Here is a 102,764-nt window from a genome sequence, read left to right on the forward strand (position 1 = left end):
CCGCGCGCGATGCAAGTGGCGCTGGCTGCTTGGGACTGCTTTACGCGTGTTGGGCCAGCTGAAGGGGAGCGCGCGATTGCTCAAGCGATTGTTTATTTAGCCTTGGCGCCCAAAAGTAATGCTGTCTATCTCGCTTTTAATCAAGCTTTGCAAGATGCTAAGCAATTACCTGATTATGATGTACCTGAACATTTACGAAATGCGCCAACGACATTAATGAAAGCGTTAGGCTATGGCTCACAATACCGTTACGCTCATAATGAGCCTAATGCTTATGCCGCAGGCGAAAATTACTTTCCACCAGAATTAGGTGATAAAAGCTATTATCAGCCAACCTCGCGTGGCGCAGAAAAACAGTATCGTGAAAAATTAGCTTGGCTAAAACAGTTAGATGCGCAAAGTGCACAACAACGTAATAAAAAATCATAATACTATAATTATATTTTAATAAATATTAATTGGCACAGTGAACAGCAAGTGATTAATAGGAACTACGTTAATAGTTAGTTTAAGGTGGGTATTGGTGCAGATAAAAAAGAGAGCGATCTGCTCGAATATCTTCGATAAAGTGAGCCATTTTAGCTAAAATAAGAATAGAAATACCTTCGATGATTTTTATTCATATGGGATTAGTTACGCCATTTATTCTTTATTGGCACGCATAATAAGCAACAAATGTGTTAAAACGATGATTTAATTTACGTCAGACATGGATAATGTATAATATTTCTTATCTTTATTTTAATTAACTAATACGGGCATAAAGTATGTTAGATCCTAATTTATTACGTAATGAGCTAGATACTGTGGCGGCACAATTGGCACGCCGTGGTTACAAACTTGATGTAGATACACTTCGTTCATTAGAAGAAAAACGAAAAGTATTACAAGTTGAAACCGAAAATTTACAAGCAGAGCGTAATTCTCGCTCGAAAGAGATTGGCGCCGCTAAAGCGCGCGGTGAAGATATTACGCCATTACGCGAAGAAGTGAATAAATTAGGTGAAAAGTTAAATGAGGCGAAGGCAGAATTAGAGCAGTTATTAGGGCAAATTCATCAGATAGCGGCGAATATCCCAAATATTCCACACGACTCAGTACCTGATGGTAACGATGAAAATGATAATGTTGAAGTTCTTCGCTGGGGAACACCTCGTCAATTTGATTTTCCAGTCAAAGATCATGTTGAATTAGGTGAGAAGCTGAGCGGTTTAGATTTTGCGGCCGGCGTAAAATTGACTGGTGCGCGTTTTGTGGTAATGAAAGGCCAAATGGCTAAATTGCATCGTGCTTTAGCACAATTTATGCTTGATTTACATACTAATGAACATGGTTATGTAGAAACGTATGTACCATACTTAGTCAATCAAATCACTTTATTTGGTACTGGACAACTTCCTAAATTTGGTGAAGATCTGTTCCATACTAAACCGTTAACTGAGCAAGCAGAGAGCAGTTATGCATTGATTCCAACGGCAGAAGTTCCCGTCACTAACTTAGTACGCGATGAAATTTTAGATGAAGAATGTTTGCCAATCAAAATGACCGCGCATACCCCTTGCTTCCGTTCTGAAGCCGGATCTTATGGACGTGACACGCGTGGTTTAATTCGTATGCATCAGTTTGATAAAGTTGAATTAGTGCAAATTGTTAAACCTGAAGATTCAATGAATGCGTTAGAAGAATTAACAGGGCAAGCGGAAAAAGTCTTACAATTACTTGAATTGCCTTATCGTAAAGTAGTGTTATGTACTGGTGATATGGGCTTTGGTTCGTGTAAAACCTATGATTTAGAAGTCTGGATTCCAGCACAAAATACATATCGCGAAATTTCCTCATGTTCAAATATGTGGGATTTCCAAGCGCGCCGTATGCAAGCCCGTTATCGCCAACGTCAAGATAAGAAAATTAATTTAGTTCACACCTTAAATGGTTCTGGCTTAGCGGTGGGGCGTACATTAGTTGCGCTATTAGAAAACTACCAACAAGCCGATGGTCGGATTAAAGTGCCAACGGTGCTTATCCCTTATATGGGCGGCCTTGAATATATTGGCTAAATAATTATTATATCTATAAGAAAACCGGAGCCCTGATGTGATCCGGTTTTTTATTATTTATTCCCAATATATTTACTATTTCGCTTAATATTTTATTATCTTAGCGCTCTAAGGTCAGGTTATAATAGCAATAATTCGACGGCATATTAGTTTCATTATTTTTGGCTACTATCAGTAAGTAAGCTGAATGAGAAAATATTATCAAATAAACTAACTAATAGGGTCCTTATTTATCATTCCTTCGTGTGGTATATATGTTTAAAGGAATCTTACTTTCAATTTCAGCTTCTTGTCTATTTGGTCTTGTTTACTATTTCCCTGTATTATTAAAGCCACTTGATTTAATGAGTATTTTTTGTTGGCGTCTATTGATGTCTTTCCCTGCTATTGTTATTTTAATTACAGCAGAAAAGCGTTGGGATGCGATGGGTAATTTACTAAAACGAATTAAAAAACAGCCACTTTTTATTCTTGCCATCTTATTTAGCGCGGCGATGTTATCGGTGCAAATGTTAATATTTATTTGGGCACCTTTAAATGGTAAGGCTTTATCGACATCATTAGGCTATTTTATCTTGCCATTAGCAATGGTTATTGCCGGTCGCTTTGTTTATAAAGAAAAGTTTAGTATTTATCAAAAGATAGCCATTACATTAGCTATTATCGGTGTTATCTATGAAATATTTATGAATGGTGCATTTTCATGGGAAACGATCGTTGTGGCAGTGGGATATCCGATCTATCTCATATTTAGACGTGAAATGCGTTTAGATGGGATTGAAGGAACGTTTAGTGATTTTTTTTGTATGGCCATTGGCTGTGCCATTTATATGTGTTGTCGATATACGCCTACCGAAATTTCAACCCAATTCTTTTATCATCCGCTTGCCATTCCTATGCTAGGGATGATTACCGCATTAGCCTTTGCCGCCTATTTTACTTCTGCGAAATGTTTACCATTAGGTTTATTTGGTTTACTTGGTTATATTGAACCAGTGTTATTGGTATTGGTCTCTCTTTTGCTTCTACACGAAAAATTATTAGCAGAGCATATATTGACTTATGTCATGATTTGGGGTGCCGTTTGCTTATTAATTCTAGAAGGTGTTGTTCATGTTATACGTAGCATTCGTCGAAGAAAATATATCGCAGAGATTACGTCTAAAATTGATTAATTCAAATCGATTTAAATTGATAGGATAAACTTATATTGAGATCAATACCTAGCACAATATGATTGTTTTTAGGTATTGATAATCGGTGCCATTTTGCTTATTAAGACGTGACGACTAAACCGTAATTGGTGAGGATCGCTTTAATATGCTCAATCGTTTCTTTTGATGGAGGCTCTACGCCCACTAATTCATATTTTTCGCCCATTGTGACCCATTTATGCTCGCCTAATTTATGATAAGGAAGTAACTCTACTTTCTCTACATTGTTCATATCTTTAAGGAAACGACCTAAGCGGTGCACCGAATCATCATCATCACTCCATCCAGGTACCACAACATAACGGATCCAAGTACGTTGATTACGTTGTTGTAGATAGTGTGCAAATTCTAATACACGAGAATTGGATACTCCGACTAATTTTTGGTGTATTTCATCATTCATCTGCTTAATATCTAGCATCACCAAATCAGTGGTATCGATTAAATCATGGATATCTTGATTGTAAACGCGTACATAGCCATTGGTATCTAAACAAGTATGAATCCCCTGATTATGACATTCTCTAAACCATTGTTTGATAAAAGGCGCTTGCAAAATTGCTTCACCACCAGAGGCCGTCACGCCGCCCGTAGGCATAATAAAATGTTTGTAAGTTACGAGTTCTTTCATTAAATCATCGACCGTGACCTCAGTGCCACCTTTTAGATCCCACGTGTCGCGGTTATGGCAATATAGACAACGCATCATACACCCTTGAAAGAAAACAATAAATCGAATTCCAGGACCATCAACGGTACCAAAAGATTCAAATGAGTGGATACGTCCTTTGACTGCTTCTTGTGCTGACATTAACTGTTGCTCCAATGTAAGTTTGCCATACTATTCTATCTTAATTAAGGATTTTTTTCATCCAATGATTGATTAAATAGGCATATTTAACCTCATCAATATAATTAAAAACCTAATGTTAATCATAACGTTATTCTAATAATTGTTAAATGTATTATTTGATAGCATTATCATTCTAAATGAAAAAATTTTTATTAAAAACAGTGATCATTTAAAAGCGATAGAAGCAAATCATTTTTACATTTTAATAGAGAGATATCAGGTAAAAAATGATGGGTCAGTTTAAATCAAATCTCTGTTTGGAGCATCAATAGCCATTTTATTGTCGTTTATGATTTTGCGACAGATCATCAACATCAATCACCATTCATTTAAATAAAAAAATAGCGCCAAGCGGCGCTATTTTTATCAATCAACAGTTATTACATTGATTGAGTAAACGTCCGAGTAATGACGTCTTTTTGTTGCTCTTTAGTTAAAGAGTTAAAACGTACGGCATAACCAGAAACACGAATAGTTAATTGTGGATACTTTTCAGGATTTTCCATTGCATCTAATAATGTTTCACGATTTAATACGTTAACATTAAGGTGCTGACCACCTTCAACTGTCGCTTCATGATGGAAATAACCGTCCATTAGACCTGCAAGGTTAGCTTTACGGACATTATCATCTTTACCTAGCGCATTTGGTACGATAGAGAAAGTATAAGAAATACCGTCTTTAGCATAAGCAAATGGTAGTTTAGCAACAGATGTCAATGACGCTACCGCTCCTTTTTGGTCACGACCATGCATTGGGTTTGCGCCTGGTCCAAATGGTGCACCAGCACGACGACCATCTGGGGTGTTACCTGTTTTCTTACCATAGACTACGTTTGAGGTAATGGTTAACACAGATTGAGTTGGGATTGCATTGCGATAAGTTTTAAGTTTTTGAATTTTCTTCATAAAACGTTCAACCAAATCAACAGCAATGTCATCAACACGCGCATCATTGTTACCGAATTGTGGATAATCGCCTTCGATTTCAAAATCAACCGCTAAGCCATCTTCATCACGAATCGTTTTCACTTTTGCATATTTAATGGCAGAAAGTGAGTCAGCTGCAACTGAAAGACCAGCGATACCACATGCCATAGTACGGATAATATCGCGATCATGTAATGCCATTAATGACGCTTCATAGCTATATTTGTCATGCATATAGTGGATAGCATTTAATGCAGTAACATATTGTTTTGCTAACCAATCCATGAACTGATCTAAACGAGTAAAGACGGTATCAAAATCTAAGTACTCATCCATAATCGGTGCTGTTTTTGGACCTACTTGCATTTTCAGTTTTTCGTCTACACCACCATTGATTGCATACAATAATGTTTTTGCTAGGTTAGCACGTGCACCAAAGAATTGCATTTGTTTACCTACAATCATCGGGCTTACACAACATGCGATAGCATAATCGTCATTGTTGAAGTCAGGGCGCATTAAGTCATCATTTTCGTACTGTAATGATGAGGTATCGATAGATACTTTAGCCGCATACTCTTTAAATGCAGTTGGTAATTTTTCAGACCAAAGAATTGTCATATTTGGTTCTGGAGAAGGTCCCATTGTATAAAGTGTATTTAAGAAACGGAACGTCGTTTTAGTGACTAACGTACGTCCATCTACACCCATACCTGCTAAGGATTCGGTTGCCCAAATTGGGTCACCAGAGAATAATTCATCATATTCTGGGGTACGTAAGAAACGAACCATACGTAATTTCATGACGAAGTGGTCAACAATTTCTTGTGCTTCAGTTTCAGTAATCACACCTGCTTTGATATCACGTTCGAAATAAATATCAAAGAATGTTGAAGTACGACCTAAAGACATCGCCGCACCATTTTGTGATTTTACTGCTGCTAAATAACCAAAGTAAGTCCACTGTACCGCTTCTTGTGCTGTTGTTGCTGGACCTGAAATGTCAAAGCCATATTTAGCTGCCATTTCTTTAATTTGTCCTAAAGCACGATGTTGTTCTGCAATTTCTTCACGACGTTGCATTGTCATCTGTAAATCAACACCATTTTCAAAATCTTCTTGTAAAGAGTTGAATTGGGCAAATTTATCTTTCATTAAGTAATCGATACCATAAAGGGCAACACGACGGTAGTCACCAATGATACGACCACGACCATAAGCATCAGGTAAACCTGTGATGACACCTGATTTACGGCAACGAAGGATATCTGGTGTGTAGATATCAAATACACCTTGGTTATGAGTTTTACGATAATCGGTAAAGATTTTTTTAACTAAAGGATCAAGTTCACGGCTATAAGCTTTGCATGAATTCTCGATCATTTTGATACCACCAAAAGGGATAATCGCTCTTTTTAATGGTTTTTCAGTTTGTAAACCAACAATTTTTTCTAAATCTTTTTCAATATAACCCGCATCATGAGCAGTAATAGTTGAAATAACACTTGTATCAAAATCAACAGGCGCATGGGTAGCATTTTCAATTTTAATGCCTTCCATGACTTTATCCCATAATTTTGTGGTCGCTTCAGTTGCACCAGCTAAAAAAGACTCATCGCCTTCATATGGAGCATAGTTTTTTTGAATGAAGTCACGCACATTGACATTTTGCTGCCAATCGCCATCTTTAAAGCCTTTCCAAGCTAATGCTTGTTGTTCGTTTAGATTACTCATATTTGTTACCTCAGATTTATGATATTTTTAGTCATCTACATCTATATTTCTATATAACAGTAGATTCCTAGAAATCAATGGCTCTTACGTAGGTATAGTCCCCAATAGGTCATACCAACGATGAGTCCTCCAATAATATTACCAATTGTGACAGGAATAAGATTGTTGAAAATAAAATGTGAAACAGTAAGGGAGTTAAAAGTGTCTGCTGGGAGACCGATCATTCCCCAAAATTCAGGTGTGGCAAACTGATGGATAATAATTCCCATCGGTATCATAAACATATTGGCAATACTATGTTCAAAACCACTAGCAACAAACATTGCTACGGGTAAAATCATAACCAGCATTTTATCTAATAGGCTACGTCCAGCATAACTTAACCAAGCGGCTAAACAGACCATTAAATTGGCTAAAATACCTAAACAAACCGCTTCAATAAATGTATGATGCACTTTATGATCTGCGGTATTTAACACATTTAATCCCCATTGACCATTAGCGACCAGATATTGTCCAGAGAACCACATCAACGCAATAAATAACATTGCGCCGATAAAATTACCAATATAAACGAATAACCAATTTCTTAACATCTGTAACCAAGTAATTTTCTTGGTGGCTTTAGGGATCGCCGTTAATATGGTTGACGTAAATAGATCAGCACCACAGGCAACAACTAACATTAAACCTAAAGAAAAACAGATTCCACCAACCAGTTTTCCTAATCCATAGGCGACATTGGCTGTTCCTGTTGTTACAGTGATATAGAAAACAAAGGCAATTGAAATAAAAACACCAGCGGTAATAGCTGAAAAGATAGTTGATAGTGGACGCTTGCCTACTTTGTAAATGGCTAAGTCTTCTGCAACTTTAGTCATTTGAGCTGGCGATAACGCATCTACAAATTTATCAGTATTCAAACTAACACTCTCGAAAAAACATAAATATTATAGGGTTATTAGTATACTCAAAATTTGAACTAGATCATCTTTTTTTGTAAAAAAATAATTAATTTTACAAAATGTTGCCATTTTAAATAGAGTAATCCAACAAATTATGTATATAACATAATAAGTTATAGTAAATGACCTCCGATTGAATGTAGCACAAAAAGTTCATAACGTACGACTTAATAGCACGATATTTAATTTTATTTTTTTAACGGAATGAATTATCAAAAGATAAGGGGTGATATTGAATATAGTGGCTAAGCTTAAAATAAAGTAGGCAAAGTAGAGTATTTATCACACCTACTTTGCCGCAAAGATTAAGCGTTTTCTAAACTTGCATGTAATTTATGATAGACCTTTAATAGCGATTGATGTGCAGGTAGGGCAGTTAAATCCTCATCAATGGCAAATAAGTCATAAAACCGGCGTTCACCTAAGGTAATTTGCCATAATGTATCGACATATTCTTTCCCGTACATCTTATTGAATGCTGATTGGTAATCAATAAATTGATCAAGATCTCTGGTTAAGGCAAAATTAACTAAGGTCTGTAAACAACGATAAGCATGCATTCGTTCAGGACTAAAAATAGAGGCGTTGAACTCAATCGTCCATTCAATCCAAGATAATGCTTGTTCTAAATCCCCACCCGCTAAGGCTAACATGGCTTTTAATTCACCAATACGTAAGGTATACCACGCATTATCCATACCTGTTGCTAATCCGAGTAACTCTCTAACTCTGGCAAAATCATCTAGGTCTTCTTCATCTAATTTTTCAATTAACTCTAGATATTGCTGTTGTGTTAATGAAGAATTCGGTAAATTTAAAATAGTCTCACGCCAATCAATAGCCATATTATTATTTGCAATAAGTAAATCTTCGGGTGGATAAATTTCTGACATACCTACCGCGATAATACGGCATACATAGACGCCAAGATGTTGATAATCCATGATTAACGTTTCTATCTGTTGATTAGCCAATATTTGCATTAAATTGGTGTATTCTTGCTCAGTGGTGCCACTGAAGTCCCAATCAACAAAGGCGTAGTCAGCATTACGGTTAAATAAATCCCATGAAATCAGACCACTCGAATCAATAAAATGCGTTTCTAAATTAGTTAAGTCTGCAACATCATCGTTATCAAAACTTGGTGGTGAAAAAACATCTAAATCGTTAAGGCTTCGACCTTGTAATAGTTCGGTCACGGTGCGTTCTAATGCAACTTCAAAACGCGGGTGTGCACCAAATGACGCAAAGCAAGTGCCGTTAACGGGATTAAATAACACTACACAAATGACAGGATAAACCCCACCTAATGAAGCGTCATAACAGAAGATAGGAAAACCTTGTTGCTCAAGCGTGGTAATAGATTCTTGCACGCTGGGATAACGTTGTAATACCGTTTGTGGGATTTCAGGTAGACTAATCGCCTCAGCAATAATTTTATTTTTAACATAACGCTCAAAGATTTCGGATAATCCTTGAACACGTGCTTCATATTTGGAGTTACCCGCAGCCATACCGTTCGAGGCATAAAGATTAGCAATCAAGTTAACAGGGACATAAACAGTTTGTTGAGTTGATTGTTGGATAAATGGCAAAGCACAAACACCGCGCTGAGTATTACTTGATTGTAAATCAACTAAATTAGAACCTGTTAATTCGCGATCAGGATCATAGAAATCTAATAATTGTTCATTTAGCAAACCATTAGGTAGATGATCTTCACTATCAATAGCAAACCATTTTTCATTGGGATAATGAACGAACTCACCTTGTGCAGCATGCTTACCAAGATAAAAATCAGAGAAAAAATAATTGGTTGATAAGCGTTCAAAATATTCACCAAGCGCCGAGGCTAAGGCGGCTTTTTGGGTCGCCCCTTTACCATTAGTAAAACAAGATGGACAGGCTTTATTTTGAATATGAACAGACCAGACATTCGGAACAGGATTGAGCCACGATGCTTCTTTTATTTCTAAATTATAGTGCTCAAGTTGTTGTTGAAAATAATTGATCGAATCCTCAAGGGCAGCATCTTTGCCAGGAATATACGTTTTCATGAAAATCTCTTTTTTGCTAAAAAATAATTATAGGTAAAATAAGGCGTTATTTTAACGTGTTATCATTTACCTGACTAATAATAAGTTAACTATTTTTAGTATTATTATCTTGGTAAAACTGAAAAGCGAAAGAAATAGTGGTAGCTTGACAGACATAGTAATTAAACTTAAAACATTTTCTAGATATATCTTCGGCGCAATCAATTCGTGAGTTAAGTGACGATTAAGCAATATGATTATTATTGAATCGTTGCTATATGGTTTTTATCATCTTTAGACGTAAGCCTAAGGTTGGTTGTCATTTAAAAATGGCAGATGAAATATGTCGTATTGAGAATGCATTGCTTAAACGCGTCGCATTGTAAACTCAGACTAAACAAAAATAATAATGACATTAAATAACCTAAAACAGCATTAATCTGTTTTAGGTTGCTTTATGGGAACCGATTTTTTAGCACTGACGATAGGTAACTTCAAATGCAAAAATATGGCCATTAAGCGAATTGATAATGTCACTACAATACCCAATAGCGTTGCGATTTCTAAATTAAACAATAAAATTTTATGGCTTATTACGTGGCACATACCGCCGATAATACAGGCTGTTGCATAGATATCAACGCGAAATACCATTGGGATTTCACGCGCTAATACATCGCGAATAATTCCGCCACCAACGCCCGTTAATACGCCCATACAGACAGCAATCAGTTCATTTGCATCACTGTTCAAGGTTTTATTAACACCAATACCCACAAACACAGCAAGCCCGATGGCGTCTAAAATTGACAATGAGTATCGTGGATAATTAAATGAGGTAAAACGGATAAATAGAATGGATAAACAGGAAAAAACCAGTGCTATAACCAAATCTGTTGAGTCGGCGATCCAAAAAATAGGGCCATTATTTAGTATGATATCACGTATAGTACCACCACCAATGGCGGTAATGACACCTAGTACCAACGCACCGATGGGATCCATTTGGGTACGAACGGCGAGTAATACGCCAGAGATAGCAAAAACCGCTGTACCTAAAATATCAAGCCAAAATAGATAACTCATTTTTACTTATGCCATCAATTAAAATGTTCTAGCATCGTTTCTACAACTAGCGAAGATTGTTTGGCTGCGATAGGTAAAAACTCTTCGAAACTCATGGCTGATTTCTTATCAGCGACATCGGACACCGCACGAACAACAACAAAAGGCAGACCAAACAACCAACAAACATGACCGATCGCCGCAGCTTCCATTTCAACCGCTATAGCATCAGGGAAGTTATGGCGAATTTCATTAAGGAGTTTGTCACCATTAATAAATGCGTCACCGCTACAAATTAATCCAGTTACCGCATTAAGCTGATGATGTTTAATACTTTCTAACGCTAATTGCTGAAGCTGTTTATCTGCTGGGAAGGTAACAGGACATCCAGCCATTTGTCCCATTTTATAGCCAAAAGGTGTTAAATTTGCATCATGATAAGCAACATTACTGGATACTAATATATCCCCAATGTTTAGATTACTATGTAAACCACCCGCAGAACCCGTATTAATTACCATATCAACGTGATATTTACTTAATAATAATGTGGCACCGGTTGCAGCTGCCACTTTACCAATGCCTGATTTAAGTAAGATAACATCTTGACCCCCTAATTGGCCTGAATAAAATTCAAAATCATAGTGGTTATCGGTTTGACAATTAATAATTTTACTACGTAGGATTTGGACTTCTTCTTCCATTGCGGCAATAATAGCAATTTTCATATTTTACCTTTAAGTTTCAAAATGACAGTGCTTATAATAACCGTTGCTAGAATAACAATAAAGAGTTCTGATTAATTAACTTTTAACTTCCTATCTTTGATATGTTACCATTGAGCATGGTTAAATTAGGGGATAAATGGCAAAGAGGTAGCATGTGAATAGCAAAATAAAAACGATATTTATTACGGGCTGTTCAAGTGGCATTGGGTTGGTTGCTGCAAAAGGGCTGCGTGATAGAGGCTATCGGGTTATTGCTGGGTGCCGAAAACCAGCGGACTATGAGCGGTTGGTGCAACTTGGTTTTGATACGGTTTTAATTGATTTGGATGATGCAAATTCAATTGAGCAGGCGGCAAAACAGGTACTATCATTATGTAATGGAACATTATTTGCTTTGTTTAATAATGCTGGATTTGGTGTATATGGTTCGTTAATGAGTATTAGCCGAGCTCAATTAGAATCACAATTTTCGACTAACGTATTTGGGGTACATCAATTAACACAACTCTTATTGCCTGTTATGCTACCCCATGGTTGTGGCCGTATTATTCAAACTAGCTCCATTATGGGATTTATTTCTACTCCAGGACGTGGTGCTTATGCCGCTAGTAAATATGCATTAGAAGCATGGTCTGATGCTTTGCGTTTAGAATTACGTAGCACAGGGATAAAGGTATGTTTAATTGAGCCCGGTCCTATCAATACAGCATTTACTCGTAATGTCAATCAGACCGAACAGCACCAAAAGGTCGAAAATCCGCCGATTGCCAAACGTTTTGCTTTACCACCTGAGGCGATTTTACCTTGTTTATATCATGCATTAGAGAGCCCATCGCCTAAGATTCGCTATAGAATTACTTTGGTAACCAAGGTATCAGCCTTCCTTAAGCGTCTACTTCCAGATAAGCTTATGGATTTAATCTTAAAAAATAAGTAATATTCAATTAAATTTTAATCAGTTGCCACATTTAAAATTGAGATAATAATACCTATTATGAAATAATAGCTAATTCGCTTAAACATAGGATAGATTATGCAAAATTCATCAATTATGGATATAACTGAACAGAATATACAAGACGTATTAGCCCCATCTAATCCGTTACCAATACTTTTTTACTTTTGGTCTGAGCGTAGTCCACAGTGTCAAGAATTGACAGCAACGTTAACTAAATTGGCTAATCAATTTGCAGGACAATTTATTTTAGCGAAAGTCAATTGTGATGAACAACCAATGTTAGCTGGGCAATTTGGTTTACGTGCCATACCGACCATATATTTATTCCAAAATGGCCAACCGATTGATGGTTTACAAGGTCCCCAATCTGAAGCGGCGATCAAACAATTACTTGAACCTGTATTGCCAAATGAAGATGAACAAAAATTAAATGAAGCTAAACGATTAGTCAATGAAGGTGATTACAATCAAGCATTGCCTTTATTAAAACAAGCGTGGCAACATTTATTAACCCCAACAGGTAAGCATCGCTCAGATATTAGCTTATTATTAGCTCATAGTTATATTGAACTTAAGCAATTAGATGATGCGCAGCAGCTATTAAGTTCTATTCCAATTCAAGATCAAAATTCAGAATATCATGGATTAGTTGCACAAATTGAATTGTTAGAACAGGCGGCAAATTCGCCTGAGATTCAGCAACTACAAGAGCAACTTACACAACAGCCACAGAATACGGATTTAATGATTCAGTTAGCGTCACAGTTACATCAAGTTGGGCGTAATGAAGAAGCATTAGCAATGTTATTTGCTCCTTTAATGCTCGATTTAAATGTGGGTGACGGGCAGGTGAAGAAGGTGTTATTAGATATGCTCTCTGCTATTGGTACCAATAATCCATTAGCCAATACATATCGTCGTAAACTCTATTCATTACTGTATTAGTAAGCTATTTTTTATAAAAAAGGCGTATGATACGCCTTTTTTATTTAATAAAGCCTTATCGCTAGCTTATCTTTTAAATAGACGCGTTAGCCAATGATTAGATGTTGGTCGTTTATCTTGCAACAAGGCTTGTTGAATACGACTTTGTACCATATGATACAAATTAAGCGCGTGATTATTATCTTTATAAGGTATTCCTGTCAATAAATATAATGCTTCTGCGACATGTTCCACTGTCCAGATATGAAATTGCTTGTTGGTTACCGCCATAACAATGTCATCATTTAAGCAAAGATGGCTTTGATTTGCCGATGGAATAATCACACCTTGCTGACCCGTTAATCCTCGATGTTGACAAACGGCAAAGAAACTTTCAATTTTTTCATTCACACCACCAATAGCTTGTACATGACCAAATTGATCCACTGATCCGGTTACGGCAACTTGTTGATCAATAGGTTGCATCGCCAAAGCGCTAATCAACACACATAATCCAGCCAGTGAGGCGCTATCGCCATCAATTTCATTATAGGATTGCTCAAAAACTAAAGAGACAGAAAAAGGTAATTGATTATAAAGGGCAAATTCAGCAGTAATAAAGGCTTGCATAATCATCATGCCTTTTGAATGTAGATTTCCAGCTAGTTCGCTTTTTCTTTCAATATCAATAAATTCACCATCACCAAAGTGTACTAAACCACTTAAGCGAGCGGGTTGACCAATGGCATGCGGATAACCAGGATATTCGATCACCGATAATCCGTTGATTTGACCTATGATTTCGCCTTGCGTATCAATCGTTATCATATTAGAAAAAATTTCATGTTTAAAACGATCGATTAAATAACTTTCACGCCACTGTTTTTGTTGTAATGCTTGTTCAATACAGTGCTGATCGATTTTATCGACTGCCAATTGTGCCGCATTAGTTAATAAGCCGTAAATCCAATCAGGTGAAAGAGGTAAATATTGCTGATCTTCAGTGTGACGCACTGCCGCTTTTAGTATAGGAAAATAGGCAGATGAGGTCAGTTCAGGTAATTGTTGAGATTGTTGTATAAATTTAAGGTACCCTGCCCAAGTAGCTAATTCGTGATCAGATTTCCAAAGTAATTCATTTTCAAATTCGGCATAAAGTGATGATTGATAAAATTCAGGATCAAACTCTTGTAGATCAGAAAGGCTTAACCGATCACCAATTAACATAATTCGCAAATCTAATGGTAGAGAAGGAACATTATAGGGTAAAGGTGTATTATCATCGCCAGATAACCAATTAAATTCCCCTTTTATTACCATACTTTTTAGTTTAAACCATAACTCGGGTTTATTTAATAACGTACGTAAACCTAAAATAAGTATGCCACCATTAGCGTTATGTACTAAACCAGTTTGAAGTTTGATCTCTTCGCCCTCAGGGTGTCGTACACAGCCAAATAACATTTCACTATCAAACCATTGTGCATATAAACAGTTGTCATTGGTACCAAAATTTTCTTGGCGGTTTTGTGATTTACGCAAAATTATTTTATTGTTGTTTATATGATAAGTATATCCAACTAAATCATTATCACTAGGCAACACCCTTTTTACCGCTTGATGATACAGTGAAAATAATAAATGGCTTTCAGATGACTTAATTAACATAAAGCGGGGATCAAAATGCTGACGATTTTGTGGACAAAAACGCGCCAAAGCTGAAGCTAAACGCGGCTGTAATGATAATAGATTCGAAACCGGTTGAGCAGCATTAAAGATCGTCTCTGCATTTTCTATATGAGGTTGAATTTGTTGCGAAGATAATTGATGAATTGTCAAAGTATTTTCTTTAATCTAAGTGAATAATTTGGCTAATTATACAGGATTTATTATGACAACTGATCAAAATTTTACAGAAAAATTCGTCGTAATCAGTTACACTATGTTAGCTACTAAATTATTTAATTTAATCAAATAAACGTCATCAGGCGATTTTTTAATGGCGATAAAATCAATAGCGATAGTTTATTGTTTTAGGTAATTTAGATTACGGTTATAACCAATATAAGTGAAATAGTCAAAATAATATGCAACTCAATATTAAAAGTTATCATAAACACCGCGACGATACCTCTCAAATTATTAGTTGGGGGCACTGGTTTACCCTTTTTAATATCGTCATCGTCACTATTTTAGGTAGTCGCTATGTGTTTATTGCTGATTGGCCAGCCACTTTTTGGGGGCGGTTTTATGCCATTATAAGTAGTATAGGTCAATTCAGTTTCTTGTGTTTTGCGTTTTATGTCGTTTTATTATTTCCTTTAAGCTTTGTTATTCGTTCTGCGCGTTATACGCGACTGATTGCAACTTTTATTGCGACGATTGGTATTACATTATTATTAATTGATATTGAGATTTTTTCCCGATTTAGGATGCATTTAAATCTGACGATTTGGGAGATTGTGACCGCGGGTAAGGATAATATTTTATCTCGCGAATGGCAGAAGCTATTTATCTTTGTGCCATTAATTTTTTTGGTCGAAATATTTTCTTCGTTTTTAATTTGGAAAAAATTACGTAGTTTAACTAAACGGCGCCGCTATACTAAGCCAGTTGTTACGGTTTTAATTGCTAGCTTTTTTTCATCGCATTTTATTCATATTTGGGCGGATGCTAATTTTTATCGCCCAATTACCATGCAGCGCACAAGTTTGCCTCTCTCTTATCCTATGACTGCCCGTCATTTTTTAGCTAAGTATGGATTTATTTCATCAGAAGAGGCTAATTATCGTGATATAAATCAAGGAAATCCATTTGCCATGCCGATTGAATATCCGCTAGCAAAAATTGAATTTAATAAAGACAAATCACCATATAATTTATTGATTATTACCATTGATAATATGGCTGCGGCTTCATTATCCAGTGATAATACGCCATTTTTAAGCAATTTTGCCGCGAGCAACCAGTTATTTACTCACCATTATAGTGCAAGTAATGTCTCTTATTTAGGGTTATTTTCTCTTTTCTATGGTATTGATTCAAATTATTATAATAGTATTATGGCTAGTCATGAGTCATCGGTATTATTAGATACCATCACTAAGCAGCAATATAGCCTTGGACTTTTTTCCTCGGATGGGTTTAATTTACCATTTTATCGTAATAGTTTATTGTCTAATTTTAGTCTACCAACAACAGAATCTTATACCAATAAAGAAACTACGGATCATTGGCGACAATGGCTAAATAATTTAGAACAAGCTCCTGTTAATACCCCTTGGTTTTCATTGATTAATTATCAACTGTTTGATAAAGATTATAAATTAGATTCAACTAAGCCCTTAACCGTACAAAATTATCAACATGCATTGCAACGTTTTGACAAACAGTTATCGCGAGTAATTAATTACCTTGAAGAGAAGGAGATAGCAGATAGTACCGTGATTGTGATCACAGCGGCGCAAGGTATTGAATCCGTCAATGGTAAAGTAAGTGTAGGACACGCTAAAAATGATTTTGGACGTGAATTGTTACATGTTCCTTTAGTTATAGCTTGGCCGCAGAAACCAGCAGCAGTCATTGCGCAAGGAACTTCTCATACGGATATAACCCGCACGCTCATGCAAAATCTATTGCATGTCACAACGCCAGCAGAACGATATTCGCAGGGTGCTAATTTATTTGCATTGCCAGCAATGCGTAACTGGTTAATCGCAGGTAATGAAACTCATTTAGCTGCCTTATACATAGATAAAACGGTGGTGATTGATGCTTTTGGACACTATAAGATCTATGATGTAGATAATCATGCGTTTAAACAGCAAAAATTAGATTTAGCAACATTCTTACAACTTGTCACCTCGAACCGTCGTTTTATGGTGACACATTGATTTAGTTAATACCCTAAAGTTAAATATAGAAAAGCGATCTATTATAATCGCTTTTTTATTATGGTTTATATTCTATTTCATCATCCGGTAAGGTTACATTAAGTTCCAGTACCGTAATGTCGTCACTTTTTTGTTCAAATTGTAACGACATCGTTGATGGATCTACCTTGATATATTTGCTAATTACATTTAATAAATCACGACGTAGTTCTGGTAGGTAACTTGGTTCACTATCATAACGACGTCGCTCAGCAACAATAATTTGTAAACGTTCTTTTGCTATATTCGCTGTACTCTTCTTAGGAGATAGGAATACATCTAGCAATGCCATATATTAGCCTCCAAATATCCGTTTGAAAATTCCTTTCTTTTCTTCATTAATAAAACGATAAGGTTTCTGCTCGCCAAGGAGACGTGAAACCGCATCACTATAAGCTTGTCCCGCATCAGACTGTTTGTCAAGTATCACTGGCTCACCCTGATTTGAGGCCTTTAATACTGCTTGACTTTCTGGAATGATACCAAGTAAAGGAATACGTAATAACTCAATAATATCTTCGACACTTAACATATCACCGATATTCACTCTTTTAGGATTGTAACGTGCAATAAGTAGATGTTCTTTAATCGGTTCTAAACCTTCAATAGCACGTTTAGATTTTGAACTAAGGATACCAATAATCCGATCCGAGTCACGTACTGACGAGACTTCAGGATTGGTAACAATCACTGCTTCATCCGCAAAATAGAGTGCCATTAAGGCCCCTGTTTCTATTCCAGCCGGTGAATCGCAAATAATAAAATCAAACGCCATCGCTTTTAATTCATTAAATACGTTTTCTACTGCTTCAATAGTTAATACATCTTTATCTCGAGTTTGTGATGTTGGCAAGATATATAAATTATCAGTGCGTTTATCTTTTATTAATGCTTGATTTAATGTGGTTTCACCTTGAATAACATTAACAAAATCGTACACGACTCTGCGTTCACATCCCATGACTAAATCTAGATTACGTAAGCCTACATCAAAATCAATAACGACTGTTTTTTTCCCATTTTGGGCAAGCCCTGTTGCGATGGATGCACTTGTCGTGGTTTTACCGACCCCACCTTTACCAGACGTCACGACGATAATTTTTGTCATATATCCCTCATTTATAATTTATAACTTTTGTTAATTCTTCAAATTGTAATTTGTTGTCAGATAAGCTTATGATAACTGCGTTTTTATAAAATTTTAATGGAATTTGCTCGCTAATCCAATAATTACCGGCGATGGAGACTAATTCTGCTTCAATATGCGTACAGAAAATTTTCGCATCTTGTCTGCCGCTGGCACCCGCAATCGCCTTCCCTCGTAAGCTATTAAAAATATAGATGTTTCCATCAGCAATAATTTCAGCACCTGTATTGACTAAATTATACACAACTAAGTCACGATCTTTAGCATACACTTGTTGCCCAGAGCGAAGAGGTGTCGTTAAGTAAAGTGGTGGTTGCCAAGCTGGTTTCAGCTTAGTCGCAAGCCGAGGTGGTATTTTACCTTCATTGAGAATGGTAAAGCCTGTATTAGTTAGCCTCTTTTTCTTAATAGTGTTACAACCACTAAACCCAATAATATTTATCCCCGTTAAACGAACGGCTTTACTAATAGCCATAATATCAAAATTATCATCCAGTAAAGAAACATTAATGACTACTGCCGCTTTAGTTAGTAGATTAGGTGCTTGCTGAATTTTAGCTTGTAATGCTGATTGTATTGCTTTAGGTTCAGTGCTATTAAGATATATAACAGGCAACGTAAATGAACTACCTTTAAATTCGATAACAGATTCTGTTTGCATGATTACTATCTTTTAGTCATTATTCAAAATATAAACCCTATGTTATAATTAGCGCTCTTTATAGGCAAGGGAAACAAGTCATATATGTGGTGTTTTATTTATCGTAGTCAAAAAAAATCAGATAGTTATTTATATATTGATAAACAAAATGATTTTTCAGTCGTGCCTGAAGCATTAATGAAAGTGTTCGGGGCCCCGATCTTTGTGATGCGGCTATGGTTAAATGATGAAAGAAAAATGATGGCAGCGTCGCCCGCCGAAATTCGTAAGACAATCAGTGAAAATGGTTATTTCTTACAGATGTTAAATGATAGTGATTTTCAGATAAAATAGGCGACTTATTATGAATAAAACGTTATTTAGATTATTGTCACTCCTGTTATTCGTGATGGTGATATTAAGTTGTAGCGATAAAAATAACTCAGATAATATTATAGGTATTTCCGTACAAGCGGAACCAAAAAGTCCGAAAGTACCAATTTTTGATTTGCCTCGTACGCCAGAAAATTTTCCAGCCTATACGGAAGCATTGAAACAGTTTGCTCGACTAAATGGTATTAGTGACAAAATTATCGAAATAGGATTTAATCATATCTATTTCCTGAATCATGTGGTCACAGCGGATAAGAATCAACCTGAAAAAAAAATCACCTTGTCACAATATTTGACCCGTATTGTGTCTGACAATCGAATAAAGTTGGCTAAACAGAAGAAAAATCAATACTTTAAACCTCTACTACATACACAGCAAGTAACAGGGGTGCCCTTAGAATATATTGTCGCTTTATGGGGAGTGGAAAGTGGTTATGGGGTTTACCAAGGAAAAGAAGATGTTATTTCTGCTTTAGCGACACTGGCTTTTGAGGGACGACGAGAAGCTTTTTTTAGTCGAGAATTGATTGCAGCATTAAACGTGTTACAAAAAGGTTATATTACCAAAGATAAATTTAAAGGTTCTTGGGCTGGCGCGATGGGTCATTGTCAATTTATGCCATCATCGTTGCTCAACTTTGGTAAAGATGGTGATGGTGATGGTATTATTGATATCTGGAATAATCCTAATGATGTTATTTCATCAATTGCTAATTATTTAGTTATGGTTGGATGGGAATCTAATGGATATTGGGGTAATAAAGTTAAGTTACCAGAACAGTTCGATCGGTCGCTGATTGGATTAGATAATAATAAAGCGAGAACTATTTCTGAATGGCAGGCATTGGGTGTTAGTTTCGATGATAAAAAAGCGAAACCAACAAACAGTAATCAAGCATGGATTATCTTACCTGATGAGCAAAATTACACCAGCGGATATATTGTTTATCACAATTTTAAAACCTTAATGCATTGGAATCGATCTTACTTTTTTGCAATTGCTATTGGTACGCTAGCAGACAACCTAATGGAGAAATAATGGCAGCAAATGATATAAATAGACCTTTTTGGCTTAATAAAACATTAAATGAAATGACCGAAGAAGAGTGGGAACAGTTATGTGATGGTTGTGGATTATGTTGCCTAAATAAATTGATCGACGAGAATACGGATGAAATTCTTTATACGAATGTCGCTTGTGACCAGCTTAATAGTGAAACTTGTCAATGTAACCATTATCACGATCGGTTTAGTTACGAACCTGATTGTATTAAATTGACAAAAGAAAATGTGACAGAAATTCCATGGTTACCTAAAAGTTGTGCTTATGGGCTTATTTTAAATCATCAACCTTTGCCAGATTGGCATCCGCTATTAGCTGGAAATAAAGATAAAATGCACCAGCAATTGATTTCAATACGGAATCGTGTAGTTTATGAAAAAGATGTCATTTGTTGGGAAGATCACATTATTGATTGTTAAGTAATAAAAGATTGCAGATAATAAAAAAAAGCGCCATACGGCGCTAAAGGGGCAAACGAAATTTACTATTAAATACTATGATAAAAAGATTAGTGCAAATCAGTAAAATTAAACGTGTCATTATCGTTATTATCAGCTGACAACTCTTTTATAAACAATTCATCAAAATCAATATACATATCATGATTAATTAGATTGAAATTGGACAGATTGTTATTCCTAGACATCATTAATGATTCACCAATTACATAAGAAGGCTGAAATAACATAGATGTTCTTATAGAATGCATGAAAGTTACTATATTATACTCCAGACTCGCAATGGTCTTATCTAAATGATTTCGCCAATTACTTCCATTAATCTCTGGTTTGGTATTACTATCAACCACCAGCAAATTGGTATAATTATCTCTCGGCAACGGTGTTTGTATTAGTGATGTTGGCCAAAAATAGAGTAAGTTATGCTTATGAGCATGATTAAAATAATTAAATATTGATTTTATTGAGTAGAGCATCACAATAAGCAAAATAAATGTAATAGTAATTGCTGAAATGGTAAGGGTGATCGATTTTCCCGCATTATTTTCATTTGCTTTAATATCCATATGTACTGCTCTCCGTTAAAATAATAAACGGGCTTGTTATTAATTTAGCACCTACTATTATTTTATCCATGAAAAATCTCTTTATCATGTTGATGTGGTTTTAAGTATAGACTTTTTATTGGTTAATTCAAGTTATTTGTTTGGCTAAAGGTTAAGTTAACTATAAAAGAATGTAAAAAATAATTGTGATTTTGTTACATTTTTATCATTTGTTTTCTATGATTTAAACTTAAGTTAAAAATGTCAAAATAATAACAATGACTTAATTATAATTAATCGATTACTCACCATTTATTTAAAAAATGATGTGATTATTTCATTTATCTATTAAAGTACTCATAAATAAACGTTCTTTTTGTTCGATTATGTAGAAATAAAAAAGGCTAAATGAATGACGGCGAATATTGATTAAAGTGATATATTGTTAGCATTTATTATGGCGTTTGTCATTTAATATGTAGTTAGTATAATGAGTAAAAATAATACACCAAGAGGTTAATTCAATGGATAAGCTGAATATTCTTCCAGAAATTAAAGCACTTTATAATGATATGGCAATGTGGCGCCATCATTTACATGCCCACCCTGAAACGGCATTTAATGAATATAATACGACCGACTATATAGAACAACGACTACTTGAATTTGGTGTGGATAAAATTTATAAAAATTTTGCTCCTACAGGATTAGTCGCAACGATTACCGGTAACAAAAGTGGTCCTTGGGTTGGTTTACGCGCTGATATTGATGCACTCGACATGCTCGAACAAACTAATCATAGTTACTGTTCTACCATTCCAGGTAAGATGCATGGCTGTGGTCATGATGGTCACACTGCCATGCTATTGGGTGCGGCAAGCTATTTAGCTAAACATCGCGATTTTGCTGGTACGGTTGCTTTAATTTTTCAACCTGCCGAAGAAAATGAAGGTGGCGGTCGTGTGATGGTTGAAAATGGTTTATTTGAGCAATTACCTATTGCCTCTGTTTATGGTATGCATAATTGGCCAAATATGCCTTTAGGGCAATTTTCAATTAAATCAGGTCCACTAATGGCGGCATATGATATTTTCCAGATCACTTTAACGGGTAAAGGCTCGCATGGTGCTGCGCCCCATTTAGGGCATGATACGATTGTGGCAACAGGTCAGCTTATTACGGCATTACAATCTATTGTAAGTCGTAATATTGATCCTCTTGATTCAGCCGTGGTGAGTATTACTCAAGTCCATAGTGGTGACACTTGGAATGTTTTACCGCAAGAAGCTATTTTATGCGGCACGGTGAGAACGTTCAAAGAAAACGTTCAAGATAAGATTGAGCAGCGTATTAAAACGATTGCTTTAGGTATTGGTGAAGCACTTAATGTTGATATTAACGTTGAATACCAACGTCGTTACCCAGCAACGGTTAATCATGAAAAGGAAACAGACATCGCAGTTAAAGTTGCACAGTCTATTGTAGGCAAAGAAAATGTTATCACAAATCCAGCACCCCAAATGGGCTCAGAGGATTTTGCCTTTATGTTGCAAAAACAAGTGGGTGCATATATTTGGTTAGGCGCAGGCGAGGGCGCGAATTTGCATCATCCTGCCTATAATTTTAATGATGACCTCTTAATTTATGGGGCAACTTATTGGATTGAGCTGGTTAACCACGTTTTAGGTAAATAAAATACCCCCCTATTTGAATTTTATTTGATTTAAATAGGGGCTTTTATTCTATCATTTATTTAAAAAGCGTAGATAAGAAAGAGACTAATAAAACGGAATTATATAATGTCATGTTTTGTTAATTCATTATTTGCAGCACAATACATTAATATTACTTTATAGGTTCCCTTTAAAGTTAACGTATTACCTAAATATTGTTGAGTCTATACTGTTATTATGCTTATTGCTTAAATAAAAAAGTTTAAACTTGATACGTTTTCATTATTACCCGTTTGATTAACGCTATAATAAGCAGTAACAAGATGATTGATACTGCTATACCATAATCCATTTTGGGTTATTAAGAAAGTACCTAAGCTCGTTCAACAGTAAAAGAGATGACCTCACTTAAACTTTCTGCATTTAATGCTAACATAATTAGACGATCAAGCCCTAAAGCGACGCCGGCACAATCAGGTAAGCCTGCTTTCAGGGCATCTAAAAATAGGGTATCAATCACTTGTGGTGGAAGTTGTTTACTTTTTCTTATTTGATTATCTGATTCAAAACGTGCATATTGTTCTTCAGCATTAGTAAGTTCTTTAAACCCGTTAGCTAATTCGACGCCTTTATAATAAAATTCAAACCGTTTTGCTACCCTATGATCTTCACCACAGATTTCTGCTAGCGCTGCTTGGGAAGCAGGAAAATAGTAGATGGCAGTAGGTCGATCAAGTCCTATATGAGGTTCAACACCAAAGGTAAATAAAAATTGAAGCAGTGTATCATGATCGGCAGTATCTGTATTAAAACCTAAGTTTAATGTATCGACAGCTTTACAAAGCGTATCACGATCGGCGGTTAATGGATCAATATTTAAATGGCGTTGAAACGCCTTTTGATAGCTAATTTGTTCAGCGGGTTCAGTGTCTAAAATAATTTGGAGTAAATCATCTACCTCATTCATCATCTGAATCATATCAAATTGGATCCGGTACCATTCAAGCATGGTAAACTCAGGATTATGGTAACGTCCAGCCTCTTCATTACGAAAACATTTAGTGATTTGATAAATGGGTCCACTGCCTATCGCGAGTAAGCGCTTCATATGATATTCGGGACTTGTAATCAATGATAACGTTTGCCCTTGCTGATGAGCACTATCTCCAGGCGCGTAATAGTCAGTATGAAAGGAATTGAGGTGAACATCGGTCACGGCGGCATGGCTCAATATCGGTGTTTCTACTTCAAGAATACCCCGATCAGCAAAAAATTGCCTAATCTGATTAATAATTTTTGTTCTTTTTAATAAATTAGTGATTGGCGCGTTAGACTGCCAATTTTCCGTATTAGTCATGAAATCTTTAAACCCTGTGGTTACTCATAAAAAGCATGCAAATAGCTGATCTATTATCGCAACTAAATAGATCTAAATATAATGATGTCTTTTTTAGTTATTATATTTATGCATTTTAACATTTAATAAATGTAACCGATTCTAACAATTTTCGTGATTTCTCACAATTGAAGTTTTTTTATGTTTCCCTAACGATAGTATAGGCTAAAGTACTATATGATTAATCTGAGTAGGGCAACAAGGTATGATCAAGAAATTATTTTTTAATATAAAAAACTGCCAAGGCTTTACATTGATTGAATTAGCCATCGCTATGGCGATATTAGCTATCATATCAACAACCGGAGTCAGTTATTGGCAAAATATCAAACAACGCTCCGAACTTAAAGCAACGACATTATTATTGGCAAAGTTTATGCAGCAACTCTATGCACAAGCAAATTGGCAAAATAAAGCCATGATAGTTTGGTTGATAAAGAAAGATCAATCATGGTGCGTGGTGGCGACAGAAGCCCCCATTTTCCCCACTGATTGTCATTTGGCCATGTTATCATTCACTCCACTTTCGCCTTCAGTACAAGCGATAGGTTTAACTGAGGAAAAACCTATTGTATTTTATGGAAAAAGAGGGATGGCGCAAGCAGGTACTATTCAATTAAGCAATAATCAGGGAATAGCTAAAATCATTGTTTCTTGGCGTGGGCGTATTCGTTATTGCAGCCAAAATATTTTTTTTATGGGTATACCGCAATGTTAAAACAACAGGGATTTAGTTTATTCGAAATGCTACTCGTTTTAGCTTTATCATCTATTTTGATACTGACGATTATCCAGTTCTTTCCTATTTTTCAGCGACAATGGTTATCTTTATATCAAAAACAGTACATCATGCATATAGTAAATAATACCTTATTACCGTTTTATAAAGATATTAAACGCGCTGGATTTATGGCTAAAATCAATTCGCAACCGATAGTAGCTGCTTTACAGGTTAATCCAAAAGGGGACTGTATTATTATCCATTATGATCTTAACCGCAAAGGAATCTGGGTAATAGATGAAAAAGATCCATCCAAAGTCAATACTTTTGTTTATCGTTATGCTAAAAATAATGTGGAATATCGTTCTGGCGTACCAAATTGTGGCGGTATAGGATGGGAAAAACTCTTTGATAACAAAGAGATAAATATTATACAGTTTCAGTTATTTGATCATCAGTTATATTTGGAAATAAAAATAATGGGGACTTTAGTTACCGCACCGAATATTAGTTACTCATTATCACGAATGATTCGATATGAAAATCGATAATACTAATGCGCAATCAGGGGCCATATTATTGGCTATGGTCTTAAGCTTTCTAATATTAAGTTCATTATTTATGGTCTTCTTTCTACGCTTAGAGACGCAATGGCAACAACAACTGTTTTATGAAAAACGTTATTATCACCATTTTAATCAAGCGAGATCGGCATTAAATTGGGGATTACAACAACGCTGGCCATCGCCATCCCAGCATTGGTATTGCCAAGCGTTTACTGATTCTCAAATTATGAGTTGTATAAAACAATCAAAACACACTGGATTTACAGTGATTAAGGGCATCAGTGCTTCACTGCCCTTATATGCTTTAGTCATATACTATCCAGATGGACGCTTATATTTTACTAAAGGGCAATGGCTAGATTTTTGTCCAGAGCCGAATGAGGTCGATTGTGAATCATAAACGCCTATTCACTCAATCAGGTAGTAGCACCATTGAATTTTTATGTGCCGCTCTTTTATTATCGATTACTATTACTATTTTATTGCGTTTTCACCAACAAATTGTATTGCGATTAGCGCAACACACCTATATTCTTGAGACAGAGCGCTTGATTTTTGAACAGCTTGATAATTATCCGCTCACTATTCCTTATGATAAGCAGCATTGGTCTTGCCAAACCTATACCGTAAACCACCAAGGTAATTGCGCGTTAATTGAAGTAAGTTGTCAATTTCAATATGGGCAGCTTCTTCGTCAACAACGTTGGTTTTGTTCACCTCAAAACGATTAACTTTATTTGCTACGCTGTGGTGTAGTAAACATTCTATTTAGCGCTTCTAATTGAGTTGATCAACGCTATTAAATAATCCATGATCCACCTAGCATAATAATTTTAGATAAGCTATAATACGCCGTCAATTTCAACCGCCACTTTTCACGTTCCTTGCTTTCATTGGGCTGCGGTTGACCCAGACAGAAAGCTGATTAATCCGTAGGGAGCTATAATGCGTCATTACGAAATTGTTTTTATGGTTCATCCAGACCAGAGCGAACAAGTCGCTGGTATGATTGAACGTTATACCGGTATATTAACCAATGCCGGTGGTACTATCCATCGTTTAGAAGACTGGGGTCGTCGCCAGTTGGCTTATCCTATCGAAAAATTGCATAAAGCGCATTATGTTCTTATGAACGTAGAAGCGAAGCAAGAAGCGGTTGACGAGTTAGAAGACAGCTTCCGCTTTAACGACGCAGTGATTCGTAGTTTAATTATGCGTACAAAACACGCTGTTACTGAAGCATCTCCAATGTTAAAAGCAAAAGATGAGCGTAAATCTCATGACAGTTTTGCTGATGACGCTGACGTGAATAATGACGTGCAGGGTGATGAAGAAGTGGCTGCTGAGGAATCAGAAGATTAATTCATTATGACTAATCGTATGGTGCTCGCGGGAATCGTGTATAAAACGCCCATCCGAAAGGTAAGTCCAAATGGCATTCCACATTGTCAATTTTATCTGGAACATGTTTCAGAACAAATGGAAGCGGGATTAAAAAGGCACGCATGGTGTACTATCCCTGTTGTCATTAGTGGACACAATGAATTAACAAACAGCATTGAAAAAGGCAGTAAGATCTGTGTAAGTGGGTTTATTAGTTTGCATCGAAGGCAAAATAATATTAATCAATTGATTTTACATGCTGACCATATTGAATTTTTAGGAGAGTAGCCACATGGCACGTTATTTCCGTCGTCGTAAATTCTGCCGTTTTACTGCAGAAGGCGTTCAAGAAATTGATTATAAAGATATTTCTACGTTAAAAAGTTATATCACAGAAAGTGGTAAAATTGTACCTAGCCGTATTACTGGTACAAGTGCTAAATATCAGCGTCAGCTAGCGCGCGCAATTAAACGCGCTCGTTATTTAGCATTATTGCCTTATACTGACAACCAACACTAATTAGTAACAAGAGGAAAATATAATGCAAGTTATTCTACTCGATAAAGTTGCTAATTTAGGCAGCTTAGGTGACCAAGTACAGGTTAAAGCCGGTTATGCACGTAACTTCTTAATCCCTCAGGGTAAAGCTGTACCTGCGACTAAACATAACATCGCGTTTTTTGAAGCACGTCGTTCTGAATTAGAAGCTAAATTAGTTGACGTATTAAAAGCGGCTGAAGCGAAAGCGGCTGAAATTGCTGAATTAGCTCAAGTTACTATCGCAACTAAAGCGGGTGACGAAGGTAAATTATTCGGTTCTATCGGTACTCGTGATATTGCTGATGCGCTTAAAGCAAAAAATATTGATGTTGTTAAAAGCCAAGTACGTTTACCTAACGGTGTTTTACGTGTTGTTGGTGAACATGAAGTGATGTTACAACTTCACAGCGAAGTATTTGCAAAAATCATTGTTAATATTATTGCTGAAGCTTAATTGATTTTTATTTATGTAAAACCCGCTTAGGCGGGTTTTTTATTATTAGTGGTTTTGAATATCAACTATTTGCTGTTGTCATTTGTGGTTAAGCAGGGTGTTTAATCTATGCTTAATAAACAGCGATCAAATTTATTAAAAAGAGAGAAACAAAAGCTATGGCAAAAATTCAACTTGAAACTCAACAGGCGCAGGCAAGTTATGGGATCGGTTTACAAATTGGTCAACAATTGCAAAGTTCTGGTTTAAAAGATTTAGATGCGCAAGCGTTGGCTGCTGGCATTCATGATGTGTTGGCTGGTAATCCGCCCGCTGTTTCATTAGAAGTATTACATAACGCATTGCGTAAAATGCATGAAGAAGCGGAACAACAGCGCCAGTCGCAAGCACAAGCAGCAGCACAAGCAGGGAAAGATTATTTAGCGAATAATCTTACGCAAGATGGTGTTAAAAGTACCGAATCTGGATTGCAATATAAGATAATTAAACAAGGTGAGGGCAAACTTGCCAGTGCCAGTGATCGTGTACGAGTTCATTATACTGGACGCTTAATTGATGGTACCGTATTTGATAGTTCGGTCGAACGTGGACAACCAGCAGAATTCCCTGTGAATGGGGTTATTGCCGGTTGGATTGAAGCGTTACAATTAATGCCAGTAGGTTCAAAATGGGAACTCTATATTCCACAAGAGTTAGCTTATGGCGAACGTGGGGCTGGTAGCAGCATTCCTCCTTATAGTGCATTAATCTTTGAAGTCGAATTATTAGATATAGTGTAATTAGTTTTGATAGTGTAAGTGCATATTGTGATGGATTACATTAACATATGCACTATTTTAAATTTGCCATGCTGTTCTACCTATATTTATCTATTTTCAATAACGTAGCATAATGACGATGGTTTTATTATCAGGATAACTGATTAGTACTATATCCATTTTTTGTTTACAATATCATGCACTGAATTTTATTTTATGGATAAGCAAAATGATGACTAAAAATCCGATTATCGTTGCGATTGCTGGCGCTGGTGGGCGCATGGGACGACAATTAATTCAAGCGACAGCGGAACTTGAGGGTGTTATCTTAGGGGCTGCGTTTGAACGTGAGGGCTCTTCATTAATTGGTGCTGATGCGGGCGAGGTCGCTGGTATTGGTAATAATGGTATTACTATTGTCAGTGATATTCATGCGCAACGCGATAAATTTGATGTGCTAATTGATTTTACGCGTCCAGAAGCGACGTTAAATCATCTGGCTATTTGTTGTCAATATCGAAAAAAAATGATTATTGGTACGACAGGATTTGACGAGCAAGGCAAAGAAAAAATTAATCAGGCCGCCAACCAAATAAGTATTGTTTTTGCCGCTAATTTTAGTGTTGGTGTCAACTTATTATTAAAGCTACTTGAAAAAGCCGCAACCGTTATGGGCGATTATAGCGATATTGAAATTATTGAAGCTCACCATCGGCATAAAGTCGATGCCCCCTCTGGTACCGCCTTAGCGATGGGAGAAACGATTGCTAATACGTTAGATCGTGATCTAAAACATTGTGCTGTCTATTGTCGTCAAGGACAAACTGGGGAGCGACCAAAAGACGCGATTGGTTTTGCCACTATCCGTGCCGCTGATATTATTGGTGAACATACGGCTATTTTTGCAGATATTGGTGAACGAATTGAGATCACGCATAAGGCATCAAATCGTATGACATTTGCCAATGGTGCGGTACGCGCCGCGATATGGATTGCACAACAGCCAGTTGGTTTATACGATATGCGCGATGTCCTAAATTTGCATCAATTATAGCATTATTTTGTTGTAGGATTAAAATAGATAGGAAAATCAATAAATGATCTTATATTGACTTTCCTATTTGTTGAATTAATTTTAACGGTAAACGGTTAGATCACTCTAGAAAACTGTTGTTGTCTTGCTAAATTACGCATATAACGATCAAAACACATACAAATATTGCGAATAAGCAGCCGTCCTTTAGCGGTAACGACTATTGTCTGCTGTTCGATATTGACCAGATTATCTTGAATAAATGGCGTGAGTAAAGCGATATCTTCAGCAAAATAGTCATCAAAATGAATTTGATAACGTGCCGCAATGGACATTTTATCTAAAGTGAAATGGCAAATTAATTGTTTAATAACATCCCGTCGAATAAGATCATCTCGAGTCATAACAAGCCCTTTCCAAGGCGTATGTTGACCGACAGAATTGGTATAAGTGCTAAGATCCTTATGATTTTGAGCATAGCTATTGCCTAACATACTAATAGCGGACACCCCTAAGCCTAATAAATCATTTTCGGCTAAGGTGGTATACCCTTGGAAATTCCTATGTAATAGCCCTTGTTCTTGAGCAATAGCCAATTCATCCGTAGGCTTGGCAAAATGATCCATCCCTATATAGCGATAATCTGCATGGATCAAGGTTTCAATCGTTTTTTGTAAAATTGCTAATTTCGTCTTGGCATTTGGCAGATCTTGATCTTTAATTTTACGCTGAGCGGCAAAGCGTTGCGGTAAATGCGCGTAATTAAAAATACTTAAACGATCAGGAGCGAGTTCAATAATTTTGTCTAAGGTATAAATAAAGCTATCTACAGTTTGAGTAGGCAAGCCATAAATAAGATCGAGATTAATCGACTGAAAATGGTTAGCTTTAGCTCGTTTAATTAAATCGGTAATAAATTGCTCATCTTGCTCACGATTAATAAGTTTCTGTACTTGTTTATCAAAATCTTGAATCCCGATACTTAAACGATTAAATCCCTCCTTGGCTAAGTGATCGATGGTGCTTAATTCAATCTCACGTGGATCAATTTCAATCGACATTTCGGCTTGTTTGGCAAACGTGAAATGTTTTTTTAACATAGCCATGAGTTGGCTAATTTCTTCTTCATTTAAAAAAGTAGGCGTACCGCCCCCCCAGTGTAATTGCGTGACTTGGCGTGTTTTAAAGTAGGCACTGCGGGCAATTATTTCTTGTTCTAAACTATTTAAGTAACGAGCAACTTTATCTCTTTGTCGAGTAATAATTTTATTACAGCCACAGAAATAACAAAGTTTGTGACAAAAAGGAATATGTACATATAAAGAAAGATTACGTTCAGGATAGCATTCTGCAGCCTGTCTGAAATCAACTTCAGTAAATTGTTCATTAAATTCTAGCGCCGTTGGATATGAAGTATAACGTGGTCCGGAATAGTTATACTTTTCAATCAGTGATTGATCCCATTCGATTCGACTAAAAGGATGATTATCTGACATAGCGTTTCCGGTTTGTGAAGTTATTATTGCTTCTTATGAGATGACATTCTATTGTTATTCGTTTTATTGATTTTATATCTTAATCTGTTTAGCTTATTGATAACGAGAAATGTGGCTACAATTAAGCCACAATAAAATCCTAGCATAATAAGTAGTAACATAATAAAACGTTATTGCCTTAATAATTTCATTATATCTTCATGTTCGCTTTCTTCTGATTGATCATCATACTCATAGCCTAATAAATTCATTAATTCATCAATACGGGCTAAGTTACGCTCAAGATAGTGTTGTTCTTGCTTAGTAAGCGTTTCGCCTAAATCAACGCGATCTAATAGCTGTTCAAGTTTAGGATCATTTTCTAATTTTTCTAATTCTTGCTCTGGGGGCAACGCTATTTTAGCCGATTTATTGGTATTGATCGATGATATGGTTGCTATGTTATCAACAATTAATGGAATAGGTTTCTTACTACCAATACGCCTATCTGACTTAGGTAATTGATTCGGTTTACGTTGCTGATTTTCATCCGCGACTTGGCGATGACCACTTGGTAAACCTTTATGTTTACGTTTCTTTTTTAATAAACGACACTCATCATTGATTTCTTGGCGAGTTTTCTTTTTTTTACGGGTATTTAATTTTGTCATACTTATCTACAACTTATATAGAATTAATAACTTATAAAGTTATCATGTTGATATTTAGTACGAAATGTAACAGAAAGCAGAAAAAAAGTATAGGATGATTGGAAAAAGCTTGCGATTTTATTCGATAATTGGTAAAAGAAGTGGCACAGTTACTGTTACTAACCAGCGAAATAAGAGATATGACAATGCCTAGCAGTCCCTATATGCAATTTAATCGAGAGCAATGGGCTATTTTACGCAATTACCTGCCTATGACATTAACCTCAGCAGATATTGAAGCATTACAAGGGATTAATGACGATCTGTCTATTGAAGAAGTAAGTGATATTTATCTCCCACTTTCTCGTTTAATTAATTATTATATCAGTGCCAACATTAGTCGACAGACAGTATTAGATAAATTTTTAGGTCGAACGCAAAAAGTGCCTTATATTATTGGGATTGCTGGTTCTGTTGCCGTTGGGAAAAGTACCACAGCCAGAGTGATGCAAGCATTATTAAGTTGTTGGCCGGAACATCGTAATGTTGCTTTAGTCACTACTGACGGTTTTTTATATCCGAATAAGGTATTAAAAGAGCGCGGTATTATGAACAAGAAAGGCTTTCCGCAATCTTATGATATCAAAAAGTTATTACAATTTGTTGCCGATGTTAAATCAGGAAAACCGCATATTAAAGCGCCCGTCTATTCTCATCTTGTTTATGATATTGTTGAAGATGAGACATTAACTATCGAATGTCCCGATATCCTTATTTTAGAGGGGCTTAATGTGTTACAGGGGGCGACCAACTGTTCACTTCCTGAAAAGCGCGTTTTTGTCTCAGATTATGTTGATTTTTCTATCTATGTTGATGCCGAAACCGAGTTATTACATAACTGGTATATTAGCCGTTTTCTAAAATTTAGGCATGGTGCGTTTAGCGATCCGAACTCCTATTTTCATCATTATGCGACGTTGCCTGAAGATGAAGCTATCGCGATCGCCAATAAACTTTGGAAAGAGATTAATGAGTGTAACCTTGTGGAAAATATATTACCTACGCGTGAGCGAGCTAATTTAATTTTAACGAAGGGTGATAGTCATAAAGTAAAAAACGTTTATTTAAGAAAGTAGTGAATTGAGATGATATAATGAAAATCACATTAATAAAATTTGTTATTGCGGTGGTTTGTTTCTTTTCATCGCTAAATATATACGCGGCTGAAGACGGGTATACTTGTGCGAGTAAAAAAGCCGTATTAGCAAAAAAGTTAGATTATGCAAAGCAAGCGAATAATCAATATGAAATAGCCCATTTAGTTACAGCCCTTAATACAATAGATTCTCACTGTAGCAATGTTGAGTTAGAAAAAAAGTATCTAGATAATGTTTCTAAAAAAGTAAAAGAAGTCGCTAAATATCAAAAACAGCTCAATGAAGCTAAAATCAATAAAAATGAGAAGAAAATCATAAAAAAACAACATAAATTACAAGAGAAACAGGCTGAACTGGATACCGCAAAAGCGGAACTAGCTAACTTTTATAAATTGTTACAGCTCGAACAGGCTAAATAACGAAATGATTTTTACTAGCTAAAAAGCGTTATTTATAACGCTTTTTAGCTGTTTAAACTAACATTTAGTTTATCTAAGTTACCTTTTATACTTTCTTTTAGCTGTTCGTTCCAATCTTGCTTTATCAATTAATTGATCAATTATTTCAGCAATATTATGAATAGGGGTGTTTCTGCCATAAATAACTTCATAACGACCATCTACAAAAATGATTGGTACACCTGTGACACCATACTGAGCGCCCAAATTTTCCCCATCTTGTAATCGTTTATTTATTGCCGCTTGTGAATTTAAGGCTTTAGCCAAGCTATCTTGATTTACCCCGTGTTTACTAGCCCATGCTAAAAATGTATCAGTATCATAAAGTCGTTGGTTATGTTTGTGAACAGCTTCAAAAATAAGTGGTGTTAGTTTTTCTGCTCGTTTGTGACTGAGTTGTTGTAATGCATAATAGGTTTTGGCATAGGCCAGCCAACTTCTTTTACTTTTACTTTTAACAGGAATTCGTTGAAAGATAACATCTTTTGGCTTTTGGGCTAACCATTTCTGTATGGCTGGTTCCAATTTATAGGCATAAGGGCAGCCATAGGAGAAAAATTCTACAACGACAATGGCAGAATTTTTTTGTTTAACCGGATGGTCTAATACTATGTAATCTTCATTTTCAACTATAGTCGCTTGTGCTGTAGAGATAAATCTGAATATTAATAATAGTGCAATAATAATATAGCGTAGTTTCATTTCATATCACCCTTAATTTGCTTAAATCAGTAGCCTGTATAAGCAAATTTTATTTTATAAATAATAGAAAAATAGGATTACATCTAATTAACCTATACTAAGTTAAAAATAATCAGTGTATTGTAATATTAAAAATGGTTTATAATAAGTTATTTTAGCACTAAAAATAATCTAAAAGATTAAATTTATTTACTAAGTTAACAATTATTTTTCAGTATTATGCATAAAATCAATATTTTCTTTTATGCGTTATCCTTCATAATTACTGAAAATAATATTCTTTTGATGGGATAAAGAGAGTATGTTTAAAAAGATAGTATTTTATTGGGTATTAGGCTGTTTTAGTTGCAGCCTTCTGGCCAAAGAAAACCAACAGACCTGTTCGATTCAGCCTAATTATGACATTATTGTTATGGATTCGTCCATTGAATTTATTGTACATGATCATATCATGACATTAATGAATAATGGCAAAATAAAAATGGATGATCAATACTATCTTATCGACAATGATAATAAGCAGAAAGTGATGACATTTTTAACGTATTTACGTACCGAATTACCAGCATTTAAACAACTGTCACATCAACAATTAAATAGCGTGCATAATAATTTTGCCGTGGCTATTGAAAAACAATTAGGTAATGATGCGCATTTATTGACCTCTCTTAATCAATTATATACTGAACTAAATCTAATGTTGGAAGACGTGATTCATAGCGATAATAATCAACTAATTTTTAAACATACGGCATTTAATTCGCTTAAAGAAAAAGGCAGAAGCAGTGCAGTACGAATTTTTAAATCGGCATTAGCTGACAGCTTTTTTCATTTTAAAGTTTTTAAAGATTATTCAGCGATTAAAAAAATTAGTGCTAATGAATGGAAAAAACAAAAACCAGAATTAAAAGCATTTAATCTACAAGTATGTAAAATGATTGAAGAAATTGATAAGCAATATAAACAATTAGCCGCGATTAGCTATATTAAGTAAACCGGCATTACTCGCTAGCCATAATATGAACAAGCAGCCTATGCTTATCATAACTAATGGGTAATTTATATTTTTAATTAGGATGAATACCTCCAATTTAACTAATTACTTTTTTCATAAGGGCAACGATAAATATGACAGCAAAAATTATTGACGGTAAAGCATTAGCACAACAGATACGCCTCCAAGTAAAACAACGGGTTGAGCAACGTTTATCACAAGGTTTACGTGCACCTGGTCTGGCGGTGATCCAAGTCGGTGCTGATCCTGCATCCGAAATCTATGTTAGAAATAAACGCCGCGCTTGTGAAGAAGTTGGATTTATTTCCTATGCCTATGATTTTGAACAAGCGACGACAGAGCAACTCATCGAGCTCATTACCCAATTAAATACCGATCCGCATATTGATGGGATCTTAGTGCAACTTCCGTTGCCTGATAATATTGATAAAACAAGCGTCCTAGAACACATTGATCCCAATAAAGATGTGGATGGTTTTCATCCTTATAATATTGGCCATTTATGTCAACGCGATCCTAAATTACGACCATGCACACCATATGGTATTGTAAAAATGTTAGCTTCTACGGGGATTGAACTCTCTGGTTTAAATGCGGTAGTGGTAGGTGCATCCAATATCGTTGGGCGACCAATGGCATTAGAATTGTTATTGTTAGGCTGTACCACAACCGTTACTCATAGCCGTACGGTAGATTTGGCCGCACATATTGCTAACGCTGATATTGTGATTGCTGCGGTTGGAATACCTCATTTCGTTAAAGGTGAATGGATTAAATCTGGTGCTATTGTCATTGATGTTGGCATTAACCGTTTACCTTCAGGTAAAGTTGTTGGCGACGTAGAATTTGACTCAGCCGCTTTGCGTGCAAGTTGGATTACACCAGTACCAGGCGGCGTTGGGCCAATGACCGTTGCGACGCTAATTAGTAATACATTAGAGGCGTGTGAAAAATTTCACCATTAAACACCATTGGTGCAAGTTTATATCAATTAACGGTTAAATAAGCAAACAACGTGGTAAGACGCATAAAACAATGTTTTTAAATTGGTTTATGTATATAATATTAGCGATTTAGATAAACAAAGCAAATAGAGGAAAATATGATCATTTTTCATACCAATAAAGGCGATATTAAAATTGAAACCTTTGATGACAAAGCACCACAAACGGTGAAAAACTTTATTGACTACTGTCAGGAAGGTTTTTATAACAATACTATTTTTCATCGTGTTATTGATGGTTTTATGATTCAAGGCGGAGGGTTTGAACCTGGTATGAAACAGAAGAAAACCAAAGCGCCTATTAAAAATGAAGCGGATAATGGTTTGAAAAATGAACGTGGCACATTAGCGATGGCGCGTACGATGGATCCGCATTCAGCAACGGCACAATTTTTTATCAATGTAAAAGATAATGATTTTCTTGATTACCGTTCACCTGATATGCATGGTTGGGGCTATTGTGTCTTTGCTAAAGTTATTGAAGGTATGGATGTGGTTGACACGATTAAAGGTGTCAAAACTGGTCGCAGTGGTATGCATGCCGATGTACCTGTTGAAGATATTATTATTGAAAATGTAACCATTGTTTAAGGTAGGCCCAACGCGATGTTACGTTATTTTATTGCTGATATCCATCTTAATGAGTCTGAGCCAGAAATCTTAGCTTATTTTGAGCGTTTTTTGCAACAATTACCGGATCATTGCGAGCTTTACATCTTAGGGGATTTATTTGATTATTGGATCGGTGATGATGCCATCACTGATCTTCATATCAGTATTGCCAACCAGATAAAATCACTTACCCGTCGCGGTATTCGCACTTTTTTTATGGTGGGTAATCGCGATTTTTTGTTAGGTAAGAATTATGCGAAGCTGAGTGGGATGACGCTATTACCTGACATTCATATTATTACCCATCAACATAAACGTCTTATGATTATGCACGGCGATCTGCTCTGTACGGATGATAAAGGTTATCAGCGATTACGTCGTATTTTACATTGTGGGTTATTACAAAAGTTATTTGGTTTTTTACCCGTTTGGGTTCGTAATAAAATTGCGGCGCGTATGCGTGAGCGCAGTCAACGATCTAATGCCAATAAAAGTTTGCAAATTATGGATGTCAATCAGAAAACAGTAGATGAAATAATGCTTCATTACCAAGCGGATATTTTAATTCACGGGCATACGCATCGACCTGCACATATTCAATCGTTATTAGAGGCGAAAAACGTAGAGCGGTTTGTGCTGGGGGCTTGGCATGATAAAGCCGATTATGTTGTCGCTGATGATACCATTATTATGCTTAAATTACGTTAACTGATTTTACCCGCTAACAATCTACTATTGACCTTCATTAAGCGTTAACCAAGGTTGTTGCTATAGCAGATTGAAAAAATAATCACTTTATCTACTTAAAACAATACGTATATACTAGAGTACCATTTTAATAATGGTGATTAATTTATATCAACAGTTATATTAACGCTGCGGTTATATATCGCATATGTATTTAATCTAGCTTCTTTTTTCAGCACTATTTTCTTATTTTGTAAGTAGGGCTTATAGTGGATAGTAAAATATTAATGATGATCGGTTGATGTAAGTCTCGATAATATCAATCCACGCAGTCTAATTTTTGCCAAAACGCGGCAATAATTTTATTAGCAAGTTGTTTTTTTTGTACACAAACCCCAATATCAAAACAAGTAATCGCATTGGTTGGCCATTCAATTATTCTTTGCTGAATACGTTCTGGACAATTCTCAACCACTACTTTAGGTAAAAAAGCAACACCACAACCTAATGCCACCATTGGTGCAATCGCTTCATGACCAGCGACCGTTGCATAGATATAAGGTTGATACAATTTTTGTTGCGTAAACCAACGATCGATTTTACGGCGACTTGGACCATGTTGCGGCAAAATAAACGGGATGTGTTTCCAATCAGGTTTAGGGTGATGGAGCCGTTCACTAAAATAGGTTCGTAATTTGGGAATATAAAGGGCCATTTCTATTTCGCCAATCTTGGTAAATTCAATTCCTGCCGGTAACTGTTTAGGACGACCAGCAATCACTAAATCTGCTTCATTATTTTGGATTTTCATCACCGCATCAGCGGCATCACCGGTTGTTAATGTGATGTCGACGGCTGGATAACTAGCACGAAATGAATCTAAAATTTCAGGCAGATGACTATAAGCAGCAGTAACTGAACAGAAAAGCCGTAACTCTCCGACTAAATGTGTTGCGTTAGCTTTAAACGTCTGTTCCAGTTGTTTATAACTTTGTATGGTTTGATTCGCAAACAGCTTGAAAATCATCCCTGCTTCGGTAATTTGTACTGTTCGATTATCACGAATAAATAAGCTTTGTCCTAATTTCTGTTCTAAACGTTGGATTTGCCGCGACAAGGTAGAAGGGCTTATATAGTTTGCTTTTGCTGTTGTATTGAAATTATGAGTTTCACATAAGTGTAAAAAGAGGTGTAAATCACGTATCTTCATTCTATAGCCCCTTAATTCGGTAAGAAGTAGTGCATTTTTTGCAACATAGTATGCTAAATATATCAATTTAAGCAATATTAAATTGTGTGTATGATGGTAATGAGTTTCAAAAGTGGAGGTTAATCACCATAACCTCTTTTTTATTGCAGGAAGGGGAAAAAATGTCTAACTATTTCAATACATTAAATTTACGTCAACAATTGGCGCAATTGGGTAAATGTCGATTTATGGCGCGTGATGAATTTACCGCGGGCGCAGACTATCTTAAAGGAAAAAAAATTGTCATTATTGGTTGTGGTGCCCAAGGGCTTAACCAAGGGTTAAATATGCGCGATTCTGGTCTAGATATCGCTTATGCTTTACGACCAGAGGCAATAAGTGAAAAACGTTTATCTTGGCGTCAAGCGACAGAAAACGGTTTTAACGTCGGCACTTATGAGGAATTGATTCCAACGGCTGATTTAGTGATTAATCTTACGCCAGATAAACAGCATTCAGCTGTAATACAAGCGATACAACCTTTAATGAAACAAGGTGCCGCTTTAGGTTATTCTCATGGATTTAATATTGTTGAAGTCGGCGAAACAATACGTAAAGATATTACGGTGGTCATGGTGGCGCCAAAATGTCCGGGAACCGAAGTGCGTGAAGAGTATAAACGCGGTTTTGGCGTACCTACTTTAATCGCAGTTCATGCTGAAAATGATCCAAAAGGGGAAGGTCTAGCAATAGCTAAAGCTTGGGCATCCGCAACAGGTGGCGATCGGGCTGGCGTATTAGAATCGTCTTTTATTGCCGAAGTCAAATCTGATCTTATGGGCGAGCAAACTATTTTATGTGGTATGCTGCAAGCTGGTTCAATATTATGTTTTGAAAAGTTAGTTGCTGATGATATTGATCCGGCTTATGCGGGTAAATTGTTGCAATTTGGATGGGAAACCATTACCGAAGCGCTAAAACAAGGCGGTATTACTTTAATGATGGATCGTCTTTCTAATCCTGCTAAATTACGGGCCAATGCGTTGGCGGAAAAATTAAAAGTTATTTTACGTGATCTGTTCCGTAAACATATGGATGACATTATTTCTGGTGAATTTTCCGCGACAATGATGGCGGATTGGGCTAATAATGATGCTAATCTATTAAATTGGCGTAAGCAAACTCAAGAGACCGCCTTTGAAAAGGCACCGCAATACCATGGGAAAATTGATGAACAGACCTATTTTGATCAAGGTGTAGTGATGGTTGCAATGGTGAAAGCGGGTGTTGAGCTGGCATTTGAAACCATGTTAGAGTCAGGTATTTTAGCGGAATCTGCTTATTATGAATCATTACATGAGTTGCCACTAATCGCGAATACCATTGCGCGTAAACGTTTATATGAAATGAATGTCGTTATTTCTGATACCGCAGAATATGGTAATTATTTATTTGCAAATGCCGCAATTCCATTATTACGTGAAAAATTTATGCCCTTATTACAACAAGGTGACTTAGGTAAAGCACTTACGCAAACTCAGATTGATAATACGCAATTGCGTATCGTTAATGAAGCTATTAGTCATCATCCAATTGAACAAGTAGGACGAAAATTACGTCGTTATATGACAGCAATGAAACGTATCAATGTTGCAAGTTAATATGTTATTGCATTAAAAAGGCGCGTTTAAGCGCCTTTTTAATGGAATTCGGTAATAGCAATCATCAGTTGGGTACAGCGATGAATCGACATCATCCCCCATTTTATGGGGATCGCACCCGATATTCATATCCGCTTAAATAGGTTTTTATTTTAATCAAATAAGTGATAAAAAAGTCGACGTCCAGCTAAAAATAGCGATGTTAATTTTTTGTAATAAACAGAAGCATAAGGCATAATATATAAATCTAACTTATTGATTGATTTAGTAATGATGGTTTATTAACATAATTAAATGTTCAATAAATAGTCTGGATCTTTATTTTTTCTGTGGTATGTGGTAAATTGCGCCAAAAACTAATCCTATACATAGAGTAATAAGAATAATAATGAATGTGAGACCAACGGAAAATTGGTATTGGTATTTTGATCATAACCTCGATTCACTAATGTTGAATCTTTCGCAGGATATGGTGTTTCGTTCTCGTTTTACAAAAAAAATGTTAGTTGATGATGGGTTTATTGAGACTCGTTTTTCTATTGCTGATGCCGCTACTTATTACCAATTTTATGAAAACTGTGACTCATTTTTATTACCAGAGCCGTATAAGGTTCAGCTAGTTCTTAATGCCATTGCTGCACGTAATTACCTCAAGCCCCAAATGCCAAAGAGTTGGTACTTCTTGCCGCAAGCGACCCCCTATATGCCCGACATCGGCGAAGCGGTTTGTGTACAATTATGTGAGAATCATCAATTTATTGATCTACTAACTATCGATATCAGCGATAACGCTACATTGTGTGTTATTGCACAGAAAAGTGCGCCTTTAGCGGGGAAAACAGTGATCTTAGGTGATGTCATTAAAATTATGCATGACAGATTAATCCCTAAACGCTATGTTTCTGATATATTCAATCGTCAGGCTAAAGAGGAAGATAATTGGATAGTAAACGATAGTGTAAGCCACGTTTTCTAACAACTATGCCAACGACTATGGTTGAGGTTGTCTTCTTCTATTTTCAATCAATTTTTATATCCCCTTCAGGAATACAGCTACAAGCTAAAATCTGCTGGTTGCTTTGGATAGCATTGCTGGTTAACGGTTTTATTTTACCGGCGATTAATCGAATGCGACATTTGCCACATAAACCGACACGGCATGAATAAGGTATACTTATATTGTGATGTTCTAATTGTTCTAGTAATGTTTGTTCGGTATTGCCTATAAATGCTTGTTGATGGTACTCAATTGTTATTGGTTGTGAAGGTTGTCCCTGTGGTGTTTTTATTGGGGCTGTCTCCGTTTTAATAATATATGGTTTAGCGGGTTTTGTTGCTAATAGTTCCACTTTATCACCAACATGTAAAATACCTTCATTGAGCGCAACCATATTAATACCAAAATCAATCTCTCCTTGTTCATCACGACGAAAGGTTGATAGTACACTAAGGGGTTCTTTATTTGGTTCTGGCTGAGCCGTTTTAACGTTAACCGTAGTAAGAACACAGCGCGAACAAGGTTTAGTGACTTCAAATATGATCTTACCTATTTTAATTGTTTTCCAACTATCTTCAGCGAAAGCGGGTGCGCCATCAATAATAATGTTTCCACGGAATTGAGATATAGCGAGTGATTGACGACAACGCCGATCCACTTCATCAAAGGAAGATCGATTTAATAGGAGATAAGGGTAGCCATCGGCAAAGGAAAGCGGTAAGGTTGGATAATGTTTAACCCGGCGGGTTGACGCATGTCCTAGCCAGCGTAATTGGACATCACGCTGTAAATAATCACTAAACCAACGATTAACGTTAATGGAAGCAATATGTGAATAAAAATAGTTTCCCCAAACATTTGTCAATTCTAACTGGCTTGAAAATTCATTATAATTAACCACAATAGCCGATTTATTCGGCGCGGTAACAATTAATCCAGTGTGAGTAAGTTTGGGGGTTAACAATAATAGCTGTGGGTATTGTCTCGCGGTAATAAACGTCCCATCTAACTGGCTAAGCATAAATTGTCGGTCAAATTCAAAACCACTTTCATTTACCTTGGCTTGCATCAGATTTAAACCTTGCATGGATTTAATAGGGTAAATGGATAGCTGTGAAAGGGTCATCGTCATAATAAATAAACGCCAATACCAAAATAATGTTATGAAATTATCGTGATCAATTAAGTTGTTTGTGTTGTCATCTCTGCTTTGGATTTATTCGCTATATGTTTTTTCGATAAAAATATAGCAATATCTCAAAATCAGTTTATACCTTTTAAACATGCTTACTTAGGTATATGTTTAATTTTAAACCACTGTTTGTCATTTTAGCTAGTTTAAATAATAAAATATCAAAGAGTATTCATCCATCTAGCTATGTTTATAGGTTGCTTTAATTATGCTGCTGAATAAATTTTCTATTATTACTATGCCACCATTTATTAATGGTTTAGATAAATATTAAAGGATCAATATCAACTCTTTTGCTGTTTATACTAATAGTGCTGTGATGGTTTTCTGTTTATCTTATCTATTTGCTGCTCTGTTTCGATAAAAAAGCGCTCTTTATATATTGTGATAAATATAAAACGATGATGTAAAAGCCGTTATAAACAGTTTTTACATCATCAGTTAAAATTATTTTACTGTGATTGACTTATCTAGTATATCAGTATGTTGAAAGCATTATCAAAGTAATAAGATTAATGGTACTTAAAAGATAATGAATTCTAATGCTTTTTATTTTTTGCGATTAAACGATTAACTTCCTCTGCTTCATCATATTGGCCTAATTCAGTAAAATGAAACGCCACCTGTTTTTGACAAAGTAGATTATGTTTAACTGCTTTAGATTGTGCTTGCCACCATTGTTGTAGTGCTCTTGGATTCGCATCCCTTGCCAGTTGTTGAATACGGGCAATGTATGAGGCTTGTAAATATTGATCTAACTTATTTTCTTCATAAGCATGCGCTTTATGCATCATAGGAATGTAATCAATAATTGCTTGATAATTTTCTAACTTAAAATTAATTTGATAAGCAAGTCTAAGTATTTCGGCATTTTTTGGATATTTAGCTAATAGTGTCTCAACCTGTTGCTTAGCCACATTTAATTCGTTATTTTTAATTTGTAACCGAATTTGTACAATATAAAAGGCTAATTTTTCGTTATCAGTACAAGTTAATGCGGCTTGTTCTAATAATTGATTGGCAGTAATAAGCTGATTATCATCAATCGCGGCTTGGGCGGCGAATAAGTAGATTAATGTCTTATTGTTTGCGGTTTTAGCTGCTTGAGAGAATAGTTTTTCTGCTTTTGGATAATTTCCCTCTAATAATCGTAGTTGTCCCTTTTCCAGTTTCTTCGCGGATTGATTTGGGAACAACCATTGTGATAAACGGCTAAAAATATTGTGAGCATGAAGTATTTCACGTAATAGCCAGTAACACCAATAAACGATTAAAAATAATAATAGATCGATAATAACAAAAGTAGTAAAACTCATGGTTAATCGATAACCAGCAATTTTAAATAAAGCCACGCCTTGTTGTCCAGCGAGAGAGGGACCAATGATAATACCTACACCAATAATAAGAAATAATAGTAACATTTTAAACATGGTTTATCTCCTATTGTTCGCTTAATAGTGAGCGGACACGCGTTTGCATAAGACGTTCTAATATTGCCGCGCTCTCCAATTGTTCGGGAAGATGACGTTGATTAATAGTTTGTTCTTGGAGCCGATCCAGTTGATCGATAAAACCTATCGTTATTGGTGCATCTGTATTAAAGTAAGCATAAACCCAGCTGGAAACATCTTTTAATGCTTGTTGATAAATTTTATCCTGATGACGAGGTACGGCTTGTGCGGCGATATAAAGCTGTTGTCGTATATTTTCTCTGATATATAAAGCTTGATCAGGCATAATCAACGCTTTATATACCTGACATTGATTAAAGGCTTGTTTTTTTGCTTTTGCTCTAGCGATACAATCCTCATACTCATTATATTTCTCGATAGAGATAAAGTTTTTCAGCAGTGATTTAGATGAAGCTAATAAATTATCACCCCAACGTTTTAAACGCGCTTTAAAACGGTTTGATTCGCTCTGTTGTGGTGCATCATTCGTTGGATCTACAAAAGAGTCATCGTGATCGTTAAGTGCGATATCGACTAATTGGTAATTATTAATTAACGGTAATTCGTTGGCTTGATTAGCTAATTCCATTAATGACATAATGACACCATCAACATCAATATGACTTACTAATAACAATGATGAAATATCTTTATTAATCGCTTGTCTTGCGGGTAATAAACTTGGATCATTGGTTTCGGCTAAGCTGTGGTCAGCACTTTTAAGTAATAGGCTAGCAGTAACAAAATCCTGTTCATTCCATATTTTTCTGCCCGCTAAATTAACTAAATAATTAGCTTGTGAAATTAACCAATTATTGTAGTTACTAGTAGAAAGAGCAGATAGCTGTTCTTGAAGTTGATATAAACCATGTTCAGTCGTTTTATTAATTTTTGTTACTTGAGCAATAAATTGTTGTTGTGCTGTTGATTGTTGTTTTATTTGTTGTTGTAACTGTTCTAACTGTTGATTATATGACTGAGTATTTTCATTGAGACTTTTTTGTAGATTAGCACTCAATGTATCAAGCTGTGCTTGTAAATGATTTATGGTTTGTTGCTGTAAATGGTTTTGTTGACGCTCGTAATAGTAAATACCTCCACCAAGACCCAATGTTAATAGAATCGATAATAGTGTTAATTTAGATATAGGTGTTTGACTTTTAGAGGCTTTCTCTGTTTGTGTTTGTTGTGTGGTGTTTTTTTTCTTGTTGGTTGATTGATCAGCATTGTTTGTTGATTTCGTCTCTTTTAGCGCTGATTCCATATTAACCGCTGCCGCCTTAGCTTTTGTTTTTTTATTGGTATTTGATTGCTGAATATTTTCATTTTCCGATGATGATAGTTGTTCAGTCATGAATGATTCCTTTGCAAGTTTATATATTATTACTGTCCATTATGGCATAGTGTTATTAAGGTTTTAAACAATTTTCGATTATCTGCTGAATTGATGGTAATAATTTTATGCCAACCTAACGCATTTGCTTTTTCGCCAATTCTAGCACTGCTAACTAATAAAGTATTGGTTCTCTTCTGAGTTTCATTGATAAATTGTTCTAAGTATAACAAGCTTTCGGTATTGGTAATGATGATGATTTTATCAATTGAATTATCTTGAATAACACTTAATATTGGTTTGATAGGTTGTCTTTGATAACAAGTGTAATATTCGGTGATGGCTCCACGCGCTTGTAACGTTGTTGCCAATAATTCTCGCCCTTTATCTCCTCTTAAGATTAAAATACGTCGTTGTCCAATATGCTGTAATCGCGGTAATGAGAGTAAAGCCTCACTATTTTCTTCGGTTAAAGGATAGATCACAGAGGTTGCTGTGTAGTGCTGTAATAACTTGGCCGTCTTTTGCCCTATGGCTGCATAGTGTAATGATTTAGGAAAGTGAAGCTGATGTTCAAATTGCGCTATGACATTTAGCACTTGTGGGGAGACGACAATAACCATATCACCCGAAGCGAGCTGGTCGAGTTTTAATTGCAAATCAATAGGATCGACCTTTGGTACAATGTTAAATAATGGGATGTGTTTTGCCGCTAAACCTACCGCATTAAGCTGTTTGACTAACTGTTCTCCATAAGGTGTAGGGCGGGTAACAATGATCATTGTGTGGCATATATCTCGTTTAAAATAGCGTCTGCACCATCATTAAGCAATAACGTAGCTAACTTTCGACCTAATTGGTCGGCATCATTAGCTTTACCCGTTATTTCTGCTTTAATCGTCTTTGAGCCATCAAGGCAGCTAATTAACCCTCTAATATGGAGTGTGTCTTGATTTAATGTAGCATGACAGCCAATTGGGACTTGGCATCCTCCTTGTAAGGTCTCATTAAATGCCCGTTCGGCAACAATACAAAAGCGTGTTGAGGGATCATCTAATGGTGCAAGTAATGTTGATATAGCGCTATCATTGAGTCGACTTTCTATACCGATCGCACCTTGCCCAACGGCAGGTAACATGTCGGTTATCTCTAGTGCCTGAGTGATCCGCGCTGTTAATCCTAAACGAGTCAAGCCTGCGGCAGCGAGAATGATTGCGTCATACTCGCCATTATCTAGTTTTTGTAATCGTGTCCCTACATTACCGCGTAGGTCACGGATAGTTAGGTGGGGATAAGTTGCTCTTAATTGGCTCTGCCTACGTAAGCTTGATGTTCCAACTATCGCATTAGCAGGTAATTGCGCTAAAGATTGATAGTTGTTTGATACAAACGCATCGCGAGGGTCTTCACGGCAACAAATAGTGGTTAATGCTAATCCTTTTGGGAATTCCACGGGTATATCTTTCATGGAGTGTACCGCAATATCCGCCTGATCATTTAATAGGGCATGTTCTAATTGTTTAACAAATAGCCCTTTGCCACCAATTTTAGCTAATGGTGTATCTAAAATAATATCACCCTGCGTCATGATCGGTATCAATTCTACCGTTAATCGTGGATGAAAATAGGTAAGCTGTTGTTTAATAAAATTAGCTTGCCAAAGTGCTAGTGGACTTTGGCGAGTAGCAATACGAATTATTTTTTGCATATTATTTTATGAGCAATAATAAAGTTCATTATTTGATGTTTTTATATCAAAATTATTTTAATTGATTAACTAAGGTGACAGCATAACCAATATAGTTTGTTGGTGTCATTTGTTTTAAACGTCTTTTCTCTTCTTCTGGCAATGGCAGTGAGTCAATAAACTGTTGCATGCCTTCGGCATTAACGCGCTTACCTCGTGTAAGTTGTTTTAATTTCTCATAAGGTTTTTCAATGCCATAACGACGCATGACAGTTTGAATTGGCTCGGCAAGGACTTCCCAATTTTGATCAAGTTCATCAAGTAAATGCGACTGATTTACCTCTAACTTTTTCATTCCTTTTAATGTCGATTGATAAGCAATAATCGCATAACTAAGCCCCACGCCTAAGTTACGTAACACGGTAGAATCCGTTAGATCACGTTGCCATCTTGAAATTGGTAATTTACTTGCTAGGTGATGAAGCACGGCGTTGGCTAGACCAAGGTTTCCTTCTGAATTTTCAAAATCAATTGGGTTAATTTTATGTGGCATTGTCGATGAACCGATTTCACCTTCCACCATTTTTTGTTTGAAATGATTAAGGGCAATGTAACCCCAGATATCGCGATCAAAATCGATAACAATCGTATTAAAACGCGCAATACAATCAAATAATTCGGCGATGTAATCGTGAGGCTCAATTTGGGTGGTATAAGGATTCCATTTGATCCCCAAAGAGGTCACAAATTCTTGGCTAAATTGCTGCCAATCAACATCTGGATAGGCAACACTATGGGCACTATAATTGCCAGTAGCTCCATTAATTTTCCCCAGAATATCAATCTGTTTAAGTTGGATTAATTGTCGCTCAAGACGATAGGCAACATTAGCAAATTCTTTACCGATGGTGGAAGGCGTTGCTGGTTGTCCATGTGTTCTTGATAAAAGTGGAATATCGCTATATTGTTGTGCTTGCTGTTTAATTGTTTCAATTAATTGTTGCCAATAAGGAATTAATATCGTTTCTCTTGCCTCAGTTAACATTAATGCATGTGATAAATTATTGATATCTTCTGACGTGCAGGCAAAATGAATAAATTCCGATACCGAGGCTAATGGCTGGTGATGTGCGATTTTTTCTTTTAGATAATATTCAACGGCTTTTACATCATGGTTAGTCGTTTTTTCAATCGTTTTTATGTGCAATGCGTCTTGTTCATTGAAGTTATGGATAATGTGTTCAAGAAGTTGGTTGGTTTCATCATTAAATGCAGGTACTTCTTTGATTAACGGACATTCAGCCAATTTTTGTAGCCATTTTATTTCAACTTTTACGCGGTATTTCAGTAAACCATATTCGCTAAATAGTGATCGTAATGGTGCAGTTTTGTCGCCATAACGTCCATCGATAGGGGAAATTGCAGTAAGCGTAGATAATTGCATTGTTTTAGGCTCCAAAGATTAATGATTAAATGTTTGTTAATAATTCTTCTGCTGTTTGTAACAATTTTTTACGGGATAAAATAAATTGCCAGCGCGTACCGCCCATTTGAAACCATAATATGCTTGCGCGGACACAAGCAAATAGTGTTGTACGTACTTTAGCTTGGATTAATGTATTTTGTAAGTATTCCATTTTACCCATTACTTTGACTTTAGTGGTTAAAGGGCTAATGATATCGGTATAAATTCCAGCAAGTGAATACGATATGGTATCTATAGACTGGGCTAAATCATCATCATTGGTAAAGGTATATAAAGTACTTAATCGCGATAGACGTTGTGATAATTCATTTAGTGCAGTTTGGTTTTTACGTAAATGATTCGCAATAGTTAATGTAGCGAATAGATAACGTGTCGTCTCCATTACGTCTTGTTGTTTTTGCGTATTTAATATTTGAATGAGTATTTTTAAACCTCGTTTAATATTATTTATATCGCCAAAGACATCTGTTGCTGAAACGGGATTAGTATTAAAAATACTTTTTATTGCCGTAATGTAATCTTTTGGTTCAGTGGTACCATTATGACTCAATTCTGGTACTAAAGATGCGCTTTGGCAAGCACCTGCCAAAGCAATAACAATATCATGATATTTGCTCATGTTTCACCGTATGATTGTTTTATTTCTATTCTATACACGTTGTTCAATAATGCCACCACCAAGACAAATCTCATCCATATAGAATACCGCCGATTGTCCAGGGGTTACTGCTGCAACAGGTGAATCAAATAGGACTTCTATTTTGTCATTATCTATAGGGTTAATAGTACAAGCGATATCTTGCTGCCGATAACGGGTTTTGACCGTACATCGTAATGGCTGCGTAAGTGGTTGTCTATTTACCCAATGCAATTGCTGGGCAATTAATCCGTTTGAGAATAAAGCAGGATGATCGTGTCCCTGAGCAACAATTAATTCATTATTAATTAAGTCTTTATCCACAACGTACCAAGGTGTTTCTGGCGTATTTTTTAATCCGCCAATCCCTAATCCTTTTCTTTGCCCAAGCGTATGATACATGAGTCCCTGATGTTCACCAATAATATGTCCATCAACAGTACGTATATGTCCAGGTTGTGCGGGTAGGTATCTTGCTAAGAATTCACGGAATTTACGCTCACCAATGAAACAGATACCAGTTGAATCTTTTTTCTGGGCGGTAATTAATTGTAATTCTGCGGCTATTTTTCGTACCTGTGGCTTTTCTAGTTCACCGACTGGAAATAAACTTTTACTAATTTGTGCTTCACTTAATGTGTAGAGAAAATAGCTTTGATCTTTATTATTATCTAATCCGCGTAATAATTGAGTATGTGAACCACTGTCTCTACGTCGAACATAGTGTCCAGTAGCAATATAATCTGCGCCTAAATCTTCGGCAGCATAATCTAAAAAAGCTTTAAATTTGATCTCTTTATTACATAAAATATCAGGATTAGGGGTACGACCAGCTTTATATTCGGAAAGGAAATGTTCAAATACATTATCCCAATATTCTGCGGCAAAGTTAATGGTTAATAATTCAATCCCTAGCTTATCACAGACTGCTTGCGCATCAGCGAGATCGGAAGCCGCACTACAATATTCTTGATCATCATCTTCTTCCCAATTTTTCATAAAAAGCCCCGTTACTTGATAACCTTGCTGTTGCAATAAGTAGGCGGATACTGATGAGTCAACCCCTCCGGACATACCAACAATCACTTTTTGGTCTGAAAGATTGGCTGTTTTTAATGGGCTATGTTTAGAGTCAAGCATAATAATATTTCTATCACTTTATCAGGAAAATTCAATCAACAACTTAGTGAGTTGGTGCTATTTAATCTTACTATTGATATAACGATTTGATCTCATTTATGTTATGGCTTACCAACAATAAAGCGGTGTTAACGATTACCGAGCACCATTATTTGTTATGCCGTTGCTAACCTAGCATTGGTAGAATCAATATAAATATTCAGTTAGCAAAATGAAATCAGTAATATCTCATTTTATGCATAATTTTAAGGATAACTTTAACGTTACGCATAATTTTTTAAGTAAAATGTCATTTTAACATAAGAAATAATAAATAGGTATGGTCGTTTAAGTTATTCCGTTGGCGATTACTTGAGGATCAACATGTTATCTTATTTCCATGATTTAATGGATTTTGGTTTAAATGAGGTGTTAATAATAAATATTGCTCAATAAATAATAGGATAATCAATATTTATTGATCGTGATCATAGATTATCGCTAATTAGTAGCCATTGTTGGTTTTTGCTTAAAATATAATAGTAATAAAAAATAATTTATATCTGATTATTGATGATTAAGCTATTTGTGTATTGATTATGAGTATCATTATGGCATTTTTTAGCTAAATAACCCTTTTAAGGGTTCTCAATATCGCGATCGGCATTTCAAACTATTTGATCGCATGAGAATTAAACTCTTGTGGAGTATGTGTTCGACAGTTGTATTCCGCTTATCGTAACGTTCAACGCTATTAATATATTTCAACATAAATGATCAGTGATGATGAATGCTTATTGCTATGCGCTATTTGGCAACGTTTGCCTTTAGCTTAACTGTTTTAGCAATATGGAACATTTACTTGTTATTAGGCAATTTCTATGATGAGTCATTATTAGCTAAAAGAGTAACGTTATTTGTGATGTCTAACTGACTGGTTTAGAAATAGCTAAATCATTATCTATTTCATCGATGTTGAATCAGTGATTTTTGAGGATAGTGTGACGACTTTTATTGTACTTTATGCCGTTATCAGCGTCGATATTATCTAAATGATCCGCGTTATTGAGCCCCATTTGATTGCCTTATCCAATCTGTAAGTAATGATTTTTTCACATAAAAATAGTAAGTTAACTTGAATTCGTATTTTTGTGTGGTATTATATTACTAAAGTTCGCGTTTATATCGTGCGCAACTTTTTTAGGACCGATTATCTGTACAATATGAACAAAGAGGATCTCATAATGAGAGCACAAGAGCAAGACTGGTTACCATCTAGAGTTGTTGGTGAAATTAAAATTAGAGGCGGTAGTTTACGTGATTTATCACGTAAAAGCGGTTTACAAGCAGACACATTAAGAAATGCTTTATATCGCCATTGCCCTAAGTATGAAAAGATCATTTCTGAATACTTAAATGTGCCAGTAGAGAAAATTTGGCCTAGTCGTTATAAAAAGTAATTGACTAAGTAATAAATTTTGAGCTAATCCGAATAACTATTTGAATTGGCTCAAATTTATTTAAAATTATTAATACTATCTATAAAGTAAAATCACTGTTATAGAACCTAATTTTTCTTCGCTTTCTTTATCTGAATTTAAATCATTGACACTTAAAAAGCTTCTTGTATTTATATGACGGATTCGTGGTATTTATTTGTTCATTTGATATTATTGACTATCTCTTTTGATATCCTGTTAATCAACCCCCGAGTTATTTTGCTATTGTTATTCTCCTTTCACCCATTTTAAAAACGTATCAATTAATGCTGTTTTTAGTTGTCAATGTGAGTCAGTATTAAAATTGAACAAAATAGTACGATTATATTGTTATTAATTACTAAAGTGTGTAAAAAACGATAATTGTGTCTTATAAATGCATTTAATGGCATTCAGTGAAAAGATGAAAAAATGGATTTATAGCAAATAGCCTGCTTGTTGACCTATTTTAGGCAATAGCGTATAGACATAAGTTATTTTAGTTATTGTATAAATTAACAGAGATTGGTTCCATCGCGAGGGAAAGCGGGATAAAAATATGTAAAATAATATAAGCAAAATAAAAAATCCGTAATGTATGCTGATTATACAGAATAATTACGGATTTTTTATCTATTACTTAAACTAAGGTCAATAAGCGTTATTAAAAACTAATTAATTTTTAGCATTGGCCGCTGCTTTGACGATTGCGGCAAACGCATTCGCTTTTAGTGATGCTCCACCGACTAACGCCCCATCAATATCAGGTTGGGTAAACAATTCTGCGGCATTGCTATCATTGACTGAACCGCCGTATTGAATGATTACTTGTTCTGCAATCGCTTTATCTTGTTTAGCGATATGATCACGGATAAATTTGTGCACAGCTTGAGCTTGCGCTGGCGTGGCTGATTTTCCTGTGCCGATGGCCCATACTGGCTCATAAGCAATCACAGCATCTTTAAATGCAGAAACCCCTAAGATTGTGAGTACGGCATCGATTTGTCGTGCACATACGGCTTCGGTTTGGCCTGCCTCATTTTCACTTTCTGTTTCACCAATACATAATACTGGGGTTAAACCATTTTCTTTCAATACCGCAAACTTTTTAGCAATGATAGCATCGCTTTCTTTATGGTAAGTTCGACGCTCTGAATGACCAATAATGATGTACTTTGCACCCACCTCTTTCAACATAGCTGCTGAAATATCACCCGTAAACGCGCCAGATAACTGAACGTCTACATTTTGTGCGCCAAGATGAATAATGCCATTATTAATTAATAATTGGTTAACAAAATCCAGATACATCACAGGGGGAGCAATAGCCACACGGCAGCCTTTAACATCACTAAGCTCTTGTGTTAATTCAGTGATTAACGTTTTTGCCATTTCTTTACTACCATTTAACTTCCAATTACCCATAACTAACGGTTCACGCATGATTATTTCTCCAATAATATTTTATGAATTGTATTTAATTAGATATAATAATAGTATTGTAAATAAATAACCACCATAAATTAGGGATGAAGTATGTCTTCAGAAATTTTAAATCAATTAGAAAGTAAAATTCAGCAAGCAATCGATACAATCGGTTTATTACAATTGGAAATTGAGGAATTAAAAGAACAAAAACAGTTATTAGAGCATCAATTAGCCGGAGCTAACGCTATTTTAGTCACGCTACAAGAAGAAAATCAGCGTTTAAAACAAGAACAAGTTGTATGGCAAGAACGTTTACAAAGTTTGTTAGGTCGGATGGCTGATCTTAGCTAATCATGGCATTAAGGTCGTCTTTTCAAGCTTTGTGGTTAGCAGAAACGATACGTTTGATTGAACAGACTGATAGTTTTGCTGATAACCAAGCTAATCGACAAGCTCAATCCGCTCAAGATACATTATCTGGGCGGATTTTAGCTAGAGCGCAAGTTATTGGTCAACAAACTGGTTTGGCTACTACTTTGCAATATTATATAAAAACGTTATATGTGGTATTAGCATTCCTCGTGGTTTGTGCCCTTTTTATTGGGGCGGGGATGGCTTTTACTGCGCTTAGTCAGCAGCCAATTAATCTATTTTGGGCGTTAATTAGTTTATTAGGTTTACATCTAGTTACTTTAGTTATCTGGTTTTTTAGCTTTCTGTTTTTACCAAAAGAAGCAGGGAGTTTAGTTGTACCAATTTGGATTGGATTAACTAAGAGTATAACGCAGAAACGGACCCATCAGCAATTTATACCCGCTCTGATTTCTTTATGTGGTACTCATCTTCGTTGGGGAATTGGTTTTGTCGTCAATTTCTTTTGGACAATGATTCTTTTGTCTGCATTGCTCGTCCTTATTCTACTTTTTTCATGGAAATATTATAGTTTTGTGTGGCAAACCACATTGTTAAGCAACGATGATATCGTTGGTATAATTCAGCATTTAGGTAAGATCCCGAATTGGTTTGGTTTTTCTATCCCTGATATTACGATGATTAGGCAAAGTGGCTTTATTCCGATGGCTGAAAACACTGTTCGGGCTGGTTGGGCTATTTGGCTTTTGGGTGTCTTTTTTGTCTATGGTTTCTGTGTTCGTTTTATACTAATGTTGTTTTGTGGTATTAATTGGTATCGCTATCAACAATCTTTACAACTTAATCTCGATCTACCGGAATATCAATCTTTAGCCACGCGTCTTATGCCAAGATATTCTGAAGCAGAAGTTATTGATCCTGATTACGTTAACTATCAACCCAATTTAATTAATGAAAAGTATAAGAAGGGTATAGGACATTACTTGATTGCAATTGACATTGCCCCTGATTGGCATTATTCCGATGATAATAATGTCTGTTTTTTGGGCTTTATTAATGATCGTCAGCAAAGAGTCGCTATTCTAGATTTTTTACAAGCTAAACCAGCACAAAAATTATTGATTGCGATTGATAGTCAACGCGCCCCCGATCGTGGATTTCTTCATTTAATTACGGAACTTGCTGCTCTGTCTCAACAAACCGCTATTTGGCTAATTAATGACGGTAAGCAGTATCAAAATTGGTGTGAATCTCTTCACTCATTATCGATGATACCTACTCAATTGGATTGGTTGCTTGAGTGTCAACATGATGAATAAACTTAATCTAGCTATTATTGGGCATGCCAATGCGGGTAAAACCTCCTTTTTACGTACATTAACACGCAATAGTGAATTTGGGCATGTGTCAAATAAACCTGGCTCCACGCGTCATGTAGAAAAAATTAGTTTGTTTATCGATCATCGTCAATCCGTTATTTTTTATGATACGCCCGGTCTTGAAGACAGTACTGCTTTATATGATTACGTTTATACAACTATTGCACCCGATTTACGGTTAGATGGTATTGATCGCTTACAGCGATTTCTGGGTAGTCCTGAAGCCGAACAACGTTTTGATCAAGAAGCGAAAGTCATTAGACAGTTATTAGCTAGTGATGCGGGATTATATGTGGTAGATGTCACGGAACCCGTGTTGGGAAAATATCATGATGAATTAGCTATTTTAGCGGAAAGTAATAAACCGCTACTAGCGATTTTAAATTTTACCGCAAGTCCTGTTAGTCAAGAGCAAGCTTGGCGAGAATTACTTTCTCGAGTCGGAATACATTCTATGATTCGATTCGATGCAGTCCTGCCGCCTATTGATGGTGAAGTACGGCTTTACCAATCTTTAGCACTGTTGATTGAACCAGCAAACGCGCTTATATCTAATTTGCAGCAGACCTTATCTCAGCAACGTCAACAACGTTATCATAATGCCAATAACATTATTGCAGAAGCATTAGTCAACGTGGCGGCTTATATTAAATGGGGAGATCATCAACATATAACTGAACTAGAACAACTACAACATCAAGTTAGGCGATATGAAGAAAAAACGATTAAACGTTTATTACAGCTTTATCAATTTGAACAAAATGCGCTTTCATTAGCTGATCTTCCATTATTACAAGGTCATTTAGACCAAGATCTTTTTAATGTTGAGGCCATGAAATTAATGGGCATACGTTTAGGTAAAGGCATGGTATCTGGCGCATTAGCTGGTATTGGTGTTGATTTAGCGGTAGGCGGAATCACATTAGGTGCCGCAACGATGATAGGGGCGACTATTGGTGGTTTATCGCAGACAGTTAAACATTATAAACAAAAAGTGATTAACCAATTTTCGGGACAGGTGGCATTGCGTGTTGATACGCCAGTGATCTGTTTTATGGCACTCAGATTACAATTATTACGTGATCAATTAGATATACGCGGTCATGCTAATAGGGAAAGATTAACTATAACTAAACCCGAACAAGATAGTTGGGTATTAGGTAAGCTCCCTAAACCATTGCAATCGGCAAGAGTACATCCTGAATGGTCCGTATTAAATAATGACGTTAAATTGCATGATGAAAAAAGGCAACGATTAATTGCACATTTAGCAGCTACTTTGTCACATAATAATTATACTGACCGCTAATATAATAGCCTATAGGATGGCTATTATATTAAAGTGGAAAAGATAAAAAAATAAACCAGTCCTGTTCCAAAATACTGGTTTATTAAACTGTGATAACCGTGTTTTATAAAATAAGTTACAGCAATTTTTCTATATATTTGACTAAATATTCATAAGAATAATCTTGTTCATACTTTTTGCCATTAATATAGATGGATGGCGTGCCGTTAACCCCACTTCTTAGGCCACTTTCTATGTCTTGCTGTATCTTTTCCATTAAAGCGGGATCATTATAATCGTTTCTAAATTGTTGTTCACTTATTCCCAACATGTTAGCGTACTCAATTAAACTAAAATCATCCAGTGATTGTTGATGTTCATATAAGATATCATGCATTGGCCAAAACTTATTATATTTAGTCATGGCCTCGGCCGCTAAGGCAGCATGTAAAGCGTTAGGATGGGCTTCTAATGGAAAATGCCTAAAGACAAATCTAATTTTATCACCAAAATGTTGCTGTAATTTTTTGACAATATAATAGAATTGACCACAATAACCACATTGGTAATCGCCATATTCAACTAAACTAATATGGGCTTGAGAATGACCTTGAATATGATCATGGTCGGACACAGGGGGTTTTAATGACATGTTATGACTCCGTTGCTAATTTGTCTAAGGCTTCCAATACACCATCCACGCCAGGATTAATTTCATCGGGGGGAAGATAACTCCACTGTATGACACCATTTTCATCAATAATATAAATAGCTCTTTTACTATATCCTTGTTGTTGATTATAGACATCATATAATTGGGATACAGCACCTTTAGGTTCAAAATCGGATAATAAGGGAAAACGTAACTGCTGTTTTTCACTAAATGCTTTATGTGACCATTTACTATCAACAGATATACCTAATACTACGGCATTATATTTTTCTAATAATGCTACTGACGTATTAATAATTGCCAGTTCACTGCCACATACGGCACTCCAATCAGCAGGGTAAAAAACTAAAATAACTTTTTTCCCAATGAATTCACTCAGTGATAATTGTTGATCCGGTGTTGCGTTTAGGGTGAAATTTGGCGCTTGACGCCCATTTTTCAACATGTTAAATATCCTTTTATTTCATGTAAGTTATTATTAGCATTTATGTTTGGCATTAAAGTGCTTTAGTAATAGCGTTGTGTTTTACTACCAATGATGGATAGTCATTCATTATCTATTCATCATTGCACACGACGGTTATGGAGGAATCTTATCTGTCGCTTATTCATTAAGCAATGCGCTTTTAGATATCTTTTTCCGCAACTTACATAGTTAATTAATTTGAATTTTTATCCAGTAAATTATTAATTATGTAAATAAATGTGATGATTGTGGTAGAAAGTAAAAGTATGACACTAAGGGAGATTTAAGTTTATAACCAATTTGTTAAATATGGACTACGCAATATATTGTCGGTTTTTCCATAGTCAATTAAACGACCCTGCTCCAAAATAGCAACATAATTAGCTATTTGCTTTGCTTCGTTGATATTGTGGGTAACATAGATGATAGGTATGTTAATTTCGTGACTTAATTTGTTAATGTAATTAAGTAACTCTTGGCGTCGTGGCATATCTAATGCTGAAAGCGGTTCATCCATAAGTAATAACTGGGGATTAGTTAATAAAGCTCTAGCGATCGCGATGCGTTGTTTCTCTCCGCCAGATAACATTGACGGATAGCGATCTAATAAATGACCAATATTTAAAACAGTAATAATTTCATTAAATTTTTGATGCATACTATTATGTATGGCATAAGTAAGATTTTTGATAACCTTATAATGAGGAAAAAGTAACGCCTCCTGAAAAACGGTACCAATATTACGTTTCTCAGGCGGGATGAATATATGACGTTGTGTATCTATCAGTGGTGTGGAATGTAATACAATAGTACCGTGATCTGGTTTTTTTAACCCATTAATTAAATGGATAAATGTTGATTTACCTGCTCCAGAAACCCCTAATATCGCCGTAATAGCTTGGCACGCAAATTGGTGCTCAATATCGAAGCAAAAATAGGGCAATCTTTTTTTAACATTAACGTATAGCATATTAACTCATTAGTTTTTTTTTATGCCAGCGCATTAACCATTCGGAAAGAAGTAATGCCGTCATTGAAAGTAAAATGGCAATAATACATAAACGCATGGTTTCATATTCTGATCCTGGGGTTTCTATTAAGCTGTACATTGCTAATGGTAGCGTTCGAGTTTGATCGGGGATATTCGATACAAAAGTAATCGTCGCACCAAATTCACCTAACGAACGCGCAAAAGCCAATACCATCCCCGTAAAAATACCTGGTAAAGCCAGTGGTAAAGTGATGGTATAAAAGACGCGCAATGGGCTAGCGCCTAAGGTTCTTGCCACGTTTTCTAAACGCGGATCGATAGCCTCTATCGCCAATCGAATTGAACGAACTAAAAGGGGAAATGCTACTACAGCAGAGGCTAAGGCGGCACCTTTCCAATTAAAACTAAAGCTGATACCAAATAAAATATAAAGCCATTGTCCAATCACGCCTTGTTTACCCATCGTTAGCAATAATAAATAACCTAAAACGACAGGCGGTAAAACTAAAGGCAGATGAATAAGACTGTCTAATAATGATTTGCCAATAAATTGCCGGCGAGCTAATAACCAAGCGATAAAAACACCCAATGGCAAGCTAAAAAAAATAGCTGCTCCCGCAATTTTTATACTGAGACAGATTACTTGCCATTCATACTGACTTAATATCATTCAGTGATAAATCCATATTTTTTAAAGATAACATTAGCTTGATCTGAAAGTATAAAGTTATAAAAAGCGTTAGCAGAATTATTTATTAAGGTGATCGGATATTCAATTGGCGCGAAACTTTGGCTAGGAAATTGACCAATCACTTTGACTTTCTGGCTAATTTTCGCGTCGGTGCTGTAAACTATCCCTAATTTGGCTTCACCCATTTCGACTAACATTAATGCGCTTCTAACATTATTGGCTCGAGCAAGTTGCGGTTCAAGTCGATGATAACTGTTTAAATTTGTTAGCGACTGTTTTGCATATTTTCCAGCAGGGACATAGTCCGGATCACCTATAGCCATTCTTTCCCCTGCTGGTAATAAAACGTTCCAATCTGTTGCAGAATCAATCTTGATTTGGGGTAACGTTGAATTAGTTTGGGTAATTAATACAAGAGAATTGCGTAGCAGTAGTTGTTGATGTTTAATAACATGATGATCAATTAGATAATCCATCGATGGTTGATCTGCTGAGATAAAAATATCTGCCGGTGCGCCTTGCGCAATTTGTTTCGCCAGCGTTGAGGAAGAGGCAAAAGAGAAAATAATCTGTTGATCATTATGTTGTTGCTGATAAATATGGCTAATCTCTTGTAAGGCATTTGTTAAGGACGCAGCGGCAAAGACAGTAATTTTTTGCGTTGCATTAACTGTAAATACAGATAATAAACCAATAGCAACAAGGAATTTTTTCATTTTTTGCACCCTATACCAAATCGTTTCCATCATAGCAATTAGTTAGAACTGAGCAGCTTAAAACATTAATGGTGTTATATGTGACATATATGTACTAACGTTATTCATTATAGCCTAAAATGGGTGGTTATGAACGATTTAATCGATCAAAAAATTATTTATAAATCATCTTGATATAAACACGTATTGTCACCATATTACTCATCATGAATATTGATGCTCATCAGAGACAGGTTATTGGTATCCATCAATCATGGTTAATCAACGCATTGTTTATCCATTACGTTTAACTATTTTTTATCTTATTATCATTTATGTTAAATCGTTTAGTGAGGTATAGTAGCAACTCTATACAATTAGCTAAACAGTGATGTGATTATGATAATAGTCAATAATGGGATTTACCGTATTAGTGATTTTCAACTTCTTTCCATTCCTTCGTTAACCATCAAACAAGGTGAAAACTGGGCGTTTATTGGACGCAATGGGAGTGGCAAATCATCATTAGCAAAAGCCTTAATTGGTGAACTTATACTACAGCAAGGTCAGCAGATTAATCAATTTAAATCCATTGCTTATTTGTCATTAGAACGACTACAAAAATGGATAGATCAGGAATGGCAATATAATAATACTGATCTATATCTTGAGGGAGAAGGTAATCATGGTCGTAAAGTTATTGATATTATTCAAGATAGTATTATTGACATCGATCGCTGTCGCTTGTTAGCTAAACAGTTTGGTATAGAAGATTTACTAGATAGGCATTTTAAATATTTATCGACAGGCGAGATGCGTAAAGTATTACTGTGCCGTTTATTTATGTTACCTGCCGATCTCTTTGTCTTTGATGAACCTTTTGATGGATTGGATGCCTTATCGCGTAAACAATTAACCATGATATTAGCAAATTTTGCTAAAAAAGGCATAACAACAATATTAATATTAAATCGTTTTAGTGATATTCCTCAATTTGTCCAATATCTGGGAATATTACGTGATAAGCAACTGGTTGAATGTGGTCTTAAACCGTCTATGTTAGAAGATAAAATGATCAAACCATCGCTAAATCCAGCATTATCTTCTGTTAATCAATTACCTTTGTTAGATGAGGAAATGATCCAATTAGATGATGATGTGCCGCGCATTATACTGAATCAAGGATATGTTCACTATAATGGTAAAGCGATTATTGATGGATTAAATTGGCGAGTTGAGGCAGGCCAACATTGGCAAATTATAGGACCTAATGGGGCTGGTAAGTCGACATTGTTAAGTTTAGTAACAGGTGATCATCCACAAGGATATAGTAATGATCTCACTTTATTTGGGCGAAAACGCGGTAGCGGGGAGACTATTTGGGAGATCAAACGCCATATTGGCTATGTTAGTCATCAATTACACCTTGATTATCGGGTATCAAGTTCAGTACGAGAGGTTTTAATTTCAGGTTACATGGATTCAATTGGTATTTACACAACAATCAGCGATCGTCAATATACTTTGGCTAATCAGTGGCTAAAATTACTTAATCTTTTGGATAAAGCAGAACAACCGTTTAGCGCTTTGTCATGGGGACAGCAGCGTTTGTTATTAATTACACGAGCTTTAGTCAAACATCCCACGTTACTGATTTTGGATGAACCGTTGCAAGGTTTAGATCAAAATAGTCGTGATTTGATCAAAAGTTGGATTGATTTTGTCATGGCCGCAGGTCATAGCCAATTATTGTTCGTTTCACACTATGAGGACGATGCGCCAAGCTGTATCACTCATCGTTTGATTTTTGTACCGACGAAAGCAAATAACTATCAATATAAAAACGAAATTTTAGCAAAAGATTAAGATTACAGCTATCAATAATTTTTAATAGATAGGAAAAAAAATTGGTTAATGGCGATTAATTTACCATTTAACAAAAATAGAAAAATACGATAACTCACCAATTTTATTTGATTTTTCCAATAGTAGCAAGGCGTTTAAAAGTTATCCCCGTTGGTTGTGGATAACTCTGTGAATAGATTATTTACAAACTTTGTTATTACTAGAGACTACAGGTTTTGAGTTAATTTGGCTATAATGTCATCATTTAAGTTGATATATAATAAAATCAATTAGTTATAACAAATCAAGAGCGTATATAAAAACAAATTTAATGAGGTTAACAATTTAAAAAATCGATAATAATAAAATGGTAAAGGTCAAGCTTTTTTGGGGATAATTTTTATTGATAGGCAAAATTTAATAGTAGGAAGAAGTGGCATGAAAAAGTTTAAATTGTGTTCTGATTTTAAACCAGCGGGTGACCAACCAGAAGCAATTGATCAAATTAATCGAAATCTTGAAGATGGGATCGCACATCAAACATTACTTGGCGTCACGGGATCGGGAAAAACGTTTACCATGGCAAATGTGATCGCTAAACATAATCGACCTACGATTATTTTGGCGCCTAACAAAACGCTTGCCGCTCAGTTATATGGTGAAATGAAAGCATTTTTTCCTGAAAATGCCGTAGAATATTTTGTCTCTTATTATGATTATTATCAGCCAGAGTCTTATGTGCCAACAACTGATACCTTTATTGAAAAAGATGCATCGGTTAATGAGCATATTGAGCAAATGCGTTTATCCGCGACTAAATCATTACTTGAACGTCGAGATGTCGTGATTGTGGCCTCTGTATCGGCTATTTATGGGTTAGGCGCACCCGAAACCTATATGGCGATGATTTTGCATTTAGCCCGGGGTACCATTACCGATCAAAGAGCGATTTTGACTCGTTTGGCTGAGTTACAGTATACACGTAATGATTTTGATTTAACGCGTGGCACCTTTCGGGTACGGGGGGATGTGATTGATATTTATCCAGCTGATTCTGAGGCTAATGCAGTAAGAGTCGCGCTTTTTGATGATGAAGTTGAACGTATTTCAATTTTTGATCCGCTTACGGGACAAGTATTAACGGATGTACCACGGATAACAATTCACCCTAAAACGCATTATGTTACGCCTAGAGATCGCTTAGATCTAGCCGTTGATCAAATTAAGCAAGATTTGGCTATCCGACGAAAGGAACTACTGGATAATCATCGCTTACTTGAGGAGCAGCGATTAACTCAGCGCACCCTGTTTGACATTGAAATGATTAATGAATTGGGATATTGCTCAGGTATTGAAAACTATTCACGTTATCTCTCCCAGCGTCAACCGGGTGAACCGCCAGCGACTTTATTTGATTATTTACCGGCAGATGGGCTACTTTTTATTGATGAGTCACATGTGGCAATTCCTCAAATTGGTGCAATGTATAATGGCGATCGCTCACGTAAATTAAATTTAGTTGAATATGGTTTTCGTTTGCCTTCTGCGTTGGATAATCGACCTTTAAAATTCAGTGAATTTGAAAATATCATGCCGCAGACCATTTATGTTTCTGCAACCCCAGCTAAATATGAACTTGAGAAGTCAGGGGGAGAAATCGTTGAGCAAGTAGTAAGGCCGACAGGATTATTAGATCCCATTATTGAAGTTAGACCAGCCACCACGCAGGTTGATGATTTATTATCGGAAATTACTTCTCGTATTGATAAAAATGAGCGCGTTTTAGTTACAACCTTAACCAAACGAATGTCAGAAAATTTAACCGATTACTTGGTTGAACACAATATCAATGTGAAATATGTGCATTCAGATATTAATACCGTGGAACGAATGGAGATTATTCGTGATTTGCGTTTAGGTGAAATTGACGTTTTAGTTGGTATTAACTTGTTACGTGAAGGGTTGGATATTCCAGAAGTCTCGTTGGTTGCTATTTTAGATGCCGATAAAGAAGGATTTTTACGTTCAGAAAGTGCATTAATTCAAACGGTTGGGCGTGCTGCACGTAATGCAAATGGTAAAGCGATTTTATATGCAGATAAAATTACGCCGGCCATGCAAAAAACCATTGATGAAACCGCCAGACGTCGTGCAAAACAAGAAGCGCATAATCTTACTCATGGTATTACACCAACATCGGTACGTAAACAAGTAAAAGATATTCTTGAAGTCACGATGAGCCATAAAAAAGCAGGGAATAAACGTCATTTGTATGAGCAAGGTCGCGAGTATCATTTATTATCAGCAGGTGAAGTACAGCAGAAAATTCGTGAGTTAGAAGCGCAAATGTACGAAGCCGCTAAAAATCTAGAATTTGAGAAAGCAGGGGCTTTACGTGATGAAATTAAACAATTGCGTGAAGAATTTATTCAAGTGTCATAAATCATAACTAGCGGATTTAGCGCTATAATAGGATTAAATTTTCGACAAAATGATGGCTTAAATCCGCTCTGTTTATTTTTAAGTGATAGCTCAGCTAAAAAAGCTTAAATAAACTCAATTCAGTTGATAAAAACTTATCTACCTACCGTGATATAGATAAATAATGAATTTTCGTCTATCGCATAAGGTTTAATGTCATTTATCAAATAAGACATTAATCACCAGACATTATCTTATGGATATCTATAGGATAGGTTTTAACTTATACTGAAACCTAATAAAGCAGGAGCAAGTTATACTGTTAGTAAAAATTACGCCATCAGTTTGATTAAATACGGTAATGCGATGATAATAAGCATAGGATAAATAACTAATTTATTTTCATTAATTTTTAGTTTAGCGAGTAAACTCGATGCCTTTATCTAAGGCGTCATGATTAACAAATGGGGCTACTTGCCCCAATCGTTAATTAGAATGTCTGTGTATCTTGGAACAGCCCTACTTTAAGATCCGTTGCTTGGTAGATGAGCTTACCGTCGACATAAACTTCACCATCGGCTAATCCCATAACTAATTTACGGTTAATTACACGTTTAAAATGAATTTTATAAGTCACTTTTTTTGCTGTAGGTAATACTTGACCTGTAAATTTCACTTCGCCAACGCCCAATGCGCGACCTTTTCCTTTACCACCCATCCAGCCTAGATAGAAACCAACTAACTGCCACATCGCATCTAATCCTAGACAACCAGGCATAACAGGATCATTTTTAAAATGACATTTAAAGAACCATAAATTTGGATTGATATCTAATTCAGCCTCAATGAATCCTTTATTGAAATGACCACCATTTTCATTCATTTCTATAATACGATCCATCATTAGCATTTGATCTGACGGTAATGGTGGCCCATCCTGACCAAATAATTGATTATTACCTGAAGCGATCAGGTCTTCTTTTGTATAGGAAGATTTTTTTTCAAATGACATAGTTTACCTTAGATATTTGGCTTGTTAATTTAGCGAACAAGTGTAAGCTCAATCAATTTGTTTTGCAAATAAATTCAATCAATAACGATTATCTTGTAAGGATTATCTTTTTATGTTGATAAATATCATAATAGTAAAAAAATAGCTAATTCATCCTTATTGTGGATAAGTACCTCATTAATTTTTATATTATTTAATCTTTTCGCGCTTATTTTTCATGAAAAAAATTGTTAAATCAGGTTATAATAAACAAATTTATCATACTGAGTTATAAATTATTATGAATAATATTAAAGAGTTGACATTAAGAGGCATGATTCTCGGTGCGCTAATAACCGTAGTCTTTACTGCCTCGAATGTCTATTTAGGGTTAAAGGTAGGATTAACATTCTCATCAGCTATTCCTGCGGCAGTTATATCAATGGCTATTTTACGGTCATTTTCTGGTTCTACCATATTAGAAAATAATATGGTACAAACGCAAGCTTCAGCAGCTGGGACATTATCATCGATTATTTTTGTATTACCTGGTTTATTGATGATCGGTTATTGGCAAAATTTTCCATTATGGACAACCATGGCAATTTGCTCTGCTGGCGGAATGTTAGGCGTACTTTTCTCGATTCCATTACGTCATGTTATGGTTGTTAAAAGTGATTTACCTTATCCAGAAGGGGTGGCTGCGGCTGAAATTTTAAAAGCTAGCCATTCTGATGAAGAAAATAAGGATGGTACAACAAGTAATAAACAGTCTAATAATGGATTAAAAGATATTTTATTTGGTAGCGCCATTTCAGCTGTTGTTAGTGTTCTGACTAATGGCTTTCGCGTTATTTCTGATAGCACCGCTTATTGGTTTACTCAAGGTAAAGCGATTATTCAATTGCCAATGGGCTTTTCTCTAGCTTTATTAAGTGCTGGTTATTTGGTCGGTATTGTGTCAGGAATTGCTATTTTGATCGGTAATCTTATCGCTTGGGGAGTGATCGAGCCTATCTTAAGTGCCTCCATGGTGTATTCATCCGATGCGTCTCTTTCTGATATAGGTATGGGATTATGGTCTCACGATCTTCGTTTTATTGGTGCTGGCACACTAGCTATTGCTGCGGTTTGGACGCTATTATCATTAATTAAACCTGTGATTGAAGGGTTAAAGGTTTCATTTCGTTCATTAAAGGCGGATAACAATTCTCAAAAAATTGCTCGGGTTGAACAAGATTTATCACCAAAAACCATTTTAATGATTATGTTTGCCATGTTAGTTATCTTGGTATTTACTTTTCATCATTTTGTTGCTGATAGTGGACTTTCCGCAAGTACTGGGTGGATATTGATTGGTAGCTCGGTAATCTTTGCCTTTGTTATTGGTTTTTTAGTTGCCGCTGCTTGCGGATATATGGCTGGATTAGTTGGCTCTTCGGCTAGCCCGATTTCAGGTATCGGTATTATCGCTGTTACAATTATTTCCCTTATCTTACTTGGAATAGGTGAATTGGATGGCATGTTAGGTTCAGCTCAGGGTACCCAATTTGCTACCGCTTTATCACTGTTTACTACGAGTGTCGTATTGGCAATAGCCACCATTTCGAATGATAATTTACAAGATCTAAAAACAGGTTATTTAGTTAAAGCAACACCATGGCGTCAACAAGTTGCATTATTAGTGGGTTGCGTTGTTGGTTCCATCGTTATCGCACCAGTATTGGATATTCTATATCATGCTTATGGTTTCTCGGGTGCTTTACCTCGTGCGGATATGGACCCTTCTCAAGTACTACCAGCGCCACAAGCAACATTAATGACCACCATTGCTAAAGGGATTTTCTCCCATAAATTAGAATGGAATATGGTTATTATTGGTCTTATTCTTGGTGCTGTTATTATTGCTATTGATCTAATTTTAGCTAAACGTCAATCTAAATTTCGTTTGCCAGCGCTTGCGGTGGGTATGGGTATCTATTTACCTCCAACGATTACGACACCATTAATTGTTGGTGCGATTTTATCTTGGGTTATTCGTAAATTAGTACAGAAACAAACGACGCCAGCTGAATTTACCGAAATACATAAAAAAGTCGATCGTAAAGCAGCATTAATTTCTTCTGGATTTATTGTTGGTGAGAGTCTAATTGGTGTTATTTTAGCTGTATTTATTGTGATAAGTATCAGTAATGGCGGCGAAGAGGCACCATTATCATTAGAAAAGTATATGCAAGCTCTATTTGGTCAGAATACGAGTGTTATTGCACAATGTTTAGGTTTAGCTATTTTTGCATTGATCTGTTTCAACTTTGTGCGTCGCGCAATGAGTGCGATAAAACCTAACAAATAACAGTTTGTCTTTAGTTCAGATAGCATCATAAATTAGTTATGATGCTATTTTTTTGCCTTTTTTGTGCTCGATATAGTATTGCATTAGTGAACTATTTGGTAATAATCAAAATAGTGGGTAGCGTAATAGAAGTAATCGAAAAATGCAAAGTGGTAATATATTAACTATAACTATGCACCAAATATAAAAGATAATTTGGTGCATAATGGTAGGATTAGTTATGTTCCGTAATACGTGGGAACGCCTCATTACTACGCAAGGTTAATACTTCACAGCCCGTTTCGGTGACCAATAGCGTATGTTCATATTGCGCTGATAGACTACGATCTTTGGTTTTTACTGTCCAACCATCTTTCATGGTCCGCGTTTTCCAATCACCAGCATTGATCATGGGTTCAATAGTAAATGTCATGCCCGGTTGTAAAATTACCCCTCCATCATCGGCGGCATAATGTAATACTTGTGGCTCCTCGTGGTAAACCTGACCGATACCATGCCCACAGTATTCTCGTACTGATGAATAGCCCTCGGATTCAACGTAACGTTGAATAACTTTACCTATTTCACGTAAACGTAATCCTGGTTTCACTAAACGAATAGCACGATATAAGCTCTCTTGAGCGACTTGGCATAAGCGTTGTCCTAAGATAGTTGGTTTGCCAGCAATATACATTTTAGAGGTATCACCATGGAAACCATCTTTAATCACGGTAACATCAATATTCAAAATATCGCCGTCTTTTAGTTTTTTATCGAAGCTAGGAATTCCATGGCACACGACATCATTGATAGATATACAACTAGTATGTTGATAACCATGGTAGCCAATATTAGCTGGAATGGCTTTTTGTACATTAACAATGTAGTCATAGCAAATTTGGTCTAATTCGCCAGTGGATATACCTGGTTTTACATGAGATTCAATCATTTCAAGCACGTCTGCAGCTAATTTACCTGCAATACGCATCTTTTCAATTTGTTCGGGCGTTTTAATGGTTATACTCATTTAGTCATTCCTTAGATATATTTTTTATCTATTCTAACACAGTTAACGTATATTATCTCAGATTGATTTTATTTATGCTTTTGATTATTTGTAATAATAAATCAATAAGTTATAAAGCGTTTTTTGCCTTGAAAAAATTAAGATAATAAAATAAATACTTACCTCTAATTAATCTCATAATTCTATCGCTCAACATTTTATCTTACTCAAAATACCTTATCGGCTTATATTGATTTACATCTATAATAGATTATACATTGATAAGTTGAGGGCGAGTAAAAATTAGTTCTGTTTTGGTTGAGCGATGTTTATCAAATCGATAACCGCCTAAATCAAATTCAGATAATTGGTTTAGAGTGGTTATTTGATTTTTAATAATAAAACGACTCATTAAGCCACGCGCTTTTTTGGCATAAAAACTGATTACTTTATATTCCGCTCCTTTCTGATCAAGAAAAACGGGTTTAATGACAGGGAAATTTAAGCGTTTAATATCAATTGATTTGAAGTATTCATCGGAGGCTAAATTAATTAAGTAAGGAGTAGCTTGCTCAGCTAATTGTTGATTTAGCATAGTGGTTAAGGTATTTTGCCAAAACTGATAAAGGTTATTCCCTAACGGATTAACCAACCGGATCCCCATTTCTAGCCGATAAGGCTGGATGAGATCCAAAGGACGAAGTATTCCATAAAGACCTGATAATATACACATATGAGCTTGTGCAAAATTTAAATCTTGCTCACTAAAATCATCAACGTGCAAACCTTCGTAAACATCACCTTTAAATGCGAACACCGCCGCTCTGGCATTATTTGGCGTAAAAGGCGGTTGCCAATTTGCGAAACGTTCATGATTTAATTGAGCTAACGTTGAACTAATTTTCATTAACGTAGCAATTTGCTCTTCGCTGAGCTGACGGCATCGTTCAATTAGAATTGAAGCCTGTTCCAAACATTGTGGTTGTGTAAACTTTTTTGTTGTGATTGGTGTCGTATAGTCCAACGTTTTTGCTGGAGAAAGAACGGTTATCATATTTCGCCTCTGATCAAATCCTGAAAAGTTGTGAATAAAATAATCTATAATAGTGATAATACTATAGGGCGATTATTTGCTTTAACAAGCTATTGGTTCGATAGTTACTGTATTTTTAAAGTTATTTATGCACAGAATATCAGGCTAATAATGCCTAAGGGGGATTGAACAATTCTTAATCCAAAATTCAATATGATAAGTATTAAAGTATTGGGTTATCATCGATGACTTATAGAACGGTTGGCAATTTTCGAATTAGATTCTTTTTCATATAAATGCGTTAATCCTATTCTAATCTTATAAACTACTGTTAGTTTTTCGCCATTTTCATTTATTGTTTATTACCGAATAAATCATTATAATTTGCCCCTTTTTGTATAGTTTTATAACAGGTAAATCAACTATGATAAAGATGTCACTTGATCTGCAATCTATTATGTATTGGTTAACGGAACTCAATACCGAATATTATCGCAGTCAGAGTGGGGAAGAGCTATACATAAAAAGATTAACCAGCAATAATGACATTATTAATGCTAAGTTAACTTTGATAGATGATATTCTTTACTATTATGTTCGTATTGCCGTTCGGGCAAGTATGATTACTAACCTTATCGCCGAAATGAGTGCGATTAATGCGGCTTCTCCAATTTTAAAAATCTATCTTGATATTCAAGATGAAGGTCATCCAAATTTAGTGTTAATGCATAGTGTGCTTTGTGGCGAAGGCGTGTCTCGGTCACAGTTTTTGCTATTTATGCAGCAAGTGGAAGAAGAAGCCTTACAAATAGTAAGTGAATTAAAACAGAGCGAGATACTTGTTACTAAACATAATAATGCTAGTGAGTTATCGTTAAAAATTTTTCATTAATTAGGGTTAATGTGTTTTTTAGCACGGTCCATTTTGATTTAATCAATTCATATACACCCAAAATTTAAGATAAATTAATTTATAATTAATGATCAATTTTTACTGAACCTTTAGCTTTGAATGTTTTTCCTTCAGTTGTTGTAAATTTATGCTTGTTCGTCTTTTATCTATGGACATATTTTCTATTTAAGGTATTCTTTCGTTCGTAAAGCGAGGGTGGTGTCCTTGATTATAAAAAGTTTTTGTCTGTAATCTCTACTAGTACAAAAGCGTTATAATAAATCAGTTATATAGATAACTCTATACCGATTATTAGGTGGGTGATTAACGATAAGATAACTGACTCGCGATTACTTCAATTTTGTATAACCAACAAAATTTGGGTGTTTGATATAAATTAACTATTTACTATCAAACATTATGTTCAACACTGTGTTTCACCCGAGAGAGTGGGAGTTGTGCGGATGTTTATTCAACGTAAAAAATGGTTTTCTAAAAAGCCGTTACTAGCGGTTCTTTCAATTGTTTTTGGTACAACATTATCAGTATCAATGCCTGTTATGGCGAAAGAGGATGTAGTTAAAGTATATAACTGGGCCGGCCAAATTGGCTCCTCAACTATATCTGATTTCGAAAAAGCCACCCATATTAATGTCATTTATGATGTGTTTGATTCTAATGAAGTATTAGAAAGTAAACTAATGGCAGGACATTCTGGTTTTGATGTTGTATCGCCGTCAGATAGTTTTTTAGCTCGTCAGATTTTATCCGGTATCTATCTTCCATTAGATAAAAGTAAATTAACCAATTGGAACAATCTTGATCCGAATTTAATGAAATTAATGTCTACCCATGATCCGGATAATAAATATGCTATTCCTTATGTTTGGATGACGACAGGGATTGGCTACAATGTTGATATGATTAAAGCCCGTTTAGGAGAGGATGCGCCTGTTGATAGCTGGGATTTAGTCTTTAAACCTGAAAATTTAGCCAAACTACAAGATTGTGGGGTTGCGTTCCTTGATGCGCCTTCAGAGGTGTTTGCTACTGCGTTAAATTATTTAGGACTTGATCCAAATAGTACCAAGGCTAGTGATTATTCGGGTCCGGCTTATGACTTGCTAAATAAATTGAGACCGCATATTCGCTATTTCCATTCTTCTCAATATATTAACGATATTGCTAATGGTGATATTTGCGTGGTGCTTGGCTGGTCTGGTGATATATTACAAGCGCGCGATCGTGCCAATGAAGCGAAAAATGGCGTCAAAGTTCGCTATTATATTCCAAAAGAGGGCGCATTAGTGTTCTTTGATACGTTTGCTATCCCAAAAGATGCAGAAGATCCAGAAGCAGCGCATGCGTTTTTAAATTTTATTTTACGTCCTGAAATAGCCGCACAAGTGACGAATGATGTTAATTTTGCTAGTGCCAATAAAGCTGCCGATGCTTTTATACGTCAAGATGTTCGTAGTGATCCGGCTGTTTATCCATTACCTGAAACAATGGAAAAATTATTCACCCTAAAAGTACAGGATCCTAAGATAGAGCGTGTGATTACCCGTACCTGGACTAAAATTAGAACGGGTAAATAATATAAAATAAGTGTTGTAGGCAACCATATAGTGATTTATCGCGTTATATTGGTCTCCTATAACCATTAAAAAGATGAAAAGACGGAAGGTGATTACCTACCGTCTCGTTTTTTTGTGGCATGATGTTAGTAAGGAATGCTCGAAATGAATGAAAATATAATTCAGACTCACCCAAATAAAAAGAAAATGATTACGCCGTTGTTAGAAATAAAGAATTTAACGAAAGTATTTGGTGATTATTATGCGGTGGATGATGTAAATCTGACCATTTATGAGGGAGAGATTTTTGCGCTATTGGGGGCTTCAGGTAGTGGTAAATCAACATTATTAAGAATGCTGGCTGGTTTTGAGCAACCGACATCAGGCCATATTGTACTAGATGGTCAAGAATTGTCCCAAGTTCCTCCTTATCAACGCCCAATTAATATGATGTTTCAGTCATATGCACTATTTCCTCATATGACGGTCGAGGAGAATATTGCTTTTGGTTTAAAACAAGATAAATTAGATAAAGAGGAAATTAAAGCACGAGTGCATGAAATGTTGGCGTTGGTACATATGGAAGAATATGGCAGACGTAAACCACATCAACTTTCGGGAGGTCAACGTCAGCGCGTTGCTTTGGCGCGTAGTTTAGCTAAACGCCCACGTTTATTATTACTTGATGAACCAATGGGGGCATTAGACAAAAAGTTACGTGATCGTATGCAGCTTGAAGTGGTCGATATTTTAGAAAAAGTCGGGGCTACTTGTGTGATGGTGACCCATGATCAGGAAGAAGCGATGACAATGGCAGGACGTATTGCCATTATGAATAAAGGACAATTTGTTCAAATAGGGGAGCCAGAAGAAATTTATGAGCACCCAAATAGTCGTTATAGTGCTGAATTTATTGGATCTGTCAATATTTTTGATGGGATTTTGCAAGAGACACTAGAAGATGGGTTAATTATTAGTTGTCCGATGTTAAAGCATCCGATTAAGGTTGATTATGATTCGCCAGTTGTTGAAGGTGTGCCAGCGATGGTGGCTCTTCGTCCTGAGAAAATTAAAATATGTGAAGAAATTCCAGCGCAAGGTTACAACTATGCCGTTGGGGAAGTGGTTAATATTGCTTATTTAGGCGATCTTTCTATTTATCATGTCAAATTACGTAGCGGGCAAATTCTTATTGCACAGTTACAAAATGAAGATCGGTATCGAAAAGGAATGCCTACTTGGGGAGATGATATCTACCTAAGCTGGGATGTTGATAGCTGTGTTGTATTAACTGAATAATTTGTTCTGTTTTTGATAATAGGAGGCTATCAATGCGCGCCATTGGGTCTTGTTTTTTATTAAATACCCTTGTTTTGTTTTATGTATATCAAAAATTGATGGCACATCAACTTTTTGACGTGGTATTTATTGATTTATTTTTTAGTTTAATGATTATTAGCTACCTAATTTCATTATTAGGTTTATTGCTAACGCAATGTAAGGCATCTCGGTTTGCTTATAAATTGATGATTTTAGGCAGTATCCTATTTTTACCTGTAGGTGGATTATTAATTTATTTTTCATACAAGAAAATAAAAAAACTGCATGACGATTCTGATTTAGTGACACTTTATGGGCGATTTTTCGTCATCGCCGTTCCTTATCTCTGGATGACATTGCTATTTTTATTGCCATTTTTAATTGTGTTTAAAATTAGTTTTGCTGAAATGATTAGGGCGATACCGCCTTATACACATTTAATTAATTGGCAAGAGAAGATACTAAATATATCATTAAATTTTGAAAATTATTTCAACTTGTTTGATGATACACTCTATATTAGTGCTTATTTACAATCGCTCAAAATTGCTTGTATATCAACAATACTCTGTATTTTAATCGGATATCCGCTGGCCTGGGCGATATCACAGTGTAAGCCTTCAGTACGTAATATTCTATTATTATTAGTTATTTTACCATCATGGACATCATTTCTCATTCGTGTGTATGCTTGGATGGGTATCTTGAAAAATAATGGCTTATTAAATAATTTTCTTATTTGGCTTGGTGTGATTGATCATCCATTAGTTATGTTAAATACCAATTTAGCCGTTTATATTGGTATCGTTTACTCTTATCTTCCATTTGTAGTATTACCTATCTATAACTCACTGATCAAAATAGATAACTCTTTGGTTGAAGCTGCTTTAGATTTGGGTTGCAAACCAATAAAAACCTTTTTCTCGGTTATCGTTCCTTTAACTCGTAGCGGTATGATCGCTGGAGGAATGTTGGTATTTATTCCTGCAGTAGGGGAATATGTAATTCCAGAATTGCTAGGTGGTTCTGATACAATTATGATTGGCCGCGTATTATGGCAAGAGTTTTTCAACAATCGGGATTGGCCAGCGGCAGCAGCGGTAGCATCGGTGATGTTATTGATATTAATCGTACCAATATTTTATTTTAATAAATACCAAAATGATGAAATGAGAGGAAAATAATAATGAATAATGCGCTTATTATACGTTCAGCATTAAGTATATTTATTAGTACTTTGATTATCTCATTTTTGCTAACGGTATTTATTTCATCAACTCCGATAATGGAACTACACTGCAGTTTTAACGAAAATTTAATATCAATATTCGATTTTCATTGCGATGTTAATCTACATAAAGAAATAGTGTTAGGTATTTTACTCTTTTCTGTTATATTTACCGTGATTGTAACTATAGTATTAAAGTTAAAATGTTTAAAAGCATTTATTTTAATGATAGCACTTTCATTTTTGTATATCCCTATGTTAATGCTTGTTATCTACTCATTTAACAGTTCAAGATTAGTCACCGTATGGGCTGGATTTTCAACTAAATGGTATTATGAATTATTAAATAATAGTGCTTTGATTAAAGCAGTATTATTAAGTCTAAGCATTGCCATAGCGTCAGCAACATGTGCAATCGTATTGGGGACATTAGCGTCATTAGCTATTGTTCGTTTTCGCCGTTTTAAAGGCTCAAATCTCTTTTCCTTTATGACAACTGCACCTTTAGTTATGCCAGATGTCATTACTGGATTAGCCTTACTTTTACTCTTTGTTGCTATGGGACAAACATTAGGTTGGCCTAAAGATCGTGGTGCTATTACTATATGGCTTGCTCACACCACATTTTGTGCTGCTTACGTTGCTGTTGTTATTAGCGCAAGATTACGTGAATTGGATAAATCTCTTGAAGAGGCGGCGATGGATTTAGGGGCTAATCCATTAAAAGTTTTCTTTATTATCACTATTCCAATGATTGCCCCAGCCTTAGTATCGGGTTGGTTATTAGCATTTACGTTATCATTAGATGATTTAGTTATTGCTAGTTTTGTGGCAGGACCAGGCGCAACGACCTTACCAATGCTTATTTTCTCTAAAGTACGCTTAGGGGTGGATCCACAGATTAATGCGTTAGCCACCATTATTTTATTAATTGTTGGTATTATTGGCTTTATTTCTTGGTTATTGATTAGAAGAAAAGAGAGACGACAGTTACAATATATGCGTCGAGTTAAGCAATAAATCAACAATCGATTTTTATAAAAAACCGAATTAGACATTCGGTTTTTTTATTATTTCTTATAGTAAATTTGTAGCTTATGTAATGAATATTTCACTTAGCATTGGCACACAATGTGGGTCAGGATTACTTAATAGTTTCTTTTTGGCGCTTTGCTGCTAGTTTATTGTTATTTTTTACTTTTTCTCAATTAATTGGTTAACTATTTTAAGTACGTTTAACCAAAATTTTTTACAACAGAGTTGATAAGCAAATACGCGTTATAATGGGTATTACGTGAACTATTTATTAGAGCAAAGGTTTCTTGTGTTAATTGTGCTAGTTCATTGTATTGATAAAGAAAGTGTTAGTGAATTAATGAGTTAGCTAGAGGATTATAACTGTAGACAACGATCTGATTTAGGATTGACTAATTTCATTCGGTCGCTACATAAGTCAATAACATAACTTTTCTTAATCTTTATCGTCTTATATAGATTGATTTGCATAGACCATTATTCTTAATATTTTGTATTATTACTTGTTAATGAGCAGATAAAGTTACAATGTCGATAGGTTAAGGTTTATTCCACTATTTTTTAAGTAGTAGTTAATTTATACCATCAGAAAAGCTGATTACTATACCAATATAAAATACTTTCAATGAAAACAAGTCTGATTTTCAACTGTTAGAAGTTATTCTATGCTATTGATATATGAAATTTTGTTGCTGTACGTGGTTTTTATCAAATTACGTTTTAATTCACAATAAACGGAATAACACATTTTTATCATTTTATATTTTATTTGATTTTTTGGGTATTAGTGTTGGAAAGAAAATGTTAACGCTATATTAGCATCGATTATACTAACAATTGTAGCGTATGATGGGTAACCTATTAAATATTATATGATTAGTTTGATTAAATAAATATAATAAAAAACTACCACAAATCCATTATTGAACTTGTGGTAGATAAAGGGTAAGCTTAATGCACTATTAATTAATGATATTTTTTAATTCATCATCACTCATAGATGGCACTTTTTTGGTAAATAAACGGGTTAAAAATAACAGATAGCAAAAACCAATAATTAACCAAACAAGACCAATCGTCATGGCCATTTTATCAAGACTGGTCCATAACCATATTGATAAGATAACACCTATTGTTGGCAATAAACCATATTTAAAGATATTAGCTGCGGTATAATTGTTGCGGTTAATTAAGTAACTCTTAATCACACATAAATTAACAAAAGTAAAAGCAACCAGCGCGCCAAAGCTTATCATCGAGACCACCAAACTTAGTGGTAGGACTAAGGATAATGATGAAAAAATAGCAACAAATAAAATGGCTAAGTGAGGCGTATGAAAACGTTTATGAACCCGATAAAAGATTTTTCTTGGTAAAACGCCTTCACGTCCCATGGCAAATAAAATTCTTGAAATACTTGTTTGAGCTGTCATGGCAGAAGCAAAAACCCCTGTTAAATAAGCAGCTAAAAAGAAACTTGAAAGAAAATTTCCGCTAATAAGTTTGAGTTGACTTACTTCACCAACATGATGAACAACATCAAGACTTGCTGTATCTTCTTTACCCACAAAGGTTTGCCAATGAGGAAAGGCAATATGAGCCGCATAAGATACGATTAAGAAAATACTGCCAGCAATAACCACTGTCCATAAAATTGCTCTAGGTAATGTTTTTGTTGCATTATTGGACTCTTCAGCTAATGTGGCAATTGCATCAAAACCTAAGAATGCTAAACATAAAACGGCCGCGCCAGATAGTAATCCACCAATATCACCTTGATGGAATAATAATGGTTTGATTAAATTTTCAGGACTTAAATCGGCACCAGAAAAAGCTAAAATAATGAATAACACAATAAAGATTAATTGTAAAACAATTAACGTAAAGTTGACCGAGTTAATCAATTTTATGCCTAGATAATTTAAAATACTTACCCCAGAAAGGGAGGCAAGGATAAAGACCCATGCAGGAATAAATTCAAAGCACTCATGTAGATAAAGCCCTAGCACAATATAATTTAAAATTGGTAAGAATAAATAATCAAGCGTTTGTGCCCAACCAACTAGAAATCCCATTTGCCCACCAAACGTATGTTGTACATAAGAATATGCAGAACCCGAAAGGGGGAGCAAATTGGTCATACGACAATAGCTTAAAGCGGTAAAAAATATCATAACAAGGGTAATAACGTAAGCAATAGGCAGATGACCTTGACTCAACGTGGTTACTTGTCCGTACGTAGTGAAAATTCCTAGGGGAACCATATAAGCAAGACCGAAGGCAACAAGTGCTGGGGTGGTCAAAACACGTTTCATTTTTATTGCGGACATGATTAATTTTGCTCTCCTTAGTCCAAAATGACAATAAAAAACGACTAACAGAGTTTATCGTTACAGTTATCAGCCAAAAAAGCGGCAGCGAATTGTCCCATAATTGGGTAATTATGCAAGTTTTTTTAACATTTTATTTAAATGTAGCTTAAATTTTATTAAAAATGGTGAATAAAAAGTTAAATTTGCTAATTTATGACAAAAAATAGTCTAATCAAACAACACGGCTTAACGTAAATATAATATTACAGTGTTTAAGCGCATTATGATGATTTTAGGTGTTTGATTAACTTATTTGCTATTAAATAAAAATTCCTGCTTTTACACAGGAATTTTTGTAATAGTTACTGTTACTCTGAACGACTAAAGACACATTTACCGCCAACGACTGTTGACAATACCGTGACATGCTCAATTTGTTCAGCGTTAATTAGGAATGGATTGCGGTCAAGAATAATGACATCGGCAAATTTACCGACTTCAATAGACCCAATTGAATCCTCACAACCTACCGCATAGGCGGCATCAATCGTCGCTGCTCGTAATACTTCAGTTATCGTTAAATTACGATCAGTATTTAGTCTTGGCGAATTAGCGCTAATCTGACGTGTCATCGCAACTTTAAAATCATACCATTCATTTAATGGATCAATAGGCCAATCACTACCAAACGCAACTTTAGCCCCAGCATCAATAAATTTAGCAATTGGCTCTAGTTCAGCAAAACGCTGCTCGCCAATAATTTTTTTATCATCATCCATTAACTCTTGGGTCATTCCTGCCCATTGGAATGAGAGTGAGGCAATAGTCTTTAATTCAGCAAAACGCTTATATTGATGTGGAGCAGCTAATTCATTATGTACTAAAGCGGGACGGATATCTTTATCCCCTAAATGATTACGCATCGTTTCAATTGCATTGAGTGAGACCTCTATCGCACCTTCGGCAACAGTATGCATATGTGGATGGAAGCCTTCTTGACTGACCGCGGTCACTAATCCTGTTAATACTTCATTTGGATAATAAAGATCACCATACCGATCTGAAGCAACCCAATTAGGTTGTTCTTCTGTTCCTCTATTTTCTAAGTAAGGACTGAGCAATGAGGCAGTCATGATTGGCATATGCAATACACCATCAATAAAGAATTTTGTATGCTTGATTGCAATACCCGGTTTTGGTTGCCAAGTGGTATCAGTATATTTTTGTGCAAAAGCTTTCATTGCCGCTACTGCATTTGGGATAGCGTCTAATGTTGGTGCATCATCAGGGGTAATTTCGCGTGCACCTAATACGCGCATGGTTAATTTATCTTGTTGGCTTAGCTCACTAAAGGCGTCAAATTGGATATTAAGTGCTCGCGCATCCATTACAGTAGTAACACCTTGACGATTTAATACTTTCTGAACATTTTCAGCGATGACTACCGCTTGTTGATGATTAATACCAGGTATGCTATCAAAAGCTCGCATTGCTGGCGCATCTTCTAGTATGCCATTTAATGAACCATCGGCATTACGACCTATTTTACCGTCAGTGGGCTCTGGTGTATTATGATCAAGACCAAATAGTTCAAGTGCCCGGCTATTCGCCACTAAAGTATGACAGTCATTGGAGAATAAAATAACTGGACGGCAAGTACGTAAGCTATCTAAATCAGAACGTGTAATATCTGTACCACTTGGTATCATACCTTGTCTTAACCATGCTCTGACTTGCAACCAATCGTTTTCGCCAATAAACATATCTTTATCCAAATGATTTTGTACACGTTCTAGCGTTTGTTCAATAGTTAGACTTTCATAATTGAGGTGACAACCCGATAATTGTAGTCCGCCCCAGAATGGGTGCAAATGCGAATCAATAATTCCTGGTATCATCGCTTTACCTTGCAAATCCGTTATTAATGTATTTTGATTCACGTATTGCTGGATTTCTTGAGTATTACCGGTGGCAATGATATAACCATCAGCGATTGCTATCGCTTCACACACGGTATCACTAGTGTTTGCAGTATAAATATAACCATTAATAAAAACGGAATCTGCGTAGGTATGATTAAAACTCAATGTGGTGTTCCTTCTATAGAAAATATAAGTAACTATTATGTAATAATAGCCGATCATTATCCTGAATTATGTTAGCAAAAGATAGCAGATTTCTACGTTCTGGCAAGTAAAAACTATGATCAATTTACTTTGCTATTTAGTTATTAATTAGTGAGTTATCTGAAAAAGGAGTAGTTATAGCTGTAACACATTGATATGGTAAGAAGCTATTATTGGTTGATTTTAACGCCTATTAATACTATTACTATAAAAAGGTCATATATTTATGAATATGATTTGGGCTAATAAACTAATAAAGTAACGGTAAAATGTTTTTTAGCCAAGATTGAACAGCGATAAAACTAATTGCTTATTATTTATTTTATTAAATTTTTTTTACGGTAAAAGCATTGTGTTTATTTTTAAATCATGTTTAAAATGCAGTCCATGTTACAACGTCACTACAAAATTATGAAATATCAGCAATTAGAAAATCTGGAATGTGGATGGAAGTGGGCTTATTTAGTAAAAAAGCATCGAGAAGGTGAAACCATCACACGTCATCTAGATCGTGCCGCTGCTGAAGAGGCTGTTTCAGAATTAATGGCGTTGCAAAGTCATCCTGTTGATGTCCTTGACTGGATTAATAAACATATGAATGATAGTTTGAATAATCGTTTAAAACAGACTATTAGAGCTAGACGTAAAAGATATTTTAATGCTGAACAGCAACACTTACGAAAAAAGTCAATTGATCTTGAGTTTTTAGTATGGCAACGTTTAGCTAATTTAGCTAAACGACGCGAAATTACTTTATCTGAAACGATCATACAATTATTAGAAGATGCCGAACAAAAAGAACAATATGCAAATCAAATGACAACATTGGAAGAAGATCTAGAATCACAGCCTTTTATTTCTGAGCAACAGATTAATTAACGTAGTAACGAATTACATAATGGGATAAATCAATTAATCATATTAGCTGATTAAATTTAACAAGATTATAGGTATAGATATGGGTAAATCCCTTGTTATTGTCGAATCACCAGCGAAAGCGAAAACAATTAATAAGTATCTAGGTAAAGAATTTATTGTTAAATCTAGTGTGGGTCATATACGCGATCTACCCGTTAGTGGTAGTAAACGAACAACACTTGCAAAGGATACTGAAGATAAAAAAGTCAAAGCCAAAGTTAAACGGACACCTCAACAGGTGTTAGTTGATCGTATGGGGGTCGATCCCTATCATGATTGGCAAGCCAATTATGAAATTTTACCAGGCAAAGAACGGGTAGTGGCAGAACTGCAAAAGTTGGCTAAAGATGCCGATGCTATTTACCTAGCAACCGACCTTGATAGAGAAGGGGAGGCCATCGCTTGGCATTTAAAAGAGGTGATTGGCGGTAATGATGACAAATATCGGCGGGTTGTGTTTAATGAAATAACCAAAACCGCTATTCAAAATGCGTTTCATTCGCCAGCTAAATTAGATATTGAACGGGTAAATGCGCAGCAAGCTAGACGCTTTATGGATCGAGTGGTCGGCTTTATGCTATCACCGCTGCTATGGAAAAAAGTTGCTAGAGGCTTATCAGCAGGTCGTGTACAATCCGTTGCTGTGCGATTAGTTGTCGAACGCGAACGCGAGATTCGTGCATTTATTCCAGAGGAGTTTTGGGAGTTGCATGCTGATTTGTTAACCGCAAATCAAGCAAAATTACCAATGCAGGTCACCCATTTTAAGGATGAGGCGTATAAACCGAAAAATAAGCAAGACATCGATTTAGCGTTGACTTTACTCGAAAATAAAGCTTATAAGGTTATTGATCGAGAATTTAAACCGACTAAAAGCCGTGCTTCTGCGCCATTTATCACCTCGACATTACAACAAGCGGCAAGTACTCGACTTGGTTATGGTGTGAAAAAAACCATGATGTTAGCGCAACGTCTTTATGAAGCTGGTTATATTACTTATATGCGTACCGATTCGACTAATTTAAGTCAAGATGCACTTACTATGGCGCGAAGTTATATTGGTGAGCAATTTGGAGAGCGATATTTACCTAAGACAGCTAATTTATATTCCAGTAAACAAAACTCCCAAGAAGCACATGAAGCAATTCGCCCATCAGATGTTAACTTACTTTCAGAGCAAATTAGCGATATTGAACCAGATGCAAAAAAATTATATCAACTGATCTGGCAACAGTTTGTTGCTTGCCAAATGACGGAAGCTGAATATGATTTAACAACGATAACGGTGCAAGCAGGAGAATTTAAACTTAAAGCAAAAGGTAGAGTTTTACGTTTTGATGGATGGACAAAAGTTCAACCCGCTTTAAGAAAAAATGATGAAAACAATATACTACCGATGGTAGCGATCGATGAACAATTAACGTTAGCCGCGCTATTGCCAAGTCAGCATTTTACAAAACCACCAGCCCGTTTTAATGAAGCGTCATTAGTAAAAGAGCTTGAAAAACGCGGTATCGGGCGTCCATCGACGTATGCTACGATTATCTCGACCATCCAAGATCGTGGTTATGTAAGATTAGAAAATCGTCGATTTTATGCTGAAAAAATTGGTGAAATTGTTACAGACAGATTAACAGAAAATTTTGTTGATTTAATGAGTTATGACTTTACAGCTCGTATGGAAGATGAACTTGACGAAATTGCCAATAAAGAAGTTCAATGGAAAACCGTTCTCGATCAATTCTTCGGTGACTTTTCGGCACATCTTGAATCAGCTGAAAAAGATCCACAGATCGGTGGAATGCGATTAAATCCATTAGTCATCACCCCAGAAATTACCTGTCCTAACTGCCTGCGTCCAATGGGAATTAAAACTGCCAGTTCCGGTGTCTTTTTAGCTTGTACTGGATATACGTTACCACCAAAAGAGCGGTGTAAACAGACTATCAATTTAATTCCTGAACATGAGGCACTAAATATTTTAGAAGATGCTGATTCAGCCGAAACCGAGGCGTTACGTGCTCGTCATCGTTGTAAAATTTGCCATACTGCTATGGACAGTTATATCCTCGACAGTCAACGTAAGTTACATATCTGTGGTAACAATCCGATTTGTGAAGGTTTCGAAATTGAAGAAGGTCAATTTAAAGTTAAAGGTTACGAGGGCCCAATCATTGAATGTGATAAATGCGGATCAGACATGCATCTAAAATCGGGGCGTTTTGGTATTTACATGGGATGCACTAATCCAGATTGTAAAAATACGCGTAAAATTTTAAAAAATGGCGAAGTGGCACCGCCTAAAGAAGATCCAATTGAATTACCCGAACTTAAATGTAGTAAATCTGATGCCTACTTTGTGTTACGTGATGGCGCGTCGGGTATTTTTCTTGCAGCAAACACCTTTCCAAAATCTAGAGAAACTAGAGCGCCGTTGGTTGAAGAGTTGATAAGATTTAAAGATCGTTTGCCAGAAAAATTTATTTACCTTACACAGGCACCTACTGAAGATCCTGATGGCAATAAAACGATAGTCCGTTTTAGCCGTAAGAATAAAGTACAATATATTGGCTCAGAGCTAAATGGGAAAACAACAGGTTGGATGTTACATTATGTTGATGGAAAATGGGTAAACGTTAAGAATACTTAATTTAGTTAACAGCGTTTTTAATTATCGGTAGAACGTTATTTAGAGTAACTATCTACCGATTATAACGTACAACAGCACATAGTCTTTAAAAATGGAAGTAATATTGTTTTTAAGCAATAAGGTTTTAAAGGTGTTATCGGTTTAAATTATGATTAAATTTAATAAATAAGATATTTTTCTAATCAAATGATTATACATTCTATATATACATATTTTTTCAGCTAAATAATTATTAATAGACTTTAAGTCAGTTTGATCTTATCAATACGTTATATTTGCTCATCAATTAAATTCTTTAATTATCAGAGATAAGACATTATCTCCATAAAGAAAAATTTTATCATAATGTACCGATTTTTCTCGATATTAACCATATCGTTATTGTTGAGGTTTTTCATCAATAGTAGCCAAAATCGTTGATGTCAGCATGTAGCGCGTCATCCCTCTAAATATATCAGTATGATTAAAACAAGTTAATATTGATTTTTCTGGTATCATGCTATACATTGGCGTCAACATAAGAAGAATAAGAGATTTTTTAATTAATCATAAGATTAGTTAATTGAGTTAACAGTAAAATATTTCCCATTTGTTGATAAGGATGGTCAACCAGCTTAGATAATGCAGAGGGATGTATACTGCATGGCTGATCAAATACGGAAAAGTAAGTAAAGGTGGTTATATGCTTAATGCATTTGAATTAAAAGATAAATATTTATTACGTTTAGGTAAAGACGATAGCCTAAAAAATGCTAAGTGGATCGATCTTATTGAGCCTGAAGCGCAAGAGCGGCAACGCGTACTCGATGATTTAGGACAAAATTTAGCCGACAGTGTGGAACTTGACGATATTGAAGCTTCAGCCCGTTTTTTCGAAGATAAAGATGGTTTACATATACACTCATTTTTCTTTTACGAAGATGCCGATGATCACGCGGGTAACTCGACAGTAGCATTTACTATTCGTGATAATCGACTTTATACGTTACGTGAAAGAGAACTACCAGCTTTCCGTTTATACCGTATGCGTTCACGAAATCAAGAACTGCATGATGGCAATGCCTATGAAGTGTTACTCGATCTTTTTGAAACTAAAGTTGAACAATTGGCGGATGAAATTGAAAATATTTATAGCCAGTTAGAGGCGTTGGGACGTGTAGTTATGAAAGGTACGGTAAAAGATGGATTTGATGAACCGATTTCAACGTTAGCTGAATTTGAAGATATCGGCTGGAAAGTTCGTCTCTGTTTAATGGATAGTCAGCGTGCACTCAATTATTTAGTAAGACGTGCCAAAATGCCAGCTGAACAACTTGAGCAAGCAAGAGAAGTCATTCGTGATATTGAATCATTGATTCCTCATAACGAGTCTCTCTTTCAAAAAGTTAACTTTTTAATGCAAGCGGCGATGGGTTTCATGGATATTGAGCAAAATCGTATTATCAAAATATTCTCGGTAATGTCAGTGGTATTTTTACCGCCAACGGTAGTTGCTTCTGCCTATGGGATGAACTTCGATTTCATGCCAGAAACACATTGGGAATATGGCTATCCTTTTGCTATTTTATTTATGATTGCCGCGGGGATTGCACCATATCTTTATTTTAAAAAGAAAAAATGGTTATAAGCCGAAGAATAAAAGGACATTAAGGGTGGGTATAATTTTATGCCCATTTTTTACTTAAAATATTATTAATTCACTAAAGCAATTTATTATACCTTTCATTTATTGTTACTGATATTAGGTAATAGTTATCTCAGATTATTAATGGTATTAACCTTTATAGCGTTTAATTAGTTTTATCTCATAAGGTAGATATAACATATAGCAGAAAATAATAAATCCTATCTGGTTATTTCAACTCGTCATGTAAAGTGTTGTTACTTGTGCTATAGAATAGGGTTACTAGTTCAATAATAGCGAAGAATGTGTTATGGGCAAGCGCCTTGTCAATAATTTTAATGATATAATTGATTCTATGGACAAGTGATGAGGTAAGTAAATGGAGGCGCGTCCCGGAATCGAACCGAGGTCTACGGATTTGCAATCCTTAACTTATATATTTAAAAACAATAACTTACAAATAAATCAATATTTTACAATGTCAATAAAGGTCTTTAATAGTCAATAAGGGGCAACTCCGCTGCCATTTTACCGCCATTTTTTAGCGTTTAATTAGTGGGTTTAATATAGCCGCTTCTTCCAAGTGATCGGGTGCAAAGTGAGCATAACGCATTGTCACTTTAATATCAGTATGCCCTAATATTTTTTGTAGTACCAGTATATTGCCGCCGTTCATCATAAAATGGCTGGCGAATGTGTGGCGTAGTACGTGCGTTAATTGGCCGTCTGGTAATTCAATACCGCACTTTTCAATCATTTTACGAAAGTATTTATCACTAATAGTGCATTTAAACAGCTTGCCCTTGGTTCTGGGTAATTCATTTAATAGCTCTTGCGTTATCGGCACTGAACGATTACGTCGCCCTTTTGTTTTAATAAATGTTATTCGGCTGTCTTTTATTTATGATGCGGTTAGATCACATATTTCAGACCAGCGAGCCCCAGTTGATAGCCCGATTTTTACTTTTAACAGCAATTCATTATCGGTACTTAATGCAGATTCAGCGAGTACAGCATCGATCTGCTCGGCTGTAAAGTACGCCATTTCTTGTTCTGTTGTTTTGAATTGCTTTATATTTTCTAACGGATTTGGCTTGTCCCATTCTCCCAGCCGTTTTAATTCATTAAATACAGAACGCAAATAAACAAGCTCTAGGTTCAATGTCCTTTTTGATACTACTTGTTTAGATTTTACTCTGTAAATTTCACCGCTTAATCGCTTTTGCCTATAATTTGTAAAATCTTTTGTAGTGAAGTTATCGGCAAGCGGATCCCCTAGGCTTTCACAAATAAAATCCAGTATCCGCTTTTCTCTTTCTCCGTCTGCTAGTGTTTTTCCATGTGATAAATACCACGTATTCACTAAATCCGACAAACGCCTCCAATCCTGCTTTTCAGCAATCCAAGGCTTGGTTGTTGCTTGTTCTTCGATATAGTGTTCATAAGCAAGCGCTTCGCCTTTTGTTGCAAATGTTTTGCGAATGCGTCGACCGCCATCTAAATATTTTTCAAATAGCCATTTATTGTTTTTTTTGTTTTCTGACAGACATGCATAATACTCGTAATCAAATTTATATAAATGATGATTTAGTGTTATACAGCTAGGTTAGTTGATTTGTTTGATGTGATTAGAAGGCCCTGCCATAACTGCTCTTTGCTCAATTAAGCACGTGAATCCGAGATTAGAGGACAGGGTACAATTGCACATAATACTAATACAAATTGCGATCTATGTCTAGCTGTGACGACTTAATTTAGCCGATTTGTCTAAATATCATTAAAGGCGTAATACCAAAATTTTCGCGATGTTTCCCTACCATTGCTTTAAATTGATTGGATATGTCGCCTAAGCCAGCTATATGCTCCCTGTTTTCAACAAAACTCCTATTCACTTCACCTGGTAATGAATCTAATATTCCAATAACAGACCAAACCCCTTCTAAACTATTCCCGTATTTCAATAGAAGTTCACTAGAAGGCATAAGTAGGTTATGATCGGGTAATGTCATCCATGCCCTGTTTTCATTTTCATCTTTAAACGTGAATTGAACTGTTGCGGGAATAACTTTGATAAAACCAGCTATTTCTTTCCAGTATTTCTCTTTTTTAAGCACACCCAAAGCACCAGACTTAATTAGCTGTTGAAATGTGGATATATCAAAAATCTCAACCAAGCCGGTAAACAAAATGATATCGCCGACTTTCGATTTATTGATATTTTTATTTATTCTTTGTTGTTCGCTTAATTTATGCAGTAGTCTCAAGTGAACAGATAAGGCTGTATCAAAAGATTGCTCTGTTGATTCCGTGTTTGAGTTATCTCTATTTTTTTCAAAACCAATGACCGTATTAAGAGCAGCTTTACTTTCGGATGTTTCTTGTTGCTCGTATCTGTTTTTGATTTGAGTAATAATCCCATTAGATTCAATTTGAGCTAAAAGGATTTTTGATTTGTGAGTGTCTATATAGATAAAATCATAAAGTGAATCGGTGAGTTGTTCCGAACGCTCCATTTTTTTTAACCTCTTCAAACTTTTTGCGTTTTTGTTCTAAACGCTTTTCTGTTTCTTCAATGTCCTTTGTGACAGAAATAAATAAATCTAAAGCTTCCTTGTTTAAGTTTGCTTTATTTAATGTATTTTTCTTCGTCATTTTGGACTCCATTGTAAGAGGATAAAAAATAGTACTTGACTACTATAAAACAAATCACTCTTAGCTGCAATATGCTTGTTTTAAATTTAATACGCCAACACCTCGCCTTTTGTTGCGAATGTTTTACGAATGCGTCGATCGCCCACTAAATATTTTTCAAACAGCCATTTGCCGTCACTTTTTTTTCTTACTGTCATTATTAATCACTAATTGGATTCTTTGGCTTTACAAATGTTTTTTAACCATTCATCAAGCTTAATTTTTTTACCATCTTCTAATTGAATCATTGTTGTTATTTTATTAACTGGTATCATTAACTCTTTATTATTAGATGTTACATTTACCTTTAAATATTCTTCGTTGCTATTGCTTTTGTAATATTCTCTAACTGTAAACAAATCTCTTATCGTTTCGCCTGATATACGGTGCGAAAAAGTTACTTGTTGCGGTGGTTCAAATACTAACATAAGGCGAGGTTTATATAATTCATCTCTTACAAAGTTTGCAAACCCAAACATTTCACTAAGATCTATTTTTAACACTTTTCTGCATAAATCTATAAATTCGTATCGTGTTGATCCTATAAGTATCATCGTTTCTAGCTCTCTTTCGTCTGTAACGATTTTTGTGCCTTTTTCTGGATCCGTTAATGTTATATAAAATCGCCCATCCTTATTTAAGGTTAGTTTTGTAATGACACCCTCTAGCCTTTGTTTATTATCATAAATTCTAAATGAAGCGGGCTTAGTTTCTCCCTCCCAGATAACCGCCACGCCGTCTATCATTTTATAATTCATGCTTTCAAAATTTTGCTCTTTGTATTTTTCTTCCTCTATAATTTTAAGACGCTCTGTTCTCTCTAATGCTTTTTGCTGTCTATGCTCTTCTAATTTTTGGTTGATTTTCGCAAAAAAGGAAGTTTTCTCTGCTGGATTTGTTTCAATGGGTTGGGTATTTTGTTGTTGTGGGTTATTTCTTGTTTTAACTGCTTTAATAATCCATAAAACAAAAGATACAGGTATGGCAAGAATGGAGGAAAAACCTACAAAAGCAACTAATGCATAAGGTTGGCCATCACTTTTGTGTGGCATCATCGCACAAACAATAAAAATAAAAAAACTAGCAAAAAATACATGTTCAATAGCAATTCTTTTTTTCATGTTATTTATATTCCTATATTTTATTGAAAGTTATTATTTTCTTGGGTTCTTTATGTCACAATTTTGAGCTTCTTCTAAAAACAATTTGAAAGCATTATCTAAACTCTTAAATGTTCTTGTTTCCATTCTTAGGCTGCCAACTCCGAAGGGTCTAGATTTTGATGTTGATGTATAAAAAACAACTGATGGCTTGCTTTTGGGTTTGCCATTTTTATAAGAATCATATAAACAAATAAACTTTATTTGTTTGCTTTTCATCAATATCAAATTTGATTATTTCATTATTTTTGTCGAGTATTTCAATTTTGCTTATACTGAATGACTTTACCCGATTTTGTTCAGTATCTACTGCTTTGAGTGCGTCGTCTTCAGTGCTTCGAGGTATGATCGTTCTTATTCCGCCCGGTTTTGATCCGCCATGATAAATAATATTAAGTACTTCACCTGATTCAATTGCCTTTAATAAATACTCTGAAATTGTCATCCTCTTTCCTTTTTTTATTCTGTAAATTAAATTTGGTTCTTAAAAATACTACCCTTCAATAGTTGATACTCATCATCAGTAATAGCACCGTTATTTTTTAGTGCCGCAATTCGTTCTAGTTTTTCCAATGCATCGCTTGATAGTTCAATTGATTTTTTTTCTGTTTTAATGCCGTCAATGTTTGGTTCGCCCTCGCCGGTGCAAAGCCATAATAGATTAGCTCCCGTATCTAATGCGCACTGTATTATGTATTCTGCTGGAGTGGTATTTCTTACCACTCTATTAGAGAGAACGCTAATGCCAACACCAAAATACTCACATAATGCTTTCATTGTTTTTAATCTATAAGCGCTAACCATTCTATCTATTATGTTTTTAGCACTATCAAACTGAACCATGTTAACTCCCTAAAATACCGAAAAGAAAAATAAAACCCATAAGGTATTGACACAAACCTTAAAGGTTATCATTATAAAAAATACCTATTAGGTTATTTTGAGTGTCAATAAAGGTTAATAAAGGTCAATAAATTTAAAAAGGACATAATGCACTATGAGCGAACCAATTTCAATCACTTTAAAATTCGGTCCTTGGGTAACTATCGAACGTTATGCTGAAATCTCAGGGCTGCCTATCGAAACAGTTAAAAAATATGTCAAAAAAGGGGAGCTTCCAGTCAAAAAGAAACCTGTTTCAGAAAAAGCCAGTCGTACTTGAACACTAATTAATATGTTTGATATCTCAGCAGGTGCAGCATCGGAAAGTAAAGCCAGAATCAATTTAATTTTTGAGGGTTAAATAATGGCGTTGTCATTCTATTTAAAAAAATCAGTGCAGCAAATAACGCCGATCGACATCCAAATCAACATGCACAACCCAAAGGGCTGGGTTGAAAAGTCGAACGGTAAAGTGATTAAGTTGAACAAAAAAGAAGTGCGAGGCTAGGCGCACTCAATCCTAGCCATTGCAGGGGGGTTACATGAACACAATGCAAAATAATCAAACCATTGAACCACGCAGCCTATTGCGTGATTTTCACCAAATATTAAGTAATAAGCGCAGCTTAGCCAGATCGGCTTTTAACAATTTAAAGCCGGGCCAAAAACGTTTACTGCTAATCGCCTCTGGCATCGAACTACGCACCTCGGCAATTTATGCAAATTATAACATTACTTGGCAAACGCAATATGACAATCTGACAGATAACCAACCAATGCCAGCGAAACTACTGGCGTTAAAATGGACGCAATAAATCTACATAAAAAATACTCACCAGTAATCGCAAAATAATAAATGTTGTGGCCGCACTGTGGACTTTTTTATAGTGAACCTTTATATAACTTTATTGCTTCCTCGATAATTGCTCCTTGTGTCTTTCCAGTTGTTTTGCTTAGTTCTGCAATCATCTCTATAGCTTCAATCGATAACTTAAAAATAAATAATCAGGTACAAAATCGATCGGGTGACCCAAGGCGTGCTACACCGCACCCGCCTACAGGGTTTTTGCATGAAATTTTTTTCAGTTGGATTTTATTACAAAGCAAAGCCTGAATGCTTATTGATAAAAGGATCTTAAAGGATCGTATAAAAATGAAATAAATGAAATACTTTCCAGTATTTTACAGTTTTTATCTTATAAAGAAGAACGGAGTAAATAAGTAATATTATGATAAATAATAATATTTTTATTTTTGGTAAGCAATGATATTTTTTATCTAAACTCCAAGTAATTTAAAATCCTATAAAAATCAATTCATTATAAAATAATAAAACTGAAATTTATGAACAATTCTAAATTAAAGAGCTAAAGGCGTTTAATTTTTATATGGCGCCATTTCTTTAAAACTTCGACCGCCATTTTACCGCCACTTGTTGTTATCTACTTAAGAAATTGTTAGGTAAGTCATTGATTTTAATGGAGGCGCGTCCCGGAATCGAACCGAGGTCTACGGATTTGCAATCCGCTGCATAACCACTCTGCTAACGCGCCTTAACATAAGACGAAGATTATTCTAATCGCATTTTTTCTCTGTTTCAAGTTATAAAGCTAAAATTTAGTTTAATTGATGAATTTCCATGCGATTCAAATTAAGGTGTAGTCAATAATAAGGTAGGCGCTTCTCTCTTATTTAAGTAAATTAATATCAGCCATATTGAATGTTATCTTATTTTATCTTTATTATTTCATCTTTAAGTAGCTAAAAAATAAGTTGATCAATAGTGTAATCTAATACATAATTTTGCCATATAAAATATGGTTTAGGTTATTTTGATATAAATCTTTTTTCTAACTAGAATTAATGTATTGGATAATAAATAATGACAAAAAGAATAGCAGTTTTAGGTGATAAAACAACGACTGGTGGCGTTATCATTTCAGCATCAGGCAGCTCTTTTGATGGGCAGTATCCTATCGCTTTACTTGGTGATAAAGTTATTTGCCCTAAATGTGATAAAGGTCAAGGTGTTATTATCGAGTGCGCTAAAAGTTTTATTATAGATGGTAAAGGTGCTGCTTACGATAATTGTCTTGTTAGCTGTGGGTGTCCAATGGGGCGTAATCGTATTATTGCAACTAAAGGCATGATGTTTTTAGATGGGTAATAGTGAATTATAGATAAAGCAAATTATAATATATAGGTTTATGTTGCTTATTTAAATAGACTTATTTTAAATTAGATTATGCTATTTTTCCCTCTTTCATGACGTAGACTAAATTAAAACAGAAAAGGATCTATCGGTTATTTAAGCAAATATAAAATATTTTTTCTTCTTTGTTGGTAATGATAATACATCATATTTATTCGATATTTTTATAACTATTATATTAGCAAATATAAGAGGATTTAATATAACGATTTTTTCTATACTTGGTCATCATATAACTATCCTGATTGTATAATTTAATTTCTTTATAATAGAATCGCTATCTTGTTATTTATTAAACGAAGTAGGAAACAGTAATAAATAATAGGTAATCTTACTTGTTTCCTAGAGCATGGTAATTAAAAATAAAACATTGCATAGAGATACTTATGATTAATCAATAACTAATAGTTCTCATCTATGATATAGTTTATATATAATTATTCTATATCTTGCTATTTTTTATTCTGCCAATATGTTGAAATGAAATTATCTCGTCCCGATGCCTTACGGTATTTCTCGTAATGTTCCGGCTGTTTTTGATAGAAATTTTGATGGTAATCCTCTGCGGGATAGAATGTTTTAGCCGGTTCGATTGAAACCGCAATCGGTTGAGTAAATCGTCCACTTTTTTCTAATTTTAATTTAGATTCAATAGCTTGTTTTTTTTGTGTTTCACTATGATAAAAAATGGCAGGTCGATAAGAATCGCCACGATCAACGAACTGTCCTTGACTATCTGTTGGATCAATTTGTTGCCAAAAAATATCAAGTAGTTCATTGTAACTGATTATGTCGGGATTAAAACTAATTTCAACTGCTTCGGCATGACCAGTATCACCTGCACATACCTGTTGATAAGTTGGGTTTATCACATGCCCGCCCGTATAACCCGAAGTAACCCTTATGACACCAGAATATTGATCAAATGGTTTGATCATACACCAGAAACACCCACCTGCAAATGTTGCTTTTTCAACCTGACTCATTATTTATTTACTCCTAACATTAATGACATTTAAACTCAGTTTTTAAAAATTGCAATTAAAGATAACTATATCTATTTAAAAAGTGTTAAATCCACACGTAGTAATATGATGAAATAAGATTACTCACGGTTTCAATAAGTAATGATTAAATTGGTAATAAGCGTCTTGTTTTAATTTATCACGGCTAATTATCAATATTAAAGTAACATAAAATTACACGATTTGTTGTAAATAAAAACAGTTTGTATTATTAAATCTTTATCATTTTTTATGACTATTTCTATTGGCAAATGGAGATAGCGTTTTTATTTAGATAAAGACAATTAAAATAAACGGAAATCGTGGTCATTTCACGGTAATGTTGGCTATCATCCTATGGAATCCATTGAATCAATTAATCATCGACGATGTATCCAATAAAATTACCGATTATTAGTATATTAATTTATCTGGTTAGTTAAAACCAATAAGTTTAACCATATAAGTTAGTTATAAGTGTCCTATTATAAAGAGGATAAGCTTATATAGGAGAGAGATGTTACAGGGAATGTCTTATAAATATGGTATAGAAGATGCTAATTCAATTGGTTTATTAACTAAAGTCGTTTTAATTCTGTTTTACTGAGACACTATGACTATAGTAAATTAGATAACATGAATAAGATTCGTCAATAATTAAATATGGATACCGTATTCATTTAACGTCATATTTATAAGTAATAAGGATCAATGATCAGTATCATTGATATCGCAGATTGGTTATTATAAACAGCGTATAATAACCTTGATATATATTGTAACAATTATCGATACCCTAAGACATGATTTTGGTTGCCTGTCAGATTTATTAGGTGATATAAATTAATAAAAATGACGTTTTATAAAGTAGATCCTAAGGGAAATTACAACCAATATCGAATAAAAAGATATTTAAAGGCATTGTCTATCAACGGGTTGATTATAGCTAGAATACAAGCTTATTGTTATAGAGATATTGTTAGATATTTTTGCTTGTCATCAATGGTTGTTTATTTAAGATAATCATTTCAATATTGATTTAATTAACTTTAATGTATTAGTCGAAGATATTATTAATAATTTTTATATTAGACTATAAAAAAATATTTGGACCAATTAATTGATCAACATTATCTAGTTCAAATTTAATAAGTGATTCTATTCAGAAAATTTCATGGCTTTGCATGAGTTAGCGTAAATACATTTTTGTAAAAAAATCATCTAAATTGATTGATCTTATTTTAACTCAAAGTTTAGTTAATTCTAAAGTTAAGCTATTTAGTATGATGTTGAGTTTAATGGATTATCTTGTGAGATAATTTTAGTAACATGCTGTTTTTATTGAATAAATCAAAATAACATGATATGATTTTTTAAAACGAAATATTCAAAGACGCTGATTAATGCAATATATCGTCTATATACGAATCTAATCTGGTCATTACTCATTATTATGAAATTAGTGTTATCTGATAAATAGAAATTATCGATTAATGTATCCGTCTTTTTATCGATAGCAGCAGCCAAATCATCCCTATATAAGTTTTTACTATAATTTAATTGTCAGTATTTATCTGACAGCATTATTTTTTATATAGAGATAAAATAGTATGTTTAATTTAAATCATTCATTACTTTTAATGAATATTTATTTATCAATATCATAAACATAGCATGTTTTGACTAACTTGGAATGGATAATAATGAGATATAATAATGATTAAGACAGGATACTTGATAAATGTAACAATGTATTCACTTAAGCACATTATGTGCTAAATAATGTTCATTTATATTAAGTTTCAGCAAATAAAAGTGTAATTTTATACTTAATAGAGTATATTCAAGCTTGCGAATGGATTATTTTAGATCGGTCCATAAATATAATTTTAAACCCAAGTTACCGACCAATTATTAATGAATTTTAAGTAGTATTATTTTAGGAGTTTTAAAAAAATGAATCTAATTTGGTCTGCAATTGGGCAAGTCGTCAGCTCTTGTCTTCCAGTCTTTTTATTAATTTTTCTGGGCTGGTTATGTGTACAACGTGGGATATTTACAAAAGATTCTAAGAAATTATTATCTGGATTAGTATCAAACTTTGTATTCCCTGCATTGCTTTTTGTTCATACTTCCCACGCAAAACCATCAGAAATATTTAATGGTATCTGGATGTTTGCATTTTTCTGCACTATGTCATTTTTGTGGATAATTTGTTTTTTAGTCAATAAATACATTTTGCATAAAGATTTGAAATCAACTGCTATGAATTCAATGTTATGTTGTTTTCCTAATATGGGGGGAATGGGAGTACCATTCTTAACGTTGATGTTAGGTGCTTCTTCTACTATTTCGGTTGCGATCGCTAACTTTGTTGTAGCTTTATCATTGATTCCGATGACTATTTTCTTATTGGAGTTATGCGATACTAAAATGTCGGGCGGTAAAGTAACGGGTGAGATGATATTTAGTGCGGTAAAAAATTCACTCATGAAACCGATGTTTTTAGCGGTTATTTTAGGTTTGATTGTCAGTACTACTGATGGTAAAACTTGGTTACCACACTTTATATTTAATACCTTTGATATTATGTCCAATGCATGTAACTTTATCTCGCTTATTGCCGTTGGGGTAGGTATTTATGGTGTTAAGTTGAATTTATCTAAACCATTGGTTGTTAATATTATCCTAAAAAGTTTCCTGACTCCCGTTGTCGCTCTTATTGCGGTACATCTATTCGGTATCACTGGTATGGAAGCGGAAGAGTTAGTCTTTCTGTTAGCAATGCCAACTGCTTCAACGGCAGTTATTTTGGCTTATAACTGGAATGTGGAGCAAGAACAAGCCTCAAGTATTTTCTTTGTTTCAACGGTTTTATCTATATTTATTTTGCCAACTTTATTACTTGTCATGAAGTTTACTATTCCTGGCGTACTATAGATAACTAATTAATATGCAACTCTCATTTAGCACTTAGCTAAATGAGAGTAAGCTTCTCCATAATAACGCTAATATAACCGTTAAATAGAACTCACCTTCAATGATGTTTCTTTAAGTAATATTATATTTTATCACATCCATTATTTGATTATTTTTATGTTCATCACATAAATAAAATCAGGATATTTTTACTTTTTACCTTTGTCACTATAGAAATAGAGCGCGTCATCACGCGCAACGAATTATATCTAATCTGTTATTTTTATCCTTGTTGATTATCGTCATAATCATCCTAATTGATAGGAGCTAGCTTATTTTTTCTTCTGACGTTTAATGAGTACTGCAACATTATTGGCCATGGCAATCGCATCCGGTTTACTCACTTTTACTTTTACTTTTGGTACAGAAAAGGTATCGATAAGTAACTTAGCGACTTCTTCTGCTACACGTTCAATTAAAGCAAAACGATGTTGGGTTAAATGGTCGATAATCCCCTGAGTGACTCGCGCATAATCCAAACAAAAATTTACGTCATCGGTTGACGCAGCAACACGATGATCCCAATCCATTTCGATATCTAGTACTAATTTTTGCTTGATGGTTTGTTCCCAATCATAGACACCAATAACCGTGAATACCGTCAAACCTTCAATAAATACTTTATCGCTCATTATGTCGATTTCCTATTTTTAAACAAAAGCAATTATAATAGACATATATAGTATAATATGATTAGGATAATTAAACGATATCCTGTTTAATTAGCTAAATAGATAATTTAACTAATTATTGTAATACGACTAGCCTTTATTTTGTTATCGATTATAAGTTGTGCTAAAAAAGTCGCCTTTTACACTCAGCGAATATTTGTCATTTATATTGAATGTTAAGCTCAATTTTTAATGGAACAATTAACGTATTAAACTATTTAGAAAATATTAAGTTAATCGCAACACTAACGCATAGTTTATATAAAAACTATTATTATAAAAATAAATAGTCATACGCTAAAAGCGCTATCTTATTCATCGTTATTGGCTTACTTCACTATATTAAGAAAATGTATAAAATTAAGCTATAATAATCAGTAATTACATTTATCTATAACCACGACATATATTATGACTAGAATTTTTCATCACTCCCCCATTTTAGCAAACAGCCACTTACAATTAGATCAAGAGGCATTTCACCATGTTGTGCGTGTATTACGTATGAAAGTAGGTGATCCATTAACCTTATTTGATGGTAGTAATTATATTTTTGATAGCATACTCACTGAAGTGAATAAAAATGCGGCTATCGTTTCGGTTGGAGAAGGTCGATATGATAATCGTGAATCTTCACTCAATATTCATTTAGGGCAAGTCATATCACGTGGCGATAAAATGGATTTCACTATTCAAAAATCCGTTGAACTTGGCGTGACGAGCATTACGCCACTATTTTCAGAACGCTGTGGTGTAAAATTAGATAACGAACGTTTAGCTAAAAAAATACAACAATGGCAAAAAGTCGTGATTTCGGCGTGTGAACAGTGTGGTCGTAATCAAATACCCGTTGTCAAACCAGCAATGGATGTGGAACAATGGTGCTCAACATTAAAAGATGGACTAAAGCTCAATTTACATCCACGAGCTAAACACTCTGTGCATACACTAATGCCTAATAATACCATCCATTTATTAATTGGTCCTGAAGGTGGATTATCTGATAGTGAAATTGCTATGACAGCCAATTATGATTTTACGGATATATTGTTAGGACCTAGAATATTACGAACAGAAACCGCTGCATTGACAGCAATTACCGCTTTACAAGTGAAATTTGGTGATCTTGGTTAAGGAGTTTAACATGATAAAACTTGGCATCGTAATGGATCCCATTGCGCAAATTAATATAAAGAAGGATACCAGCTTTGCGATGTTATTAGATGCGCAGCAGCGAGGTTATGAAATTCATTATATAGAAATGAAGGATCTATTTCTTGACGCTGGAGAAGCATTTGCCAATACTAAAATAGTAACCGTGCAAAATGATAGTGAACATTGGTATGATTTTCATCAACAACAAACCATTCCCTTACACGAGTTAGATGTTATTCTAATGCGTAAAGATCCACCTTTTGATATGGAATTTATTTATGCGACTTACATTTTAGAACGCGCGGAAAGTAAAGGAACATTAGTAGTAAATAAGCCGCAAAGTTTAAGAGATTGTAATGAAAAGATGTTTACCGCTTGGTTTTCCGAATTAACGCCGACTACGCTGGTAACGAGACAAACGGATCTCATCCGTCAATTTCATCAAAAACATGGTGATATTATCTTAAAACCTTTAGATGGGATGGGAGGAGCGTCTATCTTTAGAGTCAAATCTGATGATGCTAATTTATCAGTGATTATTGAAACATTGACAGCTCACAATACCCGCTACTGCATGGCACAAAATTTTATTCCAGCAATTAAAGATGGTGATAAACGTATACTAGTTGTGAATGGTGAGGTGGTTCCTTATTGTTTAGCGCGTATACCAAAACTTGGCGAAACGCGAGGCAACTTAGCGGCGGGAGGACACGCAGAAGTACGTCCATTAACTGATCAAGATAAAATAATTGCTCATACTGTCGCTCCTATATTAAAACAAAAAGGGTTATTATTTGTTGGCTTAGATGTGATTGGCGATAAATTGACAGAAATTAACGTCACCAGCCCAACAGGTCTTTGTCAAATCGAAGCAGCGGTAGCTAATTTATCGATTACTGGTATCTTATTTAATGCTATCGAACAGCAACTTCACGCTAAATATAAAAGTTGACATGCTTATGAATTTAAAAAATCATTTTTTGATCGCCATGCCGAGTCTAACGGATCCGTTATTTGAGCATGCAGTAGTGTATATTTGTGAACATAATAATGAAGGCGCGATGGGAATCATTATAAATAAGCCAATTATGGATCTGCGCGTAGAAATGGTATTAAACCGGCTTGATATTATACCTATACGTGAATGTGCCGCACTGGGACAATCAGTGTTTACTGGCGGTCCTTTAGCTGATGAACAAGGTTTTATATTGCATACCCCTGAAGAAAATTTCGCTTCAAGCGTACAAATAGCAAAAGATGTTATGGTGACAACTTCTCTTGATCTGCTACGGACAATAGGTTCAAGTCATCAGCCGAAGCATATTTTATTAGCATTAGGGTATGCAGGTTGGCAAAAACAGCAACTTGAAAAAGAGATTATGAATAATGATTGGCTAGTAGTCAAAGCGGATCCAAAAATTATTTTTGATGAACCCATTGAAAGTCGCTGGAAAAATGCAGCGAAAAGTTACGGTATTAATATTTCAATGATTTCGACGCGGGTAGGTAATGCATAATTATGGCAACAGTTATTGGATTTGATTTTGGTACAAGTAGTATTGGTGCAGCTATAGGTCAGGATATTACCAAAACCGCTAGCCCTTTAATCGCCTTTAAGGCAAGGGATGGGATACCTGATTGGCAAAAAATTGCCAATGTATTAAAAGAGTGGCAACCAGATTACTTAGTAGTCGGTCTACCATTAAATATGGATGGTAGTGAGCAAGAATTAACGGCCAGAGCAAAAAAATTTGCGGCTAGGCTACATGGACGGTTTGGTTATCAAGTTCATTTGCAAGATGAAAGGCTCACGACTGTCGAAGCTAAAGCCAATATCTTTGCTTACGGGGGATATAAAGCTTTACAAAAAGGTCGTGTCGATGCGGCATCAGCGGTAATTATTTTAGAAAATTGGTTTGATCACTCATCAAATATATAAATATACGCATGGTGACTATCATTAAGATGATTGAACTCACCGAAGACCATCAATTATTGATTAAATAACTTAACTTAATACGGAATAAATAACTGATTCTGCTGATTATCCTTAATATTATTGGTTTAATAATATTAAGGATGTTTCTTATCTTATTAAAAATCTATCTATTTTTTTGTTGACGATAGATAACAATATCTTCAATGGTTACTACCGGCATGTTATGCTGTTTGGCAAACTTTACGACTTCTGGTGCTCTTGACATTGTCCCATCATCATTGGTTAATTCACATAGAACGCCTGCTGGTTTAAAACCTGCCATACGGACTAGATCAATTGTTGCTTCAGTATGACCACGGCGGCTAAATACCCCGCCTTCTTGTGCGACCAACGGATAAACATGCCCCGGTCGACTCAAATCAGAAGGTTTAGCCTGTTCTGTAATGGCAGCTTTGATCGTTGTTACTCGATCTGCTGCTGATACGCCCGTCGTTACCCCTTCTGCGGCCTCAATGCTCACTGTAAAAGCCGTTTTATTTTTACTCGTATTATTGGCAACCATCATAGGTAAAGCTAATTGATCGCAACGCGCTTGGGTTAAACACAGACAAACAATACCACTACCATAACGAATAGTTAAGGCCATCTGTTCTGGTGTAATTGTTTGAGCTGCCCAAATGATATCCCCTTCATTTTCCCGATCTTCATCATCAAGAACTAAGACACCATTTCCTGCTTTTAAGGCCGCCAAGGCTTGTTCAACACGTTCGATAGCGTTGCCGAATTCGGCAAGGTTAAATTGATTATGATTAGACTGATTCATGGTAATGATCCTTAATTTTTTAATTTACCAGAATCAGGGCTAGAGCTTAAAAAATAAGTAAATATGTATAAAGTGCTTAAGCTACTCTCTTTTATCCAGACTATTACTGTCGGCTTTGGAATTTCACCAAATCTGCTAGACCTTATTTATATCTTATAAATAAGCGCTCGTGGGCTGTACCACCGGTGGGGAATTACACCCCGCCCTGAGAATGTTACAATAAAAATTGATGCATACTAACTATAATATGATAACAATAAAATGGCAATTAACCACTATGATTTATCACACGCTAAACGATGATCCGCAACCACAAGTTGTCTTAGCATTAGGATTATCCACAACAAATCGTGAACCCTGTAAACCCTCAGTGTAATCAATAACACCGCCAATAAGATATTGTAAACTCATCGGATCTATGACTAACTGCACGCCATTTTTTTCAATAATAAGATCATCTTCATTACTTTTTTCATCAAAGGTAAATCCATATTGGAAACCACTGCAACCACCGCCCGTAATATATACACGTAATTTTAAATTTGGATTTTCTTCTTCAGTAATTAACGCTTTTACTTTATTTGCCGCAGCATCAGTAAATTGTAGCGGTAAAGCCTCACTCATAACGTTTTAACCTCATTTCATTATTTTCTATTATTATAAACCAAATTACTTCCTGTCTAAATAACGATTTGTAAATTGGTGCAATCGTATCTATTTAAAACAAGAACGCTTGAATTTGGCTTGATTTTATGAATAAATACGCAAAGTTTTAAGATGAATTTAATTGGCTTATTATTTTGTACTGACTAGAAAGTCATTCTGCTTATAGATGATGGCCTATTAATCCAACCAAGGAAGTCATATATGATCAACAATTCAGAAAAACTTTATCAAGAGGCATTAACGGTTATGCCGGGTGGGGTTAATTCACCGGTAAGAGCATTTAATGGAGTGGGGGGGAGTCCATTATTTATTGAGCGTGCAGAAGGTGCTTATATTTATGATGTCGATAATCATGCTTATATCGATTACGTTGGTTCATGGGGACCTATGATTCTTGGGCACAATAATCCTGATATTACCCAAGCAGTTTATAAGGCAATGAAAAATGGACTTAGTTTTGGCGCACCAACAGCCGCCGAAATTCAGCTTGCGGAGTTAGTCACAGAGTTAGTTCCCTCCATTGAAATGTTAAGAATGGTTAATTCAGGCACAGAAGCAACAATGAGTGCGATTCGTCTTGCTCGTGGATTCACTGGACGTGATAAAATTATCAAGTTTGAAGGCTGTTATCATGGACATGCGGATTACCTATTAGTAAAAGCCGGATCTGGGGCATTGACATTTGGTCATCCAACATCGCCTGGCGTACCTGCTGATTTTGTACAACATACCTTAGTGTGTGATTATAATGATCTGGCATCGGTTAAACGTGTTTTTAAACAACATCCAGAGGATATTGCTTGTATTATTATTGAACCGGTTGCAGGAAATATGAATTGTGTACCTGCTAAAAAAGAATTCTTACAAGGTTTACGTGACTTATGTGATCAACATGGTACATTATTAATTATTGATGAGGTGATGACCGGCTTTCGTGTCGCATTAGGTGGTGCTCAAGATTACTACAATATTGTCCCTGATTTGACGTGTTTAGGTAAAATTATTGGGGGTGGGATGCCTGTTGGTGCCTTTGGTGGTCGTAAAGAGATTATGCAACAGCTTGCTCCAACAGGACCGATTTATCAAGCAGGCACCTTATCTGGTAATCCAATTGCAATGGCGGCAGGGTTTTGC

General features: G+C 35.3%; 95 protein-coding genes, 1 tRNA gene, 3 pseudogenes and 1 riboswitch. Of the genes and pseudogenes, 52 read left to right on the forward strand and 47 right to left on the reverse strand.

Annotation, left to right across the window (positions count from 1 at the left end; genetic code table 11):
• The 3 genes from O970_RS02405 to rarD all read left to right on the forward strand — a co-directional run.
• Positions 1-429 (forward strand): AAA family ATPase (locus tag O970_RS02405; RefSeq protein ID WP_036562411.1); only part of this gene is annotated, 429 nt, incomplete at its 5' end.
• A gap of 338 nt (positions 430-767) precedes the next feature.
• Positions 768-2,057 carry a serine--tRNA ligase gene (gene serS, locus O970_RS02410; RefSeq protein WP_024495589.1) on the forward strand — a complete coding sequence of 430 codons (1,290 nt, stop codon included), beginning with the start codon at positions 768-770 and terminating at the stop codon, positions 2,055-2,057.
• Positions 2,058-2,311: 254 nt separating this feature from the next.
• Positions 2,312-3,232 (forward strand): EamA family transporter RarD, encoded by a 921-nt coding sequence (gene rarD, locus O970_RS02415; protein WP_024495590.1) that lies wholly within the window; start codon positions 2,312-2,314, stop codon positions 3,230-3,232.
• Between the two features lie 100 nt (positions 3,233-3,332).
• Here the strand turns inward: rarD and pflA are convergent, their stop codons facing one another.
• The 6 genes from pflA to mtnN all read right to left on the reverse strand — a co-directional run bounded on the left by pflA (position 3,333) and on the right by mtnN (position 11,581).
• Positions 3,333-4,082 carry a pyruvate formate lyase 1-activating protein gene (gene pflA / locus O970_RS02420; protein WP_024495591.1) on the reverse strand — a complete coding sequence of 250 codons (750 nt, stop codon included), beginning with the start codon at positions 4,080-4,082 and terminating at the stop codon, positions 3,333-3,335.
• A gap of 422 nt (positions 4,083-4,504) precedes the next feature.
• Positions 4,505-6,787 carry a formate C-acetyltransferase gene (gene pflB / locus O970_RS02425; RefSeq protein ID WP_024495592.1) on the reverse strand — a complete coding sequence of 761 codons (2,283 nt, stop codon included), beginning with the start codon at positions 6,785-6,787 and terminating at the stop codon, positions 4,505-4,507.
• A 74-nt stretch (positions 6,788-6,861) separates the two neighbouring features.
• Positions 6,862-7,710 carry a formate transporter FocA gene (gene focA, locus O970_RS02430; RefSeq protein WP_024495593.1) on the reverse strand — a complete coding sequence of 283 codons (849 nt, stop codon included), beginning with the start codon at positions 7,708-7,710 and terminating at the stop codon, positions 6,862-6,864.
• A gap of 347 nt (positions 7,711-8,057) precedes the next feature.
• Entirely contained in the window at positions 8,058-9,809 is a 1,752-nt protein-coding gene (gene ycaO, locus O970_RS02435; protein WP_036562414.1) for a 30S ribosomal protein S12 methylthiotransferase accessory factor YcaO, read from the reverse strand.
• 414 nt (positions 9,810-10,223) lie between these two features.
• The gene (locus O970_RS02440) at positions 10,224-10,874 is read right to left on the reverse strand and encodes a TRIC cation channel family protein (RefSeq protein WP_024495595.1); all 651 of its coding nucleotides are present in this window, start codon (positions 10,872-10,874) and stop codon (positions 10,224-10,226) included.
• Between the two features lie 14 nt (positions 10,875-10,888).
• Positions 10,889-11,581: a 5'-methylthioadenosine/S-adenosylhomocysteine nucleosidase gene (gene mtnN / locus O970_RS02445; RefSeq protein ID WP_024495596.1), complete on the reverse strand. Its 693-nt coding sequence runs from the start codon at positions 11,579-11,581 to the stop codon at positions 10,889-10,891.
• Positions 11,582-11,735: 154 nt separating this feature from the next.
• Here mtnN and O970_RS02450 point away from each other — a divergent pair, with 154 nt between their 5' ends.
• Both O970_RS02450 and O970_RS02455 read left to right on the forward strand, forming a co-directional pair.
• Positions 11,736-12,518 carry an SDR family oxidoreductase gene (locus tag O970_RS02450; RefSeq protein WP_024495597.1) on the forward strand — a complete coding sequence of 261 codons (783 nt, stop codon included), beginning with the start codon at positions 11,736-11,738 and terminating at the stop codon, positions 12,516-12,518.
• 96 nt (positions 12,519-12,614) lie between these two features.
• Positions 12,615-13,484 carry a co-chaperone YbbN gene (locus O970_RS02455; RefSeq protein WP_024495598.1) on the forward strand — a complete coding sequence of 290 codons (870 nt, stop codon included), beginning with the start codon at positions 12,615-12,617 and terminating at the stop codon, positions 13,482-13,484.
• 66 nt (positions 13,485-13,550) lie between these two features.
• Here O970_RS02455 and O970_RS02460 read toward each other — a convergent pair whose 3' ends face one another.
• Positions 13,551-15,302, reverse strand: coding sequence for an AAA family ATPase (locus tag O970_RS02460; protein WP_024495599.1), 1,752 nt, complete (start codon positions 15,300-15,302; stop codon positions 13,551-13,553).
• A gap of 248 nt (positions 15,303-15,550) precedes the next feature.
• Here O970_RS02460 and O970_RS02465 point away from each other — a divergent pair, with 248 nt between their 5' ends.
• A complete protein-coding gene (locus tag O970_RS02465; RefSeq protein WP_036562416.1) occupies positions 15,551-17,356 on the forward strand; it encodes a DUF3413 domain-containing protein in 1,806 nt (601 codons plus the stop codon).
• 58 nt (positions 17,357-17,414) lie between these two features.
• Here the strand turns inward: O970_RS02465 and minE are convergent, their stop codons facing one another.
• From minE to minC, 3 genes are read right to left on the reverse strand one after another with little or no spacing between them, the layout of a single operon-like run.
• Positions 17,415-17,687 carry a cell division topological specificity factor MinE gene (gene minE / locus O970_RS02470; RefSeq protein ID WP_024495601.1) on the reverse strand — a complete coding sequence of 91 codons (273 nt, stop codon included), beginning with the start codon at positions 17,685-17,687 and terminating at the stop codon, positions 17,415-17,417.
• Positions 17,688-17,690: 3 nt separating this feature from the next.
• Positions 17,691-18,503: a septum site-determining protein MinD gene (minD, locus tag O970_RS02475; RefSeq protein ID WP_024495602.1), complete on the reverse strand. Its 813-nt coding sequence runs from the start codon at positions 18,501-18,503 to the stop codon at positions 17,691-17,693.
• A gap of 7 nt (positions 18,504-18,510) precedes the next feature.
• The gene (gene minC / locus O970_RS02480) at positions 18,511-19,203 is read right to left on the reverse strand and encodes a septum site-determining protein MinC (protein WP_024495603.1); all 693 of its coding nucleotides are present in this window, start codon (positions 19,201-19,203) and stop codon (positions 18,511-18,513) included.
• An 84-nt stretch (positions 19,204-19,287) separates the two neighbouring features.
• On the opposite strand from minC, the gene O970_RS02485 reads away from it, so the two are divergent.
• The 3 genes from O970_RS02485 to O970_RS02495 are packed head-to-tail and all read left to right on the forward strand — an operon-like array spanning position 19,288 to position 21,057.
• The gene (locus O970_RS02485; RefSeq protein WP_024495604.1) at positions 19,288-19,536 is read left to right on the forward strand and encodes a YcgL domain-containing protein; all 249 of its coding nucleotides are present in this window, start codon (positions 19,288-19,290) and stop codon (positions 19,534-19,536) included.
• Positions 19,537-19,546: 10 nt separating this feature from the next.
• Positions 19,547-20,614, forward strand: coding sequence for a lytic murein transglycosylase (locus O970_RS02490; protein ID WP_024495605.1), 1,068 nt, complete (start codon positions 19,547-19,549; stop codon positions 20,612-20,614).
• A 14-nt stretch (positions 20,615-20,628) separates the two neighbouring features.
• Positions 20,629-21,057, forward strand: coding sequence for a YcgN family cysteine cluster protein (locus O970_RS02495; RefSeq protein WP_036562443.1), 429 nt, complete (start codon positions 20,629-20,631; stop codon positions 21,055-21,057).
• Positions 21,058-21,146: 89 nt separating this feature from the next.
• Here the strand turns inward: O970_RS02495 and O970_RS02500 are convergent, their stop codons facing one another.
• The gene (locus O970_RS02500; protein ID WP_024495606.1) at positions 21,147-21,662 is read right to left on the reverse strand and encodes a hypothetical protein; all 516 of its coding nucleotides are present in this window, start codon (positions 21,660-21,662) and stop codon (positions 21,147-21,149) included.
• A 503-nt stretch (positions 21,663-22,165) separates the two neighbouring features.
• Between O970_RS02500 and O970_RS02505 the strand changes: the two genes are divergently transcribed.
• Positions 22,166-23,335 (forward strand): M20 aminoacylase family protein, encoded by a 1,170-nt coding sequence (locus tag O970_RS02505; protein ID WP_036562420.1) that lies wholly within the window; start codon positions 22,166-22,168, stop codon positions 23,333-23,335.
• 352 nt (positions 23,336-23,687) lie between these two features.
• Here O970_RS02505 and epmA read toward each other — a convergent pair whose 3' ends face one another.
• Entirely contained in the window at positions 23,688-24,671 is a 984-nt protein-coding gene (epmA, locus tag O970_RS02510) for an elongation factor P--(R)-beta-lysine ligase (protein ID WP_024495608.1), read from the reverse strand.
• 244 nt (positions 24,672-24,915) lie between these two features.
• Here epmA and O970_RS02515 point away from each other — a divergent pair, with 244 nt between their 5' ends.
• The 10 genes from O970_RS02515 to dapB all read left to right on the forward strand — a co-directional run bounded on the left by O970_RS02515 (position 24,916) and on the right by dapB (position 30,187).
• Positions 24,916-25,428: a prepilin-type N-terminal cleavage/methylation domain-containing protein gene (locus O970_RS02515; protein WP_024495609.1), complete on the forward strand. Its 513-nt coding sequence runs from the start codon at positions 24,916-24,918 to the stop codon at positions 25,426-25,428.
• On the forward strand, positions 25,422-25,982 hold the full coding sequence (locus O970_RS02520) for a prepilin peptidase-dependent protein (RefSeq protein WP_024495610.1): 561 nt from the start codon (positions 25,422-25,424) through the stop codon (positions 25,980-25,982). The genes O970_RS02515 and O970_RS02520 overlap by 7 nt, the downstream gene beginning before the upstream one ends.
• On the forward strand, positions 25,969-26,397 hold the full coding sequence (locus O970_RS02525; RefSeq protein WP_024495611.1) for a DUF2509 family protein: 429 nt from the start codon (positions 25,969-25,971) through the stop codon (positions 26,395-26,397). Before O970_RS02520 ends, O970_RS02525 begins: the two co-directional genes overlap by 14 nt.
• The gene (locus O970_RS02530) at positions 26,387-26,728 is read left to right on the forward strand and encodes a type IV pilus modification PilV family protein (protein WP_024495612.1); all 342 of its coding nucleotides are present in this window, start codon (positions 26,387-26,389) and stop codon (positions 26,726-26,728) included. Before O970_RS02525 ends, O970_RS02530 begins: the two co-directional genes overlap by 11 nt.
• 214 nt (positions 26,729-26,942) lie before the next feature.
• Positions 26,943-27,359, forward strand: coding sequence for a 30S ribosomal protein S6 (gene rpsF / locus O970_RS02535; protein WP_024495613.1), 417 nt, complete (start codon positions 26,943-26,945; stop codon positions 27,357-27,359).
• A gap of 6 nt (positions 27,360-27,365) precedes the next feature.
• The gene (gene priB / locus O970_RS02540; RefSeq protein WP_024495614.1) at positions 27,366-27,668 is read left to right on the forward strand and encodes a primosomal replication protein N; all 303 of its coding nucleotides are present in this window, start codon (positions 27,366-27,368) and stop codon (positions 27,666-27,668) included.
• Positions 27,669-27,672: 4 nt separating this feature from the next.
• The gene (rpsR, locus tag O970_RS02545) at positions 27,673-27,900 is read left to right on the forward strand and encodes a 30S ribosomal protein S18 (protein ID WP_024495615.1); all 228 of its coding nucleotides are present in this window, start codon (positions 27,673-27,675) and stop codon (positions 27,898-27,900) included.
• A 22-nt stretch (positions 27,901-27,922) separates the two neighbouring features.
• Positions 27,923-28,375, forward strand: a complete 453-nt coding sequence (gene rplI / locus O970_RS02550) for a 50S ribosomal protein L9 (RefSeq protein ID WP_024495616.1) — start codon at positions 27,923-27,925, stop codon at positions 28,373-28,375.
• Between the two features lie 158 nt (positions 28,376-28,533).
• Positions 28,534-29,154 carry a BamJ family beta-barrel-assembly machinery protein gene (locus tag O970_RS02555; protein ID WP_024495617.1) on the forward strand — a complete coding sequence of 207 codons (621 nt, stop codon included), beginning with the start codon at positions 28,534-28,536 and terminating at the stop codon, positions 29,152-29,154.
• 211 nt (positions 29,155-29,365) lie between these two features.
• Positions 29,366-30,187, forward strand: a complete 822-nt coding sequence (gene dapB, locus O970_RS02560) for a 4-hydroxy-tetrahydrodipicolinate reductase (RefSeq protein ID WP_024495618.1) — start codon at positions 29,366-29,368, stop codon at positions 30,185-30,187.
• A gap of 95 nt (positions 30,188-30,282) precedes the next feature.
• On the opposite strand, the gene hemN is transcribed toward dapB, so the two are convergent.
• Positions 30,283-31,662 (reverse strand): oxygen-independent coproporphyrinogen III oxidase, encoded by a 1,380-nt coding sequence (gene hemN / locus O970_RS02565; RefSeq protein ID WP_024495619.1) that lies wholly within the window; start codon positions 31,660-31,662, stop codon positions 30,283-30,285.
• A gap of 170 nt (positions 31,663-31,832) precedes the next feature.
• Positions 31,833-32,312, reverse strand: coding sequence for a Der GTPase-activating protein YihI (gene yihI, locus O970_RS02570; protein ID WP_051318581.1), 480 nt, complete (start codon positions 32,310-32,312; stop codon positions 31,833-31,835).
• 179 nt (positions 32,313-32,491) lie between these two features.
• Between yihI and coaA the strand changes: the two genes are divergently transcribed.
• Together coaA and O970_RS02580 are read left to right on the forward strand one after the other, a co-directional pair.
• Positions 32,492-33,427, forward strand: coding sequence for a type I pantothenate kinase (coaA, locus tag O970_RS02575; RefSeq protein WP_036562450.1), 936 nt, complete (start codon positions 32,492-32,494; stop codon positions 33,425-33,427).
• A gap of 17 nt (positions 33,428-33,444) precedes the next feature.
• On the forward strand, positions 33,445-33,867 hold the full coding sequence (locus tag O970_RS02580) for a DUF1090 family protein (protein WP_024495622.1): 423 nt from the start codon (positions 33,445-33,447) through the stop codon (positions 33,865-33,867).
• Positions 33,868-33,945: 78 nt separating this feature from the next.
• Here O970_RS02580 and O970_RS02585 read toward each other — a convergent pair whose 3' ends face one another.
• Positions 33,946-34,608, reverse strand: coding sequence for a thiol:disulfide interchange protein DsbA/DsbL (locus O970_RS02585; RefSeq protein ID WP_024495623.1), 663 nt, complete (start codon positions 34,606-34,608; stop codon positions 33,946-33,948).
• A gap of 301 nt (positions 34,609-34,909) precedes the next feature.
• On the opposite strand from O970_RS02585, the gene O970_RS02590 reads away from it, so the two are divergent.
• The 4 genes from O970_RS02590 to O970_RS02605 all read left to right on the forward strand — a co-directional run bounded on the left by O970_RS02590 (position 34,910) and on the right by O970_RS02605 (position 37,946).
• Positions 34,910-35,602, forward strand: coding sequence for a YggN family protein (locus O970_RS02590; RefSeq protein ID WP_024495624.1), 693 nt, complete (start codon positions 34,910-34,912; stop codon positions 35,600-35,602).
• Positions 35,603-35,736: 134 nt separating this feature from the next.
• A complete protein-coding gene (gene folD, locus O970_RS02595) occupies positions 35,737-36,588 on the forward strand; it encodes a bifunctional methylenetetrahydrofolate dehydrogenase/methenyltetrahydrofolate cyclohydrolase FolD (RefSeq protein ID WP_024495625.1) in 852 nt (283 codons plus the stop codon).
• Positions 36,589-36,725: 137 nt separating this feature from the next.
• Positions 36,726-37,217 (forward strand): peptidylprolyl isomerase B, encoded by a 492-nt coding sequence (gene ppiB / locus O970_RS02600; RefSeq protein ID WP_024495626.1) that lies wholly within the window; start codon positions 36,726-36,728, stop codon positions 37,215-37,217.
• Between the two features lie 15 nt (positions 37,218-37,232).
• Complete coding sequence (locus O970_RS02605) at positions 37,233-37,946, forward strand: UDP-2,3-diacylglucosamine diphosphatase (protein ID WP_024495627.1); 714 nt, start codon at positions 37,233-37,235, stop codon at positions 37,944-37,946.
• Between the two features lie 298 nt (positions 37,947-38,244).
• Here O970_RS02605 and ilvY read toward each other — a convergent pair whose 3' ends face one another.
• A complete protein-coding gene (gene ilvY, locus O970_RS02610) occupies positions 38,245-39,135 on the reverse strand; it encodes an HTH-type transcriptional activator IlvY (RefSeq protein ID WP_024495628.1) in 891 nt (296 codons plus the stop codon).
• 161 nt (positions 39,136-39,296) lie between these two features.
• Between ilvY and ilvC the strand changes: the two genes are divergently transcribed.
• Positions 39,297-40,775, forward strand: a complete 1,479-nt coding sequence (ilvC, locus tag O970_RS02615; RefSeq protein ID WP_024495629.1) for a ketol-acid reductoisomerase — start codon at positions 39,297-39,299, stop codon at positions 40,773-40,775.
• A 388-nt stretch (positions 40,776-41,163) separates the two neighbouring features.
• Positions 41,164-41,751: a cell division protein ZapC gene (locus tag O970_RS02620; RefSeq protein ID WP_024495630.1), complete on the forward strand. Its 588-nt coding sequence runs from the start codon at positions 41,164-41,166 to the stop codon at positions 41,749-41,751.
• Positions 41,752-41,794: 43 nt separating this feature from the next.
• On the opposite strand, the gene O970_RS02625 is transcribed toward O970_RS02620, so the two are convergent.
• The 8 genes from O970_RS02625 to mnmA all read right to left on the reverse strand — a co-directional run bounded on the left by O970_RS02625 (position 41,795) and on the right by mnmA (position 50,698).
• Positions 41,795-42,904: a YcbX family protein gene (locus O970_RS02625; protein ID WP_024495631.1), complete on the reverse strand. Its 1,110-nt coding sequence runs from the start codon at positions 42,902-42,904 to the stop codon at positions 41,795-41,797.
• A 599-nt stretch (positions 42,905-43,503) separates the two neighbouring features.
• Positions 43,504-44,394 (reverse strand): heme biosynthesis HemY N-terminal domain-containing protein, encoded by an 891-nt coding sequence (locus tag O970_RS02630; protein ID WP_024495632.1) that lies wholly within the window; start codon positions 44,392-44,394, stop codon positions 43,504-43,506.
• Between the two features lie 10 nt (positions 44,395-44,404).
• On the reverse strand, positions 44,405-45,769 hold the full coding sequence (locus O970_RS02635; RefSeq protein WP_024495633.1) for a uroporphyrinogen-III C-methyltransferase: 1,365 nt from the start codon (positions 45,767-45,769) through the stop codon (positions 44,405-44,407).
• A 29-nt stretch (positions 45,770-45,798) separates the two neighbouring features.
• Positions 45,799-46,530 carry a uroporphyrinogen-III synthase gene (locus O970_RS02640; RefSeq protein WP_024495634.1) on the reverse strand — a complete coding sequence of 244 codons (732 nt, stop codon included), beginning with the start codon at positions 46,528-46,530 and terminating at the stop codon, positions 45,799-45,801.
• The gene (gene hemC / locus O970_RS02645; RefSeq protein WP_024495635.1) at positions 46,527-47,456 is read right to left on the reverse strand and encodes a hydroxymethylbilane synthase; all 930 of its coding nucleotides are present in this window, start codon (positions 47,454-47,456) and stop codon (positions 46,527-46,529) included. The genes O970_RS02640 and hemC overlap by 4 nt, the downstream gene beginning before the upstream one ends.
• 52 nt (positions 47,457-47,508) lie before the next feature.
• Positions 47,509-48,879, reverse strand: a complete 1,371-nt coding sequence (purB, locus tag O970_RS02650) for an adenylosuccinate lyase (protein ID WP_024495636.1) — start codon at positions 48,877-48,879, stop codon at positions 47,509-47,511.
• Positions 48,880-48,904: 25 nt separating this feature from the next.
• Positions 48,905-49,540 carry a high frequency lysogenization protein HflD gene (gene hflD, locus O970_RS02655; RefSeq protein WP_024495637.1) on the reverse strand — a complete coding sequence of 212 codons (636 nt, stop codon included), beginning with the start codon at positions 49,538-49,540 and terminating at the stop codon, positions 48,905-48,907.
• Between the two features lie 30 nt (positions 49,541-49,570).
• Positions 49,571-50,698: a tRNA 2-thiouridine(34) synthase MnmA gene (mnmA, locus tag O970_RS02660; protein WP_024495638.1), complete on the reverse strand. Its 1,128-nt coding sequence runs from the start codon at positions 50,696-50,698 to the stop codon at positions 49,571-49,573.
• A gap of 1,223 nt (positions 50,699-51,921) precedes the next feature.
• On the opposite strand from mnmA, the gene O970_RS02665 reads away from it, so the two are divergent.
• A complete protein-coding gene (locus O970_RS02665) occupies positions 51,922-52,137 on the forward strand; it encodes a helix-turn-helix domain-containing protein (protein ID WP_036562425.1) in 216 nt (71 codons plus the stop codon).
• A gap of 693 nt (positions 52,138-52,830) precedes the next feature.
• On the opposite strand, the gene tpiA is transcribed toward O970_RS02665, so the two are convergent.
• Positions 52,831-53,598: a triose-phosphate isomerase gene (gene tpiA / locus O970_RS02670; protein ID WP_024495639.1), complete on the reverse strand. Its 768-nt coding sequence runs from the start codon at positions 53,596-53,598 to the stop codon at positions 52,831-52,833.
• A gap of 93 nt (positions 53,599-53,691) precedes the next feature.
• Here tpiA and zapB point away from each other — a divergent pair, with 93 nt between their 5' ends.
• Genes zapB through O970_RS02685 form a run of 3 tightly spaced genes read left to right on the forward strand, consistent with a single transcriptional unit; the run spans position 53,692 to position 56,643 of the window.
• Complete coding sequence (gene zapB / locus O970_RS02675; RefSeq protein WP_024495640.1) at positions 53,692-53,934, forward strand: cell division protein ZapB; 243 nt, start codon at positions 53,692-53,694, stop codon at positions 53,932-53,934.
• A 2-nt stretch (positions 53,935-53,936) separates the two neighbouring features.
• Complete coding sequence (locus tag O970_RS02680) at positions 53,937-55,274, forward strand: DUF2868 domain-containing protein (protein ID WP_024495641.1); 1,338 nt, start codon at positions 53,937-53,939, stop codon at positions 55,272-55,274.
• Positions 55,267-56,643 (forward strand): DUF3482 domain-containing protein, encoded by a 1,377-nt coding sequence (locus O970_RS02685; RefSeq protein ID WP_238610579.1) that lies wholly within the window; start codon positions 55,267-55,269, stop codon positions 56,641-56,643. Before O970_RS02680 ends, O970_RS02685 begins: the two co-directional genes overlap by 8 nt.
• A gap of 115 nt (positions 56,644-56,758) precedes the next feature.
• On the opposite strand, the gene O970_RS02690 is transcribed toward O970_RS02685, so the two are convergent.
• The 5 genes from O970_RS02690 to modA all read right to left on the reverse strand — a co-directional run bounded on the left by O970_RS02690 (position 56,759) and on the right by modA (position 60,159).
• Positions 56,759-57,274 carry a DsbA family protein gene (locus O970_RS02690; RefSeq protein WP_024495643.1) on the reverse strand — a complete coding sequence of 172 codons (516 nt, stop codon included), beginning with the start codon at positions 57,272-57,274 and terminating at the stop codon, positions 56,759-56,761.
• A gap of 1 nt (position 57,275) precedes the next feature.
• Positions 57,276-57,740, reverse strand: coding sequence for a redoxin domain-containing protein (locus O970_RS02695; protein ID WP_024495644.1), 465 nt, complete (start codon positions 57,738-57,740; stop codon positions 57,276-57,278).
• A 310-nt stretch (positions 57,741-58,050) separates the two neighbouring features.
• Positions 58,051-58,731 carry a molybdenum ABC transporter ATP-binding protein gene (locus tag O970_RS02700; RefSeq protein ID WP_024495645.1) on the reverse strand — a complete coding sequence of 227 codons (681 nt, stop codon included), beginning with the start codon at positions 58,729-58,731 and terminating at the stop codon, positions 58,051-58,053.
• 1 nt (position 58,732) lies between these two features.
• Positions 58,733-59,422 (reverse strand): molybdate ABC transporter permease subunit, encoded by a 690-nt coding sequence (gene modB / locus O970_RS02705; RefSeq protein ID WP_024495646.1) that lies wholly within the window; start codon positions 59,420-59,422, stop codon positions 58,733-58,735.
• Complete coding sequence (gene modA, locus O970_RS02710; protein WP_202976337.1) at positions 59,419-60,159, reverse strand: molybdate ABC transporter substrate-binding protein; 741 nt, start codon at positions 60,157-60,159, stop codon at positions 59,419-59,421. Before modA ends, modB begins: the two co-directional genes overlap by 4 nt.
• A gap of 372 nt (positions 60,160-60,531) precedes the next feature.
• On the opposite strand from modA, the gene modF reads away from it, so the two are divergent.
• Together modF and uvrB are read left to right on the forward strand one after the other, a co-directional pair.
• The gene (gene modF / locus O970_RS02715; RefSeq protein ID WP_024495648.1) at positions 60,532-62,004 is read left to right on the forward strand and encodes a molybdate ABC transporter ATP-binding protein ModF; all 1,473 of its coding nucleotides are present in this window, start codon (positions 60,532-60,534) and stop codon (positions 62,002-62,004) included.
• 417 nt (positions 62,005-62,421) lie between these two features.
• Complete coding sequence (gene uvrB / locus O970_RS02720) at positions 62,422-64,425, forward strand: excinuclease ABC subunit UvrB (protein WP_024495649.1); 2,004 nt, start codon at positions 62,422-62,424, stop codon at positions 64,423-64,425.
• Positions 64,426-64,894: 469 nt separating this feature from the next.
• Here uvrB and fabA read toward each other — a convergent pair whose 3' ends face one another.
• On the reverse strand, positions 64,895-65,416 hold the full coding sequence (fabA, locus tag O970_RS02725; RefSeq protein WP_024495650.1) for a bifunctional 3-hydroxydecanoyl-ACP dehydratase/trans-2-decenoyl-ACP isomerase: 522 nt from the start codon (positions 65,414-65,416) through the stop codon (positions 64,895-64,897).
• A 280-nt stretch (positions 65,417-65,696) separates the two neighbouring features.
• Between fabA and O970_RS02730 the strand changes: the two genes are divergently transcribed.
• A complete protein-coding gene (locus O970_RS02730; protein ID WP_024495651.1) occupies positions 65,697-67,748 on the forward strand; it encodes an OPT family oligopeptide transporter in 2,052 nt (683 codons plus the stop codon).
• 214 nt (positions 67,749-67,962) lie between these two features.
• On the opposite strand, the gene map is transcribed toward O970_RS02730, so the two are convergent.
• On the reverse strand, positions 67,963-68,754 hold the full coding sequence (gene map / locus O970_RS02735) for a type I methionyl aminopeptidase (RefSeq protein WP_024495652.1): 792 nt from the start codon (positions 68,752-68,754) through the stop codon (positions 67,963-67,965).
• Between the two features lie 250 nt (positions 68,755-69,004).
• Positions 69,005-69,787, reverse strand: a complete 783-nt coding sequence (yaaA, locus tag O970_RS02740) for a peroxide stress protein YaaA (RefSeq protein WP_024495653.1) — start codon at positions 69,785-69,787, stop codon at positions 69,005-69,007.
• A gap of 403 nt (positions 69,788-70,190) precedes the next feature.
• Here yaaA and O970_RS02745 point away from each other — a divergent pair, with 403 nt between their 5' ends.
• The 5 genes and pseudogenes from O970_RS02745 to O970_RS02765 all read left to right on the forward strand — a co-directional run bounded on the left by O970_RS02745 (position 70,191) and on the right by O970_RS02765 (position 75,803).
• Positions 70,191-70,658 carry a YbjN domain-containing protein gene (locus O970_RS02745; protein ID WP_036562430.1) on the forward strand — a complete coding sequence of 156 codons (468 nt, stop codon included), beginning with the start codon at positions 70,191-70,193 and terminating at the stop codon, positions 70,656-70,658.
• Between the two features lie 464 nt (positions 70,659-71,122).
• Positions 71,123-72,256 carry an extracellular solute-binding protein gene (locus tag O970_RS02750; protein ID WP_024495655.1) on the forward strand — a complete coding sequence of 378 codons (1,134 nt, stop codon included), beginning with the start codon at positions 71,123-71,125 and terminating at the stop codon, positions 72,254-72,256.
• Between the two features lie 144 nt (positions 72,257-72,400).
• Entirely contained in the window at positions 72,401-73,534 is a 1,134-nt protein-coding gene (gene potG / locus O970_RS02755; RefSeq protein ID WP_024495656.1) for a putrescine ABC transporter ATP-binding subunit PotG, read from the forward strand.
• A 332-nt stretch (positions 73,535-73,866) separates the two neighbouring features.
• Positions 73,867-74,739 (forward strand): annotated as a pseudogene (gene potH, locus O970_RS02760) (putrescine ABC transporter permease PotH); the annotation flags it as partial.
• Positions 74,740-75,008: 269 nt separating this feature from the next.
• Entirely contained in the window at positions 75,009-75,803 is a 795-nt protein-coding gene (locus O970_RS02765) for an ABC transporter permease subunit (RefSeq protein WP_051318584.1), read from the forward strand.
• 977 nt (positions 75,804-76,780) lie between these two features.
• On the opposite strand, the gene O970_RS02770 is transcribed toward O970_RS02765, so the two are convergent.
• The gene (locus O970_RS02770) at positions 76,781-78,151 is read right to left on the reverse strand and encodes an APC family permease (protein ID WP_105291830.1); all 1,371 of its coding nucleotides are present in this window, start codon (positions 78,149-78,151) and stop codon (positions 76,781-76,783) included.
• Positions 78,152-78,498: 347 nt separating this feature from the next.
• Positions 78,499-80,217 carry an amidohydrolase gene (locus tag O970_RS02775; RefSeq protein ID WP_024495660.1) on the reverse strand — a complete coding sequence of 573 codons (1,719 nt, stop codon included), beginning with the start codon at positions 80,215-80,217 and terminating at the stop codon, positions 78,499-78,501.
• Positions 80,218-80,667: 450 nt separating this feature from the next.
• On the opposite strand from O970_RS02775, the gene matP reads away from it, so the two are divergent.
• The 3 genes from matP (at position 80,668) to corA (ending at position 85,451) form a co-directional block, all read left to right on the forward strand.
• Complete coding sequence (gene matP, locus O970_RS02780; RefSeq protein WP_024495661.1) at positions 80,668-81,135, forward strand: macrodomain Ter protein MatP; 468 nt, start codon at positions 80,668-80,670, stop codon at positions 81,133-81,135.
• Between the two features lie 79 nt (positions 81,136-81,214).
• The gene (gene topA, locus O970_RS02785) at positions 81,215-83,824 is read left to right on the forward strand and encodes a type I DNA topoisomerase (protein ID WP_024495662.1); all 2,610 of its coding nucleotides are present in this window, start codon (positions 81,215-81,217) and stop codon (positions 83,822-83,824) included.
• Positions 83,825-84,506: 682 nt separating this feature from the next.
• Positions 84,507-85,451 (forward strand): magnesium/cobalt transporter CorA, encoded by a 945-nt coding sequence (gene corA, locus O970_RS02790; RefSeq protein WP_024495663.1) that lies wholly within the window; start codon positions 84,507-84,509, stop codon positions 85,449-85,451.
• A gap of 538 nt (positions 85,452-85,989) precedes the next feature.
• Here the strand turns inward: corA and O970_RS10255 are convergent.
• The 7 genes and pseudogenes from O970_RS10255 to O970_RS02815 all read right to left on the reverse strand — a co-directional run bounded on the left by O970_RS10255 (position 85,990) and on the right by O970_RS02815 (position 90,142).
• Positions 85,990-86,994: pseudogene (locus tag O970_RS10255) on the reverse strand (phage integrase).
• Between the two features lie 208 nt (positions 86,995-87,202).
• Complete coding sequence (locus O970_RS02800; protein WP_024495664.1) at positions 87,203-87,961, reverse strand: DUF6414 family protein; 759 nt, start codon at positions 87,959-87,961, stop codon at positions 87,203-87,205.
• The gene (locus O970_RS09815; protein ID WP_166667069.1) at positions 87,924-88,100 is read right to left on the reverse strand and encodes a hypothetical protein; all 177 of its coding nucleotides are present in this window, start codon (positions 88,098-88,100) and stop codon (positions 87,924-87,926) included. The genes O970_RS02800 and O970_RS09815 overlap by 38 nt, the downstream gene beginning before the upstream one ends.
• 89 nt (positions 88,101-88,189) lie before the next feature.
• Positions 88,190-88,297, reverse strand: a pseudogene (locus O970_RS10260) (site-specific integrase); the annotation flags it as partial.
• A gap of 9 nt (positions 88,298-88,306) precedes the next feature.
• Positions 88,307-89,260: a hypothetical protein gene (locus tag O970_RS02805; protein ID WP_024495665.1), complete on the reverse strand. Its 954-nt coding sequence runs from the start codon at positions 89,258-89,260 to the stop codon at positions 88,307-88,309.
• A 220-nt stretch (positions 89,261-89,480) separates the two neighbouring features.
• Positions 89,481-89,744, reverse strand: a complete 264-nt coding sequence (locus tag O970_RS02810) for a WYL domain-containing protein (RefSeq protein WP_024495666.1) — start codon at positions 89,742-89,744, stop codon at positions 89,481-89,483.
• A gap of 26 nt (positions 89,745-89,770) precedes the next feature.
• Positions 89,771-90,142, reverse strand: a complete 372-nt coding sequence (locus tag O970_RS02815) for a helix-turn-helix transcriptional regulator (protein ID WP_024495667.1) — start codon at positions 90,140-90,142, stop codon at positions 89,771-89,773.
• Positions 90,143-90,296: 154 nt separating this feature from the next.
• Here O970_RS02815 and O970_RS09820 point away from each other — a divergent pair, with 154 nt between their 5' ends.
• Both O970_RS09820 and O970_RS02820 read left to right on the forward strand, forming a co-directional pair.
• Complete coding sequence (locus O970_RS09820; RefSeq protein WP_166667070.1) at positions 90,297-90,461, forward strand: hypothetical protein; 165 nt, start codon at positions 90,297-90,299, stop codon at positions 90,459-90,461.
• 262 nt (positions 90,462-90,723) lie between these two features.
• The gene (locus tag O970_RS02820; RefSeq protein ID WP_024495668.1) at positions 90,724-90,996 is read left to right on the forward strand and encodes a hypothetical protein; all 273 of its coding nucleotides are present in this window, start codon (positions 90,724-90,726) and stop codon (positions 90,994-90,996) included.
• A gap of 664 nt (positions 90,997-91,660) precedes the next feature.
• Here O970_RS02820 and O970_RS02830 read toward each other — a convergent pair.
• Positions 91,661-91,734 (reverse strand) — tRNA-Cys (locus tag O970_RS02830).
• Between the two features lie 329 nt (positions 91,735-92,063).
• Between O970_RS02830 and O970_RS02835 the strand changes: the two genes are divergently transcribed.
• Entirely contained in the window at positions 92,064-92,348 is a 285-nt protein-coding gene (locus tag O970_RS02835) for a PAAR domain-containing protein (RefSeq protein ID WP_024495669.1), read from the forward strand.
• 497 nt (positions 92,349-92,845) lie between these two features.
• Here the strand turns inward: O970_RS02835 and msrA are convergent, their stop codons facing one another.
• The gene (gene msrA, locus O970_RS02840; RefSeq protein ID WP_024495670.1) at positions 92,846-93,379 is read right to left on the reverse strand and encodes a peptide-methionine (S)-S-oxide reductase MsrA; all 534 of its coding nucleotides are present in this window, start codon (positions 93,377-93,379) and stop codon (positions 92,846-92,848) included.
• Between the two features lie 1,974 nt (positions 93,380-95,353).
• On the opposite strand from msrA, the gene O970_RS02845 reads away from it, so the two are divergent.
• Positions 95,354-96,337, forward strand: coding sequence for an AEC family transporter (locus O970_RS02845; RefSeq protein ID WP_024495671.1), 984 nt, complete (start codon positions 95,354-95,356; stop codon positions 96,335-96,337).
• A gap of 311 nt (positions 96,338-96,648) precedes the next feature.
• Here the strand turns inward: O970_RS02845 and folB are convergent, their stop codons facing one another.
• Entirely contained in the window at positions 96,649-97,008 is a 360-nt protein-coding gene (folB, locus tag O970_RS02850) for a dihydroneopterin aldolase (protein WP_024495672.1), read from the reverse strand.
• 450 nt (positions 97,009-97,458) lie between these two features.
• Between folB and rsmE the strand changes: the two genes are divergently transcribed.
• The 4 genes from rsmE to ruvX are packed head-to-tail and all read left to right on the forward strand — an operon-like array spanning position 97,459 to position 100,141.
• On the forward strand, positions 97,459-98,181 hold the full coding sequence (gene rsmE / locus O970_RS02855) for a 16S rRNA (uracil(1498)-N(3))-methyltransferase (RefSeq protein WP_024495673.1): 723 nt from the start codon (positions 97,459-97,461) through the stop codon (positions 98,179-98,181).
• Positions 98,182-98,191: 10 nt separating this feature from the next.
• The gene (gene gshB, locus O970_RS02860; RefSeq protein WP_024495674.1) at positions 98,192-99,154 is read left to right on the forward strand and encodes a glutathione synthase; all 963 of its coding nucleotides are present in this window, start codon (positions 98,192-98,194) and stop codon (positions 99,152-99,154) included.
• Between the two features lie 7 nt (positions 99,155-99,161).
• On the forward strand, positions 99,162-99,719 hold the full coding sequence (locus O970_RS02865; protein ID WP_024495675.1) for a YqgE/AlgH family protein: 558 nt from the start codon (positions 99,162-99,164) through the stop codon (positions 99,717-99,719).
• A 2-nt stretch (positions 99,720-99,721) separates the two neighbouring features.
• On the forward strand, positions 99,722-100,141 hold the full coding sequence (gene ruvX, locus O970_RS02870; RefSeq protein WP_024495676.1) for a Holliday junction resolvase RuvX: 420 nt from the start codon (positions 99,722-99,724) through the stop codon (positions 100,139-100,141).
• A gap of 163 nt (positions 100,142-100,304) precedes the next feature.
• Here ruvX and ribB read toward each other — a convergent pair whose 3' ends face one another.
• Positions 100,305-100,964: a 3,4-dihydroxy-2-butanone-4-phosphate synthase gene (ribB, locus tag O970_RS02875; RefSeq protein ID WP_024495677.1), complete on the reverse strand. Its 660-nt coding sequence runs from the start codon at positions 100,962-100,964 to the stop codon at positions 100,305-100,307.
• Between the two features lie 79 nt (positions 100,965-101,043).
• A riboswitch (FMN riboswitch) is annotated at positions 101,044-101,181 on the reverse strand.
• A 68-nt stretch (positions 101,182-101,249) separates the two neighbouring features.
• Complete coding sequence (gene erpA / locus O970_RS02880; RefSeq protein ID WP_024495678.1) at positions 101,250-101,588, reverse strand: iron-sulfur cluster insertion protein ErpA; 339 nt, start codon at positions 101,586-101,588, stop codon at positions 101,250-101,252.
• 246 nt (positions 101,589-101,834) lie between these two features.
• Here erpA and hemL point away from each other — a divergent pair.
• Positions 101,835-102,764: glutamate-1-semialdehyde 2,1-aminomutase (gene hemL / locus O970_RS02885; RefSeq protein WP_024495679.1), on the forward strand; the 930-nt coding region annotated here is incomplete at its 3' end.

The sequence above is a fragment of the Candidatus Schmidhempelia bombi str. Bimp genome (assembly GCF_000471645.3).
GTDB classification, from domain to species: domain Bacteria; phylum Pseudomonadota; class Gammaproteobacteria; order Enterobacterales; family Orbaceae; genus Utexia; species Utexia bombi.

Bases quoted from the DNA above. Each gene is read 5' to 3' on its own strand.
- O970_RS02865 (WP_024495675.1), top strand. From the start codon at position 99,162: ATGAATTTAAAAAATCATTTTTTGATCGCCATGCCGAGTCTAACGGAT.
- O970_RS02620 (WP_024495630.1), top strand. From the start codon at position 41,164: ATGAATGTGAGACCAACGGAAAATTGGTATTGGTATTTTGATCATAAC.
- dapB (WP_024495618.1), top strand. From the start codon at position 29,366: ATGACTAAAAATCCGATTATCGTTGCGATTGCTGGCGCTGGTGGGCGC.
- modA (WP_202976337.1), bottom strand. From the start codon at position 60,159: ATGAAAAAATTCCTTGTTGCTATTGGTTTATTATCTGTATTTACAGTT.
- rpsF (WP_024495613.1), top strand. From the start codon at position 26,943: ATGCGTCATTACGAAATTGTTTTTATGGTTCATCCAGACCAGAGCGAA.
- O970_RS02745 (WP_036562430.1), top strand. From the start codon at position 70,191: ATGATAAAGATGTCACTTGATCTGCAATCTATTATGTATTGGTTAACG.
- yaaA (WP_024495653.1), bottom strand. From the start codon at position 69,787: ATGATAACCGTTCTTTCTCCAGCAAAAACGTTGGACTATACGACACCA.
- O970_RS02555 (WP_024495617.1), top strand. From the start codon at position 28,534: ATGGCAAAAATTCAACTTGAAACTCAACAGGCGCAGGCAAGTTATGGG.
- folD (WP_024495625.1), top strand. From the start codon at position 35,737: ATGACAGCAAAAATTATTGACGGTAAAGCATTAGCACAACAGATACGC.
- O970_RS02765 (WP_051318584.1), top strand. From the start codon at position 75,009: ATGATAGCACTTTCATTTTTGTATATCCCTATGTTAATGCTTGTTATC.
- hemN (WP_024495619.1), bottom strand. From the start codon at position 31,662: ATGTCAGATAATCATCCTTTTAGTCGAATCGAATGGGATCAATCACTG.
- O970_RS02455 (WP_024495598.1), top strand. From the start codon at position 12,615: ATGCAAAATTCATCAATTATGGATATAACTGAACAGAATATACAAGAC.
- msrA (WP_024495670.1), bottom strand. From the start codon at position 93,379: ATGAGTCAGGTTGAAAAAGCAACATTTGCAGGTGGGTGTTTCTGGTGT.
- epmA (WP_024495608.1), bottom strand. From the start codon at position 24,671: ATGACTAATACGGAAAATTGGCAGTCTAACGCGCCAATCACTAATTTA.
- purB (WP_024495636.1), bottom strand. From the start codon at position 48,879: ATGCAATTATCTACGCTTACTGCAATTTCCCCTATCGATGGACGTTAT.
- O970_RS02695 (WP_024495644.1), bottom strand. From the start codon at position 57,740: ATGTTGAAAAATGGGCGTCAAGCGCCAAATTTCACCCTAAACGCAACA.
- topA (WP_024495662.1), top strand. From the start codon at position 81,215: ATGGGTAAATCCCTTGTTATTGTCGAATCACCAGCGAAAGCGAAAACA.
- yihI (WP_051318581.1), bottom strand. From the start codon at position 32,312: ATGACAAAATTAAATACCCGTAAAAAAAAGAAAACTCGCCAAGAAATC.
- erpA (WP_024495678.1), bottom strand. From the start codon at position 101,588: ATGAGTGAGGCTTTACCGCTACAATTTACTGATGCTGCGGCAAATAAA.
- O970_RS02520 (WP_024495610.1), top strand. From the start codon at position 25,422: ATGTTAAAACAACAGGGATTTAGTTTATTCGAAATGCTACTCGTTTTA.
- O970_RS09815 (WP_166667069.1), bottom strand. From the start codon at position 88,100: ATGACGAAGAAAAATACATTAAATAAAGCAAACTTAAACAAGGAAGCT.
- O970_RS02700 (WP_024495645.1), bottom strand. From the start codon at position 58,731: ATGCTATACGTTAATGTTAAAAAAAGATTGCCCTATTTTTGCTTCGAT.
- minC (WP_024495603.1), bottom strand. From the start codon at position 19,203: ATGCAAACAGAATCTGTTATCGAATTTAAAGGTAGTTCATTTACGTTG.
- hemC (WP_024495635.1), bottom strand. From the start codon at position 47,456: ATGCAAAAAATAATTCGTATTGCTACTCGCCAAAGTCCACTAGCACTT.
- ppiB (WP_024495626.1), top strand. From the start codon at position 36,726: ATGATCATTTTTCATACCAATAAAGGCGATATTAAAATTGAAACCTTT.
- O970_RS02465 (WP_036562416.1), top strand. From the start codon at position 15,551: ATGCAACTCAATATTAAAAGTTATCATAAACACCGCGACGATACCTCT.
- O970_RS02500 (WP_024495606.1), bottom strand. From the start codon at position 21,662: ATGGATATTAAAGCAAATGAAAATAATGCGGGAAAATCGATCACCCTT.
- O970_RS02845 (WP_024495671.1), top strand. From the start codon at position 95,354: ATGAATCTAATTTGGTCTGCAATTGGGCAAGTCGTCAGCTCTTGTCTT.
- O970_RS02490 (WP_024495605.1), top strand. From the start codon at position 19,547: ATGAATAAAACGTTATTTAGATTATTGTCACTCCTGTTATTCGTGATG.
- rplI (WP_024495616.1), top strand. From the start codon at position 27,923: ATGCAAGTTATTCTACTCGATAAAGTTGCTAATTTAGGCAGCTTAGGT.
- O970_RS09820 (WP_166667070.1), top strand. From the start codon at position 90,297: ATGAGCGAACCAATTTCAATCACTTTAAAATTCGGTCCTTGGGTAACT.
- gshB (WP_024495674.1), top strand. From the start codon at position 98,192: ATGATAAAACTTGGCATCGTAATGGATCCCATTGCGCAAATTAATATA.
- O970_RS02685 (WP_238610579.1), top strand. From the start codon at position 55,267: ATGAATAAACTTAATCTAGCTATTATTGGGCATGCCAATGCGGGTAAA.
- O970_RS02680 (WP_024495641.1), top strand. From the start codon at position 53,937: ATGGCATTAAGGTCGTCTTTTCAAGCTTTGTGGTTAGCAGAAACGATA.
- O970_RS02750 (WP_024495655.1), top strand. From the start codon at position 71,123: ATGTTTATTCAACGTAAAAAATGGTTTTCTAAAAAGCCGTTACTAGCG.
- mtnN (WP_024495596.1), bottom strand. From the start codon at position 11,581: ATGAAAATTGCTATTATTGCCGCAATGGAAGAAGAAGTCCAAATCCTA.
- O970_RS02515 (WP_024495609.1), top strand. From the start codon at position 24,916: ATGATCAAGAAATTATTTTTTAATATAAAAAACTGCCAAGGCTTTACA.
- corA (WP_024495663.1), top strand. From the start codon at position 84,507: ATGCTTAATGCATTTGAATTAAAAGATAAATATTTATTACGTTTAGGT.
- pflB (WP_024495592.1), bottom strand. From the start codon at position 6,787: ATGAGTAATCTAAACGAACAACAAGCATTAGCTTGGAAAGGCTTTAAA.
- O970_RS02815 (WP_024495667.1), bottom strand. From the start codon at position 90,142: ATGGTTCAGTTTGATAGTGCTAAAAACATAATAGATAGAATGGTTAGC.
- ribB (WP_024495677.1), bottom strand. From the start codon at position 100,964: ATGAATCAGTCTAATCATAATCAATTTAACCTTGCCGAATTCGGCAAC.
- matP (WP_024495661.1), top strand. From the start codon at position 80,668: ATGAAATATCAGCAATTAGAAAATCTGGAATGTGGATGGAAGTGGGCT.
- rarD (WP_024495590.1), top strand. From the start codon at position 2,312: ATGTTTAAAGGAATCTTACTTTCAATTTCAGCTTCTTGTCTATTTGGT.
- ruvX (WP_024495676.1), top strand. From the start codon at position 99,722: ATGGCAACAGTTATTGGATTTGATTTTGGTACAAGTAGTATTGGTGCA.
- zapB (WP_024495640.1), top strand. From the start codon at position 53,692: ATGTCTTCAGAAATTTTAAATCAATTAGAAAGTAAAATTCAGCAAGCA.
- O970_RS02805 (WP_024495665.1), bottom strand. From the start codon at position 89,260: ATGAAAAAAAGAATTGCTATTGAACATGTATTTTTTGCTAGTTTTTTT.
- folB (WP_024495672.1), bottom strand. From the start codon at position 97,008: ATGAGCGATAAAGTATTTATTGAAGGTTTGACGGTATTCACGGTTATT.
- O970_RS02640 (WP_024495634.1), bottom strand. From the start codon at position 46,530: ATGATCATTGTTACCCGCCCTACACCTTATGGAGAACAGTTAGTCAAA.
- O970_RS02580 (WP_024495622.1), top strand. From the start codon at position 33,445: ATGAAAATCACATTAATAAAATTTGTTATTGCGGTGGTTTGTTTCTTT.
- O970_RS02800 (WP_024495664.1), bottom strand. From the start codon at position 87,961: ATGGAGCGTTCGGAACAACTCACCGATTCACTTTATGATTTTATCTAT.
- coaA (WP_036562450.1), top strand. From the start codon at position 32,492: ATGACAATGCCTAGCAGTCCCTATATGCAATTTAATCGAGAGCAATGG.
- O970_RS02590 (WP_024495624.1), top strand. From the start codon at position 34,910: ATGTTTAAAAAGATAGTATTTTATTGGGTATTAGGCTGTTTTAGTTGC.
- O970_RS02665 (WP_036562425.1), top strand. From the start codon at position 51,922: ATGAGAGCACAAGAGCAAGACTGGTTACCATCTAGAGTTGTTGGTGAA.
- uvrB (WP_024495649.1), top strand. From the start codon at position 62,422: ATGAAAAAGTTTAAATTGTGTTCTGATTTTAAACCAGCGGGTGACCAA.
- O970_RS02630 (WP_024495632.1), bottom strand. From the start codon at position 44,394: ATGTTTAAAATGTTACTATTATTTCTTATTATTGGTGTAGGTATTATC.
- serS (WP_024495589.1), top strand. From the start codon at position 768: ATGTTAGATCCTAATTTATTACGTAATGAGCTAGATACTGTGGCGGCA.
- O970_RS02820 (WP_024495668.1), top strand. From the start codon at position 90,724: ATGAACACAATGCAAAATAATCAAACCATTGAACCACGCAGCCTATTG.
- map (WP_024495652.1), bottom strand. From the start codon at position 68,754: ATGAGTATAACCATTAAAACGCCCGAACAAATTGAAAAGATGCGTATT.
- O970_RS02485 (WP_024495604.1), top strand. From the start codon at position 19,288: ATGTGGTGTTTTATTTATCGTAGTCAAAAAAAATCAGATAGTTATTTA.
- mnmA (WP_024495638.1), bottom strand. From the start codon at position 50,698: ATGCTTGACTCTAAACATAGCCCATTAAAAACAGCCAATCTTTCAGAC.
- O970_RS02625 (WP_024495631.1), bottom strand. From the start codon at position 42,904: ATGACGATGACCCTTTCACAGCTATCCATTTACCCTATTAAATCCATG.
- minD (WP_024495602.1), bottom strand. From the start codon at position 18,503: ATGACAAAAATTATCGTCGTGACGTCTGGTAAAGGTGGGGTCGGTAAA.
- fabA (WP_024495650.1), bottom strand. From the start codon at position 65,416: ATGTCATTTGAAAAAAAATCTTCCTATACAAAAGAAGACCTGATCGCT.
- priB (WP_024495614.1), top strand. From the start codon at position 27,366: ATGACTAATCGTATGGTGCTCGCGGGAATCGTGTATAAAACGCCCATC.
- O970_RS02690 (WP_024495643.1), bottom strand. From the start codon at position 57,274: ATGTCATTAAAACCCCCTGTGTCCGACCATGATCATATTCAAGGTCAT.
- tpiA (WP_024495639.1), bottom strand. From the start codon at position 53,598: ATGCGTGAACCGTTAGTTATGGGTAATTGGAAGTTAAATGGTAGTAAA.
- O970_RS02835 (WP_024495669.1), top strand. From the start codon at position 92,064: ATGACAAAAAGAATAGCAGTTTTAGGTGATAAAACAACGACTGGTGGC.
- ilvY (WP_024495628.1), bottom strand. From the start codon at position 39,135: ATGAAGATACGTGATTTACACCTCTTTTTACACTTATGTGAAACTCAT.
- ilvC (WP_024495629.1), top strand. From the start codon at position 39,297: ATGTCTAACTATTTCAATACATTAAATTTACGTCAACAATTGGCGCAA.
- rpsR (WP_024495615.1), top strand. From the start codon at position 27,673: ATGGCACGTTATTTCCGTCGTCGTAAATTCTGCCGTTTTACTGCAGAA.
- rsmE (WP_024495673.1), top strand. From the start codon at position 97,459: ATGACTAGAATTTTTCATCACTCCCCCATTTTAGCAAACAGCCACTTA.
- O970_RS02635 (WP_024495633.1), bottom strand. From the start codon at position 45,769: ATGACTGAACAACTATCATCATCGGAAAATGAAAATATTCAGCAATCA.
- O970_RS02505 (WP_036562420.1), top strand. From the start codon at position 22,166: ATGGATAAGCTGAATATTCTTCCAGAAATTAAAGCACTTTATAATGAT.
- O970_RS02585 (WP_024495623.1), bottom strand. From the start codon at position 34,608: ATGAAACTACGCTATATTATTATTGCACTATTATTAATATTCAGATTT.
- O970_RS02605 (WP_024495627.1), top strand. From the start codon at position 37,233: ATGTTACGTTATTTTATTGCTGATATCCATCTTAATGAGTCTGAGCCA.
- pflA (WP_024495591.1), bottom strand. From the start codon at position 4,082: ATGTCAGCACAAGAAGCAGTCAAAGGACGTATCCACTCATTTGAATCT.
- minE (WP_024495601.1), bottom strand. From the start codon at position 17,687: ATGGCATTGCTAGATGTATTCCTATCTCCTAAGAAGAGTACAGCGAAT.
- ycaO (WP_036562414.1), bottom strand. From the start codon at position 9,809: ATGAAAACGTATATTCCTGGCAAAGATGCTGCCCTTGAGGATTCGATC.
- modB (WP_024495646.1), bottom strand. From the start codon at position 59,422: ATGATATTAAGTCAGTATGAATGGCAAGTAATCTGTCTCAGTATAAAA.
- O970_RS02525 (WP_024495611.1), top strand. From the start codon at position 25,969: ATGAAAATCGATAATACTAATGCGCAATCAGGGGCCATATTATTGGCT.
- O970_RS02440 (WP_024495595.1), bottom strand. From the start codon at position 10,874: ATGAGTTATCTATTTTGGCTTGATATTTTAGGTACAGCGGTTTTTGCT.
- O970_RS02810 (WP_024495666.1), bottom strand. From the start codon at position 89,744: ATGACAATTTCAGAGTATTTATTAAAGGCAATTGAATCAGGTGAAGTA.
- O970_RS02730 (WP_024495651.1), top strand. From the start codon at position 65,697: ATGAATAATATTAAAGAGTTGACATTAAGAGGCATGATTCTCGGTGCG.
- hflD (WP_024495637.1), bottom strand. From the start codon at position 49,540: ATGAGCAAATATCATGATATTGTTATTGCTTTGGCAGGTGCTTGCCAA.
- potG (WP_024495656.1), top strand. From the start codon at position 72,401: ATGAATGAAAATATAATTCAGACTCACCCAAATAAAAAGAAAATGATT.